The following is a 113,889-nucleotide window of genomic DNA, read 5'->3' on the forward strand; positions in this document are numbered from 1 at the left end:
AGGACGGCAACTGGGGCGACCTGGTGGCCCCCTCGTACGAGATCGCCGAGCAGGCCGTGGAGAAGTCGGGCATCACGACCCACGAGTCCTTCGACGGCGAGTTCGCCGCGAAGGTCAAGACGGGCCGCTACGAGTGGTCGCGCATGGCGGGGATCCAGGTCGGCGGGCCCAAGAACAACTGACCCTTTTCAGGGGCGCGGGGAACTGCGCGACCAGCCACAGCCGTCCCGCACCCGCCGAACACACCGGTCCTCCCACGACGGCCCCGCGACCTCAACCCCGGTTCACCCGTTAAGACCCTCAGGAACAACAGGGTCCACACGGGGGAGCCCGGATGATCGAAACGCCGTCCCTAGTGGACCAGTACTGCCACGGAGTACTCCGCACGGAGCTGGGCCTCGGCACCTTCGAGGCCCACCTCTCCCGCACGGAGGGCCCACCCGCCCCCGGCACCACCCTCTTCGACACCCAGACCGGCTTCGCCGTAAGACGCTGGTGCCCACCCCTGCTCGGCCTGGAACCCCACTGCACACCCGCCCGCTACCTGGCACGCCGTCGCGAACTGGGTGTCCTGGAGTCCGCCCGCCGGCTCCTGCGCGGCAGCGGCATCACGACGTACCTGGTCGACACGGGCCTGCCCGGCGATCTGACCGACCCCGGGGAACTGGCCTCCGCCGGAGCCGCCGAGGCCCGTGAGATCGTCCGCCTGGAACTGCTCGCCGAGCAGGTCGCCGACACCTCCGGGACCGTCGAGTCCTTCCTCGCCAACCTCGCCGAGTCGGTGCACGCCGCCGCCGCGAACGCCGTCGCCTTCACCTCGGTCGCGGGCCTGCGGCACGGCCTCGCGCTCGCACCGGAGCCGCCCGGGCCGGGGGAGGTGCGGGGGGCCGTCGGCCGCTGGCTCGCGGGGCGGGAGGTCGGCGGGGAGCTGAGCGACCCGGTGCTGCTGCGGCACCTGCTGTGGAGCGCCGTCGCCTCGGGGCTGCCGCTCCAGCTCCACGCGGGGCTCGGCGCGCCGGGCCTGCGGATCGACCGTACGGATCCGGTGCTGCTGACGGATTTCGTACGGGCCACGGCCGGTCTCGGCACGGATCTCGTCCTGCTGCACGGCTACCCGTACCACCGGCACGCCGCACACCTGGCCGGTGTCTTCCCGCACATCTATGTCGACTCCGGCGCCGCCCTGGTCCGCACCGGCGCCCGCGCCGCGACCGTCCTCGCGGAGATCCTGGAGCTGGCCCCGTTCGGCAAGATCCTCTTCTCCACCGGTGCCCAGGGGCTGCCCGAGCTTCACGTCGTCGGCGCCCGGCTGTTCCGCGAGGCGCTCGGCCGGGTGCTCGGCACCTGGGTCGCCGAGGGCGCGTGGTGCCTGGCCGACGCGCAGCGCGTGGCGGGGATGCTGGCGTCGGGGAACGCGCGCCGGGTGTACGGGCTCGACTGAACCCCGGTCAGGCGGCTTCTAAGCCTTGGTCAGGGTCGCCTCGGCCGCCGGGCCGGGCACATCGGCCACGACCTCCGGCCGTTCGCGCAGCGACAGCACCACCCGCAGCACCCAGATCCACATCACGGCCGAGCCGAGCATGTGCAGGCCGACCAGGACCTCGGGCAGGTCGGTGAAGTACTGGACGTAGCCGATGACGCCCTGTGCGAGCAGGATCAGGAACAGCTCGCGGGTGCGGTTCAGCGGGCTCTTGGGGGCGTCGACCGCCTTGAGGACGAACCACAGGGCGAACGTCAGCGTCACCACGATCCACGCCAGGACGGCGTGCAGCTTGCTCACCGTCTCCCAGTCGACCGGCATCCGTTCGACCTCGCTGGAGTCGCCGGCGTGCGGGCCCGCGCCGGTGACCACCGTGCCGACCAGGATGAGCAGCACGGCGGCGGCGACCAGGAACCAGACCAGCTGCTGCACGGCTTTGCCGACCAGTGGGCGCGGCGCGGCGTCGCCCTCACGGGTGCGCTGCCACATCACCGTCGCCACCGCGATCAGCGCGGACGTCGCGACGAAGTGGGCGGCGACCGTGTACGGGTTGAGGCCGACCAGCACCACGATGCCGCCGAGCACCGCGTTGCTCATCACGATCCAGAACTGCGCCCAGCCGAGCCGGGTCAGGCCGCGGCGGTACGGCTTCTGCGAGCGCGCGGCGATGATCGCCCAGCCGACGGCGGCGCACAGCACGTACGTCAGCATGCGGTTGCCGAACTCGATGGCGCCGTGGAAGCCCATCGCGCTGGTGGCGGTGAGCGAGTCGTCGGTGCACTTGGGCCAGGTCGGGCAGCCGAGGCCCGAGCCGGTCAGCCGTACGGCTCCGCCGGTGACCACGATGAGCACCGACATGACGATTGCGGAGAGGGCCGCACGCTGGACCGTCCGGGGTTGCGGGGTCCAGCGCTCGGCGATGAAGGCGAGCGGATTGCGCAGGGCCGCCCTGGCGTCGGCGCGGGTCACTTTTGGCACGCGACCCATCGTAGGACGCCGCTTGTGCACGCTTTCACGAGGGTCCGTCATGGCCTTGCTCCCAGCGCTTATTCCCAGCGGAAGAACCGTCCGGCCGCCGCCAGCCCGACGACCGCCCAGACGGCGAGGATCCCCAGGTCGGCCCAGGGCATCCCGGCTCCCTGCTGGAGCACGTCCCGCAGGCCGTCGGACAGGGCCGAGATGGGCAGCAGGCCGAGCAGGTCCTGCGCGCCGGAGGGGAACTTGTCGAGCGGCACGATGACCCCGCCGCCGACGAGCAGCAGCAGGAACACCAGGTTGGCGGCGGCGAGCGTCGCTTCGGCCTTCAGCGTCCCGGCCATCAGCAGGCCGAGGCCCGAGAGGGCCGCCGTACCGAGGACCAGGAGCAGCAGCACGGCGAACGGGTTGCCGTGCGGCGACCAGCCGAGCGCGAAGGCGATCACCGTCAGCAGGACCACCTGGAGCACCTCGGTGACCAGGACGGACAGCGTCTTCGCGGTCATCAGGCCCCAGCGCGGCAGGGGCGAGGAGGCGAGCCGCTTCAGCACGCCGTAGCGGCGCTCGAAGCCGGTCGCGATCGCCTGCCCGGTGAACGCGGTCGACATCACCGCGAGCGCGAGGATGCCGGGGGCGAGGAAGTCCACGGCCTCGCCGGCGCCCGTGTCGACGATGTCCACGGTGCTGAAGAGCACCAGGAGCAGGGTCGGGATGACGACGGTCAGCAGCAGCTGCTCGCCGTTGCGCAGCAGCATCTTCGTCTCGAGCGCGGCCTGGGCCGCGATCATGCGGGTCAGGGGCGCGGCCCCCGGCTTCGGCGCATAGGTGCCGGTGGCGGTCACGAACGCAGCTCCTTACCCGTGAGTTCCAGGAAGACGTCCTCCAGGGTGTGCCGCTCCACCGAGATCTTCTCCGGCATCACGCCGTGCTGGGCGCACCAGGAGGTGACCGTCGCGAGCAGTTGCGGGTCGATCTTGCCGACGACGCGGTACGAACCCGGCGTCAGCTCGGCGGCCGAGCAGTCGGCGGGCAGGGCCTTCAGCAGCGAGCCGACGTCCAGCCCGGGGCGGCCGGAGAAGCGGAGCGTGTTCTCGGCGCCGCCCCGGCACAGCTCCTCCGGGGAGCCCTGGGCGATGACCCGGCCCGCGTCGATGATCGCCACGTCGTCGGCGAGCTGCTCGGCCTCGTCCATGTAGTGCGTGGTGAGGATCACGGAGACGCCGTCGTCGCGCAGGTCCCGGACCAGGTCCCAGGTGGCGCGGCGGGCCTGCGGGTCGAGCCCGGCGGTCGGCTCGTCGAGGAAGACCAGTTCCGGGCGCCCGACCACGGCCATGGCCAGCGCGAGCCGCTGCTGCTGTCCGCCCGACAGCCGCCGGTACGTCGTACGGCCGCAGGAGCCGAGCCCGAGGCGTTCGATGAGCGCGTCCACATCCAGGGGGTGGGCGTGCAGCTTGGCCACGTGGCGGAGCATCTCGTCGGCGCGGGAGCCCGAGTAGACGCCGCCGGACTGGAGCATCACGCCGATCCGGGGCCGCAGGTCCCGGGACTGCCCGACCGGGTCGAGGCCCAGGACGCGCACCGTGCCGGAGTCCGGCTTCCGGTACCCCTCGCAGGTCTCGACCGTGGTCGTCTTGCCCGCCCCGTTGGGGCCGAGCACGGCGGTCACACCCTCCCGGGCCACCAGGTCCAGCCCGTCCACCGCGGTCTTCGTGCCGTACCGCTTCACCAGGGCCTGGACCTGGACCACGGGCTCACTTCGCATGGGTCCAGAGTCTAGGTTCGTGCGGCCCGGCTCAGACCGGCGGGTGCAGGTACTCCTCCTCACGAGGGCGGTGGACCGCCAGCCACTGTTCGGCGTAGGCCACCGCGTCCGCCACCGGGAACAGCCGTGCCTCGGCCGCCCCCACCTTTCCTCGTACGACAGGACGGTCCCGCTCGAAGTCGTAGCCCAGCTCGTCGAACCGGTCCGAGCTGATCGACACCTCCGTCACGGTCTCCCAGCCGTCGGGACCCGGCCGGCCCACTGCGACGCGCGGGGACGGTATCCGGTACTCGGCGAGGTGGAAGCTCGTGCAGGAGGCGTAGCCGGCACCGAGCAGCAGGACCCGGGCGCCCATGGCCTCCAGCTTCGCGAGCGGGCTGCGCTCGCCGAGCCGGCAGTCGGGCGCGTGCCCCTCGATCACCTCCGCCGCGCGCGGGCCGACCGCCGCGAACGAGGTCTGCGGGTGCGCGCTGCGCAGTGCGCCGGGCCAGGTGCGCACGGTCTCCGGGACGACGCCGACCCCGCGCGTGGGCGTGATCCGGGGGTCGTATGCGGGCATCGTGGCGCGGATGGTCTCCCACCAGTCCGGGGGCACGGGCGGGTTCCCCCACAGGGCCGGGTCGGAGAGGTCCCCGGTCTGTGTCGGAACCACCAGGGTGCCCTGCGGGCCGAGCGCGTCGAGCAGTCCCTGCACCACCGCGACGGCACCGCCGTTGACCCAGCCGAGGGAGCTGAGCGAGGAGTGCACGAGGAGGGTCTCGCCGGGTCGCACGCCCAGCTCGCACAGCTGCGCGCGCAGTGTGTCCCGGGTGACAAGAGGGCCGGTCGGAGGGGGTGTGGACATGGTTCGGGAGTGTCCCCGAAGCGCCATCGGCATGCCACCGGTTTGATCGATCAGAGATCGTTTTCGCAGGTCAGGTTAGCTTTACCTAAGTGACGCAGGGCACCCACTGGGTGGCCGAACGCCGCTTGCCCGCCCCCGATGAATTACGCAACAATGGCGTTGTGAAAAACGTCGGCGAGGCTCGGGAGACCCCCACGGGGGCCCCTCAGGAGGAGCTCGCGACCGGGGAGCGGTCCACCCGCAACCGAGTCGCGCGGTCCATCCTGGACCACGGGCCGTCGACCGTCGCCGAACTCGCCGAGCGGCTGGGCCTCACCCAGGCGGCCGTGCGCCGGCACCTCGACGCCCTTGCGGGCGACGGTGTCGTCGAGGCGCGCGAGCAGCGGGTCTACGGCGCGCGCACCCGCGGCCGGCCGGCCAAGGTGTTCGCCCTGACCGACTGCGGCCGGGACGCCTTCGACCAGTCGTACGACAAGCTCGCGGCGGACGCGCTGCGCTGGATCGCCGACCGCGAGGGCGGGAACGAGGCGATCGCCGCCTTCGCCCGCGCCAGGATCGCCGCGCAGGCGAGCGCGTACCGCGAGGCGGTCGAGACCGCCGCGCCCGAGCAGCGGACGGAAGCCCTGGCCAAGGCCCTGAGCGCCGACGGGTACGCTGCTACGGCGCGCAGTGCGCCCCACCCGCAGAAGGGTGAACAGCTCTGCCAGCACCACTGCCCGGTCGCCCACGTCGCCGAGCAGTTCCCGCAGTTGTGCGAGGCGGAGACGGAATTTTTCGCCGAGCTGCTCGGTACGCACGTACAGCGGCTCGCCACCATCGCGCACGGCGACGGCGTCTGCACGACGTTCATCCCCAAGATTTCCCACAACGCATCTGCAAGCACGGCCGGGAGGAACCCCGCATGACTCTCCCCACGGAGACTGCCCACCCTGAGCTCGAGGGCCTGGGCAAGTACGAATACGGCTGGGCCGACTCCGACACGGCCGGCGCCTCTGCCAAGCGCGGCATCAACGAGGACGTCGTCCGCGACATCTCCGCCAAGAAGAACGAGCCGGAGTGGATGACCAAGCTCCGCCTCAAGGGCCTGCGCCTGTTCGAGAAGAAGCCCATGCCGAACTGGGGCTCGGACCTGTCGGGGATCGACTTCGACAACATCAAGTACTTCGTGCGCTCCACGGAGAAGCAGGCGGCCTCCTGGGAGGACCTGCCCGAGGACATCAAGAACACGTACGACAAGCTGGGCATCCCCGAGGCCGAGAAGAACCGCCTCGTCGCCGGTGTCGCCGCGCAGTACGAGTCGGAGGTCGTCTACCACCAGATCCGTGAGGACCTGGAGGAGCAGGGCGTCATCTTCCTCGACACCGACACGGCCCTGAAGGAGCACCCGGAGCTCTTCAAGGAGTACTTCGGGACCGTCATCCCCGTCGGCGACAACAAGTTCGCGTCGCTGAACTCCGCCGTGTGGTCGGGCGGCTCCTTCATCTACGTGCCGCCGGGCGTCCACGTGGAGATCCCGCTCCAGGCCTACTTCCGCATCAACACGGAGAACATGGGCCAGTTCGAGCGGACCCTGATCATCGTCGACGAGGGTGCCTACGTGCACTACGTCGAGGGCTGCACCGCCCCGATCTACAAGTCGGACTCGCTGCACTCCGCGGTCGTCGAGATCATCGTCAAGAAGAACGCCCGCTGCCGCTACACGACCATCCAGAACTGGTCGAACAACGTCTACAACCTGGTCACCAAGCGCGCCGTGGCCTACGAGGGCGCGACCATGGAGTGGGTCGACGGCAACATCGGCTCCAAGGTGACGATGAAGTACCCGGCCGTCTACCTGATGGGCGAGCACGCCAAGGGCGAGACGCTGTCCATCGCCTTCGCCGGCGAGGGCCAGCACCAGGACGCGGGCGCCAAGATGGTCCACATGGCGCCGAACACGTCGTCCAACATCGTGTCGAAGTCCGTCGCGCGCGGTGGCGGCCGTACGTCCTACCGCGGTCTGATCGAGATCGGCGAGGGCGCCGCGGGCTCCAAGTCGAACGTGCTCTGTGACGCGCTGCTGGTCGACACGATCTCCCGCTCGGACACCTACCCCTACGTGGACGTCCGTGAGGACGACGTGTCCATGGGTCACGAGGCCACCGTCTCCAAGGTCTCCGAGGACCAGCTCTTCTACCTGATGAGCCGCGGTCTGAGTGAGTTCGAGGCGATGGCGATGATCGTGCGCGGCTTCGTCGAGCCCATCGCCAAGGAGCTCCCCATGGAGTACGCGCTGGAGCTCAACCGGCTGATCGAGCTGCAGATGGAAGGCGCGGTCGGCTAACACCCGCCGCAGTCCCATCAGGCCCCTTACGCAACGGAAAGCGAGCACTACGACAGCCATGGCTGAGGCCCAGAACATCCCGGTGGGCTCCACCACCACCGGCTCGATCGCGGTGGCGGCCGAGTCGACCGTCGCCACCCGCATGAGCGCGCCCCCCTCCTTCGACGTGGCGGACTTCCCCGTCCCGCACGGCCGTGAGGAGGAGTGGCGGTTCACCCCGCTGGAGCGCCTGCGCGGGCTGCACGACGGCACCGCCGTGGCGAACGGCGACGGCGTGAAGGTCGACGTCCAGGCCCCCGAGGGCGTCACCGTCGAGGCCGTCGGCCGCGACGACGCCCGGCTCGGCAAGGCGGGCACCCCGGTGGACCGCGTCGCCGCCCAGGCCTACTCGGCCTTCGAGAAGGCCTCGGTCGTGACCGTCCCGAAGGAGACCGTCCTCACCGAGCCGATCCGCATCGCGGTGCACGGCCAGGGCGGCACCGCCTTCGGCCACCAGGTGATCGAGCTGGGCGCCTTCGCCGAGGCCGTCGTGGTCATCGACCACACCGGTGACGCGGTGCTCGCCGCCAACGTCGACTACCTCCTGGGCGACGGCGCCAAGCTGACCGTCGTCTCCGTCCAGGACTGGGACGACAAGGCCGTGCACGTCGCCCAGCACAACGCGCTCGTCGGCCGCGACGCCTCCTTCAAGTCCGTCGTCGTCACCTTCGGCGGCGACGTCGTCCGGCTCCACCCGCGCGTGCAGTACGCCGGCCCCGGCGGCGAGGCCGAGCTGTTCGGCCTGTACTTCACCGACCAGGGCCAGCACCAGGAGCACCGCCTCCTGGTCGACCACAACGTCCCGCACTGCAAGTCGAACGTCGTCTACAAGGGCGCGCTCCAGGGCGACGGCGCCCACGCGGTGTGGATCGGCGACGTGCTCATCGAGGCCAAGGCCGAGGGCACCGACACGTACGAGATGAACCGCAACCTGGTCCTCACGGACGGGGCCCGCGTGGACTCCGTACCGAACCTCGAGATCGAAACCGGCGAGATCGTCGGCGCCGGCCACGCCTCGGCCACCGGCCGCTTCGACGACGAGCAGCTCTTCTACCTCATGGCCCGCGGCATCCCGGAGCACGAGGCCCGCCGCCTGGTGGTCCGCGGCTTCTTCGCCGAGCTGGTCCAGCAGATCGGCCTCCCCGACATCGAGGAGCGCCTGATCGCCAAGATCGAGGAGGAGCTGGAGGCGGCAGTCGGATGACCTTCGTACGCGCCTGTGGACTGGGCGAGCTGGAGGAGGACACCCCGAAGCGGGTGGAACTCGACGGCACGCCCGTGTCCATCGTGCAGACCGAGGGCGAGGTGTTCGCGATCCACGACATCTGCTCGCACGCGAACGTCTCCCTGTCGGAGGGCGAGGTCGACGACTGCCACATCGAGTGCTGGCTGCACGGCTCGCGCTTCGACCTCCGCTCCGGCAAGCCCGACGCCCTTCCCGCGACGCGCCCCGTCCCCGTATATCCCGTAAAGATCGAAGGGGACGACGTGCTCGTCTCCCTCACCCAGGAGTCCTGAGGCACCCATGGCTACGCTTGAAATCCGAGACCTGCACGTCACCGTCGAGGTCGAGAACGGCACGAAGGAAATCCTCAAGGGTGTCGACCTCACCGTGAAGCAGGGCGAGACGCACGCCATCATGGGCCCCAACGGCTCGGGCAAGTCGACCCTCGCCTACTCCCTCGCGGGACACCCGAAGTACACGATCACCGGCGGCACCGTCACCCTCGACGGCGAGGACGTCCTGGAGATGTCCGTCGACGAGCGGGCCCGCGCCGGTCTGTTCCTCGCGATGCAGTACCCGGTCGAGGTCCCGGGTGTCTCCGTGTCGAACTTCCTGCGCACCTCGGCGACCGCCATCCGCGGCGAGGCCCCCAAGCTGCGCACCTGGGTGAAGGAGGTCAAGGAGGCCATGGAGCGCCTCAACATCGACCCGTCCTTCGCCGAGCGCAACGTCAACGAGGGCTTCTCCGGCGGTGAGAAGAAGCGCCACGAGATCCTCCAGCTGGAGCTGCTCAAGCCGAAGATCGCGGTCCTCGACGAGACCGACTCCGGCCTCGACGTCGACGCCCTGCGCGTCGTGTCGGAGGGTGTGAACCGCGTCCGTGACACGGGCGAGGTCGGCACCCTGCTGATCACGCACTACACGCGCATCCTCCGCTACATCAAGCCCGACCACGTGCACGTCTTCTCCGGCGGCCGGATCGTCGAGTCCGGCGGTGCCGAGCTCGCCGACAAGCTGGAGGAAGAGGGCTACGAGGCATACACGAAGGGTGGCGCATCCGCGTGACACAGCTGCCGGGCCTCCTCGACACAGAGGCGCTCCGCAAGGACTTCCCCATCCTGGACCGCCAGGTCCACGACGGTAAGAAGCTCGTGTACCTGGACAACGCGGCGACCAGCCAGAAGCCGCGTCAGGTGCTGGACGCCCTCAACGAGTACTACGAGCGCTACAACGCCAACGTCCATCGTGGCGTGCACGTCCTCGCCGAGGAGGCCACGGCGCTGTACGAGGGCGCGCGCGACAAGGTCGCGGAGTTCATCAACGCGCCCTCGCGCGACGAGGTGATCTTCACCAAGAACGCCTCGGAGTCGCTCAACCTCGTGGCGAACATGCTGGGCTGGGCCGACGAGCCCTACCGCGTGGACTCCGACACCGAGATCGTCATCACGGAGATGGAGCACCACTCCAACATCGTCCCGTGGCAGCTGCTCGCGCAGCGCACGGGCGCGAAGCTGAAGTGGTTCGGCCTGACCGACGACGGCCGTCTGGACCTGTCCAACATCGACGAGGTCATCACCGAGAAGACGAAGATCGTCTCCTTCGTGCTGGTCTCCAACATCCTGGGCACCCAGAACCCGGTCGAGGCGATCGTGCGCCGCGCCCAGCAGGTCGGTGCGCTGGTCTGCATCGACGCCTCGCAGGCCGCGCCGCACATGCCGCTGGACGTGCAGGCCCTGCAGGCCGACTTCGTGGCCTTCACCGGCCACAAGATGTGCGGTCCGACGGGCATCGGCGTCCTCTGGGGCCGCCAGGAGCTGCTGGAGGACCTGCCTCCGTTCCTCGGCGGCGGCGAGATGATCGAGACGGTGTCGATGCACTCCTCGACCTACGCCCCGGCGCCGCACAAGTTCGAGGCGGGCACGCCCCCGGTCGCCCAGGCGGTCGGTCTCGGCGCGGCGATCGACTACCTCAACTCGATCGGCATGGACAAGATCCTCGCCCACGAGCACGCCCTCACCGAGTACGCGGTGAAGCGGCTGCTGGAGGTCCCCGACCTGCGCATCATCGGCCCGACCACGGCCGAGGAGCGGGGCGCGGCGATCTCCTTCACCCTCGGGGACATCCACCCGCACGACGTGGGCCAGGTCCTCGACGAACAGGGCATCGCGGTCCGGGTCGGCCACCACTGCGCGCGGCCGGTCTGCCTGCGGTACGGAATTCCTGCGACCACGCGAGCGTCGTTCTATCTGTACTCCACGCCGGCCGAGATCGACGCGCTGGTCGACGGCCTGGAGCACGTACGGAACTTCTTCGGCTGAAGGGCGTGCTGAACGGTGAAACTGGACTCCATGTACCAGGAAGTCATCCTGGACCACTACAAGAACCCGCACGGGCGGGGCTTGCGGGATGGCGACGCCGAGGTGCACCACGTCAACCCGACGTGCGGTGACGAGATCACACTGCGCGTGAAGTACGACGGAACGAAGATCGAGGACGTCTCGTACGAGGGCCAGGGCTGCTCGATCAGCCAGGCCTCGGCCTCCGTACTGAACGAACTCCTCGTCGGCAAGGAGTTCTCCGACGCGCGGAAGATCCAGGAGACCTTCCTGGAGCTGATGCAGTCCAAGGGAAAGCTCGTGCCCGACGACGCGATGGAGGAGATCCTGGAGGACGCGGTCGCGTTCGCCGGGGTGTCCAAGTACCCGGCCCGGGTCAAGTGCGCCCTGCTGAGCTGGATGGCCTGGAAGGACGCGACGGCCCAGGTGCTGGGCGGCGCCGACGCCGAGAAGGAGACGACGGCATGAGCGAGACCGTGGAGATGAAGCCGGCCTCGGAGGAAGAACTCCGTGAGGCCCTGATGGACGTCGTCGACCCCGAACTGGGCATCGACGTCGTCAACCTCGGCCTGATCTACGGCATTCACGTCGACGAGTCGAACATCGCGACCGTCGACATGACCCTGACCTCCGCGGCCTGTCCGCTGACGGACGTCATCGAGGACCAGGCCAAGTCCGCCACGGACGGCCTCGTCAACGAGCTGCGCATCAACTGGGTCTGGATGCCGCCGTGGGGCCCCGACAAGATCACGGACGACGGGCGGGAGCAGCTTCGGGCGCTCGGGTTCAACGTCTGAGAACCCCGTCTGGGATCCACGTCTGAGGTTCACTGACTGACGAAGGGGCGGCACCCTCCCGGGGTGCCGCCCCTTCGCGTGTGTCAGTCCGGTTCGCCTGTCAGTCCAGCCCGGCCACCAGCCGGAACGCCGAGTCCGCGCGGTACAGGCCGTCGTACTGGTACGGCTCGAGGCGGAGTTGGAAGTTGCGGTGGCGGAGGAAGCGGCCCGGGTAGTTCGCCGACTCCAGCATGATCGCGCCCGAGTAACTGGCGGGGCGGGGGCAGAAGGTGGCGTCCTTGCGGAAGAGGGACGAGCCGTCGTTGCGTTCCGCGCGCAGGACGAAGTTGCGGTGGCGGAGGTAGGTGCCGTCGGCCGTGGTGAAGGAGTAGCAGGAGGGGTCGGCCAGGCCCGCCACCCGTTCGAAGGTGGCGTTGCGGCGGGCCGAGGCCGAGCCGGCCTGGGCGAGGGTGACGTAGCCGCCGCTGGTCTGCCAGTAGCGGTCGGGGTAGTTGACGGAGCGTATGGAGGTCCCGCTCTTGGCGGCCGGGGGCTTCGCGCTCGGTGAAGTCCTCTGGGACGCCGGGGGCTTCGGCGCCTTCGTGTGCGGCTCCGGACTGGCGTCGGGGCGGGGCGATGTGCTTCGGGTGGGCGTCGGGGACGGGCGCTTGTGGTGCTTTGCGGGCGCTTTCCCCGCCTTGGAGGGCGTCGCGAAGGAGATCAGGCCGCCCGGCGCCGAGCTGCTGAGGGTTGTCGGCTGCGCCGCCGACGGGGTCGGCTCGCCGGTCCGGCTGTCCATCACGGCGATCGCCGTCACGCACGCGGTGACGGTGGCCAGGGCGAGAGCGCCTGCCATCCAGAGCCGTCGCGTCCCCGGTGCCCGGGTGGTGTCCGGGGCCCAGCCGCTCTCCCACGGGCGGTCCAGCGGGGGCCGGGACTTCTCTTCTGACATGCGCTTTTTCCTCCGGCGGGCACCCTTGACGGCGGCGCAGTTGTGGTGGCCCGGTGTGTGATCGGGTGACACCGTAGTGGACCAGTGGGATCCCTGGGGGGCGTTTGTTGAAAGCGGTATCTCTTCTCTCGTCGCGTCCTCGTTGCGTACGGATGTACAGATGTTGTGTACGCTCGTACATATGGGTTATCTGCTGCTGGCCGGGGCCATCGCCGCCGAGGTGGGTGCGACGACCGCCATGAAGTACAGCGAGGGCTTCAGCAGGCTCGGACCCTCGCTGCTGACGCTCCTCGGCTACCTCGTCTCCTTCGCGCTGCTCGCGCAGACGCTGAAGACCGTCTCCGTCGGAACGGCCTACGCGATCTGGGCCGGTGCCGGCACCGCCGCCATCGCCACGATCGGGTTCGTCTTCCTGGGAGAGGGGATGACCGGCGCCAAGGCCGCCGGGATCGCGCTGATCATCGTCGGGGTCGTGGTGCTGAACCTGGGAGGTGCCCACTGATGCCCCGGCGCTACGACCCCGAGCGGCGGCAGCGGATCATCGACGCGGCGATCCGGGTCGTCGGGGCGAAGGGCATCGCCGGGCTGAGCCACCGCACGGCCGCCGCCGAGGCCGATGTGCCTCTCGGCTCGACGACGTACCACTTCAAGACCCTCGACGAACTGCTGGTCGCCGCCCTGCGGCAGGCCAACGAGGGCTTCGCCAAAGTCGTCGCCGGGCGGGGCGCGCTGGAGGATCCCCGGACCGACCTGGCCGCCGAGCTGGCCGCGTGGATGGGGGAGTGGCTCGCGGGCGACCGCACGGGCGTCGAGCTGGAGTACGAGCTCTATCTCGCCGCCCTGCGCCGGCCCGCCCTGCGGCCCGTCGCCGCCGAGTGGGCCGAGGGCGTCGCCGAGCTGCTGTCCCGGCGTACGGATCCGGTGACCGCGCGGGCGCTGGTGGCGGTCGTCGACGGGATCTGTCTCCAGGTGCTGCTGACCGGGGTGCCGTACGACGAGGCGTACGCCCGGGAGGTGCTGGGGCGGGTGGTGGCGGGGGCGGGGGAGTGAGGCCGGTGGTGGGGACGCCGCTGTGTGCCGTCGACCTGCACCGGGACGTACCGCCCGGCACGTGAGACGTCCCTGCACCGGTTCGCATCGACCGCTGTCCGCCGGTTAGGTTGCCCTCATGACCGACACGACTGCTCCTCGTACCACCGGCGCCGTGGCCGCCGGCCTCGCCACGGTCGCCGCCGACGGCACCGTCCTCGACACCTGGTTCCCCGCGCCCGAGCTGGCCGACGCGCCCGGCCCGTCCGGCACCGAGCGGCTCTCCGCCGAGCAGGCCGCCGAGCTGCTCGGCGGCGGTGCGACCGCGGCGATCGGTCCGGACGCCCGCCGGGGCGTCGAGGTGGTCGCGGTCCGCACGGTCATCGCCTCGCTCGACGAGAAGCCGATCGACGCGCACGACGTCTACCTGCGTCTGCACCTGCTCTCCCACCGCCTGGTCAAGCCGCACGGCCAGAGCCTGGACGGCATCTTCGGCTTCCTCGCCAACGTCGCCTGGACCTCGCTCGGCCCGGTCGCCGTCGACGACCTCGAGAAGGTGCGGCTGAACGCCCGCGCCGAGGGCCTGCACCTCCAGGTCACCTCGGTCGACAAGTTCCCGCGCATGACCGACTACGTGGCCCCCAAGGGCGTCCGCATCGCCGACGCCGACCGGGTCCGCCTCGGCGCGCACCTCGCCGAGGGCACCACCGTCATGCACGAGGGCTTCGTCAACTTCAACGCCGGCACGCTCGGCACGTCGATGGTCGAGGGCCGTATCTCCGCGGGCGTCGTGATCGGCGACGGCTCGGACATCGGCGGCGGCGCCTCGACCATGGGCACGCTGTCCGGCGGCGGCAACGTCATCATCTCCATCGGCGAGCGCTGCCTGGTCGGCGCCGAGGCGGGCGTCGGAATCGCCCTCGGCGACGAGTGCGTCGTAGAGGCCGGCCTCTACGTCACCGCCGGCACCCGCGTCACCATGCCCGACGGCCAGATCGTCAAGGCCCGGGAGCTGTCCGGCGCCTCCAACATCCTCTTCCGCCGCAACTCGGTCACCGGCACCGTCGAGGCCCGGCCGAACAACGCGGTGTGGGGCGGACTGAACGAGATCCTGCACAGCCACAACTGATCACGGGCGGCCGTGACCTGCGGCCGCCTCATTGATCAACGTCCTGAACCTGCTTCTGAGCTGTCGTAGCTGTCGACGTTGGTCATCGTTGAGCGCCCTTCCACGGCCCATGGCCGGCCCGGGAGGGCGCTCATGCATTGCCTCGTGTGCCTCGCCAGGCGTCTGAGGGCTCGGAAGCCGGCGGGAAGAGCGGCTCCACTTCACCGGTCCAGACGCGATAGAGGTGGCGGATGGCCGTGATGTCGGCGTGATCCTTGGGTCTGGCAGCGGCGATCTTCCACCGCAGGATGTCACCCAGGCGCATGAACGGGACGCCATCGATGACGTCCGCATCCTCGATGAGCCGGTCCGTTGACCAACCCGGGGTCCAACGGTCCACGATCTCTATCGAGGCAGTCGGGTGGACGACTCTGAGTCCGTACCCGGAGATGGTGGGCTCCGGTGCGCCGAGACGAAGGGCGCGCTGCCAGGCCTCGCCGCGTGCGAGCACATCAAGGTCGCCCATGCGCGCGCGTAACCCGCGTACGTAGAGGGCCGCAGAGCCGCACACCACGTAGTCGCTGCGTGGGAGTTTCAGGGCAGCCAAGGCAGCGAAGAGCCCATCGGCATCGCTGAGAAGCAACTGTTCTCCTCGGAGGGACGGAAGGAGCTGTGGCTCGGAAGCGGACCACAGACAGTGACGCTTACATGGTGTACGTCGGCGGCGAACGAGGTCGGTGCCTGGTTGTCACCGGCCACGTACGAGTTACCCGGCGTGACCTCGTGGTGGCTTTTGCAGATGAACGGGTGGGCGCAGGGTCCTATGAACGGGTGGACGCCGTGTCCGATCAGAAGCCGAAGCTACGAAACGAGGACCGGGGCATGAGGAACGAGCGGGGGCGGGCCGTGGCGCGCTGTCTGGCCGGGGCGGTCACGGCGCTGGCGGTGTGCTGGCTTCCGGCGGGGGCCGCGCACGCCGACGAGACCAACACGGGCTCGCACAACGGCCACCGGGTCGGGCTGGTCAACGTCAACGTCGGCCAGGTCGACGACCCGGCGGAGGACGTGCTGGAGCACACGCTGCTGTTCGGTGACGGGTACGCCTGGAACTGAGCGGCAGTTCGACGGGCCGGGGTCCGTACCGCGCACACTTGCGGTACGGGCCCCGGCCCGTTTTTCGTGTCCGGCAGGTGGCATAGCGGGAGAGTCCCGCGCGCGTCACAAGGGGTACGGGGGCGGACAGCGGGTCCGTCCCGGGGGAAAGCGAAGGTGACGATGGATGCCGAAGCGCAGGAGAGCTTCCGGGAATTCGTGGCGAACAGATCGTCCGCGCTGCTGAAGACCGCGGTCCTGCTGAGCGGCGGCGACCGGCACGCGGGCGAGGACCTGCTCCAGAACGCGCTGATCAAGGCGGCGGGCCGCTGGCACCGGATCGACGAACCCGAGGCCTATGTCCGGCAGGTCCTCTACCGCCAGCAGGTCAGCCGCTGGCGGCTGAAGTGGCCGAGGCGCGAACTGAGCGTCGCCGAACCGCCGGAGACCTCCGCCGCCCCGGACGCCTCCGGCGCGGCCGAGCTGCGCCTGGTGATGCGGGGTGCGCTGGCCCGGCTGACCGCGCGGCAGCGCACCGTGCTCGTGCTGCGCTATTTCGAGGACCTGCCCGAGGCCGAGGTGGCCCGCATCCTGGGCTGCTCCGTCGGCACCGTACGGTCCGCCACCCACCGCTCCCTGGCCCGGCTGCGCGCCCTCGCCCCCGAGCTCGCCGCCCTGGGGCCGGCCGCCGCGGAACAGCGGCCGTCCCATGACTACTCGCCCGTGGAGGTGCGTCAGTGAACGTCGACGAACTCGTGCGCGACGCGCTGCGCGACCAGGCCGACGGGCAGCCGCCCGCGGCACCCGGCTTCGCCGACCGGGTGCTCGCGGTCCGCCGGCGCCGCCGCAGCCGCCGGCTCGCCTCCGCCGCCGCGGCGGCCGCCGCCGTGGTCGCCGTCGCCGTGGCCGTGCCGATGCTGGACTCGGGGAAGCAGGACGTTCGTCCCTCGGGCGGCGTGGAGCAGACCGGCGTCACCGCCCGTCCGGACCAGTCGCCGCCGCGCGATCTGATCGCGGCCGGCCGGGTCGCCCTGGCCGCGTACTTCACCAGATCGATCGTCGAGCAGTCCGCCGACCGTGCCGTTTCCAGGCGCACGTACTGGCTGCTGAACCCGAAGACGAACAAGTACGTGAAGGACGACCGGTGGTCGTACGTCGCCGTCGCCCCCGGGATGACGACCGCCGCCGTTCTCGAACGGGACCTGCCCGTGCCGCGTATCGGGCTGCTCGACCTGGCGAGCGGTCAGGTCAAGCGGTGGATCCCGGTCGACCGGCCGGTGGCTGGGGTGGAGTTCTCCACCGACGGCAGGAAGCTCGTCGCGACGACGTACAGCAAGAACCCCGACCGCCGGGTGAAGATCGACGGGTCGGAGGGCTGGGACGCCCCCTTCATGCAGTCGGACCGGACCGGGTTCCACGTCATCGACGTGGCCTCCGGAAGCAGTTCCTGGGCGGGGGTGGAGATCGGCGGGGGTGCGCACAATCCCGAAGTGTTCATCAACTCGCGCCAGGACTTCGCGTTCACCCGCGACGGCCGTCTCGTCTGGTCGGGGATGCCCACCGAACCCGGCGAGAAGTTCTACGACTTCACCGGCAAGGAAGTCCCCGCGCCCGAGCTGGAACGGTACCGGGACTGGTCCGTCGACGCGGGCGTGTCGCCGGACGGGCAGCTCGTCGCCGGCCCGTTCGCGGGGCAGAAGTGGAAGACGTCGTCCTTCGTGCTCGACGCGCGCACCGGGAAGCAGCGCGAGGTACGCGGGCAGCAGTTGCTCGCCTGGGCGGACGGAAACTCGCTCGTCGCCTGGGACATCGGGCCGGACGGGAACGAGTACCACCAGCGGCTGGTGCTGGTGTCCATCGGCGGCGAGAAGACGACCCCGCTCAGTGATTTCCGGTCGCCCAAGGACAACACCGAGGGGCGGTGGGAGCCGGTGTTCGCGGAGCGGTGATCAGGTCCGGGTGAGGTCCGCGTGGAGCGCCAGCAGGGCGTCGGCCGTGGCGGGGCCGGCCGGCCGGAGCGGGGCGCGGACCGGGCCCGCGGGCAGGTCCAGGGCGGTGAGGAGCGCCTTCGTCGTCACCGTGCCCGGCAGGCCCGCCGACATGATCGCCTCGATGAGCGGGGTGGCCTGCTGCTGGAGGCGGGCCGCCCGGGTCGTGTCGCCCGCGTCGAACGCGTCCAGGACGGCTCGCAGCCGGGCCGGGATCACGTTCGACACCGTGCTGACGTAGCCGGCCCCGCCCACCGCGTACAGGGCGAGGTTGTGCTCGTCGCAGCCCGCGTAGTACGCCAGGTCCGTGCGGGCCAGCACCTTCTGGGCGGCCAGGAAGTCGTAGGAGCAGTCCTTGACCGCCACGATCATGGGGTGCGCGGAGAGGCGGAGGATCGTCTCCGCTTCGACTCGGACGCCGGTGCGGTTCGGGATGTCGTAGAGCATGAGCGGGAGCTCACTGGCGTCGGCGATCTCGCGGAAGTGCGCCTCGATCGCGTCCTGCGGGGGTCTGCTGTAGTACGGCGCCACCACCAACAGGCCGTCCGCGCCCGCCTTTTCCGCCTCCCGGGCCAGGTCGACGGTGTGGCGGGTGTCGGGCGTGCCGACGCCCGCGACGATCGACGCCCGGTCGGCCACGGCCTCGCGGACGGCTGCGATCAGGGCCGACTTCTCGGCGTCCGTGGTGGTGGGTGACTCGCCCGTCGTGCCGGACAGGACGAGGCCGTCGCAGCCCTGTGCGACCAGGTGGGCGGCGAGGCGCTGGGCGCCGTCGAGGTCCAGTGCGCCGGACGTCGTGAACGGGGTGATCATGGCGCACAGGGCGCGGCCGAAGGGGGTCGTCATGTGAGTAGTGTCGGCAGCATGACTGTGTAGCTCTAGTTAATTCTGCTACCTGGTATTCCTAAGAGATGCTTTCCGGCCGTGCCGACTCCGGGGAGTCCAGGCAGGCCGTCCGCAGGGGTAGCCGGGGATGGGCCGGGTACTCGGGGGTTCCTACTTCGAGAGGAGGCGGAACACCGTGACCGGGACCATCGATCATCGGGCCGTGCACGACGAGCACCACTCCGTGGGCGAGCTCGTCTCACAGGCCACGGAGCAGCTCTCCCGGCTCCTGCGGCAGGAAGTTGCTCTGGCCAAGGAAGAACTGGCCGAGAAGGGGCGGCGTGCGGGGCGTGGCGGTGGGCTGCTCGGTGCGGCGGGTGCCGTCGCCTACGCCGGGCTGCTCGCGCTGGCCGGGACGGGGGTCGCCGCCCTCTCGCTGGTGCTGTCCGTCTGGGCCGCGGCGCTCATCGTGACGGGGGTGCTGTTCGTGATCGCGGCCGTGCTGGGCGCTGCCGGCCGGGCGCAGTTGCGCCGGGCCACGCCTCCCACGCCTGAGGCGGCTCTCGGCAGTGTCAGGGCGGACGTGGAGGAGATCAAGGAAAGGGCACATCGATGACGGACGCGACGGGTGGGGCCAAGGGGCCCGACGAGCTGCGGCAGCAGATCGAGCGGACCCGTGGTGAACTCGGGAACACGGTGGAAGAGCTGGCGGGGAAGGCGGATGTGAAGGGGCGTGCGCGGGCGCGGGCGGCCGATCTGCGGGACAAGGCCGGGGCGATGACGGTGCAGTTGCGCAGCAGCGCCGCGCAGGCCGGGCATACGGTGCAGGACAAGGCGACGCATGTGACGCATGCGGGGCCTCGGCATCCCAAGCCGGTGCTGGTTGCCGGGGCGGCTGCGGGGGCTGTGGTGGTGACTGTCGGGGTGTTGCGGCGTCGGCAGCAGGCCGCTCACGGACGTCTCTGGCATCTCGTGCATCGCTGAGCGGGTGGGGGTGCGCGTAGCGCCTGCTCGCCGGGTGGTGGGTCGGGGCCGCGCCGGGGGGTGTCCGTCCTCGGAACGGCGCGATGGGGTCACCTACCGACTGACTGGCGTTGACGCGCCAACCGCTGCGGGCGGACACCCCCCGACACGTCCCCTTCCGTGCGTACGCGGGTGCGGGGTGCGTCGTGGTTGCCCTGGCTGCGGGCAATCGTGCCGCTGAGGGCGGCACGGGTGGGCGCAGCGGCACCCGGCTCCGCCGGGTTGCGGACCCACCCGACTCCAGCGGTAGGTGTCGGGCTGCGCAGCAACCCCGCTTGACCTCAAGCTTGGTCGAGGTTGAAAGGTGGGGTGTGCAGCAACCGGCGCATACGACTGGAGTGTTCCATGAGCCGTCGAACCGAGCAGCACCCCGACCTCACCGACCCCCGGATCGGTGCTCCCTTCTTCAGCACCTGGCGAGTCGGCACACCCGAGCGGCAGCAGCAGACCGTGGAGGTGATCGGGCGGACGTGGGAGCGGCGGCCGTGGCCCACCGGTGATCTGCTGGGCTACCACGTCTACACGGGGCACGACGGCTCCACGCTGATGCATCACTCGCAGTGGAGCAGCGAGCAGGGATACGAGGCCTTCGTCAAGACTCATCGGCAGGAGCGGGTCGACGAGATCGACACCGCCGTGCCGGGGATCGAGCGCGTGGGGCTCGGCCGGTACCGGCGGTATCGCAGCCGGGAGCGGAACATGGGGGACGTGCGGGTGCCGGGACTGATCGTCACCGTGCGGATCGACTTCGAGGAAGGGGCCGGGGAGCGGCGCGAGGAGTGGGTCGATCTCGTGCTCAAGGCCCTGGGGGACGATCCGGAGGGCCACGCCGGGCTGATCTCCGCCCATTTCCATCTGAGTACCGATGGCGGGCACGTGCTGAACTACGCCGAGTGGGAGAGCGATCAGGCCTATGACGAGGCCTTGGCGGCGCCCGGGACCGACATGTGGGAGCGGGTGCGGACGTACCCGGGGGTGGGCGCGGTGAGCGGGAGCCGGTACCGGCATGCCCTGGGGCTCGTGTCCGGATGAGTGGGGTGTGCCCTGGGGCCGGCTGGACCCATGGTGCAGCCGGCCCCTGGCCCGTGATTACGGGCGGAAGCGCAGGACCTGCGGGTCGTGGTCGCTGATCTGGTCGTTGAACTCCGCGTTGACGTGCACGCTGTCGTACGCGAAGTCGCAGTCGCGGCGGATCGACGGGCTGATCAGGATCTGGTCGAGGACCTGGCTGTTGCCCTGGTAGACGTACGAGTAACGCTCGCTCCTGGGCAGCGACTTGATCGCCGACCAGAGTTCGCCGCGGCCTTCGAGGAGCTTGGTGGTGCCGGAGAACTCGAAGTCGTTGATGTCGCCCAGGGCGATGACGTCCGCGTTCTTCTGGGTGTCGAGGATGTCCTTGACGAAGGCGTTCACCAGCGTGGCCTGCCGGTGGCGCTGGGTCTCGGAGCTGCGGGCCGGCGGCTGGTACTGGGAGGTCAGGCCCTGGTCGCCGCCCTTGGAGTTGAAGTGGTTGGCGATCACGAAGACCGTGCGGCCGCGGAAGGCGAACTCGCCGGCCAGCGGCTTGCGGCTGTTCTTCCAGGCCTCGTCGGCGGGCGCGATGCGGCCGGGGCTGAGCGTCAGGTGCGCCTTGCCGTGGATCTTCGTCACGCCGGTCGCCGTCGTGGCGTCGCCGCCCGCGCGGTCAGTGAAGGAGACCCGCTCCGGGTTGAAGAGGAAGGCCTGGCGGATGTTGCCGCCGGGCTCGCCGCCGTCCGTGTTGTCGGCCGGGTCGATCGAGCGCCAGTCGTACCTCGGGCCGCCGGCCGCGACGATCGCGTCGATCAGCTTGGTCATGGTCTGGTCGGCGGCGACCGTACCGTCGTTCTTCGCGCCGTTGTTGTCCTGGATCTCCTCCAGGGACACGATGTCCGGCGACTTGAGGTTGTTCACGATCGCGGAGGCGTGCTCGGCGAAGGTGTCGTCCGTCGGGTCGAGGTTCTCGACGTTGTAGGTGGCGACCGCGAGTTCCGAGGAGCGCTGCTTGCGCGTCGTCTCGCGCTTCAGGCCCGCGGACTCGAGGGTGCCGAGTTCGCTCGCGACCAGGGTGTAGCCGCCGAACTGGTTGTAGTCCAGCGGGCCCGCCGTCGTGCCGGTGAGCGTGTCGCCGACGTTCGCCTTCGGGAAGTCCGCCGTCGAGCCGATGGACTGGATCTGGAGCCGGCCGGTGTTCTGGGCGTCGTAGGAGCCGTAGACCGTGCCGCCGTGGCGGTTGCGGTTCTCGTGCGGCTTCACCGTCACCCAGAGTTCGCTGTACGGGTCGGTGGCGCCGACGACACGGGTGTCGGTGACGCGGACGGTCATGCCCTCCAGGGCCTCGTAGTGGTCCAGGGCGTACTTCGAGGGCTTGAGTGGCAGGGCGTTGATCGAGCCGTTCGCCGTGGTGTCGCCGGCCGGCGCGTAGGCGGCGGGGACCGACCTGGCGTCGATCGTCGTGGCGGCCGGGAGCTGGTTGCCGCTGGAGACGACCGTGGTCGTCGGCTTGGTGATCTCCGTCAGGGACTGGTTGCCGGAGGCGGTGCCGCCGGGGACGTACTCCGAGACCGTGCCGCTGACCGTGACGGAGTCGCCGACGGCGACCCCCTTCGGCGTCGAGCTGGTGAAGACGAAGACGCCCTCACTGGTCGCCGGGTCGGCGTCCGGGTCCGGGTCCTGGATCCAGAAGCCGCGGGACGAGCCGTAGGTCCGGATGCCGGTGACGATTCCGGTCACATCGGTGACCTGCTTGCCGGCGTACGGGGATATCCGGGTGCTGCCCTGGATGTCGTGGATGCGGACCGAGTCCGCGTGGGCAGGGGTGGTGAGGACGATCGTGGATGCCGCGGAGCACACGGCGGCGACGGTGAGCGCGGCGAGGCGCGCGGACGACTTGCTCGGCAACGGGAATCCCTCCGGGGACGTGACAGGGCGCCGGGACGAGGGTGGTGCGTGGACTGTCTGCCGCTACCTGTGGGGCGGGCGGTGTGACGCGCGTAGAGGACGGTGGACGGCGGGACTGGTGGGGCCGACCCGGTGAACAAGTGTCCGCCGACTTCTACGCGCGTCAATCTCCAGCCTGCTCAGGTCACTTGTCAAGGTTTCGGCCATGTACAGCACCTGACGGGGACATGAAGTAGGCGGCATGGGTGTAAATCCGTCTAGGCTGAGCGGCTGAGTCGTATGAGGCGCCGCTAGGAGAAACCCCCGATGTCAGACAGCTCCCCCCTGCCGCCGGTGCGGCTGACTTCCGAAGCGGAGCTGGCGCGCGACGCGCTGTCCACGCCGTTGCTGTCCCGGGCCGCCCGGCTGGCCCGCTGGGCCGGGCCGGAGACCCGGGTCGACGCCGGGGGAGGGCTCGTCGACGAGCAGTTGCCCGCGGCCGCCGAGGCGCTCGGACTGAGCGGGGACGACGCCGCCGCCGACGCCAGCGAGGCGTGGCGGGTGGCCGTGGACACCGGGCTCGTCGAGATCGTCGACGAGGAGGAGGGCACGGTCACGGCGGGCGAGGACCTCGCGCTCCTCACCGGCGGCTCGCCGCAGGACGTGCTCGCGGTGTGGCTCGCGGCCCTGGAGACGGTGCTCGCCGACGCGAGCGTGCCCGACCTGGACGGACTCGTGGCCGAGGACGGCGAGGTCGACCTCTCCGCCCTCGACTGGGACCCGGAGGCCGAGGCCGAGTTCCTCGACGGTGTGCTCGGCAACCTCTACCTGCTGACCGCCGGCGAGGACACGCCCGCCGGGGCTCCGGTGCCGCTGCCCGCGCTGGCCGCGTCGGTGATCGTGCCCAGCGACATGAGCGAGCCGACCAACGACGTCCTGGAGCAGGTGTCCGACGCGATGATGCGGCTGGACGACCAGTTCCGGATGCTGGAGCCGGTGGGGCTCGTGGCGTACCAGCCCGTGGACGAGGCGCTCATGGCCGATGCCGACGAGGAGCCCGCGGCGCCCGTCGACGACACCGACGTCTCCCGGTACGGCATGGTCCGGCTCACCCCGCTCGGGCTCTACGGCCTGCGGGCCCGGCTGCTGGAGGCCGGATTCGAGGCGCCGGCCGTCGGGGACCTCGCGGACAAGGGAGCCGACGCGCTGCTCGACGGTACGGCGGCGTTCCCGCCGGGTGCTGCGCAGGCCGAGACGGAGCAGTGGCTTCAGCGGCGGGAATCGCTCGCGGCGGCGCGGGAGTTGCTGGCGGCGGCCCGGGGGTCGGACGCCGGGGCGCCGCTGCGGCGGTTGCGGTGTCAGCAGGCGTTGTCGCTGGTGGGTGCTTCGGCCGAGCCGGCGCTGCGGGAGGTGCTCGATGACGCCGAGCTGGGCGGGCTCGCCCGGGTGTGGCTGACCGAGCACGGTGCGGTGGATGTGCCCCCGCCGTCGGAGGCGATGGTCTATTGGCTGACCATCGACACGGTGGCCGCGCAGCTGGCTGCCGAGGGGAACTCCGAGGAGTTGCGGGCGTTGGTCGAGGGGCTTGCGCGGCAGCACGGTGGGTTTTTCGAGGCTGTCTGGCGGGTTGAGCACCCCGCGACGGCTGATGTGCTGGAGGCGATGGGGCGGTTGCATCCGGACAAGAAGGTTGCGAAGGAGGCGCGGAAGGCTGCGTTCAAGGCGCGGTCGCAGCAGGGGGGCTGAGTTCGTATTGCGGGTGCGGGTGCGTTGTGGCTTGTCGCGCAGTTCCCCGCGCCCCTGGGGTGTTGTTCAACCGGCGTTCATGGATGAGCGGGACGGTGGCGGTGATCGAGGTCCGCCACCCTCCACGGCATATCCACCGTCACAGGAGACACCATGTCGCTCACCCGCAGGGACTTCGCCAGAACCTCCGCGATCACCGGTGCCGGTGTCGCGCTGGCGGGCAGTGTCGGCGCCCTCGCCACCGCGCCGAACGCCCTCGCGTCCTACGACACCGACAGTGCGCAGGGCGCGGCGGACGCCCGGCACGGTGTCGGCTACGGCCCGCTCGTGCCGGACCCCGAGGGGATCCTCGCCCTGCCCGCGGGCTTCACGTACCGCATCATCACCCACAGCGGAAAGACCAAGCTGGAGTCCGGTGAGTTCACGCCGTCCAACCACGACGGCACCGCCACCTTCGACGGCCCCCGCGGTACCACCCTGCTCGTCAACAACCACGAGCTGAAGGGCCCGCGCGCCAACTGGAAGTACCCCGTTCCGCTCACCGAGGGCCTCGTCTACGACCCGGCCGCCGCCGGCGGCTGCACGGTCGTCGAGATACGCCCCGACGGACGGGTCGCCGAGTGGGTGGGCATTGCGGGCACCTCCACCAACTGCGCCGGTGGAAGTACGCCGTGGGGCACCTGGCTCACCTGCGAGGAAAACTCCGACAAGGCCGGCGTCAACGGCATGACCAAGGACCACGGTTACGTCTTCGAGGTCGACCCGTGCGACCGGCGCGCCAACCGCGGCCCCAAGCCGCTGAAGTTCTTCGGCCGCTACGACCACGAGGCCGTCGTCATCGACCCCAGGCGCGGCCACGCCTACCTCACCGAGGACGCCGCCGGCCCCAACGGCCTCTTCTACCGCTGGACCCCGCCCAAGGGATTCGCGTACGGCCCCGGGAAGTTCCGCGAGCTCGCCGACGACGCCGGTGTCCTCCAGGCGCCCAAGTGCTTCGACTCGGGCGGGAAGTTCGTCGACGACCTGTCCCGCGCCACGAAGATCGGCACCGTCTACGGCGTCGACTGGGTGGACGTACCCGACCGCGACGCCCGTACGACCCCCGTGCGCAAGCAGTTCGCCGCCGACGAGGTCACCCGCGCCCGCAAGCTGGAGGGCATGTGGTGGGGCGACGGGGGCGCCTACATCGTCTCCTCGTACGCCCGCGAGGAGAGCCCCGGCCGGCACGACGGCCAGGTCTGGTTCTACGACCCCAAGCGCCGGACGCTGACGTTGAAGGTCCTGCTCGGTGTGAACCCCGACCCCTCGAAGGACGGCGCGTTCGACGGCCCCGACAACATCACCGTCTCCCCGTACGGCGGCATCGTCCTGGCCGAGGACGGCGAGGGCGTCTCGCACCTCTTCGGCGCCACCGAGAGCGGCCGCACGTACCCGATCGCCCGCAACGACCTGAACGTCGGCACCGAAGAGGAGCCGGAGTACAGCGAATTCGCCGGTGTCACCTTCTCGCCCGACGGCAAGACCCTTTACGCCAACATCCAGGACCCGGGCATCCTGCTCGCCATCACCGGCCCCTGGAAGCGGCAGAAGCGGTAATTAATTCACTCGCAGGTCCCGCACTGCGCCTCCTACAGTGAGATCACAACGTCACGCACCTCCCGGTGCGATGGCAGCGGCTACTTCTCTTCCAAAGAATCCGACGCCGCCGCCGACTTGATCTCGGGAGGCGCAGCATGGGGTGGGTGCCCGGTGCGCAGGCAACGGTTACTTCATTTGATCGGAATGTTGCGGGTTCGAATCCCGTCAGCGACTTCGGGTCGCTGTAGCTCAATCGGCAGAGCATCCGGATAAGTCCGTCGCCGAATTCTGTCCTCGGGCGCCCACCTTTCTCATGCGCGCTTCCCCCGGAAACCTCTCAAGCATTCGGGAACCTGTAAAGAATTCGGGGGAATTCATCATGGCGCGATTCAACGGCAAGGCGGCGCGGGCACGTCCCGTCTCCCGTGTGACCTCCACCGGGCGTGTGCTGCGCACCTACGAGGGCGGCCGGGGCCGCGAGCGTGACGCACGCTCCGAGCTCTTCCTGCTGGCCGTGTCCAACTTTGTTTCCCAGCAGACCTTCTACGAGACCGGCGCCGACCGCGACGACCGCTTCGCGAAGCTCTTGCGCGAACTCGCCGTCACCGACCCTGCGTGGACGGCCGGCCTGCTCGGCTGGCTGCGCGGCGAGGGCAACCTGCGGACGGCCTCCGTCGTCGGCGCCGCCGAGTACGTCAAGGCCCGCCTGGACGCGGGCGCGACCGGCGGGCCGACGGGCCGGCAGGTCGTCGCCTCCGTGCTCCAGCGGCCCGACGAGCCCGGCGAACTGCTCGCCTACTGGACGGCGACGTACGGCCGCAATGTGCCCAAGCCGGTCAAGCGCGGCATCGCCGACGCCGTGCGCCGGCTCTACCACGGCAAGGCGCTGCTGAAGTACGACACCGCCTCCAAGGGCTACCGCTTCGGCGACATCCTCAACCTCGTGCACGCCGCGCCGGACCCGGACAAGCCCTGGCAGGGCGAGCTGTTCCGGTACGCCCTCGACCGGCGGCACCACCCCGACACCGCGGTGCCGCCCGCGTCGGACCGCGTCCTCACCGCCCACCGCGAGCTGATGGCGCTGCCGGTGGCCGAGCGGCGCGCGGTCGTGACCGCCGAGGGCGGTGCCGAGCGGCTGGCCGCGGCCGGGATGACGTGGGAGACGCTGGCGGGCTGGCTCCAGGGGCCGATGGACAAGGCGGCCTGGGAGGCCGTGATTCCGTCCATGGGCGTCATGGCGCTCGTGCGCAACCTGCGGAACTTCGACGAGGCCGGGGTGTCCGACGAGGTGGCCGAGCGGGTCGCCGCGCGGATCAGCGACCCCGCGGAGGTCGCGCGCTCGCGGCAGTTCCCCTTCCGGTACCTCGCCGCGTACCAGCACGCGCCGTCGCTGCGCTGGTCGTACGCGCTGGAGCGGGCGCTCGGCCACTCGCTGGCCAACGTGCCCGCGCTGCCCGGCCGGACCCTGGTGCTCGTGGACCGCTCGGGCTCGATGTTCTGGTCGCGGCTGTCCGACCGCTCGGAGCTCAACCGCGCCGACGCCGCCGCGATCTTCGGCACGGCGCTCGCGCTGCGGGCGGAGTGCGCTGACCTGGTCGAGTTCGGCTCGACGAGCGACCGCGTGAAGTTCCGCAAGGGCGAGTCGGTGCTGAAGATCCTCGGCCGCTTCGGCGATCTGGGTGGCACCGACACCACCGAGGCGGTGCGCCGGCACTACCGGAAGCACGACCGGGTGCTGATCGTCACCGACGAGCAGTACACGCACCACCACCGCGGCGACCCGACCGAGCAGGTCCCGGCCGACGTGCCGGTCTACACCTGGAACCTCGCCGGATACCGGGCGGGCCACGGCCCGTCGGGAACGGGGAACCGGCACACCTTCGGAGGCCTGACGGACGCGGCCTTCCGGATGGTTCCGCTGATCGAGGCCTCCCGGAACGCCGACTGGCCCTGGGCGGCCTGAGAGACCGTGGCCCGCACCGCGAGGGGAGTGCGGGCCACGATCTTGTCAGGGCCCTTGTTCTCACATGGACTGACATCTAACATTTCAGTCCATGGAGGCCATCCGGCCCGTGCCCCGGACCCTGCTCAGGGACCGGGCGTACGAGGCGATCCGGGACGCCATCGTGGCCGGGGAGATCGAACCCGGCGCGGCGGTGCGGGACGCCGAGCTCGCGGAGCGGCTGGGGCTGTCCCGGGCGCCGGTGCGGGAGGCGTTCTCCCGGCTCGTGGACGAGGGGCTGCTGGAGAGCAAGCCGCAGAGCTACACCCGGGTGACCCCGCTCGTGGCCTCCGACGTCAGGGACGCCGCCGCCGTGGCCGGCGCCATGCACGAGCTCGTGACGCGGGTCGCCGTGCCCCGGCTGGGTGCCGCGGACATCGAGGCGATGCGCGCCGCCAACCAGCGGTTCGCCGCCGCCGTCGGCACCGGAGACGTGGACGGGGCCCTGCGTGCGGACGACGCGCTGCACGACGTCCTCGTCCGGGTGAGCGGCAACCGAGCGGCGGCCGCGACCGTCGCCCGCTACACCCCGCTCATCCGCCGCCTGGAGCGACAGCGCTTCGGCGAGGGCGGCAGCTGCCGTTCGGCCGGACTGCACGAGCGGCTGATCGAGGCCTGCGCGGCCGGTGACGTGGCCGAGGCGGTCCGCGTCACGGCGGAGATCTGGCGAGGGCTCGAAGAGCTCGCCGACTGAGACCGATCCCCATCCCGTCCCGACCCCGGGAGGACCACCCATGTCCCTTTCCTCGTCCCCCTCCCTTGCCTCCTACGAGCGTTACCCCCTGCTCTTCGGGCCCTCGCCCGTCCACCCCCTGGAGCGGCTGACCGCGCACCTCGGCGGTGCCGCCCTCTGGGCCAAGCGTGAGGACTGCAACTCCGGTGTCGCCTACGGCGGCAACAAGACCCGCAAGCTGGAGTACCTGGTCGCCGACGCGCTCGCCCAGGGCTGCGACACCCTCGTGTCGATCGGCGGGGTGCAGTCCAACCACACCCGCCAGGTCGCGGCGGTCGCCGCCCGTGCCGGGCTCAAGTGCGTCCTCGTGCAGGAGAGTTGGGTGGAGTGGCCGGACGCCGTGTACGACAAGGTCGGCAACATCCTGCTCAGCCGCCTCGCCGGGGCCGACGTACGGCTGGTGAAGGCCGGGTTCGGGATCGGGTTCAAGGAGAGCTGGGAGCAGGCGCTCAGGGAGGTCGAGGAGGCGGGCGGCAAGCCGTACGCCATCCCGGCCGGGGCCTCCGACCATCCGCTCGGCGGCCTCGGTTTCGCCGGGTGGGCGTACGAGGTCGCCGAGCAGGAGCGTGAGCTGGGCGTCTTCTTCGACACCGTGGTCGTGTGCTCGGTGACCGGCTCCACCCAGGCCGGCATGGTCGCCGGGTTCGCCGCGCTGGAGGAGGCGGGCGGGCGGCCCCGGCGCGTGCTCGGTATCGACGCCTCGGCGAAGCCGGCCGCGACCCGCACCCAGGTCGCCCGGATCGCGCACCGCACCGGGCAGCTCATCGGCGTCAAGCGTGAGTTGACCGAGGCCGACGTCGAACTCGACGAGCGGTACCACGCGGGCACGTACGGCATCCCCGACGAGTCCACCCTGGCGGCGATGCGGCTCGCGGCCCGGACGGAGGGGATGGTCACCGACCCCGTGTACGAGGGGAAGTCCATGGCCGGGATGATCGACCTGGTCTCGCGGGGCGAGATCGGCCGCGACTCCACGGTCCTCTACGCCCACCTGGGCGGACAGCCCGCGCTGAACGCGTACAGCGCGCTGTTCTGAGCAGTGACTGTGAGAACCCCGCCGTAGCGCTGCGCCGGCTGGGCCGGGCTGCTCGTCTGCCGGGGTGCGGTGGTGGCAGGCTGCGGGTGCGTCGTGGTTGTTCGCGCAGTTCCCCGCGCCCCTGACGGGGCGCGGGAATCACCCGGCCGGCAGGTGGGTTGTCAGCGGTTGACCGAGCCCTTGGAGGAGCCCCCATGCCCGACGAACCAGCCGTGCGAGAACTCCGCCTGGTCGTGACCGCGGACGACTACGACGCCGCGCTGCACTTCTACCGGGACGTGCTCGGCCTGACCGAGCAGGGCGCGTTCGCGTCGGAGGACGGACGGGTCACGATCCTCGACGCCGGGCGGGCCACCCTGGAGCTGACCGACCCGAACCACGCCGCCTTCATCGACGAGGTCGAGGTGGGGCGGCGGGTCGCCGGACATGTCCGGGTCGCCTTCCAGGTGGACGACTCCGTCGCCGTCACGGCGAAGCTGGCCGCCGCCGGAGCCGAGGTGGTCGCCGAGCCCACGCGCACCCCCTGGAACTCCCTGAACTCCCGGCTCGAAGCCCCGGGCGCCCTCCAGCTGACGCTCTTCACGGAGCTCGACGGCTGAGAGGCCCGCGCGGTCGCCCCTGCCGGACGGCGTCCCCCGCCGGATAAGGTGCTCAGCGTGTGGACCGACAATCAGGGGGCAGAGCCGGGTGCCGAGCGGCCCGGCAGTGCCCGGCGCCGGGCCACGATCCACGACGTCGCACGACTGGCGGGGGTGTCACGGCAGACGGTCTCCCGGGCGGTCAACGACAAGGGTGAGATCGACCCGGCCACCAAGGAACGGGTCCTGGAGGCGGCCCGGCTCCTGGACTACCGGCCCAGCCGTTTCGCGCGCGGACTCGTCCAGAAGGGGGCGGTGACGGCGGGCCTGGTCATCCCGGACCTGCGCAACCCCTTCTTCCCCGAGGTGGCCGCCGGAGTGCTGGAGGCGGCCGAGCAGCGCGGCTGGCAGGTGGTCGTGTGGGACTCCCGTATCGACGAGGCCCGGGAGCGGCAGGCGCTCGACGTGCTCTCCCACCAGGCGGACGCGGTCGTGGGCTACTTCAAGGACCCGGACGACGTCCTCACCCGGCACCTCGGAGGCGTGCCGCTGGTGCTGCTGGAGCGCGGGCCGCAGCAGACCCGGTTCGCCGCCGTGGGCATCGACGCCGCCACCGGAGTCGAGCAGGGCATGAACCACCTGTTCCGTGCGGGGCACCGCAGGATCGGCATGCTGGACGGCGTGCACGGCCCCGGCCCCCGCAGGCTGGCCTTCCTGGAGCAGGCGCGGCGGCTCGGACTGCCGGTGGACGAGGACTGGGTCGTGGTGTGTCCCGAGCACAGCGTGGCCGGCGGCGAGGCCGGCATGGAACGGCTCCTGGCGGCGCGGCCCGAGATCACCGCGGTCTTCGGCTTCAACGACCTGATCGCGGTCGGCGCCATGCGCACCGCCCGCCGCCGCGGCCGGAGTGTCCCGGACGATCTGGCGGTGCTGGGCTTCGACGGTCTCTCCCTGGGCGAGCTGGTGGACCCCGCCCTGACCACCCTGCACATCGACAAGCGGCGGCTGGGACGGCTGGCCGTGGAGCAGGTGGCCCGGCTGCGCGCGGGTGAGGAGCCGCTGCGGGGCGCGGACGCCTGGGTGGTGCCCGAGCTGGTGATCCGCGCCTCCGCCTGACCTCGCCACCGCCCGACCTCCCCGGGCGTGGGCCCGCGAGATCGTTCCGTGCAGTTCCCTTGACACCGGTTTTCGGGCGCCCCGATACTCGACGGCAACGCTCACGTGAACGTTCACGAGCCACCGGAAACCCCCACGCGAGATCGTCGGTCGACCCTCACCCGCCCGCCCGCCGACATCGTTGTCTTCACTTCACTTCCTCACCAGGGAAGCCTCCCCCCATCCCGTGAAAACGGGCTCGCGGCAGCGTTGTGCCCGGCCGCGGCACGCCCGGAAAGCGAGTGCGCTCCCATGCAACTCCGAACGATGTCCCGCAGACGCTTTCTGGGGGTCTCCCTGGGCGGTGCGGGGGCGGGCCTGGCCGGACTGACCGGATGCGGGTCCGCGGAGGGATCGGCCTCCGCCGGCAGCGACCACCTGAGCCTCTGGTACTGGAAGGGCTCGCTCAGCGACAAGCTGCTCGCCACCGCCAGGCGGGGCGTACCCGGGGTGCCGGGGCTGAAGGTGCGGGGCTCGCAGATCCCTGACGGCGACATCGACTCGAAGGTGCGCACCAGCCTCGCCGCGCGCGCCTACGTGCCGGACGTGACGGTCGTGAACAACGACAACCTCGCCACGTTCTTCCCCGACGAGAACGAGTTCCTCGACCTGCGGGAGCTGGGCGCCCAGTCCGTCCGCGACCAGTACCTCGACTGGAAGTGGAAGGCCTGCTTCACCCCGACGGGCAGGATGATCGGCTTCCCTCTGGACGCCGGCCCCACCGCGCTCTACTACCGAAGGGACCTCTTCCGGGAAGCCGGACTGGCCCACGAACCGGCGGACGTCGCCGAGGAGATGCCCACCTGGGAGAAGTTCATCGCCGCAGGGCGGACCCTGCGGGCGAAGGGGCCCGGCAAGCCCTACCTGGTGAGCAACATCGGCAACGTCTTCCAGCAGGTCCTGCTCCAGAGCTCCCGGCAGTTCGTGGACGCCGACAACCGCTTCATCGGCGATCAGGAGCACATCCGGCGTGCCTGGGACCTGTCCGTGGACATTCTCCGCCAGGGACTCAGCGCCAGGATCACGGACGGCACCCCCGACTTCAGCGCGGCCATGAGCGGAGGCCGGATCGCCACGATGACCACGGCGGTGTGGGCCATCAACGGCCTGAAGGACACCGCCCCGAAGACCTCCGGATCCTGGCGGCTCACCACCATGCCGGACGGCCCCGCCAACTACGGCGGCTCGTACATGACGCTGACCCGCTACTGCCGGGACCCCGAGGCCGGCTTCGCCTTCCTGAAGTGGCTGCTCAGCCCGGCGAACCAGCTCGAGAGCTACCAGGAGATGGCCCTGTTCCCCACCACTCCGGCCGCGTACGCCGACCCGGCGATGCACAGGCCCGACCCGTTCTTCGGCGGTCAGCAGCCCATCGACGTCTTCGGTCCGGCCGCCCGGAAGGCCCCGGTCGTCTACTTCAGCCCCTACGAGGAGTCCGCCAACACCCCGTTCTTCCAGGAGCTGACCAATGTGGAAATGCTCGGCAAGAACCCCGACCGGGCCTGGCGGGACGCCGTGCACACCGCCGAGACCACGCTGTCCCGGGTGGGGGTGAGCTGACATGGCGACCGTGCTCGAACCGGCCGGAGCGCCGGCGGCGGACGAGAAGCCGCCCGCCGGCCGTACGGAACCCACCACCCCGGGCGGACGCCGGCGGCACCTCCCGCCGCTGCTCGCCATCTCCCCGTTCTACGTGCTGTTCGCCGTCTTCGGCGCCTTCCCGATCCTCTTCTCCGTCTACCTGTCCTTCCAGGACTGGGACGGCATCGGCGACATGCGCTACGTCGGGCTCAAGCAGTACGGCTGGCTGCTCCAGGACTCGGTGTTCTGGCACTCGGTGCTCAACACCTTCGAGATCTGGTTCCTGTCCACGGTGCCGATGCTGTTCCTGGCCCTGGTGCTGGCGTTCCTGCTGCATTCGCAGGTCCGCTTCGCCGGTGCCTACCGGGTGGCGTACTTCGTCCCCAACGTCACCTCGATGGTCGCCATGACCGTCGTCTTCGGCTCGGTCTTCGCCCAGGCGGGCCTCGCCAACTCGGCACTGCGGGCGATCGGGCTGGACGGGGTCGGCTGGCTGTCCTCGGAGTGGGGCATCAAGTCGTCCGTCTCCATCATGATCATCTGGCGGCGGGTCGGCTACAACGCGCTGATCTTCCTGGCGGGCCTCCAGGCCATCCCCACCGAGCACTTCGAGGCCGCCCGCGTCGACGGCGCGAACAGCAGGCAGACCCTCTTCCGGGTCGTCCTGCCGCAGCTGCGGCCGGTGGTGCTCTTCGCCGCCGTCACCTCCACCATCAACGGCCTGCAGATCTTCACCGAGTCCCAGGTGCTCTTCCAGTCGACCGACGTCGGAACCACGGGCGGGCCGGGCCAGGAAGGGATGACCATCGTGCTCTATCTGTGGCAGAAGGCCTTCAAGGAGCACCAGTTCGGCTACGGCGCCGCCATGGGCTGGGTGCTCTTCGCGATCATCGCCGTCTTCACCGTCATCAACTGGCGTCTGGTCGCCGGCTCGGACGACGACCGCCGGCCGGGCATCGCCGGTCTGCTGCGCCGCAAGGGGGCTCGCCGTGGCCGCTGACGAGAGGTCGACCGGGAACGCGGGCCTGGCCATCGGCTCCGGCAGCAGGCTCAGCCGCATCTGCGTCCGGGCGGTGCTGCTGCTCGGTGTGCTGGTCTCGCTGTTCCCCTTCTACTGGCTGGTGGTGCTGGCCTCCGGCACCACGCAGGACATCTACCGCTATCCGCCCAAGCTGGTGCCGGGGCCGCATCTGCTGGACAACATGGGGCGGGTGCTCGACACCGTCGACTTCTTCGGCTCGCTGTTCAACACCGTCGTCGTCGCCGTGCTCGGGACCGTGCTGGTGCTGTTCTTCGACTCACTGGCCGCGTTCGCCTTCGCCAAGTACGAGTTCCCGGCGAAGAAGTTCCTCTTCGGCATGCTGCTGGTGACGTACATGATCCCCGCGCAGCTCTCCCTGGTGCCGCAGTTCGTGACCATGGCCGAGTTCGGCTGGGCCGGATCCCTGAAGGCGCTGATCATTCCCGGCGCGGCGAACGCCTTCGGCATCTTCTGGATGCGCCAGTACGCGCAGAACTCGCTGCCGGACGAATTGCTGGACGCCGGGCGGATCGACGGCGCCGGCTTCTTCCGCCTCTACTGGACGGTCGTCCTGCCACTGTTCCGGCCGGCCCTCGCCTTCCTCGGCATCTTCACGTTCATCGGCCTGTGGAACGACTACATCTGGCCCCTGGTCGTCATGATCGACCCCGACAAGGTCACCCTCCAGGTCGCCCTGGCGAATCTCAACATCCTCTACAACACCGACTATTCGCTGGTGATGGCCGGGGCGCTGATGAGTGTCATCCCGCTGATCGTCGTGTTCCTGATCGGGGCGCGGCACTTCCTGCGGGATCTGGCGGCGGGGGCGATGAAGATGTGAGGTGTGCAGTGCGACATCAGGTAGTGCCTTGGAAAGAGCTCGCCGGCGACGAGCCTCCCGTGGAACTCGGCGACCACAGCGCCGATGAGCTGGTCGGATTCCTCGCCCGGCGCGACCGGGACCGCGGCCGGGACGACAGTGTCGCGGTGCGCTACGGCACGAGCGCGGACCTGTCCTGTGCCGTGGCGTACGGGGAGTGGCCCGGGCGCATGGGGCCCATGCACACCTGGTCGCACGAGATCACCGGTCCTCGTCCTGAGCTGCTCGGCGAAGCGGTGCGGGCCGTGGGCATCCTGGACGAGGACGACAGGGACGCGGCCCATGCCAAGTCCCTCGCCGTCGTGGAGGAGACGTTCCGCCTGACGCTCCCTCGCGAGCAGGTGCTGCACCAGGCCGTTCCGGCCGCTCTGATCAAGGGGCAGTTGCCGGCGTGACGGGCCGGCGTTCGCGGCTCCGACTCCGAATTAAGGTACGGAGAGGTTTCCCCGGTTCGTGAGGAGTGGCTGCATGGCGCAGGTCAGGCCCATGCGGGCGGATGCTCGGCGCAACTACGAGCGGTTGCTGAACGTGGCCGTTGAGGCCTTCGCCGAGCACGGGGAAGGGGCGTCGCTCGACGACATCGCCAAGCGTGCCGGGGTCGGTTCCGGCACGCTGTACCGGCATTTCCCGACCCGGCACGCGCTGCTGGAAGCCGCGTACCTCGACCGTGTCGAGGCGATCGCGGCCCGGGCCGACGAACTCGCGGCGGAACTGCCGCCGGGTGAGGCGCTGGCGGAGTGGCTGTACGAACTCGGCGCCGGGATGATCCGGATGCGCGGCCTGCGGGCCCTGCTGGGCCCGGCCGTCACGCAGAGCGGCTCGACCGTGGCCACGGCCTGCGGCGACTCGGTGAGAAGCGCGGCGGGGCGCCTGGTCCGGGCGGCACAGGAGGAGGGCACGCTCCGGCGGGACGTCGACCCGATCGACGTACTGCGACTGGCGCACGGCGTGTCGACGGCGGCGGAGCTCGCGGACGGGGAGGGCGGGCACATCCGGCGGTACCTGGCGCTGCTGACGGAGGGGCTGCGGCCTTCGGCGCGGAGCTGAGTCCGCTGACCGGCGCGGTGTCGTCGGTTTCTTCAGGAGTTACGCGGGTACTCCGGCTCTCTCCGTGCCCGACCGACACAGGTGGCGAGAACGATCGACAGCCCGGCCCGCAGGACGGCACACCGGTACGCGGACGTCGACGGGACCCGTGTCTTCTACCGTGAGGCCGGTCCACCCGACGCCCCCGTCGTACTGCTGCCGCACGGCTATCCGTCCTCCTCGTACCAGTTCCGCGCCTTCATGCCGGCCCTGGCCGACCGGTGGCGGCTCGTCGCGCCCGACTTCCCCGGCTTCGGCTACAGCGACACCCCGGACCCGGCCGGCTTCTCGTACACCTTCGACGGGTACGCCGGCTTTCTGGAGCGGTTCACCAGCGCGCTGGAGCTACGGCGGTACGCCCTCTACCTGCACGACTACGGCTCGCAGATCGGGCTGCGGCTGGCGATGCGCGCACCTGAGCGGGTCGCCGCGCTCATCGTCCAGAACGGGGACATCTACGAGGACGAGCTCGGCCCGAAGTACAGCTCGCTCCGGGAGTACTGGGATCACCCGACGCCCGAAGGGCGGGCGCGGCTGCTGGAGGCGGTGACCGAGGAGGGGCTGCGCGACGAGTTCGTCGGCGAGATCGACGAGCGGCTCGTCGAACGGATCAGTCCGGACCTGTGGAAGCTGTCCTGGCCGCTGCTGGCCTCCCCGCAGCGCCGCGAGATCATGGTCGGGCTGATGGAGGGCCTGCGGGAGAACCTCGACTGGTTCCCGAAGTACCAGGCGTATCTGCGGGAGCACCGCCCCCCGACGCTGATCGCCTGGGGCCCTCAGGACGGCTACATGCCCGAGGGCGCCGCACGTGCCTATCTGCGTGACCTGCCGGACGCCGAGCTGCACCTGCTCGACGGCGGGCACTGGCTGCTGGAGACCCACCTGGAGGAAGTCGTCGCCCTGGTGCGGGACTTCCTCGACAGGGTGCATGTCCAGCAGCCGGCCCCCTAGCTTCGGCAGGTGCCGGCTCCGGCCCCTCGCTACAGGGACTGGGCCGCCGGCTTCACCATTCCCCTGACCGTGCGGGACTTCACGAAGTCGCCGATCGCGGTCATCTCCCACTCGCCGGAGAACTGGCGGATCAGCTTGGCCATCATCACGCCGGTCTGCGGCTCGGCGCTGGTGAGGTCGAAGCGGACCAGTTCCTCGCCGGTCGAGGCGTCCAGGAGGCGGCAGTAGGCCTTGGCGACCTCCGTGAACTTCTGGCCGGAGAAGGAGTTGACCGTGAAGACCAGGCCGGTGACCTCCTGCGGGAGGCGGCCGAGGTCGACCACGATCACCTCGTCGTCACCGCCGCCCTCCCCCGTGAGGTTGTCGCCGGAGTGCTTGATCGCGCCGCCGACGATGGACAGCTTGCCGAAGTAGCAGCTGTCGATGTGGTTGCGCTGCGGGCCGTAGGCGATGACCGAGGCGTCCAGGTCGATGTCCTTGCCCCGGTACGCCGGCTCCCAGCCGAGGCCCATCTTGACCTGGGAGAGCAGGGGGCGGCCACCCTTGATCAGGGAGACGGTCTGGTTCTTCTGGAGGCTGACGCGGCCCTTGTCGAGGTTGATCTTCCCGGCGCCGGGCGCGGGCGGCGGAGGCGTGGCCGGAGCCGGGGGCGCCACGGGCGTGGTGACGGGCGGGGCCGGGGGAGCCACCGGCGGCTGCGGCGGGGTCACCGGCTGGGCCGGGGCTGCCGCGGCCGGCTCCTCCACCGTGACTCCGAAGTCAGTGGCGATGCCCGCGAGGCCGTTGGCGTATCCCTGGCCGACGGCCCGGGCCTTCCACTGGCCGTTGCGCAGGTAGATCTCCACGATCACCAGGGCCGTCTCGTCACCGAGCTGCGGGGGCGTGAAGGACGCCAGGACGGAGCTGTCGTCCGCGTTGCGGATCGTGGCTGTCGGTTCGATGCCCCGGAAGGTCTGGCCCGCGGCGTCCGGGCTGGCCGTGACGACGATCTTCTCGATGCCGGGCGGCACGGCCGCCGTGTCGACCACGATCGCGTCGGGTGCGGTGCCGCCGCCCGAGCGGTACGTCACGCCCGCGCCCGAAGGCTGGTTGTAGAAGATGAAGTCGTCGTCGGAGCGCACCTTGCCGTCGGCGGTGAGCAGCAGGCCCGATACGTCGAGCCGCACCGGGGCGGCGACGTCCACCGTCACGCGGGCGGCGGACAGGGGGATGTTCGAGCCGGGGGTCATAGCTGTCATGACCCGTGAACGAGCGAGGTGGTTTTGCCGTTCCCTTACCCTGGGGCCAATCGGGTCAGCGGCGGTTGCGGGGGTGGTCGCGGGCGGTGCGTTCGTTGCCCCGCTTGTAATTGCCGGTCCACCGGGCCATGACGAGCTGGGGGTCGGAGGTCTCCACCTCGGCCAGGAACTGTGCGGCCCGGGGGCCGTTCAGTGTGGTGGCGGGGCGGCCGTGGTGGGTGATGCGGACGGTTCCGCCCGCGTGCTGCTCGTAACCGAATCCGTGGGGTCGTGGCATGCCGTGAGCGTACGGGGGGCGGGGCAGGCGCCCCAGCGGATTTCGCCTGCCCCGCCCGCAGCGGTCCGTTTTCCTGCCCCGCCCGCAGCAGGCCGTTCCCTACGGCACGACCACGATCTTGCGGCCGACCCCGGACGCGAACTGCTCCAGCGCCTGCGGGTAGCGCTCCAGCGGGATCCGGTCGCTGATGAAGATCTCGGGGTCGAGGACACCGTTCGCGAAGAGTTCCGCCGCCCGCTCGAAGCTGTGCAGCACCGCCATCGAACCCGTGATGGTGATCTCCTGGTTGTAGATGCGGTACGGGTCGATCGTCACGCGGGTCGCGTAGTCGGCCACGCCGAACTGGAGGAACGTGCCGGCCTTCGCCACCCGGTCCAGGCCGTCCTGGATCGCCGCCGCGTTGCCCGTGGCGTCGACGACCAGGTCCCAGCCCTGCGGGCGGTCCAGTTCGTCCGGGCTCGCCGCCGACGCCGAGACGCCGAGGCGGCGGGCCGTCTCCAGGCGGGCCGGGTTCACGTCGACGACGTCCACGCTGGCCGCGCCCGTGCGCTTGGCCAGCTCCAGCATCATCAGGCCCATCGTGCCGGAGCCGTAGATCAGGACGTGCGCGCCGAGGCGGGAGCGGAGCACGTCGTAGCCGCGTACCGCGCAGGACAGCGGCTCCACGAGGGCCGCGTCCTGCGTGCGGACGTGCTCGGGGAGCTTCACGCAGTTCGCCACGGGGGCGACCGCGTACTTCGCCGCGCCTCCGGCCGTCGTGACGCCGATCGCCGCCCAGCGTTCGCAGAGGTTGTTGTGGCCGGTACGGCAGTAGCGGCACTCGTAGCAGTACAGGGACGGGTCGACCGCGACCCGGTCGCCCACCGACACCTCGGTGACCTGGGTGCCGACCCCGACCACCTCGCCCGCGAACTCGTGCCCGGGCACGATCGGCAGCTCGGGGGCGAACTCGCCCTGGAGGATGTGCAGGTCCGTGCCGCACAGCCCGCAGGCCGCGACCTCGACGACGACCTCGCGCGGCCCTGGCGTCGGGTCCGGGACCTCGGCGACGACGGCCTTGCCCACGGACTCGATGACGGCGGCCTTCATTTGACGGCTCCCAACGACAGGCCCTGGACCAGCTTGTCCTGGGCGGCGAACCCCGCGGCGAGCACCGGCAGGGAGATGACGAGCGACGCGGCGCACACCTTCGCCAGGAACAGGCCCTGGCTGGTGATGAAGCCGGTCAGGAAGACGGGGGCGGTCTCGGCGACCACGCCCGTGAGCACCCGGGCGAAGAGGAGTTCGTTCCAGCTGAAGATGAAGCAGATCAGGGCGGTGGCGGCGATACCGGGGAGGGAGATCGGAGCGACCACGCGCGCGAGGATCGTGGGCAGCCGGGCCCCGTCCACCTTCGCCGCCTCGATCACGGCGACCGGGATCTCGGCGAGGAACGACTGCATCATCCACACCGCGATCGGCAGGTTCATGGAGGTGTAGAGGATGACCAGCAGCCAGATGTTGTCGAGCATCCCGGCGTTCTTGGCGAAGAGGTAGATCGGGAGCAGGCCCGCGACCGCCGGCAGCATCTTCGTGGAGAGGAAGAAGAACAGCACGTCGGTCCACTTGCGGACGCGGTTGATCGACAGCGCGTACGCCGCCGGGAAGGCCAGCAGCAGGACCAGCAGGGTCGAGGCCACCGATGCGACCGTGGAGTTGATCAGCGCCGGCCAGGGGCTCGCGCCGCCGCCCGCGCCGAAGAACTCGCGGTAGCCGTCCAGGGTCAGGGCGGCGGCGAAGGACGGCGGGTTGGTCGCCGCGTCCTGCTCGGAGTGGAAGGACGTGAGTGCCATCCACGCGATGGGCAGGAAGAACGCGATGCCGAGCAGCCAGGCCAGCAGGCCCAGGCCCGCACCTTTGCCACGGACACGGCGGACACGCAGGGCGTTCGTGCTCATGCGCGGGACACCTCCTCGCGGAACAGGGACGACACCACGCGCAGGGCGAAGGTCGCGATGACGATCGAGCCGATGACCACCAGGACGCCCGCGGCCGAGGCGAGGCCGTTCTCGTGGGCCTGGTAGAAGCTCTGGTAGACGGTGTAGGGGAGGTTGGCGGTGCCCAGGCCGCCGGACGTGATAGTGAAGACCGCGTCGAAGTTCTGGACGATGTAGATCGAGCCCAGCAGGGCGCCCAGTTCGAGGTAGCGGCGCAGATGCGGGAGCGTCAGGTGGACGAAGATCTGCCAGTCGCTCGCGCCGTCGACCCGGGCCGCCTCGATCTGCTCGTGGTCGCGGCTCTGCAGACCGGCCAGCAGGATCAGCATCATGAACGGCGTCCACTGCCAGACGAGCGACGCCTCGACCGCGAGCAGCGGGGTGTTGGAGATCCAGTCGGGCTGTGGGCCGCCCACATAGTGCAACAACCCGTTGAACAGGCCGTATTCAGGGTTGTAGAGCACATGCTTCCAGAGCAGGGCGGCCGCCACCGGGACCACCAGGAACGGAGCGATCAGCAGCGTCCGTACGATGCCCCGGCCGCGGAACCTCCGGTCCAGCAGCAGGGCGAGCACGAGTCCCAGCACCAGGCTGGCCAGGACCACCGCCACCGTCAGCAGGACGGTCGTCCACACCGACTGGCGCAGGTCCGCGTCGGTCAGGACCTCCTGGTAGTTGCCGAGGCCCGTGAAGTGGCGGGCGTCGGGATAGAGGGAGTTCCAGTCGAAGAAGGAGATCACCAGCGTGGCCACGAAGGGCAGCTGGGTGACGACGATCATGAAGATCAGGGCGGGGAGCAGCGGGGCGCGGGTGGCCCAGGCGCGCAGGCGGGCGGAGGGCCGGCGGGCCGGGGTGCGGGTCTCGGGAGCGGCCAGGGGGGCCGTTGTCATGGCGGTCATCGTCCCTCGTACTCCTCGGAGATCTTCTCGGCGAGCGCCTGCGACTTCTTCAGGGCCGACTCGACGGACTGGCGTCCGGCGATGGCCGCGCTGATCTCCTGCGAGACCTTGGTGCCGAGGTCGGTGAACTCGGGGATGCCGACGAACTGGATGCCGGGCGCGGGCCGCGGCTGCACGCCGGGATCATTGGGCCGAGCCCCCTCGATGGCCTCCTTGGTCATCTCCTGGAAGGCGGCGGCCTCCTTGCGGTAGTCGGCGTCGGCGTAGGTCGACGCCCGCTTGCCGGCCGGGACGTTGGACCAGCCGATCTGGTCGCCGACCAGCTGCTCGTACTTCTTGCCGGACGCCCAGGAGACGAACTTCCAGGCGTCGTCGGAGTTGCGGGAGGCCTTCTGGATGCCCCAGGCCCAGGTGTAGAGCCAGCCGGAGGACTTCGTCTGCTCGACGGGGGCGGGGGCGTAGCCGACCTTGCCCTTGACCGGGGAGTTCGACGCCTCCAGGGATCCGGCCGCGGAGGTGGCGTCGTACCACATGGCGACCTTGCCCTGGGTCATGTTGTTCAGGCACTCGGCGAAGCCGGACTGGGCGGCGCCGGACTCGCCGTGCTCGCGGACCAGGTCGACATAGAACTTCGTCGCCTTCACGAAGGCGGGGGAGTCGAGCTGTGCCTTCCAGTTCTTGTCGAACCAGGTGCCGCCGAAGGTGTTCACGACGGTGGTCAGCGGGGCCATCACCTCGCCCCAGCCGGGCAGTCCGCGCAGGCAGATGCCCTTCATGCCGGGCTCGGCGCCGTCGGCCTTCGCCGCGAGGTCCGCCACCTGTTGCCAGGTGGGGTGCGCGGGCATCGTCAGGCCCTTCTTCTCGAAGACGTCCTTGCGGTACATCAGGAACGACGACTCGCCGTAGAAGGGCTGGCCGTAGAGCTTGCCGTCGTCGCCGGTGAGGGACTGGCGCATCGGCTTCAGGACGTCCTGCTCGTCGTAGGCCGGGTCCTTGGCCACATAGCCGTTCATCTCTTGCAGCCAGCCGTTGCGTGCGTAGATCGGGATCTCGTAGTTGGACAGCGTGGCGACGTCGTACTGGCCGGCCTGGTTGGCGAAGTCCTGGCTGATCTTGTCGCGGACATCGTTCTCGGGCAGCACGGTGAAGTTGACCTTGATGCCGGTCTCTTTGGTGAAGTGGGCGCGGGTGAGCTTCTGGAGCTCGACCATCTGGGGGTTGTTCACCATCAGGACGTTGATGGCGTCGCCGCCGGATCCGGCCCCGCCCGCGCCGACCCAGCAGCCGGAGAGCAGCGGGGCGAGCAGCGTCCCTGCGGCGGCCATGGCGAGCGTGGCTCGCGGTGGCCGTCGTCGGCTCTGGGTTCGCATGGATCGCTCCTGGATGTATGGGGAGATAAGGGGCATCGCAGGGCGTGGAGGTGCCCTGGGACAAGGGGTGGTGGGGTGGTGGGTGGGTCAGACCCGGATGACCTGCGGTCCGAGCAGTGAGTAGCGGTGGGCCTCGGCGACGGGCAGCAGGGTGCTCGTCACGATCGTCTCCAGCGCGCCGACCTCGGCGAACCGGCAGAAGCTGACCGCTCCGAACTTGGTGTGCACGCCCGCGAAGACCGTGCGGCGGGCGGCCCGGATCGCCTGGGTCTTGACCTCGCTGACGGCCGGGTCGGGGGTGGTGAGGCCGTGTTCGCGGGAGATGCCGTTGGCGCCGATGTACGCCAGGTCGACGACGAAACCGGCCAGCATCTTGGTCGTCCAGTGGTCGACGGTGGCGAGGGTGCCGGAGCGGACCCGGCCGCCGAGCAGCAGCACGGACACGCTGTCGGTCTCGGCGAGGGCACCGGCGACCGGCAGGGACGCGGTGACCACGGTCAGCGGCCGGTCCCGGGGGAGTGCCTCGGCGATGAGCTGCGGGGTGAAGCCCTCGTCGACGAAGACGGTCTCGGCGTCGCCGAGAAGCTCGGCGGCGGCGGTCGCGATGCGGCGCTTCTCGGGGACGTGGCTGGTGGCGCGGAAGGCGAGCGTCGTCTCGAAGCCGGCGCTCTCCACCGGGTAGGCACCGCCATGGGTGCGGCGGAGCAGGCCGTGGTCCTCCAGGACGCGCAGGTCCCGCCGTACGGTTTCCTTGGCCACGCCGAGTTCGGTGGCGAGGGCGGTGACATCGACCGAGCCGGCGCGCCGTGCGGCCAGCACGATCTCGCGCTGGCGTTCTTCCGCGGTTCTGGTCATGGCCGTCACCCGCCTTCCTGCTGTGCTGCCCGTTCGGACCCTCGGTGGGCCATGGGGGAAGTTCTACAGCGGGTGTTCCACGGCGACCAGGTCTGTTGCGGAAGTGTTCGTGCCCGTGTGTGCCCGTTCGGTCTCGGAGGCGCGCGGCGTGCGGCAGGGGGCTCGCGGGCGTCCGCGGGTGCGTTGTGGCTGGTCGCGCAGTTCCCCGCGCCCCTGAGGGCGCTGTCCGACCGTATCCGGGCCGTGCCCGAATGCCCGAGCGGGCGGGCCCGTTCTCTGCCCGCCCGCCCTCTCGCGGCGACTCTTTCCGGTCAGTACGGCCAGATCGGCGGGTCCGTCACGAAGTGGCCGCCCAGGTAGGCGTGCGCCTCGTTCTCGGGGTCGAGCTCGCCCTGCTCGGCGATGAGCTTCTCGGCCCACGGCTCGGAGTCGTCCTGCGGCTCGTAGCCGAGCGCCCGGGCGGTGGTGAGGTCCCACCACAGCCGGGTGTTGGCGGAGGAGCCGTGGACGACGGTGTGGCCGACGTGCTCGGCGGTCAGGGCCGCGTGGAAGAGGCGGGCGCCGTCGGCGGGGCTCATCCACACCGAGAGCATGCGCACGCTGGTCGGCTCGGGGAAGCAGGAGCCGATCCGCACCGAGACCGTCTCCAGGCCGTGCTTGTCCCAGTAGAGCTGCGCGAGGTCCTCGCCGAAGCACTTGGACAGGCCGTAGAAGGTGTCCGGGCGGCGGGGGGTGTCGACCGGGATCAGGGGGTCGTCGCCCTGGGGGCGCGGGGTGTAGCCGACGGCGTGGTTGGAGGAGGCGAAGACGATCCGGCCGACGCCCTCCTCGCGGGCGGCCTCGTAGAGGTGGTAGGTGCCCTCGATGTTCGCCTTGAGGATCTTCTCGAAGGGGGCTTCCAGGGAGATGCCCGCGAGGTGGATGATCGCGTCGACGCCGCGGACCGCCTCGCGCACGGCGTCCCGGTCGGCGAGGTCGGCGGTGATCGCGTCCGGCGCGCCCTCGATCGGGCGCATGTCGAGCAGGCGCAGCTCGTAGCCGTAGTCCGGGAGCAGCTCCCGCATCAGGGTGCCGAGGCCACCGGCGGCGCCGGTGAGCAGGACGGTGCGGGGAGCGGGCATCCTCGGTCTCCTTGAATCTCCCACCGTGCAGATGGGTGCACGGCATTCATATTCGTGGACACGCTAAGGATCTCGAGTGGAGCCCGTCAAGTATGCCGCGGAAAGAGCGAATCCGCTGGTGCGTGGCGGGTTCGCGCGCTTGACCGGCGCCGCGGAGGCGCCTTAGCGTGGGGGCGTTCAGAAATATAGACGGCAATCATGAATATGGAACCGGGAGAGCTCGTGACGTCAGCCCCTCTCGCCGCTCGACTCGACATCCCCAGCGGACCGCTGTTCTTCCCGGTCACCGCCTACGGCCCCGACGGCTCCGTGGACCTCGACACCTACCGCACGCACGTGCGCCGCGGGGTCGAGGCCGGAGCCGCCGCCGTGTTCGCCTGCTGCGGCACCGGCGAGTTCCACGCGCTCACGCCCGAGGAGTTCGAGGCCTGCGTACGGGTCGCCGTCGAGGCGGCCGAGGGGCGCGTGCCGGTCGTCGCGGGCGCCGGGTACGGCACCGCGCTCGCCGTGCGCTACGCCCGGCTCGCCGAGGCGGCCGGGGCGGACGGGCTGCTCGCCATGCCGCCGTACCTCGTCGTCGCCGGGCAGGAAGGCCTGCTGCGGCACTACCGGGAGATCGCCGCCGCGACCGCCCTGCCGGTCATCGTCTACCAGCGGGACAACGCCGTCTTCACCCCCGAGACCGTCGTCGAACTCGCCCGGACCGACGGGATCATCGGCCTCAAGGACGGGCTCGGCGACCTCGACCTCATGCAGCGCGTCATCAGCGCCGTGCGCTGCGAGGTCCCCGGCGACTTCCTCTACTTCAACGGCCTGCCGACCGCCGAACAGACCCAGCTCGCCTACCGCGCCCTCGGCGTCACGCTCTACTCGTCCGCCGTGTTCTGCTTCGCGCCCGAGATCGCCCTCGCCTTCCACCAGGCGCTCCGCAACGGCGACGACAGCACCGTGGAGAAGCTGCTGGACGGCTTCTACCGCCCCTTCGTCGAGCTGCGCGCGCAGGGCCGCGGCTACGCCGTCGCCCTCGTCAAGGCCGGCGTACGGCTGCGCGGACTGGACGTGGGGGAGGTGCGGCCCCCGCTGCACGAGCCGACCGAGGATCATGTCAAGCAGCTCGCCGAAGTGATCGAGCGCGGCTACGCGCTGCTTGAGGAGGCCAAGTGAAGGCGTCGGCATTCGTCTACCCCTGGGACGTCAACGGGGACCCGGAGGCGCCCGCGCGGATCGCGGCGCTCGGCGTGGAGCAGGTGACGCTCGCCGCCGCCTACCACTCCACGCGCGCGCTCACCCCCCGCCACCCGCGCCACCGCATCGTCACCGCCGAGCACGCCGCCGTGCACTACCCGGCGGACGACCGCTGGGACGGACGGGAGCTGCACCCCTACCCGGCCGGTGACTGGGCCCCAGGTGACGCCTTCGGCGAGGCCGCCGCCGCGCTCACGGACGCCGGCCTGGAGGTGCACACCTGGGTCGTCCTCGCGCACAACTCCCGTCTGGGCGCCGAGCACCCGGGCACCTCGGTCGTCAACGCCTACGGCGACCGCTACCCCTGGGCGCCGTGCATCGCGCAGCCCGCCACGCGCGCGTACCTGACCGACCTGGCGGCGGAGGCGGCCGTACGGCCCGGGGCGCGCGGCACCGAACTGGAGTCCCTCGGCTGGTACGGCCTCCAGCATCTGCACGCCCACGACAAGACCGGCGGCGTCGGCCTCGGCGACGCCGGGCAGTACCTGATGGCGCTGTGCTTCTGCCCGGCCTGCCGGGAGGGCTACGGCCGGCACGGCCTGGACGGCGACGAGCTGGCCGCCGCCGTACGCACCGCGCTGGAGCCGGTGTGGCAGGGGGTGACGCCCTCCGACGGCGGCTGGACGGGCGTCGAGAAGCTCCTCGGCGAGACGCTCGCGAACACCACGCGCGCGTACCGGGACGAAACCGCCCGCACGCTCCAGGAGACGGCGGTCCGGGCCGTGCGCGAGGCCGCGCCCGAGGGCTTCCAGGTGCTGTTGCACGCGGACCCGGTGTCCTACCACGTCGGCGCCAACCCCGGGGTCGACCCGGCGCACATCCTGTCCGTCGCGGACGGTGTGGTCGTGCCCTGCGCGGGCGGCACCGGCACCCTGACGCCGTTCGCCCGGCAGGGCAGGGAGGGCGCGGTCATCGCCGCCAACTTCACTGTCGTCTCCGGCATGGGCGGCAGCCCCGGCACCCTCGCCGCCGACGCGTCCGAGGCACGGGGGCTCGGCGCCACCGAACTGCGGCTGTATCACGCCGGGTTGGCGTCCGACGACGACCTGGAGACCGTCCGTTCCGCTCTCGCCGGGCGCTGAAACAGCGGGGCCGCCGTCACCAGCAGGGCCACGCCCAGGGCCACCAGCACCAGCCGGTGGCTCACCAGCTCGACCAGGGCCGCCCCGGCGGCCAGCCCGACCACGTTCGGCGTGTACACGAGCGTCGTGGCCGTGGCGGTGACCCGGCCCAGCAGCGGACCCGGCGTCTCGCGCTGCACCGAGGTCAGCGCGGCGATCAGCACCGCGGGCAGCCCTGCCCCGATCGCCGCGCTGCACACCAGCGCCAGCGGGTCGGACGGCACCGCCCGCAGGGCCACCGCGACGGCCAGCAGGGCGATGCCGTACGCCGCGAAGCGCCGCTCGCCCAGGCGGCGCAGGGCGCTGCCGGAGAGCAGGCCGACCGCCACCGACCCGGCGCCCTGCACGGCGTACAGCACACCGGCGTAGGCCGGGGAGCGCCCGAGGGCGTCGACGACGGCGTAGGCCATCGCCCCGTTCAGGCCGGCGCACAGCATGGTGGCGCCGCCCGCCAGCACCAGGGGGCGCAGCACGGGGTGCGCCCACAGGTGGCGGGCGCCCTCGGCGGTGCGCTCCCGGCGGGTGCCGGTGGGCGGCGCGGGCTTGTCCTCCCGCACCCGCAGCAGCGCGTACAGGCCTGTGGCCAGGACGAACGTCGCCGCGTCCAGGAGGGCGACGCTCGCGCCGCCGTATGCCGCGTACAGGCCCGCGCCCGCCAGCGGGGCCAGGAGTTTCATGCCCTCGGTGGCCGTCATGCGCAGGCCGTTGAAGTCGCCGAGCAGGGACGGGTCGACGGCGGTCGCCACGAGCGCCGACTCGGCCGCGTCGTGTACGACGCCCGCCGCTCCGTACACGAACAGCACCGCGTACAGCAGCCACAGGTCGCCCGGGGTGTCGACGCCCACGAGGGTGAGCAGGAGGGCGCTCAGGAGCAGGTTCACGCCGATCAGCAGGGGTTTGCGGCGGCCCCGGTCCGCGAGCGTGCCCAGCAGCGGTCCGGCCAGGGTCGGCAGCCACATGGCGAGCATGCACAGCGCGGCCAGGCCGTCCGAGCCGGTGAGGTCCTTGACCCACACGCCGGACGCCAGCCACAGCGCCGAGGTGCCGAAGCCGGAGACCACCACGCCGGAGAGGTAGAGCCCCGCGTCGCGATCGCGCAGTACACGCACCACGGGCCAGGTCGTTCTGTTCGTCATGCCTGGTCATCGTGGCGCTAAGGCCCGTGGGGAGAGATCGGGAAAGTGCCGTAGAAAACGGGCGGCCGGGCGATGAGTTCCGCCGTCGCGGTCGGTCTACCTCCCAGGAACGAAACCAGGAGGCACAGCGGATGACCGACACCACCCCGACCCTCGACCTCGGACCGCAGACGTGGGCCCTGGCGCACCTGGCCGAAGGCGTCACCGACGAGCAACTGGCGGACCCGACGCCCTGCCCGGAGTACACGGTGCGCAACCTGCTGGGCCATATGGTCGGGCTGACCGTCGCCTTCCGCGATGCCGGCCGCAAGGACCTGGGCGTCACGACCGACACCAGCCCGGACTCCGCCCTCCCGGACCTGGGGCCCGGCTGGCGGGAGGAGTGGCCCAAGGCCCTCGCCGAACTGGCCGAGGCCTGGCGCGACCCGGTCGCCTGGACCGGTATGACCCGGGCCGGAGGCGTGGACCTGCCCGGCGAGATCGCGGGGCTCGTCGCCACCGACGAGCTGGTGATCCACGGCTGGGACCTGGCCCGCGCGACCGGCCGGACGTACACCCCCGACCCGGCCGCGCTCCAGGTCTGCCACGACTTCCTCGCCGCGTCGGTCGACGACCCCAGCCGGGGGGAGATCTTCGGCCCCGTCGTCCCCGTCGAGCCGGACGCGCCCCTGCTGGACCGGGCGGTGGGGCTGAGCGGGCGGGATCCGAGGTGGACGCGGCGGTGATGAGGCCGCAGGGCCGGGCACCGGCGAGGCGGCGGGAGGCGGTGGGCTGAGGTTCGGCCGTGGGGTTTGGGCGCTCGGGGAGTGCCCCGTGGCGAGGAACGCGTGACGGGAAACGGCCGACCGCGACCGGCCCGGGGCGTGGGTGGCGTGCCCGCGGGGCGGGCCGTCGGCCACGGTGGGCGTGGATCCGGTGGGGCGGACGGATCGCCGAGGCCTCCTGCCCGGGGGGGGCGGTGGGCTGGGGGCCGGCCCTGGGACTCACTGTTCCGTACGCCCGGGAAGAATCAGGCGGCGCGTACGGCGAGGCAGCACGTAGCCTCCCCGCATGTCCCTCACCCTCACCGTCCTCGGGACGGCCTCCCCGCACCCGCGGCCCGACCGTCCCTGCTCCGGATACCTGCTGCGCGGCGGGGGCGCCGAGGTGTGGGTTGACGCGGGGCCCGGGACCTTCGCCGAGTTGCAGCGGCACACCGATCCGGCGCGGCTCACCGCCGTGTGGATCTCGCACCTGCACGCCGACCACTGTGCCGACCTGCTCTCCGCGGTGTACGGCCTGGCGTACGGCGGCCTCACCCCGCCCGCACCCGTACCGGTGTACGCCCCGGCGGGGTGCGCGCAGCGTCTCGCCGGGTTCTTCGGGCGGCCCGACGCGGACTTCCTGAAGGGCATCCTGGACTTCCGGACCCTGCACGACGGTCACCTGGCACACCACGGCGACCTGGTCCTCACGGCCCGGGCCGTCGATCATGACGTCGAGGCGTACGGCCTGCGTGCCGAGGCCGCCGGGCGGGTTCTCGCCTACTCCGGCGACAGCGGCCCCTGCCCGAGCCTGACCGAACTCGCCCGGGACGCCGACCTGTTCCTCTGCGAAGCCGACATCGACGAGCATCGCGAAGGCGAACAGGTTCATCTCACCCCCGAGGACACCGGCACGACCGCCCGCCGGGCGGGCGCAAGGGAGTTGCTCGTCACGCACGTCGGGCCCACGCTCACCCCCGAGGAGGCGACCGCACGAGCCGCCTCCGCCTTCGGCGGACCCACCGCCACCGCGCACCCGGGTCTCACCAGGAGCGTGTGAACGGCGGCACATCTTCTTCGTCAGAAGCATTGACGAAACAAACGCGCCCTCCTACCGTCATCGCGTCGTACTTCGTACGTCATATATGAGACGCGATACGCGAGATCCGATACGCGATCCCTCCGGGGACGCGAGATCCGAGAGGCGCGCATGACCTCTGTGCCCACGCCGATCCCCTCCCGCACGCAGTACGTGCTGGAGGGGATCAAACACCGCATCCTCACCGGGCAGTTGACGCCGGGCCAGGCGCTGGTCGAGACCGAGCTCGCCGCGCAGTTCGGGGTGTCGAAGACCCCGGTGCGCGAGGCGCTCAAGACCCTCGCCGGGACCGGGCTGGTCGTGATGAGCCAGTACAAGGGCGTCACGGTGCGCATGGTGGACGCGGACATGGCGCGCGAGGTCTACGACGTCCGGCTGCTGCTGGAGCCCGAGGCGCTGAAGCGGGCCGTGCACCGCGGGGCTTCCCTGGAGGCCGCCCGCTCTGCGCTCACCAGGGCCGACGCCGCCACCGACACCGCCGAACGCTCCCTGGCCAACCGGGAGTTCCACCGCGCCCTGTACCTGCCGTGCGGCAACCCGCTGCTCGGCCGGATGCTCGACGAGGTCCGTGACCAGGCCGCCCTGGTCTCCGCCGTCGCGTGGGCCGCCTCGCCCTCCTGGGAGCGGGAGGCCGGCGAGCACCGCGAGATCCTCCGGCTCGCCCTCGACGGCGACGCCGACGGCGCGGCCCGCGCCCTGCACTCCCACATCGCGTCCTTCGTGCAGCGTGCTTTCCCCCAGGCAGGACTGGAACAGGAAGGTCAGGAATGAGCAGCGTGGCGTTCGAGACCCAGCGGGCGGCCCTGGCCGACGTGGTGGCGATCCCGGTGACGCCGTTCGCCGAGGACGGCTCCGTCGAGCAGGACACCTACCGGGCCCTGCTGCGCCGTCTGCTCGACGGCGGCATCACCACCCTCACCCCGAACGGCAACACCGGCGAGTTCTACGCCCTGACGCCCGAGGAGCGCCGGCTCGTCACGGAGCTGACGATCGACGAGACCGGGGAGCGGGCCGTCGTCCTGGTCGGTGTCGGGCACGACATCCCGACCGCCGTCGCCTCCGCCCGGCACGCCCGTGACCTCGGCGCCCAGATGGTGATGGTCCACCAGCCCGTCCACCCGTACGTCTCCCAGGCCGGCTGGGTCGACTACCACCGGGCCATCGCGCAGGCCGTGCCGGAGCTGGGCGTCGTTCCGTACATCCGCAACGCGCAGCTCCCCGGTGCCCGGCTCGCCGAGCTCGCCGACGCCTGCCCGAACGTCATCGGCGTGAAGTACGCCGTCCCGGACGCCGCCAGGTTCGCCGCCTTCGCCCGCGACGCCGGGCTGGAACGGTTCGTGTGGGTGGCCGGGCTCGCCGAGCCCTACGCGCCCTCCTACTTCTCCGCGGGCGCCACCGGCTTCACCTCCGGGCTGGTGAACGTCGCCCCGGCCGTCTCCCTGAACATGATCGAGGCGCTGCGCTCCGGCGACTACCCGGCCGCCATGAAGGTCTGGGAGCAGATCCGCCGCTTCGAGGAGCTGCGCGCCGACAGCGGCTCCGCCAACAACGTCACCGTCGTCAAGGAGGCCCTCGCCTCCCTCGGCCTGTGCCGCCGCGAGGTCCGCCCGCCGAGCAGGCAACTGCCCGAGAGCGAGCGGGCCGAGGTCGCCGCGATCGCCGCCGGGTGGTCGATATGACCGACCGGAAGCCCCCCGAGGAGCTGCGCAGCCACCAGTGGTACGGCACCGAAGGGCTCCGTACCTTCAGCCACCGGGCCCGCACCCGCCAGCTCGGCTATCTGCCCGAGGAGCACCTCGGCAAGCCCGTCATCGCGATCCTCAACACCTGGTCGGACATCAACCCCTGCCACGTGCACCTCAGGGACCGTGCCCAGGCGGTCAAGCGCGGTGTCTGGCAGGCGGGCGGTTTCCCGCTGGAGTTCCCGGTCTCGACCCTGAGCGAGACCTTCCAGAAGCCGACCCCCATGCTCTACCGCAACATGCTCGCCATGGAGACGGAGGAGCTGCTGCGGTCGTACCCGGTCGACGGGGCCGTACTGATGGGCGGCTGCGACAAGTCCACGCCCGCCCTGCTCATGGGCGCGGCGAGCGCGGACCTGCCGGCGGTGTTCGTGCCGGCCGGGCCCATGCTGCCGGGCCACTGGCGCAACGAGGTCCTCGGTTCCGGCACCGACATGTGGAAGTACTGGGACGACAAGCGGGCCGGCGTCATCGGCGACTGCGAGATGCAGGAGCTGGAGAGCGGCCTCGCCCGCTCGCCCGGCCACTGCATGACGATGGGCACGGCCTCCACCCTCACCGCCGCCGCCGAGGCCCTCGGCGTCACGGTCCCGGGCGCCTCCAGCATCCCGGCCGTGGACTCCGGGCACGACCGGATGGCCGCCAGGGCGGGCATGACGATCGTCGACCTGGTCCACAAGGACCGGAAGCTGAGCGACATCCTCACCGCCGACGCCTTCCACGACGCCGTGACGACCGTCCTCGGTCTCGGCGGCTCCACCAACGCCGTGATCCACCTGATCGCCATGGCCGGCCGCGCGGGCGTCCGCCTCACCCTCGACGACTTCGACCGCATCGCCCGCACGGTCCCGGTGCTGGCCAACGTACGGCCCGGCGGACAGACGTACCTGATGGAGGACTTCCACTTCGCGGGCGGTCTGCCCGGGTTCCTCTCCCGGATCACGGACCTGCTCCACCTGGACCGGCCGACCGTCTCGCACGACACGCTGCGGGAGCAGATCGCCGGCGCGCAGGTGCACAACGACGACGTCATCCGGACCCGGGACAACCCGGTCGCCGCCGAGGGCGGGGTCGCCGTGCTGCGCGGCAACCTCTGCCCGGACGGCGCCGTCATCAAGCACATCTCTGCCGAGCGGCACCTGCTCAAGCACACCGGGCCCGCCGTCGTCTTCGACGACTACAAGACCATGCAGCGCACCATCAACGACCCGTCGCTCGGCATCACGCCGGACCACGTGCTCGTGCTGCGCAACGCCGGCCCCAAGGGCGGTCCGGGTATGCCCGAGTACGGGATGCTGCCCCTGCCCGACTACCTGCTCAAACAGGGAGTCCGGGACATGGTCCGCATCTCCGACGCCCGGATGAGCGGCACGAGTTACGGCGCCTGCGTGCTGCACATCGCTCCCGAGTCGTACGTGGGCGGACCGCTCGCCCTCGTCCGCACCGGCGACTCCATCACCCTCGACGTCGAGGCGCGCACGCTCCACCTCCACGTGGACGACGAGGAGCTTGAGCGGCGCAGGGCGGACTGGACACCGCCGCCCACCCGGTACGAGCGCGGCTACGGCGCGCTCTACAACGAGCAGATCACGCAGGCCGACACCGGCTGCGACTTCGAGTTCCTGGCCCGCACGGGCAAGGTGCAGGACCCGTACGCGGGCTGAACCACCGCACCACCCCGGCACCACCTTTGCTCCTCAGCACGACCCGGCACGACCCTGCCCGGGAAGAAAGCGCTTCCCGCGCACTGACGCACGACGTACCACGACGTACTGAGAACGGAGAACAGTCATGGCCCAAGCCGCAGCCGTGGCGAAACCGCCCGCGCCACCCCGGCGGCGCCGGGCCTCCGCCACCCCGCGCAGGCTCCCGTACCTCCTGATCGCACCGGCCGCCCTGCTCATGCTGGGTTTCATCGCCTACCCGGTCATCAGCGTCTTCTACTACAGCCTGCAGAACTACAACCCCACCAAGCCGTGGCGGAACGGATACGCGGGCTTCGACAACTTCGTCCACGCCTTCACCGAGGACCCGGTCTTCTGGGACACCCTCGTCTTCAGCGCCAAGTGGGTCTTCGTCGAGGTCGGCCTGCAGCTGCTGTTCGGTCTCGCGCTGGCCCTCATCGTCAACCAGACCTTCGTGGGCCGGGGCCTGGGACGCGCGATGGTCTTCTCCCCGTGGGCCGTCTCCGGCGTGCTCACCTCCGCGATCTGGGTGCTGCTCTACAACTCCCAGACGGGCATCACCCGTTACCTCGCGGACATGGGCATCGGCTCCTACGGGACCAGCTGGCTGTCGGACACCTCCACGGTGTTCCCGGCGGCGATCGTCGCCGACCTGTGGCGCGGGGTGCCGTTCTTCGCGATCCTCATCCTCGCCGACCTCCAGTCCGTCTCGAAGGACCTCTACGAGGCCGCCGAGGTCGACGGGGCCAGCCGCCTCAAGCAGTTCTGGCACATCACGCTGCCCCATCTGAAGGACGCCATCATCCTGTCCACGCTGCTGCGCGCGGTCTGGGAGTTCAACAACGTCGACCTGCTCTACACGCTGACCGGCGGCGGCCCGGCGGGGGAGACCACGACCCTCCCGCTCTACATCGCCAACACCTCGGTCGACGCCCACAACTTCGGCTACGCGTCCGCCCTGACCACGGTCGCGTTCGTGATCCTGCTCTTCTGCTCGATGGTCTATCTGCGGCTGAGCAAGTTCGGAGGCGAGAGCAAGTGAGCGTCAAGGAAGCCACCAAGGCGGCGCCCGCTCCGGCGCCCACGGCCCCCGAACCGCCGCGTCCTTCCAAGGGGAGGCGCGCCTGGGACGAGGCGCCCCGCTGGCAGATCTACCTGCCCCTGGGGATCTACCTGGTCTTCACCCTCATCCCCTTCTACTGGATCCTGCTGTTCGCCCTGCGCCCGGCCGGCTCGACCTCGCTCGTGCCCTGGCCGATGACCTTCGACCACTTCGAGAAGGTCTGGACGGAGCGCAGCTTCGGCACCTACTTCGCCAACAGCGTCCTCGTCGGTGTCGCCACCCTGGTCATGACGACCCTGGTCGCCCTGGCCGGCGGCTACGCCCTCGCCCGGTTCGACTTCAAGATCAAGCGGGCGTTCATGCTGGGCCTGCTGTGCTCCCAGTTCGTGCCGGGCGCGCTGCTGCTGGTCCCGCTGTTCGAGATCTTCGCCGAACTCCAGATGATCAACAGCCTCGGCAGTGTCATCCTCGCCGAGACGGTCTTCCAGCTGCCGCTGTCGATGATCCTGATCAGCAACTTCATCAAGAACGTGCCGTACTCCCTGGAGGAGGCGGCCTGGGTGGACGGCTGCAACCGCATGACGGCCTTCCGGATCGTCGTGCTGCCGCTGCTGCGGCCGGGCCTGATCGCCGTCGGCTCCTTCGCCTTCGTGCACTCCTGGAACCACTTCCTGTTCGCCCTGATGTTCCTCAACAACCAGGACAAGCAGACCATCCCGGTCGGCCTGAACACCCTGATGAGCGCGGACAGCGTCGACCTGGGCGCCCTCGCCGCGGGCGGCATCATCGCGGCCGTGCCGGTCGTGCTCGTGTTCGCCTTCATCCAGAAGTGGCTGATCACCGGGTTCAGCGCGGGGGCGGTGAAGGGATGAGACTGCGCCAACTCGCCGTCGCGGCAGGGCTGGTGGGCGTGCTCTGCGTCCCCGCACACGCCGAGGCACGGGACATCGGCCGTGACACCCTGCCCGCGAACGACGGCTGGGCCTCCGAGGGGACGGGCACCACCGGAGGGGCCGCGGCCGACGACGCCCACGTCTTCACCGTGACCGACCGGGCCGAACTGGTCCGCGCCCTCGACGGCGGCAGCGACACCCCGAAGATCATCAGGATCGCCGGGACCATCGACGCCAACACCGACGACGACGGCGACCGTCTCGACTGCTCCGACTACGCCACCGGCGGCTACAGCCTGAAGAAGTACCTCGCCGCCTACGACCCCCGCACCTGGGGCGCCGCCAAGCCCAGCGGCCCGCAGGAGGAGGCCCGCCAGGCCTCCGCCGCCCGGCAGGCCGAGCGGGTCGTGCTGCCCGTCGGCTCCAACACCACGATCGTCGGGCTCGGCGACTCGGCCGTCCTGAAGGGCGCGAGCCTCCAGGTGCGCAACGCGGACAACGTGATCATCCGCAACCTCGACATCCGCGACGCCTACGACTGCTTCCCCGTCTGGCAGCCCAACACCGGCGGCCTCGGCGACTGGAAGACGGCGTACGACACGATCTGGCTGGCCGGCGCCACCCATGTCTGGGTCGACCACGTGACGTTGAGCGACAAGGGCCACCCGGACGCCCAGGAGCCCACCCACTTCGCCCGCAACTACCTCCGCCACGACGGACTGCTGGACATCACGAACGGCTCCGACCTGGTGACCGTCTCCTGGAGCCGGTTCGCCGACCACGACAAGGCGATGCTCATCGGCAACGGCGACACCGCCACCGGCGACCGCGGAAAGCTCCGGGTCACCCTCCACCACAACCAGTTCGAGTCGGTCGTCCAGCGCGCCCCGCGCGTCCGCTTCGGCCAGGTGCACCTCTACAACAACCGCTACGAGATCACCGACGACGACTACCGCTACTCCCTCGGCGTCTCCACCGAGTCGAAGATCTACGCCGAGAACAACGCCTTCCACGCCCCCGGCCACGTCGAGGTCGCCGACCTGGTCAAGAGCTGGAACGGCAGCGCCCTGCACCAGAGCGGCACGCTCTTCAACGGCTTTCCGGTCGACCTGCTCATGATCTACAACGCCTACAACTCGGGCAGCGAGCGCGACCTGACCGGCGACGTCGGCTGGACGCCCGCCCTGCACGGGCGGATCGACAGCGCCGCCGCGGCCGACCGGGCGGTGGCCCGCGGCGCGGGTGCGGGGAGGATCCCATGACCGGTCGCATGATCGACTCCATGAACACACCTCTGCCCGTCGTCCTCGCCGGCGCCCGGGGCCACGGCCGCTGGCACGTCGAGAACATCCGCCGCCTCCAGAAGCAGGGCCTCGTCCGGCTGGCCGGCGTCTGCGAACTGACGCCGCTGACCGAGGCGGAGCTCGACGGTCTGGGCACGCCCGAGCAGTCCGCCGACTTCGGCGCCCTGCTGGACTCCACCGGGGCCCGGATCGCCGTGATCTGCACACCGATCCCGACCCACACCGACCTGGCGCTCACGGCCGCCGAGCGGGGCGTGCACCTCCTGCTGGAGAAGCCGCCCGCCCCCTCGTACGCCGAGTTCCGCCGGATGGCCGACGGGGTCGCGGCGGCCGGGGTCGTCTGCCAGATCGGCTTCCAGTCGCTGGGCTCGCACGCCCTGCCCGCCGTCCGCGAACTGATCGCCGAGGGCGCCATCGGGAAGCTGGCCGGGCTCGGCGGGGCCGGTGCCTGGGTGCGGAACGAGGACTACTTCCGGCGGGCGCCCTGGGCGGGCAAGCGGCGCCTGAACGGCGTCGACGTGATCGACGGGGCGCTGACCAACCCGCTCGCCCACGCCGTCGCCACCGCTCTCGCCCTCGGCGGCAGCACCCGCGCCGAGGACGTCACCGGCATCGAGACCGAACTGCTGCGCGCCAACGCCATCGAGTCCGACGACACCTCCTGCGTCCGGATCACCACCGCGCAGGGCCACCCGGTCACCGTCGCCGCGACCCTGTGTGCCGAGCAGGCGGACGAACCGTACGTCCTCGTGCACGGCAGCACCGGCCGGATCACCTTCTGGTACAAGCAGGACCGCGTGCTGCTCCAGCGCGCGGGGCACGGCCCGGAGGAGTTCGAGCACGGCCGCACCGACCTGCTGGAGAACCTCGTCGTGCACCTCACCACCGGGGCGGACCTGCTCGTCCCGCCGGACGAGACCGGCGCCTTCATGAAGGTCGTGGAGGCCATCCGCACGGCCCCCGACCCGGCACCCCTGCCGGACACCGCCTGGCACCGCGTCCCCGGTGAGAACCGCCGGGTGGTGCCGGGCATCGACGGGCTCGTCGCGGCCGCCGCAGACACCCTCTCCCTCTACTCCGAGCTGGGCGCCCCCTGGGCCCTGACCTCGGAGCACCTGTCGAAAGAGGTGAGCACCAGATGACCAGCAGCAACGACACTGCGGTACTGCGTGTCGCGGGGCGGCCGGTCGGCCGGTACGTCACCCGGCCCGAGCTGCCGGCCCGGCTCTCCCCGCGCCCGTATCTGCACCCCGTCACCACCCTGGCCGGCACGGCGGTCACCGAACTGACCCCGGCCGACCACGCACACCACCTCGGCGTCGGTGTCGCCGTTCCCGACGTCGAGGGGTTCAACTTCTGGGGCGGGCGCACCTACGTCCGCGACCAGGGCCCGACCGAGCTGGACAACCACGGCTCCCAGCGGCACGTCGCCTTCCAGCTGCGCGACCCGGACGGCTTCGTGGAGGAGCTGCGCTGGGTCGCCCCGGGCGGCGAGCTGCTGCGCGAGCGCCGCACGGTCGCGGCCACCGAACTCACCGACCAGGCCTGGGCCCTGGACCTCACCTTCTCCCTCACCAACGTCACCAAGGACCCGCTGTCGATCGGCAGCCCCGCGACCAACGGGCGGCCGGGCGCGGCCTACGGCGGTTTCTTCTGGCGGGCCCGCAAGGAGTCGTCCGCGCCGGAGGTCTTCTCGGCCGGGGCCGAGGGCGAGGAGCGGGTCCACGGCCGCCCCGCCGACTGGCTCGCCCTGCGGGGCGGCACCTGGACGCTGGTCTTCGCCGGCGCCACCGAACAGACCCGCCGCGACCCGTGGTTCGTGCGCACCGAGGAGTACCCGGGCGTCGGTTCCTCACTGGCGCACGGCGAGCGGCTGCCGATCCCGCCCGGCGAGACCGTCGTCCGCCGGGTCGTCACCGTCGTCGCCGACGGCCGCCTGGACCGGGACGCCGCGGCGGCCCTCGTCCGCAAGGCGGTGAGCCCGTGACCACCGAGACCTACCGCAACCCGGTCCTCGACGCCGACTGGTCCGACCCGGACGTCATCCGCGTCGGCGACGATTTCTACCTCACCGCCTCCAGCTTCGGCCGCGTCCCCGGACTGCCGTTACTGCACTCCCGTGACCTGGTGAACTGGACCCTGGTCGGCCACGCGCTGGAACGGCTGGAACCGGCGGAGGAGTTCGAGAGGCCCCGCCACGACTGCGGCGTCTGGGCCCCGTCCCTCAGGTACCACGACGAACGCTTCTGGATCTTCTGGGGCGACCCCGACCAGGGCATCTTCCAGGTCAACGCCCCCGAGATCAGGGGCCCCTGGACCCGCCCGCACCTGCTGAAGGCCGGCAAGGGCCTGATCGACCCCTGCCCCCTGTGGGACGAGGAGACCGGCGAGGCCTATCTGGTCCACGCCTGGGCCAAGTCCCGCTCGGGCGTCAAGAACCGCCTCACCGGGCACCGGATGCGCCCCGACGGCACCGAACTCCTCGACGAGGGCAAGGTGATCGTAGACGCCGACCGCATACCCGGCTGGTTCACCCTCGAAGGTCCCAAGCTCTACCGGCACGACGGCTGGTTCTGGATCCTCGCCCCCGCCGGGGGAGTGGAGACCGGCTGGCAGGGCGCCTTCCGCTCGCGCGGCTTCTTCGGGCCGTACGAGGAGCGGATCGTCCTGGAGCAGAAGGACACCGACGTCAACGGCCCCCACCAGGGCGGCTGGGTGCGCACCGCCTCGGGCGAGGACTGGTTCCTGCACTTCCAGCAGCGCGGCCCCTACGGCCGGGTCGTGCACCTCCAGCCGATGCGCTGGGGTGGGGACGGCTGGCCGGTGCTCGGGGACGACGGCGCCCCCGTCGCCGTACACGAGAAGCCGGACCTGCCATCGCAGCCGCCGGCCGCGCCCGCCACCGACGACGACTTCCCCGGCGGACGGTACGGCCGCCAGTGGCAGTGGACCGCCAACCCGGGCGACGGCTGGGCCACCCAGCACTCCGGGGACGGGCTCCGGCTGACCTGCGTCCGCTCGGCCGACGCGCACGACCTGCGCAAGCTGCCGAACGTGCTCACCCAGCGGCTGCCCGGCAAACCCTGCACGGTCGAGGTGGAGCTGCGGCTCGACAGCGACGAGCCCGGGGCCCGGGCCGGTCTCGCGGTCCTCGGGGACGCGTTCGGCTGGATCGGGCTCCAGCGGGGCGCGGACGGGACCGCGCACCTCGTGCACCGGTTCGCCGAGGCCGTCGCGGACGCCGAACGCGACGCCGCCCACCCGCGGCTCGCCCCCGAGGCCCGGGCCCGGCTGCGGATCGAGATCGGCGCGGGCGCCCGCTGCCGCTTCTCGGCCGACGTCGGCGACGGCTTCCGGCCGTCGGGCCCGGTCTTCGCCGCCACCCCGTGGCGCTGGGTCGGCGCCCTGCTCGGCCTCGTCGCCCTCGCGCCCGCCGGTCAGGGACACGCCGGCGCGGCCACCTTCACCCAGTTCCGGATCAGCGCCTCGTAAAGCACCTCAGCCGTAAGCCTGTTGGGAGCCGCAATGACGCACCTCCGTAGCAAGCGCTTGTCGAGACCGGGGCACGGCAAGGTCGTGGCCGCCGTGCTCGGACTCGTCGCCGCGCTGAGCCTCGGGACACTCGGGGACGCACAGGCGGCCCCGCAGTCCCCGAAGACCGGGCCCGCCGCCGACCGCTGGACCGACCGGCCGCACGGCTTCGCCTCCCTCGCCGGCGGCACCACCGGCGGGGCGGGCGGCAAGGTCGTCACCGTCACCGACCAGGCCGCCCTCGCCAAGTACGCGGCGGCCGAGGAGCCGTACGTCATCCGCGTCAAGGGCTCCCTGGACATGGACCCCTTCGGCACGGAGATACCCGTCGCCTCCGACAAGACCATCATCGGCGTGAGCGACACCGCCGAGATCGTGCACGGCGGCTTCACCCTCGACCCCGGCACGCACAACGTGATCATCCGCAACCTCGCGATCCGTGACACGGCCATCGAGGGCAACTGGGACTGCAAGGACACCGACTACGACGGCATCCGCCTCGACACCGCCCACCACGTGTGGATCGATCACATCCGCTTCTCGCGGATCTGCGACGGCCAGCTCGACATCCGCAAGGACAGCGAGTACGTGACCGTCTCCTACAACCAGTTCACGAACAACAACAAGACCTTCGGCATCGGCTGGACCCCGAACGTCAGGACGCAGATCACCGTCGACCACAACTGGTTCCGCGCCACCAAGCAGCGCAACCCGTCCGCCGACAACGTCGCCTACGCCCACCTCTACAACAACTACCTGTCCTCGCAGCTGTCCGACGGCGACCCCGTGTGGACGTACGGCAACTGGTCGCGCGGCCGGACGAAGATGGTCATCGAGAACAGCTTCTACGACGGCGTCCAGCACCCCTACCAGGCCGACGCCACGGCCGAGCTGGTGCAGCGCGGGTCGATCCTGCGGAACACCACGGGACGGCACGACGCATGGGGCACGGCGTTCGACCCGCGCGCGTTCTACGACTACCGGCTCGACCCGGCCGCCGCCGTGCCCGCGCTGGTGAAGCGGTTCTCCGGACCGCAGAAGCGGATCGGCGGCCCGGTCGTCCTGCACGTCCCGGGCGACTACCCGACCGTGCAGGCGGCGGTGGACGCGGTGCCCGACGGCAACGACACCGCCGTCGAGATCGCCGTCGCGCCGGGCACGTACCGCGAGAAGGTGTTCATCCCGGCGAGCAAGCCGAACCTCGTGCTGCGGGGGACTGGACAGGACCGCTCCGACACCGTCATCGTCTTCGACACGCCCGCCGAGTACGGGGGTTCGACGGGGAGCGCCACCGTCCGGATCGCCGCGAACGACGTGACGGCCCGCAACCTCACCTTCAGCAACGACTTCGACGAGGCCGCGCACGAGCTGAAGGGCGAGCAGGCGCTGGCGATGAAGACGACCGGCGACCGGATCGTCTTCGAGGACACCGCCTTCCTGGGCAACCAGGACACGCTGATGACCGACAGCCCCAAGCTGACCACCCTCAGCCGGGTCTACGTCCGCGACTCCTACATCGAGGGCGACGTCGACTTCATCTACGGCCGGGCCACCACGGTGATCGAACGGTCGGTGATCCGGGCACTGAGCCGGGGCTCGGACACGAACAACGGCTACATCACGGCGGCTTCGACCTGGAAGGGCAACCCGTACGGGTTCCTGATCACCCGGTCGAAGATCGTCAGCGACGCCCCTGCCGGGAGCTTCCACCTGGGCCGGCCCTGGCACCCGGGCGGCGAGCCGGACGCGATCGCGCAGGTGCTGATCCGGGACACCGCGCTGCCGGCCGCGATCAAGTCCTCGCCGTGGACCGACATGAGCGGGTTCTCGTGGAAGGACGCGCGGTTCGCCGAGTACCGCAACCACGGCCCGGGCGCGACGGTCACCGCCGACCGTCCGCAGCTGAGCGACCAGGAGGCGCGGCCGCACACCGTGGCGGCCTACCTCAAGGGCACGGACGACTGGGCACCCCACGCCCGCCACTGACCCCCCACACCTTCAAGTTCCGCTGGATCCAGAAGAAGAGAGCCGACCAATGAAGATCAGCAATCGCAGAAGCAGGCGCGCCGCCACGGCCGTCGCCCTGGGGGCCGTACTCGCGCTGACCGCCACCGCCTGCGGCGACGACGGCAGCGGGGCGGGCGGCGACAAGGGCGCCGACGGCAGCGGCAAGGGCAAGATCGTCTTCTGGGACAACAACGGCGGTGTCCGCACCGAGGCCTGGAAGGCGATCATCGCCGACTTCGAGAAGGCCAACCCGGACATCAAGGTCGAGTACGTCGGGATCGCCTCCACCGAGTACCAGTCCAAGGTCGACACGGCCCTCCAGGGCGGCGGTCTGCCGGACGTCGGCGGTGTCGGTGCGGCGATGCTCGCGGGGTTCGCCGCGCAGGGCGCGCTGGAGCCGCTGGACGAGCGGCTGGAGAAGTCCTCGCTCAACGGCAAGCTCAACAAGGACATGGTCGAGTCGCTGAAGGCGGCCGGCGGTGGCGACGACAAGCTGTACTCGATCCCGACCTCCGCCAACAACGGTGTTCTGTACTACCGCACCGACCTGTTCAAGAAGGCGGGGCTTGAGGAGCCGACGACGTGGGAGCGGTTCTTCACGGCCGCCGACAAGCTCACGAACAAGGGCAAGAACGAGTTCGGCTACACCATCCGTGGTGGCGCCGGTTCCATCGCCCAGGCGCTGGACGCGATGTACGGGCAGTCCGGGATCACCTCGTTCTGGGACTCCAGCGGTGAGAAGACCACCGTCAACGACCCCAAGAACGTGGCGGCGCTGGAGAAGTACGCGGCGCTGTACAAGAAGGTCACTCCCGCGGCCGACCTCAACAACGACTTCACCAAGATGGTCGCGCAGTGGGACTCCGGCACGATCGGGATGCTGAACCACAACCTCGGGTCGTACCAGGACCATGTGAAGGCGCTCGGGGTGGACAAGTTCCGCGGTATTCCGCAGCCGACCGGTCCGGGCGGGAAGCGGGTCCAGGTCTCCAACCCGGTCGACGGAATGGGGCTGTTCAAGAGCTCCAAGAACAAGGCCGCCGCCTGGAAGTTCATCGAGTTCGCCACGTCCAAGGCGGAGAACTCGAAGTTCAACGAGTCGGCGGGGCAGGTGCCGGCGAACACGGACGCGGCGAAGGACGCGTGGATTTCGAAGGCCGAGCCCACGAAGCTGGCCGCTGACGCGTTGTCGGACGGGTCGACGACGATTGTGCAGTTGCCGTACTACCTGCCGGACTGGAACACGATCTCCAAGGCCGACAATGAGCCGAACTTCCAGAAGGTGCTGCTCGGGAAGATGAGCGCGAAGGAATTTCTGGACACGTTGGCTGAGCAGCTGAACACCGCGCAGGAGGAGTGGAACCAGCAGAAGGGTTGATTCTTGCTGGTTTCGCCGTGGGGCGGTCTGTGGTGTGCAGGGTGCGGGCCGCCCCTTGGCTTGTCGCGCCCACGCGGCGGAGCTGCACATCGATACGGGCCGCGCCCCTGAGTGCATGTCCCCGCCCTTTGTTGAAAGGAACTCTGCGTGTCCCTCAGCCGAAGACAAGTGGCCGCGGCTGGTATCGCTGCCGTGCCTCTCGCTCTCTCCGTCGCCGGTACCGCGCAAGCCGGTGGGCGTCGTAGTCGGACCCTCTATATCGCCGGCGACTCCACTGCCGCCCAGAAGTATGCGAATGCCGCGCCCGAGACCGGGTGGGGGATGGCGCTTCCGTTCTTTCTGCGTAAGGAGCTGGTGGTCGCCAACCATGCGGTGAACGGGCGTAGTTCCAAAAGCTTCGTCGACGAAGGGCGGCTGGAGGTTATCCTCGCCGCGATCCAGCCCGGCGATTTCCTGCTCATCCAGTTCGGTCACAACGACGAGAAGGCCGAGGACCCGACTCGGTACACCGAGCCCTGGACGACGTACCAGGACCATCTGCGGATGTACGTCGAGGGGGCCCGGGCCCGTGGGGCGCGGCCCGTGCTGGCCACCTCCGTCGAGCGGCGGAAGTTCGACGCCGGCGGGAAGGCCGTGACGACGCACGGTGAGTACCCGGCGGCCATGCGGGCGCTGGCCGCCGAGGAGGGGGTCGCGCTGCTCGACGTGCAGGCGCTGTCGCACGCCCTGTGGCAGGAGCTCGGGGTCGAGGAGACGAAGAAGTACTTCAACTGGACCGCCACCGAGCAGGACAACACGCACTTCAATCCGCCGGGCGCGATCGCCGTGGCCCGCCTCGTGGCGAGGGAGCTGCTCCGGACCCGGGTGCTCGGGCCGCGCGATGTGCGCCGGCTGGACGAGCCGATTCCCGAGTCGTGGATCACCTGGCCGCAGGCCGCCGCATAACACCCCCGACGCAGAAGGAAAGAGAGCCGCACCATGAACGTTCTGAAGTGTCATGATCATGCCAGAGTGACCGGGGTGAAGGTCGCCGCGGTGGTCGGGTGTGCCGCGCTCGTGCTGTCCGTCAGCGGTACCGCCGCGCAGGCCGGGCCCCGGGACGTGGCCCGCCAGACGCTCGGGGCCAACGACGGGTGGGGCGCGTACGGCACCGGTACCACGGGTGGTGCCGCGGCCGATGCCGCGCACGTCTACACCGTCACCACCTGGGAGCAGTTCCGGGCCGCCCTGAAGGACGGCGGGACCGCGCCCAGGATCATCAAGGTCAAGGGCATGATCGACGCCGTCTCCCAGGGCTGCGAGGCGTTCGAGGCCGAGAGGTACGACTTCCAGAAGTACCTCGCCGCCTACGACCCCGCCGTGTGGGGGCACGACAAGCCGGTCAGCGGTGAGCAGGAGGACCTGCGGGCCGCGTCCGCCGCCCAGCAGGACAAGACCATCAAGGCGATCGTCCCCGCCAACACCACCATCATCGGCGTGGGCAAGAACTCCGGGATCCTCGGCGGCAGCCTCCAGATCAAGGGTGTCGACAACGTCATCGTCCGGAACCTCACCATCGAGGCCCCGGTCGACTGCTTCCCGCAGTGGGACCCGGCCGACGACAACAAGACCGGCGCCTGGAACAGCGAGTACGACGGGGTGGTCGTCTACGGCTCCACGCACGTGTGGGTCGACCACAACACCCTGACCGACGGCCGCTACCCGGACAGCTCCCTGCCGTCCTATTTCGGCAAGACCTACCAGCAGCACGACGGGCTGCTGGACGTCGTGCGCGGCTCGAACCACGTGACCGTGTCCTGGAACTCGTTCAAGGACCACGACAAGACCATGCTGATCGGCAACAGCGACAGCGCCACCGCCGACGACACGGGCAAGCTGAAGGTCACGCTGCACCACAACCGCTTCGAGGGCATCGTCGAGCGGGCGCCGCGCGTGCGGTTCGGGCAGGTCGACTCGTACAACAACCACTTCGTGGTCACCAAGGGCCAGAAGTGGGGCTACGTCTACGGCATCGGCAAGGAGTCCCGGCTCGTCGCCGAGCACAACGCGTTCACGCTGGCACAGGGCGTCAGCCCGGCGAAGATCCTGAAGAAGTGGAACGAGGCGCCGGTCACCGCGAACGCCAACGTCGTCAACGGCAAGGCCGTCGACCTGATCGCCGTGCACAACGCGGAGATCCCCGGGGAGACGCTCCAGTCGGGCGCCGGCTGGACGCCGACGCTGCGGGCCGGCGTCGACCCGGCGAAGGCGGTCCCGGGCATCGTCGACGCCCGCGCGGGCGCCGGCCGCGTGTGCTGACCCGATCTGACTGACCGGCACGTGAACCGGCCGGGGCGGCTCGCATCGCGCCCCCGCCCCGGCCGTTCCCCCTCCGCACCAGCTACCCCGCACCAGCCGCACCGCGAAGGAGCAGCCGTATGCTCTCGCAGCCCCATGTCTCCCTCTCCCGCCGGAAGTTCCTCGCCGCGAGCGCCGCAGCGGGTGCCGTCGTCGGGCTCGCCGCCGGCCCCGCGCGGGCCGCCGGCACCCGGCCGCGCCCCTTCGGCCGGTACGGCTCACCGGCCGCGCGCCCCGACCCGAAGACTCTGTACGTCCACCCGGGCGGCGCCGGTGACTTCACCACCGTCCGGGACGCCGTGGCCGCCGCGGCCGGCAGCGGACACACCCTCGTCATCGCCCCGGGCGTCTACCGGCAGACCGTCGCCGTCGACCCCGCCCGTACCGAGATGACCTGGATCGGGGCGAGCGAGGACCCCCGTGACGTCGTGATCGTGTACGACAACGCGGCCGGGACGCCCAAGCCCGGCGGCGGCACCTACGGCACCACCGGCTCCGCCACCGCCACCGTGCAGGCCGACGGCTTCACCGCCCGCTGGATCACCTTCGCCAACGACTGGCTGCGCGCCGACCACCCCGACATCACCGGCACCCAGGCCGTCGCCCTCAAGGTCCAGGGCGACCGGTCCGCCTTCCACCACTGCCGGTTCCTCGGCCACCAGGACACCCTGTACGCCGACTCGATGGCGTTGGGCACCTTCGCCCGGCAGTACTTCGCCCACTGCTACGCCGAGGGCGACGTCGACTTCGTCTTCGGGCGGGCGACCGCCGTCTTCGAGCAGTGCCGCTTCCGGACCCTGAACCGGACCGACCTGTCGGCGGCCCCGTACGGCTTCGTCTTCGCCCCGTCGACGGCCGGTGCCAACCCGCTCGGCTACCTGGTGACCCGGAGCCGCGTCGACAGCGAGGCTCCCGACGGCTACTACAAGCTGGCCCGCCCCTGGGTGCCCAGCTCCGACACCACCGCCCGCCCCATGCTCACCGTCCGGGACACCTGGCTCGGCCCGGGCGTCGACGCGGTCGCGCCCTACACCAACATGTCGAACGCCTATCCCTGGCAGTCGATGCGGTTCGCCGAGTACCGCAACACGGGACCGGGCGCCGCCGTCTCCGTTCCGGAGAACCGGCCCCAGCTCACCTCGGAGCAGGCCCGGTCGGCGACCCGCGCCGGCTACCTCGGCGACTGGGAGCCGTGGAAGGAGGCGTGCTGAGTGCACCGGCGCACCCTGCTCACCGGATTCGCCGGCGGCCTCGTCGCCACCGGCGCCGCACCCGCCTTCGCCGCACCCGCCCGTCGCCGCGTCCTGCACGTCCGCCCCGGCGAGTCCGTACAGGCCGCCGTGGACGCCGTGGACGGCCCCGGCTGGACCGTCGTCGTGCACCCGGGGACGTACCGCGAGGTCGTCAACGTCCCGGCAGAAAAGGCCGGGCTGACCCTCAGGGGCGCCACCCGGGACCCGCGTGACGTCGTCATCGTGTACGACAACGCGGGCGGCACACCCAAGCCGGACGGCTCGGGCACCTACGGCACGGCCGGCTCCGCGACCTTCACCTCGGCGGCCCCCGGGCTGACCGTCCGCGACCTCACCCTGGCCAACGACTGGCTGCGCGCCGACCACCCCGACATCACCGGCACGCAGGCCGTCGCGGCGTACACGTACGGCGACCGCACCCGGTTCGAGAACGTCCGGCTCCTGGCCCACCAGGACACCCTCTTCGTCGACACCACCGCGCTCGGCACCTTCGACCGGCAGTACTTCCGGCACTGCTACATCGAGGGCGACGTCGACTTCGTCTTCGGGCGGGCGACCGCCGTGTTCGAGCAGTGCCACTTCCGCACCCTGGCGCGGGACGTGGACTTCACCCCCAAGGGCATGGTCTTCGCGCCCTCCACGGCCCGGGCGAACCCGTACGGCATCCTCGCCGTCCGCTGCCGCATCACCTCCGGTGCCGAGGACGCGGCGTACAAGCTGGCCCGGCCCTGGGTGCCGTCGTACGAGACCACGGCCTGGCCGTCGCTGGTGGTTCGGGAGACCCGGATCGGGCCGGGCGTCGACGCGGTGGCCCCGTACACCAACATGCGCGAGGCCTATCCCTGGCAGTCGATGCGGTTCGCCGAGTACCGCAACACCGGGCCGGGCGCCGCCGTCTCCGTGCCGGTGAACCGGCCCCAGCTCGGCCGCGCGCAGGTCGCGCTGCACACCAGGGAGACGTACCTCGGCGACTGGCGGCCCTATGCGTAGGGCCGCTGTTCTCCTCCTCGGTCTGTGCCTGCTCTGGCCGGCCTCGCCTGCCTCCGCCGCCGAACGCGCCCCCGTCGGCTGGGCCTCGGCCGGCTCCGGCACGAGCGGCGGGGCGGGCGGCAGGACCTGGACGGTGGACACCCGCGCAGAACTCAAGACCGCCCTCGCGAACGACGGCGATCCCACCGCGCCCAAGGTGATCCGGGTCGTCGGCGACATCAACGGCCACGAGAGCGACGACGGTTCCCTGCTCGGCGAGCAGGACTACGCGCCCGGACACGACCTCCGCAGGTACATGTCCTGCTTCGGCGAGGACGGCGCCGTCTGGTCGGACACCCGCTTCGAGTACTGCAAGCAGCAGCGGCAGCTGCGCCAGACCGGGTCGAACAAGGAGAAGGCGCAGATCCAGCTCACCGTGCCGAGCAACACGACCCTCGTCGGCGTGGGTCGGGACGCCCGGCTGCTCGGCGTGTTCCTGACGGTCAACACCGGCAACAACATCGTCGTGCGGAACCTGCACCTGGAGGCACCCGTCGACCACTTCACCAGCTGGTCCCCGGACGACGGCACGCGGGGCAGCTGGAACGCCCGCTTCGACGCGCTCACCGTGATCACCGGCCGGAACATCTGGATCGACCACTGCACCTTCACCGACGGCCGGTTCCCCGACCGCGAGGCACCCCTGGGGTTCCACGGCGAGCGCGTGCAGCGGCACGACGGGCTGCTGGACATCGAGGACGGCTCCGACTTCGTCACGGTCTCCGACAGCCGGTTCGAGGACCACGACAAGGCGATCCTCATCGGCTCGGGCGACGGACGCGGCGACCGGGACCGGGGGCACCTCAAGGTGACCTTCGTCCGCAACCTGTTCAGCGGCATCGTGCAGCGCGCCCCGCGGGTCCGCTTCGGGCAGGTGCACGTCGTCAACAACGTCCACCGGGGGCAGGCGCCTCTCTACGCCCTGGGCGTGGGCGTGGAGTCCGCGATCTTCTCCGAGCGCAATGTGTTCCGGTATCCCGGGGGACGGCCGTCGCTCGCCGTCGCGGACTACGGGGGCGAACGGTTCCGCGACACCGGCTCCTGGTTCAACGGCCGGCCCGCCCGGCTCAACGCCGTGGCCGGCGGTCTCGGCCTCGGGACCGACGTCGGCTGGGATCCCGCCGATGTGTACGACTACCGCGCACTGACGTCCCTGTCGGCGGTAGAGCGGTACGTGCTGCGGCACGCCGGAACAGGGAGGTCGTATGGGCACCCATGAGCCGTTCGGCCGGCGGACGTTCGTGGTCGGGGCGGGCACGGCGCTGCTGGCCGGGGGAGCGGTGAGCGGGGCGGAGGCCGCGGTCGTGGACGGCCCGCTGCCCGACTTCCATCCGGCGCTGAAGGACGCCCTGACCTTCCCGCTCGCCTGGGGAAGATCCCCGATCCGCGACTTCCGCGCCTGGCGGCGCGCCGCCCGGGCCACGGTCGAGCAGCACCTGCTCGTCGAACGGCACGACGGGACGCCGTACGCACCGGAGACCGTGGGGCGGTCACAAGGGGAGGGATACACAAGGGAGTTGATCACTGTCTCCCTCACCCGCTACGAACGCGTGCGCGGCGCCCTGCTCACCCCGCACGGCAAGGGCCCCTTCCCCGCCGTGCTGCTCCTGCACGACCACGGCGCCAGGTTCGACATCGGGAAGGAGAAACTCGTCCAGCCCTGGTACGACGACACCCGTCTCGCCTCCGCCCGGGCCTGGGCGGACAAGTACTTCAGCGGGCGGTTCGTCGGTGACGAACTGGCCCGGCGCGGCTATGTGGTGCTGTGCCTGGACGCGCTCGGCTGGGGCGATCGCGGCCCGCTCGCCTACGACCAGCAGCAGGCCCTCGCCTCCAACTTCTACAACCTCGGCTCCTCGCTCGCCGGGCTCATGGCCCGGGAGGACCAGCGGGCCGCCGCCTTCCTGGCGGGACTCGACCGGGTGGACGCCCGGCGGGTCGCGGCCGTCGGCTTCTCCATGGGCGCCTACCGCGCCTGGCAGACCGCCGCCCTCAGCGACCACATCGCCGCCGCGGCGAGTGTGTGCTGGATGACCGGCCTGAAGGAGATGATGGTGCCCGGCAACAACACGCTGCGCGGGCAGTCGGCTTACTACATGCTGCACCCGGGTCTCGCCCGGCACCTCGACATCCCCGACGTGGCGAGCATCGCCGCGCCCAGGCCGATGCTGTTCTTCAACGGCGGGCTCGACACGCTGTTCCCGGCCGAGGGCGTACGGGTCGCGTACGACAGGCTGCGTGCCGTCTGGCGGTCGCGCCACGCCGAGGAGCGGATACGGACGAAGACGTGGCCGGAGCTCGGCCACGTCTTCACCCACGAGATGCAGGACGAGGTCTTCAGCTGGCTCGACGACGTCCTGTGAGGCTCATCGCCGTACCGGCTTGACCCCCTCCAGCGTCGGCACCACTGGCTTGATCGTGCCGTCGGCCGCGAACTCCATGCGATCGATGGTGGTCTCGCGGTGCATGCCGTCGCCGCCCGGCCTGCCCGGGCCGTTGAGGGCGAAGCGGTGGTAGACCATGTACCAGTCGTCGGTGCCGGGAGTGTTCACCACCGAGTGGTGACCGGTGCCGAGGATGCCGTACTCGGGCCGCTTCTGGAGGATCGTCCCGCGCTTGGTCCACGGGCCGAGCGGGGACGGTCCCGTCGCGTACGCCACGTGGTAGTTCTCGCTGCGGGTGTCGTCCTCCGACCACATGAAGTAGTACGTGCCCTTCCGCTTGATGACGAAGGAGCCCTCGCGGAAGTTGTCCGGGGTGATGTCCTGCACCTTCGACGCGTCGAAGGACACCATGTCGTCGTTCAGCGGCACGACGTACCCGTGGCCGTTGCCCCAGTACAGGTACGCCTGGCCGTCGTCGTCCGTGAAGACCGACGGGTCGATCATCTGGCCCTTGAGCGCCCCGCCCTTGGCGACCAGCGGCTTGCCGAGCGCGTCCTTGAAGGGGCCGGCGGGGGAGTCGGCCACCGCCACGCCGATCTGCTGCTCGGCGCAGAAGTAGAAGTAGTACTTGCCGTTCCGCTCGGCGATCGCGGGCGCCCAGGCGTACTTGTCGGCCCAGGTCACGTCGGGCCCGAGGTCGAGGATGACGCCGTGGTCCTTCCAGTGGACCAGGTCCTTCGACGAGTAGGCCTTGAACTTGGTGCCGCTCCAGCCCTGGAAGCCGTCCGTCGTCGGGTAGATCCAGTATCTGCCGTTGAGGTAGTGGACGTCGGGGTCGGCGTTCAAGCCGGGCAGCAGGGGGCTGCGGGTGCGGACCGCCTCGACCGTCCAGGTGCGCTTGGTGCCGTCGGCCGCCGTCACGGTGTACTTCTGCGGCGTGCGGAAGTCGCGCCGGGTCCCGGACTTCGGGCTCAGCGTGGCGCCCTCACCGACCCACAGCTTCGGGGCGAGGCCTCGCAGGTCCGCATCCGGCTCCATCGGCAGGACGACCTTGGACGCGCTCTCCGTGACGATCGAGTAGCCCTTCTGGTGCTTGGCCGTCGCGTCCACCACGGAGGTGGGGGAGCTCGGGTAGGCCGCCAGCAGCCGGTCGTACTCCTGCTGCGTCACCGGGAGCACCGTGCCGTGCCGGGGGCTCGCCGGGAGCTGGTAGTCCGTGGACGGCGTCCACTTGCCGGAGGCGAGGTCGGTGGTCTCGAACGGGACGTAGCCGCGGCCGCCGTACTCGTCGATGAACAGGTACCACTTCTTCTCGGTGTTCGACTTGAACACCGTCGGGCCCTCGCCGCGGTCCATCGCGCCCTTGCCGATGCAGTCGGCCACGAAGTCGTACTTCGTCGAGGTCAGGGACGTCGACTTCTCACCGGTGATGAACTTCGAGCAGGGGCTGGAGGAGCTGGGGTCCCGCTCGTCCTTGGTGTAGCGGTAGTACTCGTCCTTGTACTTCACGACCGTGGAGTCGATCACCGAGTAGCCCGGGTCGTTCCAGATCTTCGGCTTGCTGAAGGTGCGGAAGTCCTTGGTGGTCGCGTACATCATCTTGTTGTACGTGTTGCCCTTGTGGTCCGGGTCGTCGTCGGCGTACAGCTTCGACGCCCAGAAGACGACGTACTCACCCAGCTCGTCGTCCCAGTAGGCCTCCGGGGCCCAGGTGTTGCCCGCGTTGTCCGGGGAGACCTTCACCAGGCGCTGGTCGGTCCAGTGGACCAGGTCGGTGGACTCCCAGACCATGATCGACTTGCTGCCGTGCCGCTGCACCTGGTCCCAGCTGCCGCTGGAGTTCTGGTACATCCGCAGGTCGGTGGCGATCAGGAAGAACTTGTCGCCCTTGGGGGAGCGGATCACGAACGGGTCGCGCAGGCCCTTCTCGCCGATCGTCGACGTCAGGACCGGTTTGCCGGCGTTCAGCTCACGCCAGTGCAGCGCGTCGTTGCCCCGGCTCAGGGCGTAACGGATCTGCTCGCCGTCGGCGGTGCCCTCGCCGGTGAAGTAGGCGAAGAGATAGCCGGCGTACTTGGAGTGCTTCACGGGTGGTGCTCCGGAGTCCGCGGCGCCGGGTGGCGCCGTGAGAAGGGTCAGGAGGAGGCCGGTCAGGGCCAGGAACGGCAGCAGGAGCGTGCGGGGGCGCATGACACTTCCTGTCGGAGTCTGGGGGATTCTGTTGGATAGCGGCCTTCGGAGTTTCACCGGAGGGGAACAGGGCGTCAACGGGTGTGCATGAGGCGGGTGGTTCCGAAACTTTCGGAGATGCGGGCACGCCCGTGCACGTGACAGCGGCAATGGTGGCAACGGCGGCAACCCTTTCGCGGCACGGCGGCGACTGCTGGTCGGAAACGGGCCGGAGCGGGCCCCTCCGAACCGTTTCCGTCCCCATCGCCTAGGAAAGGAACGCTCCGTGCTGCTCAGCACAGGACGCCACCGCAGGACCCGTACGCTCACCATCGCCGCCGCGGTGGTCTGTGCCTCGGGGGCGGGCGGCGTCTATCTCGGGCTCTCGGGCGGCGGCGCGCAGGCCGCCTCGTCGACGGTCACCGTCTCCACCACGGCCCAGCTCGAAGCGGCCGTGCAGAACGCCACCGCCGGCACGGTCATCCAGGTCCGCGGCGGCACCTACTACCCGGCCGCGACCCTCAAGTCCACGGCGAACGGCACGAGTTCGGCACGCATCACCCTGCGGGCACACGGCGGCGAGAAGGTCCGGATCGACGGTTCCAAGCTGCCCGACGGCTCTTGGCTGGCCGCCCTCCACGGCGACTACTGGACCGTCGAGAACCTCGCCTTTGTCAACTCCCCGGCCCAGGGCTTCGTCGCCACGTCCTCGGCCGGCGGCGTCTTCAGGAACCTCGTCACCGCGGACAACGGCGACTCCGGCTTCACCTTGCGCGGTGACGGCACCACCGGCAACCTCGTGCAGAACCTGGACAGCCACGGCAACTATGACCCGGCCGGCCACGGCCAGAACGCCGACGGCATCGCCGTCAAGTTCGGCTCGGGGACTGGCAACAGGATCACCGGCGCCCGGCTGTTCGACAACTCCGACGACGGGCTCGACCTGTGGCAGTTCTCCTCGCCGGTCACCATCGAGCACTCCTGGGCCTTCGGCAACGGCGAGAACCGCTGGAGCGACCCGGCCTTCGAGGGCAACGGCAACGGCTTCAAACTGGGCGGCGGGGGAGCGTCGGTCGCCCATGTCGTCAACAACAACGCCGCCTGGGACAACGGGCTGCACGGCTTCACCGAGAACTCCAACACCGGTGCCATCGCCCTGAACCGCAACACCGCGTACGCCAACGCCCACAACGGCTTCTACTTCGCCACCGGCAAGGCCCGCCTCGGCAAGAACCTCGCCGTGAGCGACAAGGGCGGCCCCGCGAAGCTGGGCTCCGCGGCCGTCTCCGCCGGCAACAACTGGGACAGCGGCGTCGCCACCCCGCCCTTCAGGTCGACGGACGCGAAGAGCGCGTACGCCGCGCGCGGGGCGGACGGCGCCCTCCCCGCGACGACGTTCCTGACTACCGGCTCCAGGACCATCGGGTCGACCATGGACTAGCGCCGTGTCTCCTCGGCGGGTCGGTCACGGGCAGGTGTCCATCCAGCGGGTGACCAGCGAGGTGTCGTTCTTGTCGGCGTCACGAGCCGGACCGCACAGGAACGGACTGAAGCGGGTGTCGGCACGCAGCCAGAGGCTGAAGAACGACACGATCCACTTGCCCTGCTTGGCCTTGGCGCCGTAACCCGTCATCGGGCACAGATGGTCGCCCGGTACCTCGATGTAGAGCTTCTCGGCCCCGGACATGGAGTTGTACCAGGGCACCGCGAAGGTGTCGCCGTGCGCGACGGGGTCGCTCTGACAGGTCAGGAAGAAGGTGGGCTCGGTGACCGAGGAGAAGTTCCCCTTCGGGTGGTACGGGGCGGTCGGCACGCCCGCCCGGAAGCGCGGGTCGTCCCTCAGGGCCGCCATGACGCCACCGCCGCCCATCGAGTGACCGGCCGCGCCCAGGGTGCCGTTGAGCTTCCCCGACAGCGGGTTGCGGGGGGCCTTGCCGAGCGCGAGCAACTGGGTGCCCGCGGCCCTGATCTGCCGGCCGCGCGATTCGGGATCGTCGGTGAGTGTGTTCGTCCCGACGTTGATGACGACGAAGCCCCAGGAAGCGAGGCGGGGTGCCAGCCACCGCAGGTTCTCCTGGGTGCCCTGATAGCCCGGCATCAGCACGACGCCCGGGTACGAGCCCCTGGCCTTGGGATACGTGACCGTGCCCGAGCCGTACCCGCTCGGGCGGGGAACGGTGTAGGCGGCGGTGGCCAGCGGCCCGTCGGCGGCCTCCAGGGAGGCGGTCGTCGGGGACGGGATGCCGGCGGCGGTCGCCGGCGCGGCGGTGGCCGTCAGCAGGGTCAGCGCCATGCCGATGGTGGTCGCCAGTGCGATCAGCGCCGTCATGGGACAGGATCGGGTCCGTAACGGCGCGCTGGTGCGGGTGGAACGACTGCGGGGACGCATTGCTCTACCTCCGGGATGTGATGAGAGCGGCCGGCTGGCGGGACTGTGCGAAGAGCCAGTCGATGACCACGTCGTTCTCGTACGTCTGGGCCCATGACAGGTGCGGGCTCACCGGTGTCGTTCCGGCCGTGTAGCTCGTGAACAGCACGTGGCTGCCCGTGGCCCGGGCCTGCCGCAGGAGGGCCCGCGACCGGGCCTCGAACTCTGCCTTCGGCAGGTCGTTGGCCCACTCCCCGCGGGTGACCCGCGCACCTGCGGTCTCCAGTGCGTTCATCAGGGTCCAGGTGCCGGGGTTGCCGAACCGGCCCTCCCGGTAGGGGACGACCGGGTCGTCGACCGAGTGGTCGGCCCAGATCGGGATGTGCGTGATCCTGTCCATGGCGGCCGCGTCGCCCCAGCCGGCCGTGGGCAGGGCAGCCGCGAACACGCCGGGTCGCTCGGCCAGCAGGCTGTAGATGCCGCGCCCGCCCGAGGACAGGCCGGCCAGATAGAGCCGGCCCGTGTCCACGTGGCCCGGGTGCTCGCGCACGAAGGTGTCGATGAGTTCGATCAGCGCGGCCTGGACCTTCGCGTCGGTCCAGTCCGTGCCGTCGGGTCCGTCCATGGGACGCGGCAGGGGGATCTGCGGAGAGAGGACGAATGCGGGGTTGCGCCGCTGTCGTTCCGGTTTGGCGAACGTGACCGCGATCCGGTTGGACGTCAGCTGGGTCATGTTGTTGTCCGCGACTTCGCCACCGCCGTGCAGGGTGACGACGAGCGGGTACCGGGTGCGGGTCTGCGGGTTCCGCAGGAATCCCGCGGGCCGGTACAGCCGGAAGTCCAGTTCGAAGCCCGCGGAGTCGGTGAAGGAACCGGCGGCGAAGTCGTCGACCACGGGAGTGATGACGTCGTCGTTCCGGTGCGCGAACGGACCTGCCTCGAGGACCGGTTCACCTGCCGGAGTGCGCACGTCCGCCACCTGTCTGACGGAGTAGGCACGGTCGAGCGGAAGGGGATCGGTGGTGCCGACCGCCCTTGCGTCGGCGTCGTCCGGATCGAGCTCGATGATCAGTCGGTCCCCCGGTCGTCCGGGGTCGGAGCGGTCGTCCACTGCGGCGGAGGTGTGGGAGTAGACCCGGGTCACCGTACGAGCCGCTGTCTTTCCGCCCACGGTGGCCTGCACCTGGAAGGCGGTGGGCGGGACCGTCCCGCCGCGTAAGTCGATGCGGTGCGCGTACTGGATGGCGACCGCTGTCACCAGCCAGTTGTTCCTCGGTGTCACCTGCGTGAGGAGGTCCGTCCGCAGGACCGGGTTGGGTCCTGAGGCCGCTTGCCGTCCTTCGAACGGGGCTGCCGTGGCCGACGTGCTCACGGTCGGCGCCGCGACCGCACCCGCGGTGACGGCGAGCACCGTACGTCTGGGGATCGATCTCATGGGTCCTCGTCTCGGTCATCGAGCTGGGGGGCGGGCCGAGGTATTACGCGAGAGTTTCGGAGCACCACCGGATCCCTGTCCAGCATCAAACCGAGATCTGTCCATGCGATGGACGCATCAATGCAGAGGCACGACGACGCCCCCGCCGGTTCGCACCGGCGGGGGCGTCCTGCCGACCGGCCGAGGGGGGCTCGGCCAGGGCTGTCCGGCCGTCCGGAGGGGGGCTCCGGAGGGCCGGGGGTGCCGGGACGTCCGGCTGGGGGCCCGGACGTCCGGCAGCCGGCCGGCCCAAGGGGGGATTCGGGCCGGCCGGAGTTCACACGTGCAGCGGCGTCACTGGTAGCTGATGTCCGAGGCCTTGAACTTGCAGGTCTTGCCGTCCGGGCCGGGCGGGGTCAGCTCCTTGGGCTCCTTGCCCGTGTTGTTGCCCTCGAAGCGCACACACGTCTTGATCTTCTTCTTGCTGTCGCCGTGGATGCGGATCTTCGACAGCGTCGCCGTGTCGCCGTAGTTGGCGTTCACGCCGACGATCGAGCTCATGGGCGCCGTCACGTCGATGTCGTTCAGCACCACCGTGCGCTTGTACTGCGTCTTGCAGTTGCCGCACGAGCGCACCAGCTTCCCGGCGTTCTGCACCTGGAAGCCCGACACGTTCAGCGTCCCGGCGCCGTTGAACTGCAGCACCTTGTCGTCGGCGTTCTTCGCGCCGCCGCCGATCACCTTGTACACGGCCGACGACGACTTGCCCTTGAAGCTGGCCGCGTCCTCGCCGACGTCCGTCCACCACACGTTCTGGAGCGTGCAGCTGCCCTTGCAGTGCACACCGTCCGCGGCCGGGGTGCCGATGATGACGTTCTTGAGGACCGCGCCGTCGGCCAGCTCGAAGATGGGGGCCTGGCCCTCGTCCTGGCTGTCGCCGCCGAGCGCGCCGGTGCCGTAGAACATCTTCATGCCGCCGTCGCGGACACCGGAGACCGGGATGGTCTCCGACACGGGCGTCTTGCCCTTGTCCGTGGGCCAGGGGGTCGCGGCGCCCGCGGTGGACAGCATCGACGTGGTGACGACCGCCGCTCCCGTGATGCCGAAGGCGGCTAACCCGGCGATCGCGGCCCGCCGCTTGGTGACCCGGCGGCGGTGGCGGACGCGCTGTTGTGCTGGTGCAGTCATGTACCGATTCCTCATGGGGGGGTGACTCTTGCGCCTGGTGGTCGCCACCCGCGAGGAAAGGGTTGCCGCGTCTTCAGGATTTTTCACGAGTCGTCTTCGGCGTCGTCCACGGCCGCGAAGCCGCCGCCCACGGACAGCCGCTCCGAACCGGCGGCGGCTGTCACCGCATAGCGGTCGGCACCGGCGTCCCGGCCGCCGCGCTCGTGGTCGAACTGGCCCGCGAACACCCACTCGCCCGCCGGGACCTTACGGCCCTCCTTCAGGGTCCAGGTGTAGACGAGGAAGCCGTCCCGCTCGCCGACCGTGAGCGTGAAGTCCTGCTCGGGCAGCGACCGCCAGGCGCCCGCGTCGGAGACCCCGCCGGTCTGGGCGACGCTCAACCGCACGGTCAGCGCGGTCAGTTCCGTGCGTGTCTTGATCGTGACGTTGCTCTGCGCCCAGAAGTCGTTGCTGTGCGGGTCGACCGAGCCGTCCGACCACAGCGGCCCGTCCTCCGTGGCGGCGGGCGGCCGCCCGGTGACGGAGGTGCTCGGCGTCCGCGAGGGCGGCGGAGCGGACTCGCGGCGCTCCGGCGGGGCGGACGGGGTGGGATCCACCGGCGGCGCGGGGGCCCGGCTCGTCGCCTCCGGCGACGGCGTGGGCGTCGGCGACGTCGCCACGCCCTGCTGCTGCGGGGCGGTCTCCTCCTTCACCGCGGACGCGACCGCGTAACCGCCCACCGCCAGCACACCCGCCACCGCGGCCGTCGCGCCGGCCACCCGCATCCATCCGAACACCGGCGGACGCGTCGCCCGGTGGCCTGAACCGGCCGGACCGGCCATGCCGCGCTCGACCCGGGCCAGGATCTGCTCCCGGTCGGGCTGGTGCGTCCCGGCCGCCTCGTGCAGCCGGGCGCGCAGCTCCTCGTGCACGTCCCGCCGCATGGTCATCGGTCCCTTCCTCCGCCCTCACCGGTGCGCGCCCGCAAGCCTTCCACGGCCGGCGAGCAACGGGGAGCGCCCACCGCCGCGTGCATCCGCTGCGGCACTCCCTGTGTGCCCAGCAACCGCTGGAGTTCGGCCATTCCCTTGGAGGTCTGGCTCTTCACCGTACCCACCGAGACACCGAGGGCGAGCGCGGTGTCCTTCTCCGAGAGGTCGAAGGCGTGCCGCAGCACGACACAGGCCCGCTTGCGGAACGGCAGTCTGCGCAGCGCCTCCTGGACGTCGACGACACCCGCGACGTCCGGGTTCTCGATGTTCTCCTCGCGCTGCGACCAGAACAGGGCGATGCGCCGCCGCTCGCGCACGGCGCTGCGGATCCGGGTGCGGGCCAGGTTGGTGACCACGCCGCGCGCGTACGCCGCCGGATGGTCGGCCGCGCGCACCCGGTCCCAGCGGTGCCACAGCGCCAGCAACGCGTCCGCCGCCAGATCGTCGGCGGTGTCCGACTCGCCCGTCAGCAGGTAGGCCAGGCGGGACAGTTCGGCGTAGTGACGCTCGAAGAAGGCGTGGAACTCCACGGAGGCGGCGTCGTCGACGACTGTGCCCACGGGCGACCTCTCCTCGCAGCGGCTTCGGGCACTCCGGGCCGGGGTGCCTATGCGTGTCATGTAGATGACATGTGATCATCCGGGGGAGGTCCGGACGAGATCGGGAAGCGTAGCAGCGTTCTCAGGACGGTTCGTACGGAGCTTCGAACGGCGTATGGCAGGCCGGACTCTGATTCCGTAACACGAAGAAAACCTGAATGTGGTTCAACGCGGGAACAATCCAGCCAGCATCCGCACACCGATCACCCAGGCATCAAGGAGCACTCGCCATGTCCGAAACGCAGAAGGTGGCCGACCGGTCCGACGCCGCACCACCGGCGGTGAACAGCGTCGACCGGTTCTTCAAGATCTCCGAGCGGGGATCCACCTTCGGCCGTGAGATACGCGGCGGCTTCGCCACGTTCTTCACGATGGCCTACATCCTTGTCCTGAATCCCATCATCCTGGGCAGCGCGAAGGACAAGTTCGGGCACCAGCTGGACGCCGTCCAGCTCACCACCGCCACCGCCCTGGTGGCCGCGGTCATGACGATCATCATGGGCGTGGGCGGCAATCTGCCCCTCGCGCTGGCCGCCGGACTGGGCCTGAACGCCGTGGTCGCCTTCCAGATCGCCCCGCTGATGAGCTGGGACGACGCGATGGGCCTGATCGTCCTCGAAGGCCTGCTGATCTGCGTGCTGGTGGTGACCGGGCTGCGCGAGGCCGTCATGCACGCCATACCCCAGCCGCTCAAGCAGGCGATCAGCGTCGGCATCGGCCTGTTCATCGCCTTCATCGGCTTCGTCGACGCCGGCTTCGTCAGCCGCATCCCGGACGCCGCGAACACCACCGTGCCGGTTCAGCTGGGCGGCACGGGCACGCTCACCGGGTGGCCGATTCTCGTCTTCTGCCTCGGCGTCCTGCTGACGATCGGCCTGCTCGCCCGCAAGGTCAAGGGCGCCATCCTGATCAGCATCGTCACCATGACGGCGCTGGCGATAGTGATCAACTCCATAGCCGACATCAAGAGCTGGGGCCTGACCACACCGTCCTGGCCCGACAAGCTCGTCGACGCCCCCGACTTCGGCCTCATCGGCGACTTCGACGTGTTCGGTGCCTTCAGCGCCCCCGGGGTCGGGGTCATCACCGTCGTCCTGCTGATCTTCACGCTGATCCTGTCCGACTTCTTCGACACCATGGGCACGGTCGTCGGCATCAGCGCCGAGGCGGGCCTGCTCGACGAGGAGGGCAAGGTCCCGAACCTCGGCAGGGTGCTGTTGATCGACGGTGCCGCGGCGGTCGCGGGCGGCGCGGCCTCGGCCTCCTCGGCGACCTCCTACATCGAGTCGGCGGCCGGCGTCGGCGAGGGCTCGCGTACCGGCTTCTCCAACCTCGTCACCGGCTCGCTGTTCGGCCTCGCGCTGTTCCTGACCCCGCTGCTCACCATCGTCCCGCTCCAGGCGGCCGCACCCGCCCTGGTCGCCGTCGGCTTCCTGATGATGACCCAGGTCAAGCACATCGACTGGGACCGCTACGACATCGCCATCCCCGCGTTCCTCACCATCGCCGTGATGCCGTTCACCTACTCCATCACCAACGGCATCGGCGCCGGCTTCCTCGCCTACGTCGTCATCAAGACCGTGCTCGGCAAGGCCAAGGAGGTCCACTGGCTGCTGTGGGGGACCTCGGTGCTGTTCCTCGTGTACTTCGCGATCGACCCGATCGAGCAGCTCCTGGGAGCGAAGTAACGATGACGGGCCGCCCCCGGGGGGAGGGGGGCGGCCCGTCTCGTCTCTACAGACGGCTTATCGGCAGCCGGGGTTCAGTCCTTGAGCGCCGCTTCCATCATCGCCTTGGCGACCGGCGCCGCCAGGCCGTTGCCGCTGACCTCCGAGCGGGCCGCGTTCGACTGCTCGACGACGACCGCCACGGCGACCTCCTTGCCTGACGAGTCGGACTTCCCGTACGAGGTGAACCAGGCGTACGGCACCTGGCTGTTGTTCTCGCCGTGCTGGGCCGTACCCGTCTTGCCGCCCACGGTCGCGCCCGGGACCTGGGCGTTCGTACCCGTGCCCTGGTCCACGACCGTCTGCATGGCCGACTGCAACTGCTCGGCGGTCGAGGAGCTGACGATCTCCTTCGAGCCCGCATCGTCGTCGTAGTCCTGCAACACATCACCACCGCTGTTGGTGATCTGCGAAACCATATGCGGCGAAACCAACTTGCCGCCGTTGGCTATGGCCGCCGACACCATGGCCATCTGCAGGGGCGTCGCGGTGACGTCGAACTGGCCGATGCCCGTCAGGGCCGTCTGCGACGGGTACATGTCCGAGGGGTACACGCTCGTGTAGGCCCGGACCGGCACATCCAGCTTGTCGTCGTTGAAGCCGAACTTCTCGGCCATCGCCTTCACCTTGTCCTGGCCGAGCTGGACGGCCATCTTCGCGAAGACGTTGTTGCACGAGTACTCCAGCGCCCTACGGATCGTGGCGTTCGTGCAAGGGGCGTTCGGGTTCTCGTTCGTCAGCTCCCGGGAGGTGCCCGGCAGTGTGTACGGGTCGGGGCTGTCGGTCTTCTCGTCCACCGACGAGTACAGCCCGTCCTCCAGCGCCGCCGCCGCCACGACCAGCTTGAACGTCGAGCCGGGCGGCAGCGGCTGCCGCAGCGCACGGTTGACCAGCGGCTTCTCCGGGTCGGCCGTGAGCTTCTTCCAGGCCGCCCCCGCCGTGTTGGCGCCGGTCAGCGACGAGGGGTCGTACGACGGCGTCGACACGACCGCGAGGATCTTCCCGGTCTTCGGGTCGATGGCGACGGCCCCGCCCTTCTTGTCGCCGAGCGCGTCGTACGCCGCCTTCTGCACGTCCGGGTCGATCGTCGTGACCACGTTGCCCGGGTCGGCCCGCTGGTTGGTGACGGTGTCCATCACCGACTTCAGACGGTTGTCCGTGCCGTTGAGCAGGTCGGTGTAGATGCCCTCCAGCTGGGTCGGCGCGTACGCCTGCGACGCGTATCCCGTCACCGCCGCGTACAGCTCGCCGTCCGTGTACGTGCGCTTGTACTTGAGGTCGCCCGTCTTCGTCGGGGCCGAGCCGGTGACCGACCGGCCGCCCACGATGATGTTCCCGAGCGGCGCCGAGTACGTCTCGATCGCGTTCCGCCGGTTGTCCTTGTCGTCTGCGAGCGCCTGGCCCTCGTAGAACTGCACCCAGGTCGCCCTGCCCAGCAGAGCGAGAACCAGCAGCAGCGTGAAGACCGATGCGCGCCTGATCGTCTTGTTCATCCCGAACATGAGGACGAGCCAGGCGGGGCGGATCGTTCCCACCCGTCCGGTTTTCTCATCCGGCGTTCAGAAAGCCCGCCTCGTACGCCGCGATGACCGCCTGCGTGCGGTCCCGGGTGCCCGTCTTGGCCAGCACCGCCGCCACGTGCGACTTCACCGTGGCGGGACCGACTTCCATCCGGCGGGCGATCTCCGCGTTGGTCAGGCCCTGCGCCATGTGCCGCAGCACCTCCCGCTCGCGTCCCGTGAGCTTCGCCACCCACTCCGGCGGCGCCGGGTGCGCGCGTGCGTGCTCGGTCGCGAGGGTGCGGACGGCCGCCGGGAACAGCAGGCTGTCGCTGCGCGCCACCAGCCGGACCGCCTGCACCAGCGCGTCGGCGTCCGCCCGCTTCAGCAGGAACCCGGAGGCTCCGGCGCGCAGCGCGTCGTACACGTAGGAGTCGTTCTCGAAGGTCGTCACGACGACGATCCGGGGCGGCTCGTCCAAGGTGGCGAGGATCTGCTCGGTCGCGCGGATGCCGTCGATCTCCGGCATGCGGACGTCCATGAGGACGACGTCCGGCCGCAGGTCCCGGACGACCGACACGGCCTCGGCGCCGGTGGCCGCCTCGCCCACCACCTCCAGGTCGGGCTCGGCGGAGAGGATGGCGCGCAGCGCGGTGCGGACCATGCGCTCGTCGTCGGCGAGGACGACACGGACGGGGGCGGGGCGGGTCATGCGGGTCCTTTCATCGGCAGACGTACGTGCAACCGCCAGCTCTCCCCGGCCGGTCCGGACGAACCGGCGGCCCGTCCGGACGAACCGGCGGCCGGTCCGGCCGTCATGGTCCCGCCCAGCAGCCTGACCCGGTCCGCGATGCCGCGCAGCCCGTGGCCGCCGCCGGGACGGGAGGAGACGGGAGCGGTGACCGCGGCGGGGCCGGTCACCGGATTCTCCACGGTGATCTCCAGCGCTCCGCTCGCCACCGCGATCCGTACGTCGACGGCGACCCGGTCTCCCGCGTGCCTGAGGGCGTTGCTCAGCCCCTCCTGCACGATCCGGTACCCCTCCCGGGACAGCAGCGCGGGCAGTACCTCCAAGTCGGTGTCGACCGTGGCCGTCACCCGCTGTCCACCGGCCCGGGTGCGACGCAGCAGCCCGTCGAGGTCGGCCGCGAGCGTCGGCGCCGGGGCAGTGCCGGGGGCGTCGCCCTCGCGCAGCACACCCAGCACGGCGTCGAGTTCGCCGACGGTGCGCCGGGTCGTGTCCTCGATCGCGGCGAGGGCCTCGCGGACGAACTCCGGGTCGGAGTCGAGGACGCGGCGGGCCGCGCTCGCCTGGAGACCGATCGCGCTCAGCGCGTGGCCGATGGAGTCGTGCAGCTCCCGCGCCAGCCGGTTGCGGACGGCCAGGTCGGCGGCGCGTGCCTCGGCGGCCGCGAGCCGGCCCTCGGGGGACGGGCCGAGCAGGGCGGGCGCCCAGCGGGCCAGCAGCCAACCGCCGCCGGCCGCGCAGCCGGCGAGGGCGACGAGCATCGCCGCGCCCGCGACCGGCGCGAGCGCCAATGCCCAGGCATGGTCGAGGACTTCGGGCAGCCCGAGCCGACCGCCGCGCAGTCCCGCGACGACCGGCAGCACGATCAGCACGACGGCGAACGGCGGCACGGCCAGCGACATCCCGGCGATGATCCCGCCGAGCCCGAGATGCAGGGTGAACCAGCCCGCCGTACGGCCCTTCTCACCCCGCGTCCGGGCCGGCCCGAAGGCGAGCCGGTCCGTGTCGACACCGCACAGCCAGCGCACGGCGGCGGCCTCCAGCGGCCGGGTCAGCGGGAACAGGGACGTGACGGCGGCGAGCGGCAGCCCCACGCCGAAGGAGGCGAGCTGGAGGGGAAAGGACCCGAAGACGTCCGTGCCGCCGGTCGCCGGACCGATGATCACCGAGCCGACCAGGACGTACGGCATCGCGAGCGCGCCGCCGAGGATCAGATGCACCCAGCGCAGCCGGGCCCGCCGGCCGAACAGCGACCGGGCGGCCCGTCTCACGCCGCCCGCCGCGCGGCCCTGGCCGAGCGCTCCGCGAAGAAGTAGACGCCGATGGCGGCGACGAGGAAGCCGACGAGCATCTGACCAGCGTAGGCGAGGCCCATCAGCGGCGTCGGACGGTCGGCGATGTCCCCGCCGCCGAGGGAGGCGAGCGACAGCCAGCCGCCCCAGCAGGCCACGGCGCCCGAGCCGACCCAGGCCAGGCCGAGCGGCACCGCCACGGGCAGCGCCCGCCCGCGGCGGAAGGCCAGCAGGAAGCCGCCGGTGACGGCGGCGAGGAGGAACACCACGTACACCGCTTCCAGGACGTGGACGTCCGCGCTCCGGTCCGCCGCCCGGCCCTCGCTGAGCCCGGCGGTGCCGCCGCAGGCCCAGATGACGTGGAGGGTGAGCGGCAGCAGGGCGAGCACGGCGGCCGCGACGGCGAGGGCGCGGTGGGCCGGCCCCGCGACCCCCATGGGCAGTTCCCACACCCGCCCGCGCCACAGCTGCCCCCAGCGGTCGCGGGCGTAGAGCACGAACAGGGCGCCCAGCGCGAGCCCTTGGAGGATGAACCCCGTGTAGACCACGGTGAACACCCACTCGTCCAGGAAGGCCTCCTGGCCCGGAGACTCCGCGCTCCCTCCGCCGAACGCCCTCACGACCAGCTGTGCCGGGAAACCGGCCATGATCGGCGCGAGCAGCCCGGTGGCGACCCAGACGGGGAAGGCCAGGAGCCACGCGGGCACCCGCAGCCCCCACGGCCGCGTCAGCACCAGCGCCAGCACGATCACCGCGCTGTCCAGCAGCACGGAGATGCCGTTGATCACCGCCATGCCCACCCGGTCGTCGAGCAACCTGCTCCCTTCCGGAATGCCGATGTGGCTCCCGGCGATCCAGGCGGCCTTGAGCCCGAGGTACGGCACGCAGGAGAGGACGGCGACGGCACGCAGGACGTGCCGGGGACGGCTGAGACGGACGACGGGGCCGTCGACGGCGGCGGGAGCGGGTGACAGCGTGGTGCGGTGTGACTGCGTCATGCGATCAGGCTCCCGCGCGGCGGGCCGGCGCCACCTCGTGCACGACGACGATCCGCCTCCGCCGGACGGGGGAGGGCGGCTCAGCCCTCCAGGAGGAGCACCGTCTCCTCGATCTCCGCACCCCGAGCGCTCGCGTACCCGCTGGCCGTCGCCACGGCACGGAAGCCGCACTTCTCCAGTACGCGCAGCGAGCCGGCGTTGTCCGACGCCGCCCGGGCGTACAGGGGACGCTCGGGCACCACCGTCAGCAGCGCCCGCAGGGCCGCCGTGGCGATGCCCTTGCCCCAGTACGCGCGGTCGACCCAGTACGTCACCTCGCGCTCGCCCGGCTCGCCGTACACCGCCGCGCTGCCGACCACGTCACCGTCGGCCAGGACTGTGCGGACCACGTCGGCGGAGGACCGGATCTTGGTCCAGTGGGCGTCGAAGGCGTCCCGGTCGGCCGGGTCCTTGGGGACGAAGGCCGCCATATGGAGCGCCTCGGGGTCGTTCATCTGCCGGAAGAAGACCGGCAGATCGCTGTCGTGGACCTCGCGCAGCTCGACGTTCATGCCTCAGAGCCTACGGGTGGCCAGTGTCAGCCGGTCCCTCGCGTCGAACAGCGCGTCCTTCACCAGCTGTTCGTGCGCCGGCGTGAGCCGCGCAACCGGCACCGAGCAGCTGATCGCGTCCCGTGCCGGCGTGCGGTACGGGATCGCCACGCCGAAGCAGCGCAGCCCCAGCGTGTTCTCCTCGCGGTCCACGGCGAAGCCCTGCTCCCGGACCTGGGTCAGCTCTTCGATGAGCTTCTCGCGGTCGGTGATCGTGTTCTCGGTCAGCGCGGGCAGCGTCTCCGGGAGCATCTTGCGGACCTGCTCGTCCGAGTAGGTGCTCAGCAGCGCCTTGCCGAGGGACGTGGAGTGCGCGGGCAGGCGGCGGCCGACCCGGGTGAAGGGACGCAGGTAGTGCTGCGACTGGCGGGTGGCGAGGTAGACGACGTTCGTGCCGTCGAGGCGGGCGAGGTGGATCGTCTCGGTCGTGTCGTCCGAGAGCCGGTCCAGCGTCGGGCGGGCCGCCGCCACGACCTCGTCGCCGTCGATGTACGACGTGCCGACCAGCAGGGCCCGCACCCCGATGCCGTACCGCGTGCCCGTCGCGTCCGTCTCCACCCAGCCCAGCTCGACGAGCGTGCGCAGCAGCATGTAGAGACTGGACTTGGGATAGCCGACGGCCTCCTGGACCGCCGCGAGCGAATGCATACCGGGACGCCCGGCGAAGTATTCGAGCAGTTCAACCGTTCGTACCGCGGACTTGACCTGCGCCCCGCCGCCCGTCTCGCCAGCCGACATCGCCCTTGACCCCTTCGTTCGACGGGAAATAGTCTCCACAGCATATTCATCATCAGAGACGGCGTTCAGTATATCGAACGTCCCTGGTGGATGACCCAGTACTGCGGCATTACATGTGTGGAGGGACCCGCGGTGGCAGCAGCACCAGTCTGGAGTGTCGACCCCCGAACCGGGAAGCAGCGTGAACAGGTTGCGGTGGAGGCCACAGCCCAGGAGGTGGACGCCGCCGTCCGTGCCGCGCACGAGGCGCGTGGCTCACTCGCGGACCGTACCGTCCGCGCGGCCTTCCTGCGCAGCGCCGCCGAGGAGCTTCAGGCGGCCAAGGACGGTCTCGTCGAGACCGCCGACGCCGAGACCGCGCTCGGCCCGGTCCGGCTGACCGGCGAGCTCGCCCGCACCTGCTACCAGCTGCGGGCCTTCGCTGACATCGTCGACGAGGGCGCCTTCCTCGACGTCGTCATCAACCACCCCGACGACACGGCGACCCCGCCGATCCCGGATCTGCGCCGCTACAAGGTGTCCCTCGGCGTCGTCGCCGTCTACTCGGCGTCGAACTTCCCCTTCGCCTTCTCCGTCGCCGGCGGCGACACCGCGAGCGCCCTCGCGGCCGGCTGCCCCGTCGTGGTCAAGGCGCACCCGGACCACCCGGCCCTGTCCGAGTACGTCGCGAAGGTGCTGCGCCGTGCCGCCGCCCGGCACGACATCCCCGACGGCGTCCTCGGGCTGGTGCACGGCTTCGAGGCGGGCGTCGAGCTGATCAAGCACCCGCTGGTCGCGGCGGCCGGATTCACCGGTTCCGTGCGGGGCGGGCGTGCGCTGTTCGACGCGGCCGCCGCGCGTCCCGTGCCGATCCCGTTCCACGGCGAGCTCGGCTCGCTGAACCCCGTCGTCGTCACCGACGCCGCGGCCGCCGAGCGGGCCGAGGCGATCGGTGCGGGTCTCGCCGGTTCGATGACGCTGGGCGTCGGCCAGTTCTGTGTGAAGCCGGGCCTCGTCCTCGCGCCGGCCGGCGCCGCCGGTGACGCCCTGCTGAAGTCGCTGACCGACGCCGTCAGCGACACCGACGCCGGGGTGCTGCTCGACCACCGGATGCGTGACAACTTCGTGGCCGGTGTCGCCGAGCGGGCCGAACTGCCCGACGTCGACTCCCCGGTCACCCCCGGCGCGGGCGGTGAGCACACCGTCAGCGCGGGCTTCCTGACCGTTCCGGCGAGCAGGCTGGCGGCGGAGGGAGAGCACGACCTGCTCCTGGAGGAGTGCTTCGGGCCGGTCACGGTGGTGGCCCGCTACGAGGACGAGGCCGAGGTGAAGGCCGTGCTGTCGCGGCTGCCGGGCAACCTCACGGCGACGGTGCAGCTGTCCGAGGAGGAGGCCGCGGGTGAGGGGCGGGGCGCGGAGCTGCTCCAGGAGCTGACGCCGCTGGCCGGGCGTGTGCTGGTGAACGGCTGGCCGACGGGTGTTGCCGTCGCGCCGGCTCAGCATCACGGTGGGCCTTACCCGGCGACGACGTCCACGTCCACGTCGGTGGGCGGAACGGCGATCGAGCGGTGGTTGCGGCCGGTTGTCTACCAGAACGCTCCGGAGGCGCTGCTTCCGGCCGAGCTGCGGGACGAAAACCCGTTGGGGCTGCCTCGGCGGTTCAACGGGCGACTTGAGCGTTGATCGCGTAGCGCCGTAGGGCTGCGGGTGATCTGCGGGCTGCCGGTTGGTTGTGGTTGATCGCGCCCACGCGGCGGAGCCGCAAATTGACAGAGCCCCGCGCCCCTGGAGGTCGGACCTGCAAGACTTGGTCGAATGGATCTCGAACTTCCCGAACTTCCGTTCCCCCTGCGCTCTTACGGGCCCGAGGCCCACTGGTCCTATGAGGGCCGGGTGCTGACCGGGTGGGCCGGGGCGCGGCAGGATCGGTTTGTGCCGCCCACCGGGGAGGGGCTGGACCCCGCCTCCGACGCGCCGCGGCTGCTGGGGGCGCCCGAAGGGGACTTCCAGCTGATCGCCCGGGTCACGGTCGGGTTCGGTGCGGCCTTCGACGCCGGGGTGCTCTACGTCCATGTCGGCGAGCGCGCCTGGGCCAAGCTCTGTCTGGAGTACTCCCCGGACGTGCCCACCGTCTGCACGGTGGTCACCCGGGGGCACTCCGACGACGCCAACTCCTTCACCGTCGACGGCAGTTCCGTCTGGCTCCGGGTGAGCCGCACCGGCCGTGCCTTCGCCTTCCACGCCTCCCGCGACGGTGAGCGCTGGACCTTCGTCCGCCTCTTCACCCTCGGCGACGAGAAGGAGACGGACGCGGCCCTGGTCGGCTTCATGACCCAGTCGCCGATGGGGGAGGGCTGCGTGGTGACGTACGACCACATCGAGTTCAGGCCGCACTGGCCGAACGACCTGCGCGACGGAAGCTGAGGCCTGGTGGTGATCCGTACCGTCCTGCCCGCCGATGTGGAGGACGTCGTGGCGCTGCATGCGCGGGCCCGGGCGACCTACTACCCCGACGGGCTGCCGCAGGACGGCACCGACTGGCTCGCCGCCTGGCGGAGCGCCCTCGCGCGGCCGGACGGGCGGGTGCTGTGCGTCGAGGAGGCGGGGCGCATCGTCGGCCTGGCCTCCTTCCGCACTCCCGAGGGCGTCCCGGCGGACACGGTGAAGCTGTTCCAGTTCCACGTCGACCCGGACCACTGGGGCCGCGGCGTCGGCACCGGCCTGCACACGGCCTGCGTCGAGGCGTGGACATCCGGCGGCAAGCGGACGGCCGTCCTCGAGGTGCACGTCGACAACCGGCGGGCGCAGCGGTTCTACCGGCGGCACGGGTGGGTGGCGGAACCGGCCGAGCCGGGGGATCACCACCTGACGATGCGGCTCTCCCTGACCACGGAATGAACCCGGGACCACAGAATGAACCCGGGACCACGGAATGAACCCGGCTGCTTGAACGTTCACCAACTCGGCGGAGGGAGCCTCCGCACCCCGTACGAGCCGGAGAGAGCCGAAGACATGCGCGTCGAGATCTGGAGCGACATCGCCTGCCCCTGGTGCTACGTGGGCAAAGCCCGCTTCGAGAAGGCGCTGCGGGACTTCCCGCACCGCGACGAGGTCGAGGTGGTGCACCGCTCCTTCGAGCTGGACCCGGGCCGCGCCAAGGACGACATCCAGCCCGTGATCACGATGCTCACCAGGAAGTACGGCATGAGCGAGGCCCAGGCCGAGGCCGGTGAGGACAACCTGGGCGCGCAGGCCGCCGCCGAGGGGCTGGACTACCGCACCCGGGGCCGCGACCACGGCAGCACCTTCGACATGCACCGCCTGCTGCACTTCGCCAAGGAGCAGGGGCACCAGGAGCGGCTGCTCGACCTGCTGTACCGGGCGAACTTCGCCGAGGAGCGCTCTGTCTTCAACGACGACGAGCGGCTGGTGGAGCTCGCCGTCGCCGCCGGACTGGAGGCGGAGGCCGTCCGCGCGGTGCTCGCCGACCCGGGCTCCTACGCCGACGAGGTACGCGCCGACGAGCGGGAAGCCGCACAGCTCGGCGCGAGCGGTGTGCCGTTCTTCGTGCTCGACCGCAAGTACGGCGTCTCCGGTGCCCAGCCCGCGGAGGTCTTCGCCCAGGCCCTGACCCAGGCGTACGGCGAGCGCTCGCCCCTGACGATCGTCGACAGCGGCGACGCGGACGCCTGCGGGCCGGACGGCTGTGCGGTGCCCCAGGGCCCCTTCTGATGGATCTCCGCGGCGTCGCGGCGCTCGGCACGCACGCTCGAGCGCCGCTCCTTCTCCCACGGAGATCCATCAGAAGGGGCCCGCGCTGAAGCCGCAGGTCGGGGCGTATGTATAAGCGGCTCTTAGCGACATCACGCAGAAATCGGTAATGGACGGGGAGATCCAGGGGACGCAGAGTGGTTCCATGGAGACCTTCGAGAACCTCGTCCGTGCCGAGTTCGCCCCGAAGCACACCTACCTCAACACCGCGAGCAACGGGCTCCTGCCCGCCCGGACCGTCACCGCCCTGCACCAGGCCGTGCGGATGCGCGCGGAGGGCGTGCCCCTGGGGCCCCTGTACGAGGACGTCGAGGCGGCCCGCGCGTCCTTCGCCCGGCTGGCCGGCGTGCCGGCCGAGCGGGTCGCCACCGGCGCCTCGGTCGCCGAGTACGGCGGGCTGATCGCCGCCTCGCTGCCCGAGGGCGCCGAAGTCCTCACCGCGGAGGCCGACTTCGCCTCCCTGGTGAACCCGTTCCACGCGCGCGGCGACCTCAAGGTGCGCGCCGTGCCCCTGGAGCGGCTCGCCGAGTCCGTCCGCCCCGGCACCGCGCTCGTCGCGGTCAGCACCGTCCAGTCCGCCGACGGCCGGCTCGCCGACCTGCCGGCCGTGCGCGAGGCGGCCCGGGCGCACGGCGCCCGCACCTACGTCGACGCCTCCCAGTCGGCCGGCTGGCTGCCGATGCAGGCCGACGCGGACGACTTCCTCGCCGCCGTCGGCTTCAAGTGGCTCCTGGGACCGCACGGGGCCGCGTTCTTCGTCGCCCCGCGGGACTTCGGCGGGCTCACGCCGCTGCTCGCCGGCTGGGTCGCCGGTGAGAAGCCCTGGGAGAGCTGCTACGGCCCCGTCGAGGAACTCGCCCACTCCGCCCGGCGCTTCGACATCAGCCCCTCACTCTTCAGCTACGCCGGGCTGCGCGCCTCCCTGGAGCTGCTGGAGGACATCGGCATCGACGTCGTGCACGCCCACGACGTCGCCCTCGCGGACCGCTTCCGCGTCGGGCTCGCCGAGCTGGGCCACGCGCCGGTGGCCGCGCCGGGCTCGGCGATCGTGTCCGTGCCGGGGCTCGGCCACCGGCAGGGCGAGCTGAGCCGGGCGGGCATCGAGGTGTCCGACCGGGCCGGGAATCTGCGAGCCGCGTTCCACCTCTACAACACGGCGGCGGACGTCGACCGGCTCCTGGACGTCCTGAAGGCATGAAGGCATGAAGGCATGAAAAAACCGGGTGGGGCCTCCCGTCCCACACGAGGAGGCCCCACCCGGCAGCTTGGTCACACGGTCACTTCACCGGCGTGAAGTCCCGCGCCCCGATGAACTCCGGACGCCGCACCGGCGCCGCGAACGGCTCCACCGCCGTGTTCTCCACGCTGTTGAACACGATGAACACGTTGCTGCGCGGGAACGGCGTGATGTTGTCGCCGGAGCCGTGCATGCAGTTGCAGTCGAACCACGTCGCCGAACCGGCCTTGCCCGTGAACAACTTGATGCCGTGCTGCGAGGCCAGCAGGGTCAGCGCCTCGTCCGACGGCGTGCCCGCGTCCTGCATCTGCAGCGACTTCTTGTAGTTGTCCTTCGGCGTGGCCCCCGCGCACCCGAGGAAGGTCTTGTGCGACCCCGGCATGATCATGAGCCCGCCGTTGGTGTCGTAGTTCTCGGTCAGCGCGATCGAGACCGACACCGTGCGCATCCGCGGCAGACCGTCCTCGGCGTGCCACGTCTCGAAGTCCGAGTGCCAGTAGAAGCCACTGGCCCCGAAGCCCGGCTTGACGTTGATCCGCGACTGGTGGACGTAGACGTCCGAGCCGAGGATCTGCCGCGCCCGGCCGACGACCCGCTCGTCCCGCACCAGCTTGGCGAACACCTCGCTGATCTTGTGCACCTCGAAGACCGAGCGGATCTCCTTGGACATCGGCTCGACGATCGACCGCTCGTCGGCACGGATGTCCGGGTCGTTCACCAGCCGGTTCAGCTCGTTCCGGTAGACGGCGACCTCGTCGTCGGTGATCAGCTCGTCGATGGCGAGGAAGCCGTCACGCTCGAAGGAGAGCAGGTCGGCGGGCGCGACCGGACCGGGCGCGTCGGGGGCGCCCCAGACGACCGGGTCCTGGCGCGGGGTGAGCACCTCGGTGGCGCCACGACTGGGATACAGGTCGGGGATACCGGTGGTGGTGTCGGTGATGGCGGTCATGGAAACGTCACACCTCCTCGGTGAGCAGCGGGTAAACGCCGTTCTCGTCGTGGTCCTCCCGTCCGGTCACGGGCGGATTGAAGACGCAGAGGCAGCGGAAGTCCTTCTTGATCCGCAGCGTGTGCTTCTCGTGCCCGTCCAGGAGGTACATGGTGCCGGGCGTGATGGTGTACGACTTCCCGGTCTCGCGGTCGGTCAGCTCCGCCTCGCCCTCCACGCAGACGACGGCCTCGATGTGGTTCGCATACCACATCGACGTCTCCGTACCCGCGTACAGGACCGTCTCATGCAGGGAGAAGCCGACCTTCTCCTTGGCGAGGACGATGCGTTTGCTCTCCCACGTGCCGGACGCCGACTTCACGTGCCGGTCGGTACCTTCGATCTCCTTGAACGAACGGACAATCACGGTGCTGCGATGCCTCCTAAATGGGGTGGTGCCGGTTACTTGGTCAGGCGGTCTCGCGGACGGCGCGGGCCAGCATCGACAGGCCCTCGTCCAGTTCCTCGGGCGTGATGGTGAGGGCGGGAAGCAGTTTCACGACCTCGCTCTCGGGCCCGGACGTCTCGATGAGCAGCCCGAGTTCGAAGGCGCGCTTGGCGACCTTGCCCGCGCGGTCCTTGTCGTGGAACTCCATGCCCCACACCAGGCCGCGGCCCCGGTACTCCTTCACGTCGGCCAGGTTCTCCTCCGTGATGGAGATCAGCGCCTGCTCGACCTGCTCGCCGCGCTTGCGGGTCTGCTTCTCCATCGCGGAGCCGTCGGCCCAGTACGCCTCCAGGGCCGCCGTGGCCGTGACGAAGGCGGGGTTGTTGCCGCGGAAGGTGCCGTTGTGCTCGCCGGGCTCCCACACGTCGAGCTCGGGCTTGAACAGGCACAGCGACATGGGCAGGCCGTAGCCGCTGATCGACTTCGAGACGGTGACGATGTCCGGCGTGATGCCCGCCTCCTCGAAGGAGAAGAAGGCGCCGGTACGGCCGCAGCCCATCTGGATGTCGTCGACGATCAGCAGCATGTCCTGCCGCTCGCACAGCTCCGACAGGGCGCGAAGCCACTCGGGCCGGGCCACGTTGATGCCGCCCTCGCCCTGCACGGTCTCGACGATCACGGCGGCCGGCTTGTTCAGGCCGGAGCCCTGGTCCTCCAGCAGCCGCTCGAACCACAGGAAGTCCTCGACGGTGCCGTCGAAGTAGTTGTCGAACGGCATGGGCGTGCCGTGCACCAGCGGGATACCGGCGCCGGCCCGCTTGAAGGCGTTGCCGGTCACGGCCAGCGAGCCCAGCGACATGCCGTGGAAGGCGTTGGTGAAGGACACGATCGACTCGCGCCCCTTCACCTTCCGCGCCAGCTTCAGCGCGGCCTCCACGGCGTTGGTGCCGGTCGGGCCCGGGAACATGACCTTGTACGGCAGGTCGCGCGGCCGCAGCAACAGGTTCTGGAAGGCCTCCAGGAACGTGCGCTTGGCGGTGGTCGACATGTCGAGCCCGTGCGTGACGCCGTCGCGCTCCAGGTAGTCGATCACGGCGCGTTTCAGGACGGGGTTGTTGTGCCCGTAGTTCAGCGACCCGGCTCCGGCGAAGAAGTCGAGGTACTCATGGCCGTCCTCGTCGTACATGCGGCTGCCCACCGCACGGTCGAAGACGGTGGGCCAGCCGCGGCAGTAGCTGCGTACCTCGGACTCGACGGTCTCGAAGACACTCAGGTCGGGCTGGGTGATGGTCACGACGAATCGCTCCTCGGTGCGTGGGGGAAGTCTGCGGGAGTCGGGCGGAAAGTCAGGGGGCCAGCGGGCCGATGCGGTACAGGACCTCGGGGTCGTGCGGCCCGTCGGGGAACACGGCCGTGTCGAACAGCACCTCGCGCTCCAGCCGGGCGCCGTGCCGCTCGGCGAACGACGTGAACAGGCGCTCCGAGGCGGTGTTGCCCGGGGTGATGGTGGTCTCCACCGTCGTCACCCCGCGCTCGGTGACGGTCCGGGCGACCAGACCGTCGAGCAGCGTGGCGGCCAGCCCGCGCCCGCGGTGCGCCTCGTCCACCGCCACCTGCCAGACCAGCAGGGTGTGCGGGCTGTCCGGCCGCACGTACCCGGTGATGAAACCCATCGGCTCGCCGTGCTCGTCACGCGCTACGGCCGACGTGGCCGCGAAGTCGCGGCACCACAGCAGATAGCTGTAGGACGAGTTCAGGTCGAGAACCTTCGAGTCCTTCGCCATCCGCCACAGTGCGGCTCCGTCAGCCACCGTGGGGCGGTCGATTTGCGGATCTGCTTGTACGGCAGTCATGCGAATTGAACTTACCCAGCGAAATTCGAAATTGCATCGCCGAGAGGGGTTACGTATGAGCCGGGCCTGTGTTATCGCGCGAGCGCGAGGCTTCACGCGAATGGGCAGCGCTATGCCCGATATTGTCCGGGTAATACCGGGCATAGCGGTCACGGTGTGTAACGCGTCACAGCCGTGTAATCACCACGAGATCTGCCCGAATTCCTTCTCCAGGTGTCCTCAAAATCTTTGGGTTTAGGATCGGAGAAAGCGGGCAGAAGAATACGGGAAGCTGTTCTTGAAAGAATTCTTAATTGTGTGCCAGCTTACATATGGGTCGCTTCGGAAAGCACGTCTAATTCAGGCCCCGGTCACTCCGTCGATGCGTTCCCGCAGGAGATCGGCGTGACCGTTGTGCCGTGCGTACTCCTCGATCATGTGGATCAGCACCCAGCGCATGCTGACCTCCATCCCGGGCACGGGCCCCTCGGCGACCCGCCCGATGTGGTCCAGCGGCAGCCCCGCACACAGCTCACGCCCCCGCTCGATCTCCCGCCGCCAGATCCCGAGCGCCTCGTCGAGCCCTCGCCCCGGGTCCAGCGTGTAGCCGGTGCCGTCCTCGTACACCGGCGGCACGTCGAGGCCGGCGGCCACCCGCTGGAACCAGTTCCGCTCGACCTCGGCGAGATGCTGCACCAGCCCGAGCAGCGTCAGCTCGGACGGCTCGGCCGACGCCGTCCGCACCTGTGCGTCGTCCAGCCCGGCGCACTTCAGCGCCAGCGTGGCCCGGTGGAAGTCCAGCCAGCTCTCGAGCATGACCCGCTCGTCACCGGTGAGGTGCGGGACGGGACGGCCGTCGGGAAGGGTGATGGGGGTGTCGGCGGGGGTGTTGGTGGTCATGCGGGGAGCATGGCACGGACCACTGGCAACGGCGGCGGGCCCGGGCTGCCGCCCCGCCTTGGGCCCGGCTCCCGCCCGACGGTGGGCTCTGGCTGCCGCCCGGCGGTGGGCCCTGGCTCCCGCCTGGCCGTGGGCCCCGGCTGCCGCCCGGCCGTGCACCCCGGGCCACCGCCTGGCCTTGGGCCCTGGCTCCTGCCCGGCGGTGCACCCCGGGCCACCGCCTGGCCTTGGGCCCTGGCTCCTGCCCGGCCGTGGACCCGGCTGCCGCCTGGCTTTGGCCTCCGGCTCCTGCCCGGAGGCGGGCCCGGGCCACCGTCCGGCCGTGGCTCCGGCTGCCGCCCGGCCGTGGACTCGGCTCCTGCCCGGGGGCAGGCCCGGCCCATCGCCTGGCCTTGGGCCCCGGCTGCCGCCCGGCCGTGGACCCGGCTGCCGCCCGGCGGTGAATCCCGGCTACCGCCACGCCTCCTCTGCCGCCCGCAGCGCCCCCGCCACGTCCACCGACATCCCCGCCTCCGAGAGCGCGGTCCCCAACGCCGCCAAGCTCGCCCGCACAGCCCCCGGCGTCGCATCGGCCCCGTAGTGATTGACCCGGATCATCTCCTTGGCCAGCGCACCTCCGCCGGCGGCGAGCGGCACCGCCGGGTCCGCCTGAAGCGCCCTGGCCACCAGCTCCGCCGCCACCGCCCCGGACGGCGCCCGGAGCGTCGTGGCGACCGGCGCCGCGTCCCGGGCCTCGTACACATACGGCTCCAGCCCGCCACCGAGCGCGACCGCCCCTGCCCGCGTGGCCGCCGCCGCGGAAGCGTGCCGGGCCATCACCGCGTCCGGCCCCTCCGCCTCGATCCGCTCCACGCACGCCTCCAGCGCCAGCATCTCCAGCTGCGCCGGGGCGTGCAGCAGTGCCTTGCGGCCGCCGTCGATCCACCGCTCCTTCCAGTCGAGCAGCGACAGATACGACCGGCGCGGCGCCCGCGGGTTCGCCGCCATCCGGGCCCACGCCCGCTCGCTCACCGACACGGCCGACACGCCGGCCGGCCCGCCCATCGCCTTCTGCGCCCCGATCACGCACAGGTCCACGCCCCACGCGTCCGGCAGCACCGGCTCGGCACCGACCGACGCCACCGCGTCCAGGTAGAACAGCGCCCCGTGCGCCCGCACCACCTCGCCGATCTCCGCGACCGGATTGGTGTTCCCTGTCGCCGCCTCCGCGTGCACCAGCGACACGAAGTCGATCTCCGGGTGTTCGGCGAAGGCCTGCCGGATCTGCTCGGCCGTGACCGCCGTGTGGAAGGGCACCGCCAGGTCGACCACCGTCGCCCCGCAGTCCCGCAGCCAGTCGCCGAAGGTCTGCCCGTACGGGCCCGTGATGACGTTCAGGGCCGTCGTGCCCGGACCGGCCGCGGCGCGGATCGCGCCCTCCAGCGGCAGCAGGGCCTCACCCTGCATGATCACGACGTCCTGCTCGGTGCTCAGCAGCCGGGCCACACGGTCCTCGATCGCGGCGAAACGGTCCGCGCCGAGCGGGGCCAGGTCCAGAAACGGATGCGTCACGGTGGCGCTCTCTTCACTCACGGGGACTACTCCCGGGGACAACGGGAACGAGCGTAACCGCCGTGCCCCGGCCCGCTGCGACCGGCGACTTCCCAGGTCCGGCGGCTCCGCAGCCATCGGATTGTTTTCAGGGACTCAAACTTCTCCTTATGATCAGAACCCACAGTTCACTCACAGGAGGCTCGTCGTGAACACGCACCCCGGGCACCGGGCCCGCATCCTGGCCGCCACCACCGCGACGGCCGGGCTGCTGCTCGTGGCCGGCTGCACCTCCACCGACGACGGCGGCAGCGGCAAGAAGACGGCCGCGGGCGGCGTCGAACTCGTCAGGGCGGGCCAGCTCACCACCTGCACCCACCTGCCGTATCCGCCGTTCCAGTCGGAGATCGACGGCAAGGTGCAGGGCTTCGACGTGTCGCTGATCGACCTGGTCGCCAAGGACCTGGGCGTGAAGCAGGACATCGTCGACCAGCCGTTCGAGAACTTCAAGACCGGCGGGTCCCTCAACGCCGGCCAGTGCGACCTCGCCGCCGCCGGCATGACCATCACCGAGGAGCGCAAGAAGAACGTCGACTTCTCCGACCCGTACTTCAACGCCACCCAGGCGGTGCTGGTCGACAAGAAGAGCGGCATCGGCTCCTTCGCCGCACTCAAGGGCAAGAAGCTCGGCGCCCAGGCGCAGACGACCGGTGAGGACTACGCCAAGAGCAAGGGCCTCGATCCGGTCTCCTTCGAGTCCTCCGACGCCGTCCTCAACGGCCTGCGCACCGGCCAGGTCCAGGCCGTCGTCATCGACTACCCGGTCGTCCAGGGCTGGCTGAAGGACAAGGCCAACGCCGACGCCTTCAAGGTCGTCGACAACATCGAGACCGGCGAGCAGTACGGCTTCACGGTGAAGAAGGGCAACACCAAGCTCCGCGCCGCGATCAACAAGGCGATCGCGGACGCCAAGGCCGACGGCACGTACAAGAAGCTGTACGAGCAGTGGATCGGCCCCTACGACGAGTCCGCCGCGTCGCCGGCCGCCTCATGACCGACACCGCCCCGCCCGAAGTCCAGCCCAAGAAGAAGGGCCTCACCCGGCGGCAGAAGCGCAGCCTGTCACGCGGTGTCCAGTACGCCGTCTTCGTCGCGGCCGTGATCGCCTTCGCGGTCTCGGCCGACTGGGACCGGCTCCAGAACCAGTTCGCGCAGGCGGACATCGCCGAGCGCATGTTCCCCGACGTCATCACGCTGGCGCTGAAGAACACCGTGCTCTACACGGTGACCGGCTTCGCGGTGGGGCTCGCCCTCGGCATGGTGATCGCGCTGATGCGGCTGTCCTCCGTGGGGCCGTACCGCTGGCTCGCCGGGATCTACATCGAGATCTTCCGCGGTCTGCCCGCCCTGCTGATCTTCATCTTCATCGGCGTCGCCGTACCGCTGGCCTTCCCCGGCACCGAGATCATCGGCGGCACGTACGGCAAGGTCGCCCTCGCGCTCGGCCTGGTGGCCGCCGCCTACATGGCCGAGACGATCCGCGCCGGCATCCAGGCCGTGCCCAAGGGACAGATGGAGGCGGCCCGTTCGCTCGGCTTCTCGCCCGCGCGGGCCATGATCTCCATCATCATCCCGCAGGCGTTCCGCATCATCCTGCCGCCGCTCACCAACGAACTGGTGCTGCTGTTCAAGGACTCCTCGCTGGTGCTGTTCCTCGGCGTCACCCTGGAGGAGCGCGAACTGTCCAAGTACGGCCGCGATCTGGCCAGCCAGACCGCCAACTCCACGCCGATCCTGGTCGCCGGACTGTGCTACCTGCTGGTCACGATCCCGCTCGGCTTCGTCGTACGCCGCATGGAGGCGAAGGCCCAGGAGGCCGTGAAATGAGCCGACCCGAGATCGAGGTGCGCGCGCTGCACAAGTCGTTCGGCGCCAACGAGGTGCTGCGCGGCATCGACCTGGAGATCGGCCGGGGCGAGGTGGTCTGTGTCATCGGCCCGTCCGGCTCCGGCAAGTCGACGCTGCTGCGCTGCGTGAACCTGCTGGAGGAGCCGACCAAGGGGCAGGTGTTCGTCGGCGGTGCGGAACTGACCGACCCGGACGTCGACATCGACGCCGCACGCCGCCGCATCGGCATGGTCTTCCAGCAGTTCAACCTCTTCCCGCACCTCACGGTGACCGAGAACCTCACGCTGCCGCAGCGCCGGGTGCTGCGCCGCGACAAGGCGGCGGCCGCGAAGGTGGCCGCCGAGAACCTGGCACGTGTGGGCCTGTCCGAGAAGGCGGCCGCCTACCCCTCCTCCCTCTCCGGCGGCCAGCAGCAGCGCGTCGCCATCGCCCGGGCCCTGGCCATGGGCCCCGAGGTGATGCTGTTCGACGAGCCGACCTCGGCGCTGGACCCCGAACTGGTCGGGGACGTCCTCGCGGTGATGCGCATGCTCGCCGACGAGGGCATGACGATGATGGTCGTCACCCACGAGATGACCTTCGCCCGCGAGGTCGCCGACCGGGTCGTCTTCATGGACGGCGGCGCGATCGTCGAGGACGGCACCCCCGAGCAGGTCATCGGCAACCCGCGCCACGACCGCACCCGCCACTTCCTCTCCCGCCTCCTCGACCCCGCCATGGCCGAGGTGGAGGAGGAGACCTCGGACCAGGTGGGCAAGGCCGAGTAACGGCTGGCTAGGGTGCCGTACATGAGCGATCGCACGGTGCTGCACGTGAAGGGACGGGTGCTCGTCGGACCCGAGGAGGTCCGCGACGAGCTGTGGGTCGTCGACGGCCGGATCTCCTACGACCGTCCCGCCGGCGCCCGCGACATCCGTACCGTCCGCGGCTGGGCCCTGCCCGGCCTCGTCGACGCGCACTGCCACGTGGGACTCGACCGGCACGGCGCGGTCCCGCAGGACGTCGCAGAGAAGCAGGCGCTGACCGACCGGGACGCGGGCACGCTGCTGATCCGCGACGCGGGCTCGCCCTCCGACACCCGCTGGATCGACGACCGCGACGACCTGCCGAAGATCATCCGCGCCGGGCGGCACATCGCCCGCACCCGCCGCTACATCCGCAACTACGCCTGGGAGATCGAGCCGGACGACCTGGTCGCCTACGTCGCCCAGGAGGCCCGGCGCGGCGACGGCTGGGTGAAGCTGGTCGGCGACTGGATCGACCGCGACCTCGGCGACCTGTCGGCCTGCTGGCCGCGCGGGGCGGTGGAGGCGGCGATCGCCGAGGCGCACCGCCTGGGCGCCCGGGTCACCGCGCACTGCTTCTCGGAGGACTCCCTCCAGGACCTCGTCGAGGCGGGCATCGACTGCATCGAACACGCGACGGGCCTGACCGAGGACCTCATCCCGCTGTTCGCCGAACGGGGCGTCGCCATCGTCCCGACGCTGGTGAACATCGCGACGTTCCCGCAGCTCGCCGACGGCGGCGAGGCCAGGTTCCCGCGCTGGTCGGCCCATATGCGCCGGCTCCACGAGCGCCGCTACGACACCGTGCGGAGCGCCTACGACGCCGGGATCCCGGTCTTCGTCGGCACCGACGCCGGCGGCGGACTCGCCCACGGCCTCGCGGCGGCCGAGGTCGCCGAACTGGTCACCGCGGGCATCCCGCCCGTCGAGGCCCTGGCCGCGGGGACCTGGACGGCCCGGGCCTGGCTCGGCCGCCCCGGCCTGGACGAGGGCGCCCCGGCCGACCTCGTCGTCTACGACGAGGACCCGCGCAAGGACGTGGGCGTACTGGCCGCGCCGCGCCGGGTGGTGCTGAACGGGCGCGTGGTCGGATAGCCGCGCGGGTGACGCGGGGAACGTCTGTGAGGGCTTGAAAGTGTCCCCCTCACCTCGTTGGAGTGCCCGCCACCGCACGCTCCAGCGCCCGCAGGAACCCGTCCACCGTCGCTCGGTCCCGCACCGCCAGCCGCAGCCACTCCCCGTCCAGGCCGGGGAAGGTGTCCCCGCGCCGCACGGCATAGCCGAGGTCGCGCAGCCGGCCGCGTACGGTCGCCGCGTGCGGAAGGCGGATCAGGACGAACGGGCCCTGTGCGGGCTCGACCACCCGCAGTCCGGCCGGGGCGAGGCGGGCGAGGCCCGTCAGCAGGTGGGCCCGGTCCGCCGCGATGCGGTGCGCCGCGTGGGCCGCCTCCGCCACCGCCCGTGGCCCCACGCACGCCTGCGCCGCGGCCAGCGCCGGTGTCGACACCGGCCACAGCGGCTGCGCCCGCTCCAGGTCCTCGATGGTCTCCGGCGCTGCCAGTACGTACCCGATCCGCAGCCCCGCCAGCCCCCACGTCTTGGTCAGGCTGCGCAGCACCACGAGGCCGGGCACGTCGACGCGGTCCGCCAGGGCCTCCCGCTCGCCCGGCACCGCGTCCATGAACGCCTCGTCCACGACCAGCAGCCGCCCGGGCCGGGCGAGAGAGGCGATCACGTCCGCCGGGTGCAGCACCGACGTCGGGTTCGTCGGATTGCCGATCACCACCAGGTCCGCGGTCTCGGGAACGGCCGCCGGGTCCAGGCGGAAGCCGTCCTCCTCCCGCAGCAGCACCCGGTCGACCGTGTGCCCCGCGTCGCGCAGAGCGGCCTCCGGTTCCGTGAACTGCGGATGGACGACGACCGGCCGCCGCACCTTCAGCGCCCGCGCCAACAGCACGAACGCCTCCGCAGCCCCGGCCGTCAGCAGCACCCGCTCCACCGGCAGGCCGTGCCGTGCCGCCACCGCCGCGCGTGCCGCCCGCCCGTCCGGATAGGCCGCCAGCCCGCCCAGCGACGCGGCGATGTGCTCCCGCAGCCACGCCGGCGGGGTGTCCGCGCGGACGTTCACGGCGAGGTCGACGAGCGAGCCGCCGTCGTCCCGGACCTCCGCGTCCCCGTGGTGCCTCAGATCGTGGCCGCTCTCCGTGCCCATGGGCTTCTCAGTGGGCATGGGAGTGCGCCCCGTGGTGGTGCCCGTGCCCGTGCCCGTGGTGGTGGCCGTCGTCGTCCGGGTGGAAGTGCGGCTGCTGCGGCAGCCCCACCTTGTCCTCGAAGCCCGGCAGCGCGACGCGGTACACGCACGAGTCGCAGTTCATCCGCAGATCACCCTCGACCGCCTCCGTGTACCGCTCCCAGACCAGGTCCAGCAGCTCCGGCTCCGGCCCGATGACATCGGCCGAGCGCACCTCGACCTCCGGGTGCGCCGCCGCCCAGCCCTCCGTCTGCAGCCGCACCCGGTCCGGCAGGATGCCGGTGAACAGGAAGTAGGGGAGCACCACGATCCGGCGGGCGCCCAGCCGCACGCACCGGTCGAGTCCGCTCGGCACGTCCGGCGCCGCCAGCGACACGAACGCCGTCTCGACCCCCGCGTACCCGCGCCCCTCCCACAGCAGCCGGGCCGCCTTGTGCACCTCGGCGTTGGCGTCCGGGTCCGTCGACCCGCGCCCCACCAGCAGCACCGTCACATCGGCCCGGTCACCCGGCCTGCGCCCCGCCGTGCCGCCCAGCGCCTCGTCCAGCCGCCGCTCCAGCACGTTCAGCAGTGCCGGGTGCGGGCCGAGCGGGCGCCCGTACGTGTACGAGATCCCGGGGTGCCGCTCCTGCTCGCGGGCCAGCGCCGCCGGGATGTCGCCCTTGGCGTGCCCGGCGGACACCAGCATCAGCGGCACTGCCGCGAACCGCCGTACGCCCCGCTCCACCAGCTCGGCGACGGCCTCGCCCAGCGGCGGCGGGGACAGTTCGATGAAGCCGCCCGCGACGGGCAGTTCCGGGTGGCGGGCCCCCAGTTCCCGCACGAAGTCGCGGAACGCCTCGGCTCCGGCGTCGTCACGGGTGCCGTGGCCGGCGATGAGCAGGGCGGGCGGGGTGGTCACAGGTTCTCCTCGGCGGAAGTGGGGTGGTGGACGGCGCGGTTCACTCGGGCTCCTCCTGCCAGCGGTAGCCGCGCGGCGTCACCATGCGCCCGGCGATCTCGCGGGTCGCGGTGTTGCCCACGGTGACGACCGTCATCATGTCGACCGTCGCCGGGTCGAGCGCGGCCAGCGTCGTGAGCCGGGCGGACTCGTCCGGCCGCGAGGCGTTGCGCACGACACCGACCGGCGTCGTCGGCGCCCGGTGCTCGGCGAGGATGTCCAGCGCCTTGGGCAGCTGCCAGTCGCGGCCGCGCGAGCGCGGGTTGTAGAACGTCACCACGATGTCGGCCTCGGCCGCCGCCCGTACCCGCCGCTCGATGACCTCCCACGGCGTGTGCAGGTCGGACAGGCTGATCGACACGTGGTCGTGGCCCAGCGGGGCGCCCAGGATCGCGCCGGCCGCGAGCGCCGCCGTCACGCCGGGCACACCGACCACGTCGATGTCGTCGGAGGCCTCGGCGAGCGCGGGCGAGGCCATGGCGTACACGCCCGCGTCCCCGCTGCCGATCAGCGCGACGGCCCGCCCCTTGCGGGCCTCCTCGACGGCCGTGCGCGCCCGCTCCTCCTCGGCCCCGAGGCCCGACTCCAGGATCCGGGTGCCGGGCCGCAGCAGATCGCGGATCTGCTCGACGTACTGGTCGAGTCCGACGAGCACGGAAGCGCGCCGGAGTTCCGCCTTCGCGCGCGGCGTGAGCAGGTCCCGGGCACCCGGCCCGAGCCCGACCACCGCGAGCCGCCCGCGCCCCGGGCGCCGTACGACGGCACAGGTCGCCATGGCGGGGCTCGCGGCCGACTTCCGCTTGGGGACGAGGAGTTCGCCCCCGCTCACCAGGGCGGCGGCCTCCGCGACCGAGGGGGTGCCGACGGCGGCCAGGGGCGCGTCGGACGGATTGGGCACGTCGACTGCGGCCAACTCCCCGGCGGAGTACGTCACCAGGGGCACACCGACCCGCCGGGCGGCCTCGACGATGCCGGGCTCCTCCGCTTTGGCGTCGACGGTGGCGAGCTCGGCGACCGACGCCGCGGACAGCCCGGCCTCCCGCAGAACGCCCTCGATCAGCCCGAGCACTTCCTCGACGGGTGCGCCCTTCGACGCCCCGACCCCGACGACCAGCGACGGCGGGCGCAGCACCACCTGCCGCTCGGCCGTCTCGACGAGCCGGTCGGTCAGCCGGATCGTGTACGACCCCTCGGCGGCCACCGGGAGCGGCGGCAGCGGCCAGGCCACCTCGGCCCGCAGCGCCACCGCCTCACCGTCCAGCAACGCCCGGGAGACCCCGGCGACATCGCCCTCCACGGGCAGGCCGAGGGTGTCCAGGCCGGGCAGGTCCGCCGCGTCCGTCGCCGTGGTCACGACCGGCTCGGCACCCAGCACCTCCGCGACTTCTCGGGCGAGTTCGTTGGCTCCGCCGGCATGCCCGCCCACCAGGGACACCGCGAACCGGCCGCCCTCGTCGACGCACACCACGCCCGGGTCCGCCGTCTTGCCGGACAGCAGCGGCGCCACCAGCCGCACCACCGCGCCGGTCGCCAGGAAGCACACGAGCTGCTCGCACTGTGCGAACGCGGCCCCTACGGCGTCCCCGACGGGACCCTCGTACACGCGCGTGCGGTCCGGCCACGCGGCGGCCAGCCGGTCCCGCGCAGCCGCTCCTGCCGCCGTGGCGGAGATGAGGCCGATCACTGAGCGACTCCTTCTGCGATGTCTTCCATGCGCTCGACAGGTACGGGAGGCTGGACGATCATGAGCGGGCACCCCGTTCGCGCAGGGCCTTGCGGGCCTCCGGGTCGGCCTTGCGGTAACCGTGGAAGTGGCCCGGGTGGTAGAGGTGCGAGCGTGTGCCGTGCGCGTCGAGCGCCGGGCCGACCAGGAACAGCGTGTGCTTCCAGAGCTTGTGTTCCTTGACCGTCTCCTCCAGCGTGCCGATCGTGCACTTCACGACCAGCTCCTCCGGCCAGGTCGCCTGGTACGCGACCACGACCGGGGTCGTCGTCGGATAACCGCCCTCCAGCAGCTCCCGCACCAGCTGCCCGCTGCGGGCGGCGGAGAGGAAGATCGCCATGGTGGTGCCGTGCTTGGCGAACTCACGGACCTCCTCCCCGGGCGGCATGGGCGTCTTGCCCCCGCCGAGCCGGGTCAGGACGACGGACTGCGCGACCTCGGGGATGGTCAGCTCGCGCTGCGCGAGCGCGGCCACGGCGGAGAAGGCGGACACCCCGGGCACGACCTCGGTCGCGAGGCCGATCTCCGTACACCGGTCGAGCTGCTCCTGGGTGCCGCCCCACAGGGCGGGGTCACCGGAGTGGATCCGGGCCACCTTCAGCCCCTCTTCGCGCGCCCGTTCGTACACGGCCACCACGTCCTCCAGGGACAGGGCCGCCGAGTCGAGGATCTCCGCACCCTCGCGCGCGTGCTGGAGGACCTCCGCCTGGACCAGGCTCGCCGCCCAGATCACCACGTCGGCCTCGGCGATGGCGCGCGCGGCACGGAACGTCAGCAGGTCGGCGGCGCCGGGGCCGGCACCGACGAAGGTCACCTTGCCGGTGGGGGCGTCGGCCATGGGGTTGGTCCTCTCGTACAGGGGGTTACCGGTGGGCGGGGTGAGGGACGGGCGCGTCAGAGCTTTCCGCCCCGCCCGCCGTCACGCCGCGCGGGGGAGATGAGCGTCGACAGATAGGGCAGGGGAGTGCCGTCGAGTTCGGCGGCCGGCCGGATCGACTCCTCCGTCAGCCCCAGCGCCGACCCCCACACCGCGTCGCCCATCCGCCCGGTCTCCCGCAGCGCCTCGGCGACCTCGTGCGCCTGCCGGCCGAACTTGTAGGCGACGACGGTCCCGGGCCCGGCGAGGGCCTCCTTGAGCACCGTCGCCCCCGCCGTGACGGGCACGAGCGTGAGCGGCTCGGTCCCCTCGGTCAGCACGGCGCCCGACCGCGCGGCGAGGTCCTGCATGGCGGTGATCCCGGGCACCGTCTCGACGACGGTCCCCGGCACCAGCTCGGTGACGGTCTGGGCGAGATACGTGAACGTGGAGTACACGTTGGGATCCCCGATGGTCGCGAAGGCGACGGCACCGTGCCCGCGCAGCAGCTCGGCCACCCGCTCGCCCGCCGCGTCCCAGGCCGCCTCGCGCCGCGCCCGGTCGCTCCGCTCGTTCAGCGCGAACACGACCCGGACGACCTTCTCCTCGGGCACGTAGTGCAACACGGTCGCCTCGGCGCGCCCGCGCTCGCCCGTGTCCATGACGGGCACTACGACGACCTCGGCTTCCCGCAGGGCGTTCACGCCCTTGACGGTCACCAGCTCCGGATCCCCCGGCCCGACCCCGACCCCGACCAGCCTGCTGCTCATGACGTCCGGCACCTCTCCACGAACCGACGGGCGACACCGGGCTGTGCCGCCCAGTGCGTGTGCAGATAGCTCGCGTGCACACCGCGCTGCACGAACCCCTCGACGCGCCGCTGGGGGGTCCTGAGGCCCCAGGCGGGTTCGGCCCCCGCCCCGGGCTCCACGGCGGTCCGGTGGAACTCGTGCCCGCGCAGCCGTGTCCCCGCCGCCGCGAGCACACTGTCGCCGACGGCCACCGCGTCCCGATACCCCAGGGTCAGCCGTCCGGTCATCCGCGCCCCGGCGTCCAGCACCCCGCACATCGGCTGTCCGTCCAGCTCCCGGCACAGATACAGCAGCCCGGCACACTCGGCGGCCACGGGCGCACCGCTCTCCGCCAGGTGGGCAACGGCCTTGCGCAGGGGTTCGTTGGCGGACAGCTCGGCGGCGTACACCTCGGGGAACCCGCCCCCGATCACCAACCCGCGCGTCCCTTCGGGCAGTTCCTCGTCCCGCAGCGGATCGAAGGGCACGACATCGGCACCGGCGGCGGCGAGCAGCTCGGTGTTCTCGGCGTAGGAGAAGGTGAACGCGGACCCACCGGCGACAGCGACGACCAGCCCGTCCGGCGTTCGAGGACGAGGCCGTTCAGGCCGATCGGGGGTCCAGGGGGCGGAGCCCCCTGGCGGGGTCGAAGGGGCGGAGCCCCTGGAGGAAGGGAAGGGTAGGGGCGGTGGGGGCGAGGGAGCCACAGCCTCAGCCGCATCCCAGGCCTCGCACGACAACACCCCCGCACTCCGGGCCAGCTCCGCCAACGCTTCAAGATCACAACCGCCGGAGACCTGCGCGGCCATCGCCGCAACCGCCTCCACGGCCTCGGCCCGCCGCTCGGCGACCGGCACCAGCCCCAGATGCCGCGACGGCGTGTCCACCTGCGGAGCCCGCCGCAACACCCCGAGCACCGGCACCCCCGTCTGCTCCAACGCCTCCCGCAACATCTCCTCGTGCCGGTCCGACGCGACCTTGTTCAGAATCACGCCCCCGACCCGCACTTCCGGATCCCAGGAGACGAACCCGTGCACCAGCGCCGCCACCGACCGCGACTGCGACGACGCGTCGACGACCAGCACCACCGGCGCCCGCAACAGCTTCGCGACATGCGCCGTGGAGGCCAGCTCCCCCTCCCCGGCGGCCCCGTCGTACAGCCCCATCACGCCCTCGACGACGGCGAGGTCGCACCCGCGCGCCCCGTGCAGGAACAGCGGCCCGACCAGCTCAGGACCGCACAGATACGCGTCGAGGTTGCGCCCCACCCGCCCGGTCGCGAGCGCGTGGTACCCGGGGTCGATGTAGTCCGGCCCGACCTTGTGCGGGGACACGGCGAGCCCCCGCGCGGCGAACGCGGCCATCAGCCCCGTGGCGACGGTGGTCTTGCCACTGCCCGACGAGGGCGCGGCCACGACCAGCCGGGGCACGGACGAGGACATCACCACTCGATGCCCCTCTGCCCCTTCTGCCCCGCGTCCATCGGGTGCTTCACCTTGGACATGTCGGTCACGAGGTCGGCGAAGTCCACGAGCTTCTCCGGGGCGTTGCGCCCCGTGATCACCACATGCTGCGTACCGGGCCGGTTCCGCAGGACGTCCACGACCTCGTCGGTGTCCACCCACCCCCAGTGCATCGGGTAGGCGAACTCGTCCAGCACGTACAGCCGGTAGGTCTCCGCCGCCAGGTCCCGCTTGACCTGCTCCCAGCCCTCCCGGGCCTTCTCCTCGTTGTCCAGCTGTGCGTCGCGCTGCACCCAGGACCAGCCCTCGCCCATCTTGTGCCAGGCGACGGACCCGCCCTCGCCGGAGGCACCGAGCACACGCAGCGCGTTCTCCTCGCCGACCTTCCACTTCGCCGACTTGACGAACTGGAACACCCCGATCGGCCAGCCCTGGTTCCAGGCCCTGAGCGCGAGCCCGAAGGCGGCCGTCGACTTGCCCTTGCCGACGCCCGTGTGCACGACCACGAGCGGCCGGTTCCGGCGCTGTCGGGTCGTCAGACCGTCGTCCGGAATGACACTCGGCTGTCCCTGCGGCATTACGCGGCCCTCCTCGAAGTCCCCTGCACATCCCTGACCAGCCCGGCGATCGAGTCGGCCCGCAGCTCGTCCAGCGTCACGGCGGTGCCGCCGAGCTCACCGGCGAGCTGCCCGGCGAGCCCGAGGCGCACCGGCCCGGCCTCGCAGTCCACGACGACGGACGCGACGCCCTCGGCCGCGAACAGCCGTGCCGCCCGCCCGGCCAGGGCGACCGGCTCCGGGCCTCCGGTGGCCCGCCCGTCCGTCACCAGCACGACCAGCGGCCGCCGCGCCGGGTCCCGCAGCCGCTCCACCCGCAGTACGTCGTGCGCGCGCAGCAGCCCGGCGGCGAGCGGCGTACGCCCGCCGGTCGGCAGCGACTCCAGCCGGGCCGCCGCCGCTTCCACCGACGAGGTCGGCGGCAGCGCGACGTCCGCCCCCGAACCCCGGAACGTCACCAGGCCCACCTTGTCGCGCCGCTGGTACGCGTCCAGCAGCAGCGACAGCACGGCCCCCTTCACGGCACTCATCCGCTGCCGCGCCGCCATCGACCCGGAGGCGTCCACGACGAACAGCACGAGATTGCCCTCGCGCCCCTCGCGGGTCGCCTGCCGCAGGTCGTCCCGGCGCACGACAAGACCCGGCCCGGACCGCCCGCGCGCCCGCTGGTGCGGCGCCGCCGCCTGCACGGTCGCCGCCAGGTGCAGCTTGGTGAGCGCGCCCCGCGGCCGCCGGGACCCGGTCGTCCGCCCGTGCTCGGTGCGCGCCCGCGAACGCCGCCCGGCGGCACCCTCGCCGATCCCGGGCACGCTCAGCACCTTGGTCCGGAACGGCTCGGCAGCCCGTACGGCCGACTGCTCACCGGCGCCCGACGGCTGCGGCTGCCCGTTCTCCCCGGCCTCGGGCGGAGCCCCGGTGTCATCGCCCTGGGGGCCCTCGTCGGGCTCCGGCTGCCCGCCGCCCCCGCCGCCTCCGTCGGGCCCGTCCGGCCCCTGGTCCGGATCCGGGTCCGGGTCGTCGTCCCCGGAGAACTCCTCCAGGGTCTCGTCCAGCTTGTCCTCGTCCAGCCCCGGCGCGTCGAAGGGGTTGCGCCGCCGCCGGTGCGGCAGCGCGAGCAACGCGGCCTGCCGGACGTCCTCCGCGAGCACGTCCGTACGCCCGGCCCAGGCAGCCAGCGCGGTCGCCGTACGCGCCATCACGATGTCGGCGCGCATGCCGTCCACCTCGAAGGCCGCGCAGGTCGCCGCGATCTGCCGCAGCGCCCCGTCGCCCAGCCGCACGGACGGCAGCAGCTCCCGCGCCGCGATGATCCGCGCCCGTACATCGGCCTCCTCGTCCGCCCACCGGGCGGCGAAGCCGTCGGGATCGGCGTCGTAGGCGAGCCGCCGCCTGACGACCTCGACCCGCTGGTCGGGCTCCCGCGAGGCCGCGACCTCCACGGTCAGCCCGAACCGGTCGAGCAACTGCGGCCGCAGCTCGCCCTCTTCCGGGTTCATGGTGCCGACGAGCAGGAACCGGGCCGCGTGCCGTACGGAGACGCCCTCGCGTTCCACGTACGAGGCGCCCATCGCCGCCGCGTCCAGCAGCAGGTCGACCAGGTGGTCGTGGAGGAGGTTGACCTCGTCCACGTAGAGGATCCCGCGGTGCGCGGCGGCGAGCAGGCCGGGCTCGAAGGCCTTCACGCCCTCCGACAGCGCCCGCTCGATGTCCAGCGCGCCCACCAGCCGGTCCTCCGAGGCGCCGACGGGCAGTTCGACCATCCGGGCCGGACGGGACTGCCCGGCGGTTCCCGGCGCGTGCGGCCCGTCCGGGCAGACGGGGTCGGGGGAGGCGGGGTCGCAGGAGAAGCGGCACTCGGGGACGACGTCCACCTCCGGCATGAGCGCGGACAGCGCCCGCACGGCCGTCGACTTGGCGGTGCCCTTCTCACCGCGCACCAGCACACCGCCGACCGCCGGCGACACGGCGTTCAGCAGCAGTGCGAGCCGCAGGTCGTCCTGGCCCACCACGGCCGTGAACGGGAACGGGGTGCTCACTTCTCGTCACCTTCCAAGTCGCCTTCGAGCTCCAGGTACGTGGCACGCAGCCGGTCCAGCGTCTCCGCGTCCGGCTCCGCCCACAGTCCGCGGTCGGCGGCCTCCAGCAGCCGCTCGGTGATGCCGCGCAGCGCCCAGGGGTTGGACGTCTTCATGAACTCCCGGTTCTCCGGGGCGAAGACGTACTCGGCGCTGAGTTTCTCGTACATCCAGTCGTCCACGACCCCGGCTGTGGCGTCGTACCCGAACAGGTAGTCCACCGTCGCGGCCATCTCGAAGGCGCCCTTGTAGCCGTGCCGCCGCATGGCCGCCATCCAGCGCGGGTTGACCACCCGGGCGCGGAACACCCGGTGCGTCTCCTCGCCCAGCGTGCGGGTCTTCACCTGGTCCGGGGTGGCCGAGTCCCCGACGTACGCCTCGGGGCTCGCGCCCGTCAGATGGCGGACCATGGCGACCATGCCGCCGTGGTACTGGAAGTAGTCGTCGGCGTCGACGAGGTCGTGCTCGCGCGTGTCGACGTTCTTCGCGGCGACCGCGATCCGCCGGAACGCCGTCTCCATGTCCCCGCGCGCGGCCCGCCCGTCGAGCCCCCGCCCGTAGGCGTAGCCGCCCCACACCGCGTACACCTCGGCGAGGTCCGCGTCGGAGCGCCAGTTGCGGGCATCGATCAGCGGCAGCAGACCCGCCCCGTACGCCCCCGGCTTGGAGCCGAAGATCCGGGCGGTCGCCCGGCGCCGGTCGCCGTGCTCGGCGGTGTCCTCGTCGGCGTGCGCCCGGACGTAGTTCTGCTCGGCGGGCTCGTCCAGCTCGGCGACCCGGCGGACGGCGTCGTCGATCAGCCCCACCACATGCGGGAACGCGTCCCGGAAGAAGCCGGAGATCCGGACCGTCACGTCGATGCGCGGCCGGCCGAGCTCCTCCGGGGGGATCACCTCGAACCCGGTCACCCGGCGCGAGGCGTCGTCCCACACCGGCCGGCAGCCCAGCAGCGCCAGGATCTCGGCGATGTCGTCACCTTGGGTGCGCATGGCCGAGGTGCCCCACACCGTCAGGCCGACGGACTTCGGGTACTCACCGGTGTCGGTCAGGTACCGCTGCACCAGCGAGTCCGCGAGCGACTGCCCGACCTCCCAGCTCAGCCGGGACGGGATCGCCTTGGGGTCGACGGAGTAGAAGTTGCGTCCCGTCGGCAGGACGTTGACCAGGCCGCGGGTCGGCGAGCCGGAGGGGCCGGCCGGGACGTAACCGCCGTCCAGGGCCCGCAGGATGTGCCCGATCTCGTCGGTGGTCCTGGCCAGCCGCGGCACGACCTCCGTGCAGGCGAACTCCAGCACCGCCACGGCGTCGGCGACGTCCCCGCCGAGCACCTCCCGGACCAGCGCCGGGACCTCGGCGACCGCCCAGCCGCGCTCCTCCATGCCCTCCGCGATCCGCCGGCACAACTGCTCCAGCAGGTCGATGGCGTCGGCGGCGGTGCGCGCAGGGCCCGCCACCAGCTCCGTCAGCTCCGCAGGCACCTTCACCGGAGCGCCCGGCTCGGCCAGCAGTTCCTTCTCCACCAGCCCGAAGTGCTCCGCCAGCGCCGCCCTCAGCCCGGGCAGCGCGTCGGCCTGCCCGCCCCACACCTGCGAGGCGCGCAGCACCGCCAGCACGAGGTTGACGCGCGGCTCACCGACCGGGCCGCCGCCCAGGATGTGCAGGCCGTCGCGGATCTGCACATCCTTGATCTCGCACAGATAGCCGTCGATGTGCATGACGAACTCGTCGAACGCCTCGTCGTCCGGCTGCTCGTCGACATGCAGGTCGTGGTGCAGTTCGGCGGCCTTCACCAGGGTCCAGATCTGCGCGCGCACGGCCGGGGCCTTCGCCGGGTCCAGGTCGGAGACGAGCGCGTACTCGTCCAGGAGCTGCTCCAGCTTGGCCAGGTCGCCATAGGTGTCGGCGCGGGCCATCGGCGGCACCAGGTGGTCGACGACCGTGGCGTGCCCGCGCCGCTTGGCCTGGGTGCCCTCGCCCGGGTCGTTGACGATGAACGGGTAGATCAGCGGCAGCTCCCCGAGCACGGCGTCCGGGGCGCACCCACCGCTGAGCCCGAGGCCCTTGCCGGGCAGCCACTCCAGCGTGCCGTGCTTGCCCATGTGGACGATCGCGTCCGCGCCGAAACTGTTCTCCAGCCAGCGGTAGGCCGCCAGGTAGTGGTGGGACGGCGGCATGTCCGGGTCGTGGTAGATCGCGATGGGGTTCTCGCCGAAGCCGCGCGGCGGCTGGATCATCACCACGACGTTCCCGAACTGCAGGGACGCCAGCACGATGTCGTCCCCGTCGACGTAGAGGCCGCCCGGCGGCTCGCCCCACGCCTCGGTCATGGCGTCCCGCAGCTCCGGGTCGAGCTTGTCGAACCAGGCCCGGTAGTCCGCCAGCGGCACCCGCGCGGGCGCGGCGGCCAGCTGCTCGTCCGTCAGCCACTCCACGTCGTGCCCACCGGCCTCGATGAGCCGGTGGATCAGTTCGTCGCCGTGGTCCGGGTACTCGGTGAGGCCGTATCCGGCGTCCTTCAGGGCGTCCAGCACCCGCACCGCCGAGGCCGGGGTGTCCAGCCCGACGGCGTTGCCGACGCGCGAGTGCTTGGTCGGGTACGCGGTGAAGACCAGCGCGAGGCGCTTGTCGGCGTTCGCCTTGTGCTTCAGCCGGGCGTGCCGTACGGCGATCCCGGCCACCCGCGCGGCCCGCTCCGGGTCGGCCACGTACACGGGCACGTCGTCCGCGCCCTGTTCCTTGAAGGAGAACGGCACGGTGATCAGCCGCCCGTCGAACTCCGGGATCGCCACCTGCATCGCGGCGTCCATGGGGGACAGGGCGGCGTCGGACGCCTCCCAGGCGCGCCGCGAGGACGTCAGGCACAGCCCTTGCAGCACCGGGATGTTCAGCTCGGCGAGGGCGCCGAT

The 113,889-nt window shown here is 71.1% G+C and carries 108 protein-coding genes (2 of these 108 cut by a window edge); 64 read left to right on the forward strand and 44 right to left on the reverse strand.

The window, feature by feature from the left end; translation table 11 throughout:
* On the forward strand, positions 1-182 hold the 3' portion of the coding sequence (locus MQE23_RS33635; protein WP_243381085.1) for a hypothetical protein. 151 nt of this gene lie to the left of the window's left edge; 182 of the gene's 333 nt are visible here — the last part of the coding sequence; its start codon lies off the left edge, out of view; it ends in the stop codon at positions 180-182.
* 152 nt (positions 183-334) lie between these two features.
* Positions 335-1,441 carry an amidohydrolase family protein gene (locus tag MQE23_RS33640; RefSeq protein WP_037670449.1) on the forward strand — a complete coding sequence of 369 codons (1,107 nt, stop codon included), beginning with the start codon at positions 335-337 and terminating at the stop codon, positions 1,439-1,441.
* Positions 1,442-1,459: 18 nt separating this feature from the next.
* Here the strand turns inward: MQE23_RS33640 and MQE23_RS33645 are convergent, their stop codons facing one another.
* The 4 genes from MQE23_RS33645 to MQE23_RS33660 are packed head-to-tail and all read right to left on the reverse strand — an operon-like array spanning position 1,460 to position 5,061.
* Positions 1,460-2,467, reverse strand: coding sequence for a COX15/CtaA family protein (locus MQE23_RS33645; protein ID WP_037670450.1), 1,008 nt, complete (start codon positions 2,465-2,467; stop codon positions 1,460-1,462).
* 59 nt (positions 2,468-2,526) lie between these two features.
* Positions 2,527-3,243 carry an ABC transporter permease gene (locus tag MQE23_RS33650; RefSeq protein ID WP_243382850.1) on the reverse strand — a complete coding sequence of 239 codons (717 nt, stop codon included), beginning with the start codon at positions 3,241-3,243 and terminating at the stop codon, positions 2,527-2,529.
* 50 nt (positions 3,244-3,293) lie between these two features.
* Complete coding sequence (locus tag MQE23_RS33655; RefSeq protein ID WP_082319938.1) at positions 3,294-4,217, reverse strand: ABC transporter ATP-binding protein; 924 nt, start codon at positions 4,215-4,217, stop codon at positions 3,294-3,296.
* A 31-nt stretch (positions 4,218-4,248) separates the two neighbouring features.
* Positions 4,249-5,061, reverse strand: a complete 813-nt coding sequence (locus MQE23_RS33660) for an AAC(3) family N-acetyltransferase (protein ID WP_243381087.1) — start codon at positions 5,059-5,061, stop codon at positions 4,249-4,251.
* Between the two features lie 161 nt (positions 5,062-5,222).
* Between MQE23_RS33660 and MQE23_RS33665 the strand changes: the two genes are divergently transcribed.
* Genes MQE23_RS33665 through MQE23_RS33700 form a run of 8 tightly spaced genes read left to right on the forward strand, consistent with a single transcriptional unit; the run spans position 5,223 to position 11,781 of the window.
* Positions 5,223-5,966 (forward strand): ArsR family transcriptional regulator, encoded by a 744-nt coding sequence (locus tag MQE23_RS33665; protein ID WP_020273983.1) that lies wholly within the window; start codon positions 5,223-5,225, stop codon positions 5,964-5,966.
* Positions 5,963-7,384, forward strand: coding sequence for a Fe-S cluster assembly protein SufB (sufB, locus tag MQE23_RS33670; protein ID WP_020273984.1), 1,422 nt, complete (start codon positions 5,963-5,965; stop codon positions 7,382-7,384). The genes MQE23_RS33665 and sufB overlap by 4 nt, the downstream gene beginning before the upstream one ends.
* A 58-nt stretch (positions 7,385-7,442) precedes the next feature.
* Entirely contained in the window at positions 7,443-8,627 is a 1,185-nt protein-coding gene (gene sufD, locus MQE23_RS33675; RefSeq protein ID WP_243381089.1) for a Fe-S cluster assembly protein SufD, read from the forward strand.
* Positions 8,624-8,941: a non-heme iron oxygenase ferredoxin subunit gene (locus MQE23_RS33680; RefSeq protein ID WP_020273986.1), complete on the forward strand. Its 318-nt coding sequence runs from the start codon at positions 8,624-8,626 to the stop codon at positions 8,939-8,941. The genes sufD and MQE23_RS33680 overlap by 4 nt, the downstream gene beginning before the upstream one ends.
* A 7-nt stretch (positions 8,942-8,948) precedes the next feature.
* The gene (sufC, locus tag MQE23_RS33685; RefSeq protein WP_020273987.1) at positions 8,949-9,713 is read left to right on the forward strand and encodes a Fe-S cluster assembly ATPase SufC; all 765 of its coding nucleotides are present in this window, start codon (positions 8,949-8,951) and stop codon (positions 9,711-9,713) included.
* Positions 9,710-10,966, forward strand: coding sequence for a cysteine desulfurase (locus MQE23_RS33690; RefSeq protein WP_020273988.1), 1,257 nt, complete (start codon positions 9,710-9,712; stop codon positions 10,964-10,966). Before sufC ends, MQE23_RS33690 begins: the two co-directional genes overlap by 4 nt.
* Before the next feature lie 15 nt (positions 10,967-10,981).
* Positions 10,982-11,452, forward strand: coding sequence for a Fe-S cluster assembly sulfur transfer protein SufU (sufU, locus tag MQE23_RS33695; protein WP_020273989.1), 471 nt, complete (start codon positions 10,982-10,984; stop codon positions 11,450-11,452).
* Positions 11,449-11,781: a metal-sulfur cluster assembly factor gene (locus MQE23_RS33700; protein ID WP_010039749.1), complete on the forward strand. Its 333-nt coding sequence runs from the start codon at positions 11,449-11,451 to the stop codon at positions 11,779-11,781. Before sufU ends, MQE23_RS33700 begins: the two co-directional genes overlap by 4 nt.
* A 100-nt stretch (positions 11,782-11,881) precedes the next feature.
* Here the strand turns inward: MQE23_RS33700 and MQE23_RS33705 are convergent, their stop codons facing one another.
* Positions 11,882-12,712 (reverse strand): AbfB domain-containing protein, encoded by an 831-nt coding sequence (locus tag MQE23_RS33705; RefSeq protein ID WP_037670453.1) that lies wholly within the window; start codon positions 12,710-12,712, stop codon positions 11,882-11,884.
* 181 nt (positions 12,713-12,893) lie between these two features.
* On the opposite strand from MQE23_RS33705, the gene MQE23_RS33710 reads away from it, so the two are divergent.
* From MQE23_RS33710 to dapD, 3 genes are all read left to right on the forward strand, one after another.
* Entirely contained in the window at positions 12,894-13,214 is a 321-nt protein-coding gene (locus MQE23_RS33710; RefSeq protein WP_020273991.1) for a multidrug efflux SMR transporter, read from the forward strand.
* The gene (locus MQE23_RS33715; RefSeq protein WP_243381091.1) at positions 13,214-13,762 is read left to right on the forward strand and encodes a TetR family transcriptional regulator; all 549 of its coding nucleotides are present in this window, start codon (positions 13,214-13,216) and stop codon (positions 13,760-13,762) included. Before MQE23_RS33710 ends, MQE23_RS33715 begins: the two co-directional genes overlap by 1 nt.
* Positions 13,763-13,880: 118 nt before the next feature.
* A complete protein-coding gene (gene dapD, locus MQE23_RS33720) occupies positions 13,881-14,870 on the forward strand; it encodes a 2,3,4,5-tetrahydropyridine-2,6-dicarboxylate N-succinyltransferase (protein ID WP_020273993.1) in 990 nt (329 codons plus the stop codon).
* 130 nt (positions 14,871-15,000) lie between these two features.
* Here the strand turns inward: dapD and MQE23_RS33725 are convergent, their stop codons facing one another.
* On the reverse strand, positions 15,001-15,492 hold the full coding sequence (locus MQE23_RS33725; RefSeq protein WP_243381092.1) for a hypothetical protein: 492 nt from the start codon (positions 15,490-15,492) through the stop codon (positions 15,001-15,003).
* Between the two features lie 239 nt (positions 15,493-15,731).
* On the opposite strand from MQE23_RS33725, the gene MQE23_RS33730 reads away from it, so the two are divergent.
* The 3 genes from MQE23_RS33730 to MQE23_RS33740 all read left to right on the forward strand — a co-directional run bounded on the left by MQE23_RS33730 (position 15,732) and on the right by MQE23_RS33740 (position 17,890).
* Entirely contained in the window at positions 15,732-15,962 is a 231-nt protein-coding gene (locus MQE23_RS33730) for a hypothetical protein (protein ID WP_037670464.1), read from the forward strand.
* A 162-nt stretch (positions 15,963-16,124) separates the two neighbouring features.
* The gene (locus MQE23_RS33735) at positions 16,125-16,682 is read left to right on the forward strand and encodes a SigE family RNA polymerase sigma factor (protein ID WP_020273996.1); all 558 of its coding nucleotides are present in this window, start codon (positions 16,125-16,127) and stop codon (positions 16,680-16,682) included.
* The gene (locus MQE23_RS33740) at positions 16,679-17,890 is read left to right on the forward strand and encodes a hypothetical protein (RefSeq protein ID WP_020273997.1); all 1,212 of its coding nucleotides are present in this window, start codon (positions 16,679-16,681) and stop codon (positions 17,888-17,890) included. Before MQE23_RS33735 ends, MQE23_RS33740 begins: the two co-directional genes overlap by 4 nt.
* Here the strand turns inward: MQE23_RS33740 and dapA are convergent, their stop codons facing one another.
* Positions 17,891-18,775, reverse strand: a complete 885-nt coding sequence (gene dapA / locus MQE23_RS33745; RefSeq protein ID WP_020273998.1) for a 4-hydroxy-tetrahydrodipicolinate synthase — start codon at positions 18,773-18,775, stop codon at positions 17,891-17,893.
* Between the two features lie 175 nt (positions 18,776-18,950).
* On the opposite strand from dapA, the gene MQE23_RS33750 reads away from it, so the two are divergent.
* The 3 genes from MQE23_RS33750 to MQE23_RS33760 all read left to right on the forward strand — a co-directional run bounded on the left by MQE23_RS33750 (position 18,951) and on the right by MQE23_RS33760 (position 20,809).
* Positions 18,951-19,370, forward strand: coding sequence for a phage holin family protein (locus MQE23_RS33750; RefSeq protein ID WP_020273999.1), 420 nt, complete (start codon positions 18,951-18,953; stop codon positions 19,368-19,370).
* Positions 19,367-19,738: a DUF3618 domain-containing protein gene (locus MQE23_RS33755; protein ID WP_020274000.1), complete on the forward strand. Its 372-nt coding sequence runs from the start codon at positions 19,367-19,369 to the stop codon at positions 19,736-19,738. Before MQE23_RS33750 ends, MQE23_RS33755 begins: the two co-directional genes overlap by 4 nt.
* A 384-nt stretch (positions 19,739-20,122) precedes the next feature.
* Positions 20,123-20,809: an antibiotic biosynthesis monooxygenase gene (locus MQE23_RS33760; RefSeq protein WP_243381094.1), complete on the forward strand. Its 687-nt coding sequence runs from the start codon at positions 20,123-20,125 to the stop codon at positions 20,807-20,809.
* 57 nt (positions 20,810-20,866) lie between these two features.
* On the opposite strand, the gene MQE23_RS33765 is transcribed toward MQE23_RS33760, so the two are convergent.
* Positions 20,867-22,696: an endonuclease/exonuclease/phosphatase family protein gene (locus MQE23_RS33765; RefSeq protein WP_243381096.1), complete on the reverse strand. Its 1,830-nt coding sequence runs from the start codon at positions 22,694-22,696 to the stop codon at positions 20,867-20,869.
* Between the two features lie 306 nt (positions 22,697-23,002).
* Here MQE23_RS33765 and MQE23_RS33770 point away from each other — a divergent pair, with 306 nt between their 5' ends.
* The 13 genes from MQE23_RS33770 to MQE23_RS33830 all read left to right on the forward strand — a co-directional run bounded on the left by MQE23_RS33770 (position 23,003) and on the right by MQE23_RS33830 (position 37,022).
* Positions 23,003-24,421, forward strand: a complete 1,419-nt coding sequence (locus MQE23_RS33770; RefSeq protein WP_037670456.1) for a hypothetical protein — start codon at positions 23,003-23,005, stop codon at positions 24,419-24,421.
* Between the two features lie 153 nt (positions 24,422-24,574).
* On the forward strand, positions 24,575-26,017 hold the full coding sequence (locus tag MQE23_RS33775; protein ID WP_243381097.1) for an alkaline phosphatase PhoX: 1,443 nt from the start codon (positions 24,575-24,577) through the stop codon (positions 26,015-26,017).
* A gap of 361 nt (positions 26,018-26,378) precedes the next feature.
* Positions 26,379-27,962 carry a TROVE domain-containing protein gene (locus tag MQE23_RS33780; RefSeq protein ID WP_243381099.1) on the forward strand — a complete coding sequence of 528 codons (1,584 nt, stop codon included), beginning with the start codon at positions 26,379-26,381 and terminating at the stop codon, positions 27,960-27,962.
* Between the two features lie 91 nt (positions 27,963-28,053).
* Positions 28,054-28,695: a GntR family transcriptional regulator gene (locus MQE23_RS33785; RefSeq protein WP_243381101.1), complete on the forward strand. Its 642-nt coding sequence runs from the start codon at positions 28,054-28,056 to the stop codon at positions 28,693-28,695.
* A gap of 40 nt (positions 28,696-28,735) precedes the next feature.
* Positions 28,736-29,770: a 1-aminocyclopropane-1-carboxylate deaminase gene (locus MQE23_RS33790; protein ID WP_020274037.1), complete on the forward strand. Its 1,035-nt coding sequence runs from the start codon at positions 28,736-28,738 to the stop codon at positions 29,768-29,770.
* 194 nt (positions 29,771-29,964) lie between these two features.
* A complete protein-coding gene (locus MQE23_RS33795) occupies positions 29,965-30,369 on the forward strand; it encodes a VOC family protein (protein ID WP_020274036.1) in 405 nt (134 codons plus the stop codon).
* 57 nt (positions 30,370-30,426) lie between these two features.
* Positions 30,427-31,464: a LacI family DNA-binding transcriptional regulator gene (locus MQE23_RS33800; RefSeq protein WP_243381103.1), complete on the forward strand. Its 1,038-nt coding sequence runs from the start codon at positions 30,427-30,429 to the stop codon at positions 31,462-31,464.
* Between the two features lie 306 nt (positions 31,465-31,770).
* Positions 31,771-33,063 (forward strand): extracellular solute-binding protein, encoded by a 1,293-nt coding sequence (locus tag MQE23_RS33805; protein WP_243381104.1) that lies wholly within the window; start codon positions 31,771-31,773, stop codon positions 33,061-33,063.
* A 1-nt stretch (position 33,064) separates the two neighbouring features.
* Complete coding sequence (locus MQE23_RS33810) at positions 33,065-34,084, forward strand: sugar ABC transporter permease (protein ID WP_243381106.1); 1,020 nt, start codon at positions 33,065-33,067, stop codon at positions 34,082-34,084.
* On the forward strand, positions 34,074-34,946 hold the full coding sequence (locus MQE23_RS33815; protein WP_020274032.1) for a carbohydrate ABC transporter permease: 873 nt from the start codon (positions 34,074-34,076) through the stop codon (positions 34,944-34,946). The genes MQE23_RS33810 and MQE23_RS33815 overlap by 11 nt, the downstream gene beginning before the upstream one ends.
* 23 nt (positions 34,947-34,969) lie before the next feature.
* Complete coding sequence (locus MQE23_RS33820) at positions 34,970-35,380, forward strand: hypothetical protein (protein WP_243381108.1); 411 nt, start codon at positions 34,970-34,972, stop codon at positions 35,378-35,380.
* Positions 35,381-35,453: 73 nt separating this feature from the next.
* Complete coding sequence (locus MQE23_RS33825; RefSeq protein ID WP_037670488.1) at positions 35,454-36,032, forward strand: TetR/AcrR family transcriptional regulator; 579 nt, start codon at positions 35,454-35,456, stop codon at positions 36,030-36,032.
* A gap of 81 nt (positions 36,033-36,113) precedes the next feature.
* Positions 36,114-37,022, forward strand: a complete 909-nt coding sequence (locus tag MQE23_RS33830) for an alpha/beta hydrolase (RefSeq protein WP_243381110.1) — start codon at positions 36,114-36,116, stop codon at positions 37,020-37,022.
* 29 nt (positions 37,023-37,051) lie between these two features.
* Here the strand turns inward: MQE23_RS33830 and MQE23_RS33835 are convergent, their stop codons facing one another.
* From MQE23_RS33835 to MQE23_RS33870, 8 genes are all read right to left on the reverse strand, one after another.
* A complete protein-coding gene (locus tag MQE23_RS33835; protein WP_243382852.1) occupies positions 37,052-38,251 on the reverse strand; it encodes a TerD family protein in 1,200 nt (399 codons plus the stop codon).
* A gap of 64 nt (positions 38,252-38,315) precedes the next feature.
* Complete coding sequence (locus MQE23_RS33840) at positions 38,316-38,537, reverse strand: hypothetical protein (RefSeq protein WP_020274025.1); 222 nt, start codon at positions 38,535-38,537, stop codon at positions 38,316-38,318.
* Between the two features lie 99 nt (positions 38,538-38,636).
* Positions 38,637-39,626, reverse strand: a complete 990-nt coding sequence (locus MQE23_RS33845) for a zinc-dependent alcohol dehydrogenase family protein (protein WP_020274024.1) — start codon at positions 39,624-39,626, stop codon at positions 38,637-38,639.
* Positions 39,623-40,474 carry a carbohydrate ABC transporter permease gene (locus tag MQE23_RS33850; protein WP_020274023.1) on the reverse strand — a complete coding sequence of 284 codons (852 nt, stop codon included), beginning with the start codon at positions 40,472-40,474 and terminating at the stop codon, positions 39,623-39,625. The genes MQE23_RS33845 and MQE23_RS33850 overlap by 4 nt, the downstream gene beginning before the upstream one ends.
* Positions 40,471-41,412, reverse strand: coding sequence for a sugar ABC transporter permease (locus MQE23_RS33855; protein WP_020274022.1), 942 nt, complete (start codon positions 41,410-41,412; stop codon positions 40,471-40,473). The genes MQE23_RS33850 and MQE23_RS33855 overlap by 4 nt, the downstream gene beginning before the upstream one ends.
* Entirely contained in the window at positions 41,409-42,782 is a 1,374-nt protein-coding gene (locus MQE23_RS33860) for a sugar ABC transporter substrate-binding protein (RefSeq protein ID WP_037670486.1), read from the reverse strand. The genes MQE23_RS33855 and MQE23_RS33860 overlap by 4 nt, the downstream gene beginning before the upstream one ends.
* 87 nt (positions 42,783-42,869) lie before the next feature.
* Positions 42,870-43,637 carry a DeoR/GlpR family DNA-binding transcription regulator gene (locus MQE23_RS33865; protein WP_243381111.1) on the reverse strand — a complete coding sequence of 256 codons (768 nt, stop codon included), beginning with the start codon at positions 43,635-43,637 and terminating at the stop codon, positions 42,870-42,872.
* Positions 43,638-43,948: 311 nt separating this feature from the next.
* Entirely contained in the window at positions 43,949-44,758 is an 810-nt protein-coding gene (locus MQE23_RS33870; RefSeq protein ID WP_020274019.1) for an NAD(P)-dependent oxidoreductase, read from the reverse strand.
* A 222-nt stretch (positions 44,759-44,980) separates the two neighbouring features.
* Here MQE23_RS33870 and MQE23_RS33875 point away from each other — a divergent pair, with 222 nt between their 5' ends.
* Together MQE23_RS33875 and MQE23_RS33880 are read left to right on the forward strand one after the other, a co-directional pair.
* Positions 44,981-45,922: a 5-dehydro-4-deoxyglucarate dehydratase gene (locus MQE23_RS33875; RefSeq protein ID WP_037670495.1), complete on the forward strand. Its 942-nt coding sequence runs from the start codon at positions 44,981-44,983 to the stop codon at positions 45,920-45,922.
* Positions 45,919-47,085, forward strand: coding sequence for a hypothetical protein (locus tag MQE23_RS33880; protein WP_037670483.1), 1,167 nt, complete (start codon positions 45,919-45,921; stop codon positions 47,083-47,085). The genes MQE23_RS33875 and MQE23_RS33880 overlap by 4 nt, the downstream gene beginning before the upstream one ends.
* Here the strand turns inward: MQE23_RS33880 and MQE23_RS33885 are convergent.
* Positions 47,022-48,260, reverse strand: coding sequence for an MFS transporter (locus MQE23_RS33885; protein WP_037670481.1), 1,239 nt, complete (start codon positions 48,258-48,260; stop codon positions 47,022-47,024). The genes MQE23_RS33880 and MQE23_RS33885 overlap by 64 nt on opposite strands.
* 131 nt (positions 48,261-48,391) lie before the next feature.
* Between MQE23_RS33885 and MQE23_RS33890 the strand changes: the two genes are divergently transcribed.
* The 19 genes from MQE23_RS33890 (at position 48,392) to MQE23_RS33980 (ending at position 70,687) form a co-directional block, all read left to right on the forward strand.
* Complete coding sequence (locus MQE23_RS33890) at positions 48,392-48,985, forward strand: TIGR03086 family metal-binding protein (protein ID WP_243381113.1); 594 nt, start codon at positions 48,392-48,394, stop codon at positions 48,983-48,985.
* Positions 48,986-49,310: 325 nt separating this feature from the next.
* Positions 49,311-50,063, forward strand: coding sequence for an MBL fold metallo-hydrolase (locus MQE23_RS33895; protein ID WP_020274014.1), 753 nt, complete (start codon positions 49,311-49,313; stop codon positions 50,061-50,063).
* Between the two features lie 150 nt (positions 50,064-50,213).
* Complete coding sequence (locus MQE23_RS33900) at positions 50,214-50,873, forward strand: GntR family transcriptional regulator (RefSeq protein ID WP_037670479.1); 660 nt, start codon at positions 50,214-50,216, stop codon at positions 50,871-50,873.
* Entirely contained in the window at positions 50,870-51,781 is a 912-nt protein-coding gene (locus MQE23_RS33905; RefSeq protein ID WP_037670478.1) for a dihydrodipicolinate synthase family protein, read from the forward strand. The genes MQE23_RS33900 and MQE23_RS33905 overlap by 4 nt, the downstream gene beginning before the upstream one ends.
* Positions 51,778-53,508 carry an L-arabinonate dehydratase gene (gene araD / locus MQE23_RS33910; protein ID WP_037670476.1) on the forward strand — a complete coding sequence of 577 codons (1,731 nt, stop codon included), beginning with the start codon at positions 51,778-51,780 and terminating at the stop codon, positions 53,506-53,508. Before MQE23_RS33905 ends, araD begins: the two co-directional genes overlap by 4 nt.
* Positions 53,509-53,635: 127 nt before the next feature.
* Positions 53,636-54,571, forward strand: coding sequence for a sugar ABC transporter permease (locus MQE23_RS33915; protein ID WP_020274010.1), 936 nt, complete (start codon positions 53,636-53,638; stop codon positions 54,569-54,571).
* Positions 54,568-55,464, forward strand: a complete 897-nt coding sequence (locus MQE23_RS33920; RefSeq protein ID WP_020274009.1) for a carbohydrate ABC transporter permease — start codon at positions 54,568-54,570, stop codon at positions 55,462-55,464. Before MQE23_RS33915 ends, MQE23_RS33920 begins: the two co-directional genes overlap by 4 nt.
* Positions 55,461-56,747, forward strand: a complete 1,287-nt coding sequence (locus MQE23_RS33925) for a pectate lyase (RefSeq protein WP_020274008.1) — start codon at positions 55,461-55,463, stop codon at positions 56,745-56,747. The genes MQE23_RS33920 and MQE23_RS33925 overlap by 4 nt, the downstream gene beginning before the upstream one ends.
* Positions 56,744-57,931: a Gfo/Idh/MocA family oxidoreductase gene (locus MQE23_RS33930; protein ID WP_020274007.1), complete on the forward strand. Its 1,188-nt coding sequence runs from the start codon at positions 56,744-56,746 to the stop codon at positions 57,929-57,931. The genes MQE23_RS33925 and MQE23_RS33930 overlap by 4 nt, the downstream gene beginning before the upstream one ends.
* A complete protein-coding gene (locus MQE23_RS33935; RefSeq protein WP_020274006.1) occupies positions 57,928-58,776 on the forward strand; it encodes a PmoA family protein in 849 nt (282 codons plus the stop codon). The genes MQE23_RS33930 and MQE23_RS33935 overlap by 4 nt, the downstream gene beginning before the upstream one ends.
* Entirely contained in the window at positions 58,773-60,281 is a 1,509-nt protein-coding gene (locus MQE23_RS33940) for a glycoside hydrolase 43 family protein (RefSeq protein ID WP_243381115.1), read from the forward strand. The genes MQE23_RS33935 and MQE23_RS33940 overlap by 4 nt, the downstream gene beginning before the upstream one ends.
* Positions 60,282-60,314: 33 nt before the next feature.
* The gene (locus MQE23_RS33945) at positions 60,315-62,306 is read left to right on the forward strand and encodes a pectinesterase family protein (RefSeq protein ID WP_243381117.1); all 1,992 of its coding nucleotides are present in this window, start codon (positions 60,315-60,317) and stop codon (positions 62,304-62,306) included.
* A gap of 49 nt (positions 62,307-62,355) precedes the next feature.
* The gene (locus MQE23_RS33950; RefSeq protein WP_020270171.1) at positions 62,356-63,705 is read left to right on the forward strand and encodes a sugar ABC transporter substrate-binding protein; all 1,350 of its coding nucleotides are present in this window, start codon (positions 62,356-62,358) and stop codon (positions 63,703-63,705) included.
* Positions 63,706-63,852: 147 nt separating this feature from the next.
* On the forward strand, positions 63,853-64,650 hold the full coding sequence (locus MQE23_RS33955; protein ID WP_037667135.1) for a rhamnogalacturonan acetylesterase: 798 nt from the start codon (positions 63,853-63,855) through the stop codon (positions 64,648-64,650).
* A 33-nt stretch (positions 64,651-64,683) separates the two neighbouring features.
* Positions 64,684-66,003, forward strand: coding sequence for a polysaccharide lyase family 1 protein (locus MQE23_RS33960; RefSeq protein ID WP_243381119.1), 1,320 nt, complete (start codon positions 64,684-64,686; stop codon positions 66,001-66,003).
* A 119-nt stretch (positions 66,004-66,122) separates the two neighbouring features.
* Positions 66,123-67,253: a pectinesterase family protein gene (locus tag MQE23_RS33965; RefSeq protein ID WP_243381121.1), complete on the forward strand. Its 1,131-nt coding sequence runs from the start codon at positions 66,123-66,125 to the stop codon at positions 67,251-67,253.
* Positions 67,254-68,285: a pectinesterase family protein gene (locus tag MQE23_RS33970; RefSeq protein ID WP_243381123.1), complete on the forward strand. Its 1,032-nt coding sequence runs from the start codon at positions 67,254-67,256 to the stop codon at positions 68,283-68,285.
* Positions 68,278-69,543 (forward strand): pectate lyase, encoded by a 1,266-nt coding sequence (locus MQE23_RS33975; protein WP_243381125.1) that lies wholly within the window; start codon positions 68,278-68,280, stop codon positions 69,541-69,543. Before MQE23_RS33970 ends, MQE23_RS33975 begins: the two co-directional genes overlap by 8 nt.
* Positions 69,530-70,687: an alpha/beta hydrolase family protein gene (locus MQE23_RS33980; protein ID WP_243381127.1), complete on the forward strand. Its 1,158-nt coding sequence runs from the start codon at positions 69,530-69,532 to the stop codon at positions 70,685-70,687. Before MQE23_RS33975 ends, MQE23_RS33980 begins: the two co-directional genes overlap by 14 nt.
* Before the next feature lie 3 nt (positions 70,688-70,690).
* Here MQE23_RS33980 and MQE23_RS33985 read toward each other — a convergent pair whose 3' ends face one another.
* The gene (locus MQE23_RS33985) at positions 70,691-72,898 is read right to left on the reverse strand and encodes a family 43 glycosylhydrolase (protein ID WP_020270178.1); all 2,208 of its coding nucleotides are present in this window, start codon (positions 72,896-72,898) and stop codon (positions 70,691-70,693) included.
* 265 nt (positions 72,899-73,163) lie between these two features.
* Here MQE23_RS33985 and MQE23_RS33990 point away from each other — a divergent pair, with 265 nt between their 5' ends.
* The gene (locus tag MQE23_RS33990; RefSeq protein WP_243381129.1) at positions 73,164-74,318 is read left to right on the forward strand and encodes a right-handed parallel beta-helix repeat-containing protein; all 1,155 of its coding nucleotides are present in this window, start codon (positions 73,164-73,166) and stop codon (positions 74,316-74,318) included.
* A gap of 24 nt (positions 74,319-74,342) precedes the next feature.
* Here MQE23_RS33990 and MQE23_RS33995 read toward each other — a convergent pair whose 3' ends face one another.
* The 5 genes from MQE23_RS33995 to MQE23_RS34015 form a co-directional block, all read right to left on the reverse strand.
* Entirely contained in the window at positions 74,343-75,206 is an 864-nt protein-coding gene (locus MQE23_RS33995; RefSeq protein WP_020270180.1) for a putative Lipase 1, read from the reverse strand.
* Positions 75,207-75,270: 64 nt separating this feature from the next.
* Positions 75,271-76,680, reverse strand: a complete 1,410-nt coding sequence (locus MQE23_RS34000; protein WP_243381131.1) for a PHB depolymerase family esterase — start codon at positions 76,678-76,680, stop codon at positions 75,271-75,273.
* Between the two features lie 333 nt (positions 76,681-77,013).
* Positions 77,014-77,847 carry a pectate lyase gene (locus MQE23_RS34005; protein ID WP_020270182.1) on the reverse strand — a complete coding sequence of 278 codons (834 nt, stop codon included), beginning with the start codon at positions 77,845-77,847 and terminating at the stop codon, positions 77,014-77,016.
* 83 nt (positions 77,848-77,930) lie between these two features.
* Positions 77,931-78,776, reverse strand: a complete 846-nt coding sequence (locus MQE23_RS34010) for a hypothetical protein (RefSeq protein ID WP_020270183.1) — start codon at positions 78,774-78,776, stop codon at positions 77,931-77,933.
* Positions 78,773-79,378, reverse strand: a complete 606-nt coding sequence (locus tag MQE23_RS34015) for a SigE family RNA polymerase sigma factor (protein WP_020270184.1) — start codon at positions 79,376-79,378, stop codon at positions 78,773-78,775. The genes MQE23_RS34010 and MQE23_RS34015 overlap by 4 nt, the downstream gene beginning before the upstream one ends.
* Before the next feature lie 269 nt (positions 79,379-79,647).
* On the opposite strand from MQE23_RS34015, the gene MQE23_RS34020 reads away from it, so the two are divergent.
* Positions 79,648-81,105 carry an NCS2 family permease gene (locus MQE23_RS34020; protein ID WP_020270185.1) on the forward strand — a complete coding sequence of 486 codons (1,458 nt, stop codon included), beginning with the start codon at positions 79,648-79,650 and terminating at the stop codon, positions 81,103-81,105.
* Between the two features lie 74 nt (positions 81,106-81,179).
* Here the strand turns inward: MQE23_RS34020 and MQE23_RS34025 are convergent, their stop codons facing one another.
* From MQE23_RS34025 to MQE23_RS34050, 6 genes are all read right to left on the reverse strand, one after another.
* Positions 81,180-82,637, reverse strand: a complete 1,458-nt coding sequence (locus MQE23_RS34025) for a penicillin-binding transpeptidase domain-containing protein (protein WP_037673961.1) — start codon at positions 82,635-82,637, stop codon at positions 81,180-81,182.
* A 55-nt stretch (positions 82,638-82,692) separates the two neighbouring features.
* Positions 82,693-83,355, reverse strand: a complete 663-nt coding sequence (locus MQE23_RS34030; RefSeq protein ID WP_020277257.1) for a response regulator transcription factor — start codon at positions 83,353-83,355, stop codon at positions 82,693-82,695.
* Positions 83,352-84,662, reverse strand: a complete 1,311-nt coding sequence (locus tag MQE23_RS34035; protein WP_020277258.1) for a histidine kinase — start codon at positions 84,660-84,662, stop codon at positions 83,352-83,354. Before MQE23_RS34035 ends, MQE23_RS34030 begins: the two co-directional genes overlap by 4 nt.
* Positions 84,659-85,681, reverse strand: coding sequence for a hypothetical protein (locus MQE23_RS34040; protein ID WP_243381133.1), 1,023 nt, complete (start codon positions 85,679-85,681; stop codon positions 84,659-84,661). The genes MQE23_RS34035 and MQE23_RS34040 overlap by 4 nt, the downstream gene beginning before the upstream one ends.
* An 80-nt stretch (positions 85,682-85,761) precedes the next feature.
* Positions 85,762-86,232, reverse strand: coding sequence for a GNAT family N-acetyltransferase (locus tag MQE23_RS34045; protein WP_020277260.1), 471 nt, complete (start codon positions 86,230-86,232; stop codon positions 85,762-85,764).
* 3 nt (positions 86,233-86,235) lie between these two features.
* On the reverse strand, positions 86,236-87,009 hold the full coding sequence (locus MQE23_RS34050) for an IclR family transcriptional regulator (RefSeq protein WP_243381134.1): 774 nt from the start codon (positions 87,007-87,009) through the stop codon (positions 86,236-86,238).
* Between the two features lie 132 nt (positions 87,010-87,141).
* Here MQE23_RS34050 and MQE23_RS34055 point away from each other — a divergent pair, with 132 nt between their 5' ends.
* From MQE23_RS34055 to MQE23_RS34075, 5 genes are all read left to right on the forward strand, one after another.
* Positions 87,142-88,671, forward strand: coding sequence for an aldehyde dehydrogenase (NADP(+)) (locus tag MQE23_RS34055; protein ID WP_243381135.1), 1,530 nt, complete (start codon positions 87,142-87,144; stop codon positions 88,669-88,671).
* A 132-nt stretch (positions 88,672-88,803) separates the two neighbouring features.
* Complete coding sequence (locus MQE23_RS34060; RefSeq protein WP_020277263.1) at positions 88,804-89,412, forward strand: DUF1349 domain-containing protein; 609 nt, start codon at positions 88,804-88,806, stop codon at positions 89,410-89,412.
* 3 nt (positions 89,413-89,415) lie between these two features.
* A complete protein-coding gene (locus tag MQE23_RS34065) occupies positions 89,416-89,886 on the forward strand; it encodes a GNAT family N-acetyltransferase (RefSeq protein ID WP_243382855.1) in 471 nt (156 codons plus the stop codon).
* 114 nt (positions 89,887-90,000) lie between these two features.
* A complete protein-coding gene (locus MQE23_RS34070; RefSeq protein ID WP_020277265.1) occupies positions 90,001-90,720 on the forward strand; it encodes a DsbA family oxidoreductase in 720 nt (239 codons plus the stop codon).
* A gap of 184 nt (positions 90,721-90,904) precedes the next feature.
* Positions 90,905-91,957, forward strand: coding sequence for an aminotransferase class V-fold PLP-dependent enzyme (locus tag MQE23_RS34075; protein WP_037673965.1), 1,053 nt, complete (start codon positions 90,905-90,907; stop codon positions 91,955-91,957).
* A gap of 79 nt (positions 91,958-92,036) precedes the next feature.
* Here MQE23_RS34075 and thpD read toward each other — a convergent pair whose 3' ends face one another.
* The 6 genes from thpD to MQE23_RS34105 form a co-directional block, all read right to left on the reverse strand.
* On the reverse strand, positions 92,037-92,936 hold the full coding sequence (gene thpD / locus MQE23_RS34080) for an ectoine hydroxylase (protein ID WP_243382857.1): 900 nt from the start codon (positions 92,934-92,936) through the stop codon (positions 92,037-92,039).
* A 16-nt stretch (positions 92,937-92,952) separates the two neighbouring features.
* Complete coding sequence (locus tag MQE23_RS34085; protein ID WP_020277268.1) at positions 92,953-93,351, reverse strand: ectoine synthase; 399 nt, start codon at positions 93,349-93,351, stop codon at positions 92,953-92,955.
* Between the two features lie 43 nt (positions 93,352-93,394).
* On the reverse strand, positions 93,395-94,666 hold the full coding sequence (gene ectB / locus MQE23_RS34090; protein WP_020277269.1) for a diaminobutyrate--2-oxoglutarate transaminase: 1,272 nt from the start codon (positions 94,664-94,666) through the stop codon (positions 93,395-93,397).
* A 52-nt stretch (positions 94,667-94,718) separates the two neighbouring features.
* Entirely contained in the window at positions 94,719-95,225 is a 507-nt protein-coding gene (ectA, locus tag MQE23_RS34095; RefSeq protein ID WP_037673960.1) for a diaminobutyrate acetyltransferase, read from the reverse strand.
* 339 nt (positions 95,226-95,564) lie between these two features.
* A complete protein-coding gene (locus tag MQE23_RS34100) occupies positions 95,565-96,104 on the reverse strand; it encodes a DinB family protein (protein WP_020277271.1) in 540 nt (179 codons plus the stop codon).
* Positions 96,105-96,554: 450 nt separating this feature from the next.
* Positions 96,555-97,655 carry an aminotransferase class V-fold PLP-dependent enzyme gene (locus tag MQE23_RS34105; RefSeq protein WP_243382858.1) on the reverse strand — a complete coding sequence of 367 codons (1,101 nt, stop codon included), beginning with the start codon at positions 97,653-97,655 and terminating at the stop codon, positions 96,555-96,557.
* 187 nt (positions 97,656-97,842) lie between these two features.
* On the opposite strand from MQE23_RS34105, the gene MQE23_RS34110 reads away from it, so the two are divergent.
* The 4 genes from MQE23_RS34110 to MQE23_RS34125 are packed head-to-tail and all read left to right on the forward strand — an operon-like array spanning position 97,843 to position 101,422.
* The gene (locus MQE23_RS34110) at positions 97,843-98,688 is read left to right on the forward strand and encodes a transporter substrate-binding domain-containing protein (RefSeq protein ID WP_020272818.1); all 846 of its coding nucleotides are present in this window, start codon (positions 97,843-97,845) and stop codon (positions 98,686-98,688) included.
* Complete coding sequence (locus tag MQE23_RS34115) at positions 98,685-99,521, forward strand: amino acid ABC transporter permease (RefSeq protein WP_020272819.1); 837 nt, start codon at positions 98,685-98,687, stop codon at positions 99,519-99,521. Before MQE23_RS34110 ends, MQE23_RS34115 begins: the two co-directional genes overlap by 4 nt.
* Positions 99,518-100,309, forward strand: coding sequence for an amino acid ABC transporter ATP-binding protein (locus MQE23_RS34120; RefSeq protein WP_020272820.1), 792 nt, complete (start codon positions 99,518-99,520; stop codon positions 100,307-100,309). The genes MQE23_RS34115 and MQE23_RS34120 overlap by 4 nt, the downstream gene beginning before the upstream one ends.
* Positions 100,310-100,330: 21 nt before the next feature.
* Positions 100,331-101,422 carry an amidohydrolase family protein gene (locus MQE23_RS34125; RefSeq protein ID WP_037669395.1) on the forward strand — a complete coding sequence of 364 codons (1,092 nt, stop codon included), beginning with the start codon at positions 100,331-100,333 and terminating at the stop codon, positions 101,420-101,422.
* 49 nt (positions 101,423-101,471) lie between these two features.
* On the opposite strand, the gene cobC is transcribed toward MQE23_RS34125, so the two are convergent.
* The 9 genes in view from cobC to cobN are tightly spaced (at most 58 nt apart) and all read right to left on the reverse strand, a layout consistent with a single transcriptional unit that may run on beyond the window.
* On the reverse strand, positions 101,472-102,539 hold the full coding sequence (gene cobC / locus MQE23_RS34130) for an Rv2231c family pyridoxal phosphate-dependent protein CobC (protein ID WP_020272822.1): 1,068 nt from the start codon (positions 102,537-102,539) through the stop codon (positions 101,472-101,474).
* A 7-nt stretch (positions 102,540-102,546) separates the two neighbouring features.
* The gene (locus MQE23_RS34135) at positions 102,547-103,479 is read right to left on the reverse strand and encodes a sirohydrochlorin chelatase (RefSeq protein WP_243381136.1); all 933 of its coding nucleotides are present in this window, start codon (positions 103,477-103,479) and stop codon (positions 102,547-102,549) included.
* A 40-nt stretch (positions 103,480-103,519) separates the two neighbouring features.
* Complete coding sequence (cobJ, locus tag MQE23_RS34140; RefSeq protein ID WP_243381137.1) at positions 103,520-105,202, reverse strand: precorrin-3B C(17)-methyltransferase; 1,683 nt, start codon at positions 105,200-105,202, stop codon at positions 103,520-103,522.
* Between the two features lie 58 nt (positions 105,203-105,260).
* A complete protein-coding gene (gene cobM / locus MQE23_RS34145; protein WP_020272826.1) occupies positions 105,261-106,079 on the reverse strand; it encodes a precorrin-4 C(11)-methyltransferase in 819 nt (272 codons plus the stop codon).
* Positions 106,080-106,135: 56 nt separating this feature from the next.
* Positions 106,136-106,867, reverse strand: coding sequence for a precorrin-2 C(20)-methyltransferase (cobI, locus tag MQE23_RS34150; RefSeq protein WP_243381138.1), 732 nt, complete (start codon positions 106,865-106,867; stop codon positions 106,136-106,138).
* Positions 106,864-108,330, reverse strand: coding sequence for a cobyrinate a,c-diamide synthase (locus MQE23_RS34155; protein WP_037669390.1), 1,467 nt, complete (start codon positions 108,328-108,330; stop codon positions 106,864-106,866). The genes cobI and MQE23_RS34155 overlap by 4 nt, the downstream gene beginning before the upstream one ends.
* A complete protein-coding gene (cobO, locus tag MQE23_RS34160; protein ID WP_020272829.1) occupies positions 108,330-108,929 on the reverse strand; it encodes a cob(I)yrinic acid a,c-diamide adenosyltransferase in 600 nt (199 codons plus the stop codon). Before cobO ends, MQE23_RS34155 begins: the two co-directional genes overlap by 1 nt.
* A complete protein-coding gene (locus MQE23_RS34165; protein WP_243381139.1) occupies positions 108,929-110,944 on the reverse strand; it encodes a putative cobaltochelatase in 2,016 nt (671 codons plus the stop codon). Before MQE23_RS34165 ends, cobO begins: the two co-directional genes overlap by 1 nt.
* Positions 110,941-113,889, reverse strand: partial view of a cobaltochelatase subunit CobN gene (cobN, locus tag MQE23_RS34170; protein ID WP_243381140.1) — the 3' portion only. It continues 708 nt past the right edge of the window; 2,949 of the gene's 3,657 nt are visible here — the last part of the coding sequence; its start codon lies beyond the right edge, outside the window; its stop codon occupies positions 110,941-110,943. Before cobN ends, MQE23_RS34165 begins: the two co-directional genes overlap by 4 nt.

Origin of the sequence: Streptomyces sp. HP-A2021 (assembly GCF_022807935.1) — a bacterium.
Taxonomy (GTDB): Bacteria; Actinomycetota; Actinomycetes; order Streptomycetales; family Streptomycetaceae; genus Streptomyces; species Streptomyces afghaniensis.

Bases quoted from the DNA above. Each gene is read 5' to 3' on its own strand.
- MQE23_RS33775 (WP_243381097.1), top strand. From the start codon at position 24,575: ATGTCGCTCACCCGCAGGGACTTCGCCAGAACCTCCGCGATCACCGGT.
- MQE23_RS33950 (WP_020270171.1), top strand. From the start codon at position 62,356: ATGAAGATCAGCAATCGCAGAAGCAGGCGCGCCGCCACGGCCGTCGCC.
- MQE23_RS33645 (WP_037670450.1), bottom strand. From the start codon at position 2,467: ATGGGTCGCGTGCCAAAAGTGACCCGCGCCGACGCCAGGGCGGCCCTG.
- MQE23_RS33850 (WP_020274023.1), bottom strand. From the start codon at position 40,474: ATGAGCACGAACGCCCTGCGTGTCCGCCGTGTCCGTGGCAAAGGTGCG.
- MQE23_RS33845 (WP_020274024.1), bottom strand. From the start codon at position 39,626: ATGAAGGCCGCCGTCATCGAGTCCGTGGGCAAGGCCGTCGTCGCCGAG.
- MQE23_RS33945 (WP_243381117.1), top strand. From the start codon at position 60,315: ATGACGCACCTCCGTAGCAAGCGCTTGTCGAGACCGGGGCACGGCAAG.
- cobI (WP_243381138.1), bottom strand. From the start codon at position 106,867: ATGAGCAGCAGGCTGGTCGGGGTCGGGGTCGGGCCGGGGGATCCGGAG.
- MQE23_RS33915 (WP_020274010.1), top strand. From the start codon at position 53,636: ATGGCCCAAGCCGCAGCCGTGGCGAAACCGCCCGCGCCACCCCGGCGG.
- MQE23_RS33905 (WP_037670478.1), top strand. From the start codon at position 50,870: ATGAGCAGCGTGGCGTTCGAGACCCAGCGGGCGGCCCTGGCCGACGTG.
- MQE23_RS33960 (WP_243381119.1), top strand. From the start codon at position 64,684: ATGAACGTTCTGAAGTGTCATGATCATGCCAGAGTGACCGGGGTGAAG.
- MQE23_RS34030 (WP_020277257.1), bottom strand. From the start codon at position 83,355: ATGACCCGCCCCGCCCCCGTCCGTGTCGTCCTCGCCGACGACGAGCGC.
- MQE23_RS33855 (WP_020274022.1), bottom strand. From the start codon at position 41,412: ATGACCGCCATGACAACGGCCCCCCTGGCCGCTCCCGAGACCCGCACC.
- MQE23_RS33975 (WP_243381125.1), top strand. From the start codon at position 68,278: ATGCGTAGGGCCGCTGTTCTCCTCCTCGGTCTGTGCCTGCTCTGGCCG.
- MQE23_RS33760 (WP_243381094.1), top strand. From the start codon at position 20,123: ATGAGCCGTCGAACCGAGCAGCACCCCGACCTCACCGACCCCCGGATC.
- MQE23_RS33870 (WP_020274019.1), bottom strand. From the start codon at position 44,758: ATGCCCGCTCCCCGCACCGTCCTGCTCACCGGCGCCGCCGGTGGCCTC.
- MQE23_RS34125 (WP_037669395.1), top strand. From the start codon at position 100,331: ATGAGCGATCGCACGGTGCTGCACGTGAAGGGACGGGTGCTCGTCGGA.
- MQE23_RS33860 (WP_037670486.1), bottom strand. From the start codon at position 42,782: ATGCGAACCCAGAGCCGACGACGGCCACCGCGAGCCACGCTCGCCATG.
- MQE23_RS34000 (WP_243381131.1), bottom strand. From the start codon at position 76,680: ATGAGATCGATCCCCAGACGTACGGTGCTCGCCGTCACCGCGGGTGCG.
- cobM (WP_020272826.1), bottom strand. From the start codon at position 106,079: ATGGCCGACGCCCCCACCGGCAAGGTGACCTTCGTCGGTGCCGGCCCC.
- MQE23_RS33985 (WP_020270178.1), bottom strand. From the start codon at position 72,898: ATGCGCCCCCGCACGCTCCTGCTGCCGTTCCTGGCCCTGACCGGCCTC.
- sufD (WP_243381089.1), top strand. From the start codon at position 7,443: ATGGCTGAGGCCCAGAACATCCCGGTGGGCTCCACCACCACCGGCTCG.
- cobC (WP_020272822.1), bottom strand. From the start codon at position 102,539: ATGGGCACGGAGAGCGGCCACGATCTGAGGCACCACGGGGACGCGGAG.
- MQE23_RS34075 (WP_037673965.1), top strand. From the start codon at position 90,905: ATGGAGACCTTCGAGAACCTCGTCCGTGCCGAGTTCGCCCCGAAGCAC.
- cobO (WP_020272829.1), bottom strand. From the start codon at position 108,929: ATGCCGCAGGGACAGCCGAGTGTCATTCCGGACGACGGTCTGACGACC.
- MQE23_RS33780 (WP_243381099.1), top strand. From the start codon at position 26,379: ATGGCGCGATTCAACGGCAAGGCGGCGCGGGCACGTCCCGTCTCCCGT.
- MQE23_RS34020 (WP_020270185.1), top strand. From the start codon at position 79,648: ATGTCCGAAACGCAGAAGGTGGCCGACCGGTCCGACGCCGCACCACCG.
- MQE23_RS33995 (WP_020270180.1), bottom strand. From the start codon at position 75,206: ATGACGGCGCTGATCGCACTGGCGACCACCATCGGCATGGCGCTGACC.
- MQE23_RS33865 (WP_243381111.1), bottom strand. From the start codon at position 43,637: ATGACCAGAACCGCGGAAGAACGCCAGCGCGAGATCGTGCTGGCCGCA.
- MQE23_RS33650 (WP_243382850.1), bottom strand. From the start codon at position 3,243: ATGATCGCGGCCCAGGCCGCGCTCGAGACGAAGATGCTGCTGCGCAAC.
- MQE23_RS33705 (WP_037670453.1), bottom strand. From the start codon at position 12,712: ATGTCAGAAGAGAAGTCCCGGCCCCCGCTGGACCGCCCGTGGGAGAGC.
- MQE23_RS34025 (WP_037673961.1), bottom strand. From the start codon at position 82,637: ATGAACAAGACGATCAGGCGCGCATCGGTCTTCACGCTGCTGCTGGTT.
- MQE23_RS33710 (WP_020273991.1), top strand. From the start codon at position 12,894: ATGGGTTATCTGCTGCTGGCCGGGGCCATCGCCGCCGAGGTGGGTGCG.
- MQE23_RS33805 (WP_243381104.1), top strand. From the start codon at position 31,771: ATGTCCCGCAGACGCTTTCTGGGGGTCTCCCTGGGCGGTGCGGGGGCG.
- MQE23_RS34010 (WP_020270183.1), bottom strand. From the start codon at position 78,776: ATGACCATGCGGCGGGACGTGCACGAGGAGCTGCGCGCCCGGCTGCAC.
- araD (WP_037670476.1), top strand. From the start codon at position 51,778: ATGACCGACCGGAAGCCCCCCGAGGAGCTGCGCAGCCACCAGTGGTAC.
- MQE23_RS34155 (WP_037669390.1), bottom strand. From the start codon at position 108,330: ATGTCCTCGTCCGTGCCCCGGCTGGTCGTGGCCGCGCCCTCGTCGGGC.
- MQE23_RS33700 (WP_010039749.1), top strand. From the start codon at position 11,449: ATGAGCGAGACCGTGGAGATGAAGCCGGCCTCGGAGGAAGAACTCCGT.
- MQE23_RS33895 (WP_020274014.1), top strand. From the start codon at position 49,311: ATGTCCCTCACCCTCACCGTCCTCGGGACGGCCTCCCCGCACCCGCGG.
- MQE23_RS33790 (WP_020274037.1), top strand. From the start codon at position 28,736: ATGTCCCTTTCCTCGTCCCCCTCCCTTGCCTCCTACGAGCGTTACCCC.
- MQE23_RS34040 (WP_243381133.1), bottom strand. From the start codon at position 85,681: ATGACGCAGTCACACCGCACCACGCTGTCACCCGCTCCCGCCGCCGTC.
- MQE23_RS33640 (WP_037670449.1), top strand. From the start codon at position 335: ATGATCGAAACGCCGTCCCTAGTGGACCAGTACTGCCACGGAGTACTC.
- MQE23_RS33755 (WP_020274000.1), top strand. From the start codon at position 19,367: ATGACGGACGCGACGGGTGGGGCCAAGGGGCCCGACGAGCTGCGGCAG.
- MQE23_RS34060 (WP_020277263.1), top strand. From the start codon at position 88,804: ATGGATCTCGAACTTCCCGAACTTCCGTTCCCCCTGCGCTCTTACGGG.
- MQE23_RS33935 (WP_020274006.1), top strand. From the start codon at position 57,928: ATGACCAGCAGCAACGACACTGCGGTACTGCGTGTCGCGGGGCGGCCG.
- MQE23_RS33965 (WP_243381121.1), top strand. From the start codon at position 66,123: ATGCTCTCGCAGCCCCATGTCTCCCTCTCCCGCCGGAAGTTCCTCGCC.
- sufC (WP_020273987.1), top strand. From the start codon at position 8,949: ATGGCTACGCTTGAAATCCGAGACCTGCACGTCACCGTCGAGGTCGAG.
- MQE23_RS34100 (WP_020277271.1), bottom strand. From the start codon at position 96,104: ATGACCACCAACACCCCCGCCGACACCCCCATCACCCTTCCCGACGGC.
- MQE23_RS34005 (WP_020270182.1), bottom strand. From the start codon at position 77,847: ATGACTGCACCAGCACAACAGCGCGTCCGCCACCGCCGCCGGGTCACC.
- MQE23_RS33770 (WP_037670456.1), top strand. From the start codon at position 23,003: ATGTCAGACAGCTCCCCCCTGCCGCCGGTGCGGCTGACTTCCGAAGCG.
- MQE23_RS33930 (WP_020274007.1), top strand. From the start codon at position 56,744: ATGACCGGTCGCATGATCGACTCCATGAACACACCTCTGCCCGTCGTC.
- MQE23_RS34050 (WP_243381134.1), bottom strand. From the start codon at position 87,009: ATGTCGGCTGGCGAGACGGGCGGCGGGGCGCAGGTCAAGTCCGCGGTA.
- MQE23_RS33900 (WP_037670479.1), top strand. From the start codon at position 50,214: ATGACCTCTGTGCCCACGCCGATCCCCTCCCGCACGCAGTACGTGCTG.
- MQE23_RS33835 (WP_243382852.1), bottom strand. From the start codon at position 38,251: ATGACCCCCGGCTCGAACATCCCCCTGTCCGCCGCCCGCGTGACGGTG.
- MQE23_RS33825 (WP_037670488.1), top strand. From the start codon at position 35,454: ATGGCGCAGGTCAGGCCCATGCGGGCGGATGCTCGGCGCAACTACGAG.
- MQE23_RS33785 (WP_243381101.1), top strand. From the start codon at position 28,054: ATGGAGGCCATCCGGCCCGTGCCCCGGACCCTGCTCAGGGACCGGGCG.
- MQE23_RS33730 (WP_037670464.1), top strand. From the start codon at position 15,732: ATGAGGAACGAGCGGGGGCGGGCCGTGGCGCGCTGTCTGGCCGGGGCG.
- MQE23_RS33735 (WP_020273996.1), top strand. From the start codon at position 16,125: ATGGATGCCGAAGCGCAGGAGAGCTTCCGGGAATTCGTGGCGAACAGA.
- MQE23_RS33890 (WP_243381113.1), top strand. From the start codon at position 48,392: ATGACCGACACCACCCCGACCCTCGACCTCGGACCGCAGACGTGGGCC.
- MQE23_RS33885 (WP_037670481.1), bottom strand. From the start codon at position 48,260: ATGACGAACAGAACGACCTGGCCCGTGGTGCGTGTACTGCGCGATCGC.
- MQE23_RS33715 (WP_243381091.1), top strand. From the start codon at position 13,214: ATGCCCCGGCGCTACGACCCCGAGCGGCGGCAGCGGATCATCGACGCG.
- MQE23_RS33840 (WP_020274025.1), bottom strand. From the start codon at position 38,537: ATGCCACGACCCCACGGATTCGGTTACGAGCAGCACGCGGGCGGAACC.
- ectA (WP_037673960.1), bottom strand. From the start codon at position 95,225: ATGACTGCCGTACAAGCAGATCCGCAAATCGACCGCCCCACGGTGGCT.
- MQE23_RS33810 (WP_243381106.1), top strand. From the start codon at position 33,065: ATGGCGACCGTGCTCGAACCGGCCGGAGCGCCGGCGGCGGACGAGAAG.
- MQE23_RS33660 (WP_243381087.1), bottom strand. From the start codon at position 5,061: ATGTCCACACCCCCTCCGACCGGCCCTCTTGTCACCCGGGACACACTG.
- dapD (WP_020273993.1), top strand. From the start codon at position 13,881: ATGACCGACACGACTGCTCCTCGTACCACCGGCGCCGTGGCCGCCGGC.
- MQE23_RS33980 (WP_243381127.1), top strand. From the start codon at position 69,530: ATGGGCACCCATGAGCCGTTCGGCCGGCGGACGTTCGTGGTCGGGGCG.
- MQE23_RS34115 (WP_020272819.1), top strand. From the start codon at position 98,685: ATGACCGACACCGCCCCGCCCGAAGTCCAGCCCAAGAAGAAGGGCCTC.
- MQE23_RS34120 (WP_020272820.1), top strand. From the start codon at position 99,518: ATGAGCCGACCCGAGATCGAGGTGCGCGCGCTGCACAAGTCGTTCGGC.
- sufB (WP_020273984.1), top strand. From the start codon at position 5,963: ATGACTCTCCCCACGGAGACTGCCCACCCTGAGCTCGAGGGCCTGGGC.
- MQE23_RS33655 (WP_082319938.1), bottom strand. From the start codon at position 4,217: ATGCGAAGTGAGCCCGTGGTCCAGGTCCAGGCCCTGGTGAAGCGGTAC.
- MQE23_RS34070 (WP_020277265.1), top strand. From the start codon at position 90,001: ATGCGCGTCGAGATCTGGAGCGACATCGCCTGCCCCTGGTGCTACGTG.
- MQE23_RS33925 (WP_020274008.1), top strand. From the start codon at position 55,461: ATGAGACTGCGCCAACTCGCCGTCGCGGCAGGGCTGGTGGGCGTGCTC.
- MQE23_RS34045 (WP_020277260.1), bottom strand. From the start codon at position 86,232: ATGAACGTCGAGCTGCGCGAGGTCCACGACAGCGATCTGCCGGTCTTC.
- MQE23_RS33795 (WP_020274036.1), top strand. From the start codon at position 29,965: ATGCCCGACGAACCAGCCGTGCGAGAACTCCGCCTGGTCGTGACCGCG.
- dapA (WP_020273998.1), bottom strand. From the start codon at position 18,775: ATGACGACCCCCTTCGGCCGCGCCCTGTGCGCCATGATCACCCCGTTC.
- MQE23_RS33680 (WP_020273986.1), top strand. From the start codon at position 8,624: ATGACCTTCGTACGCGCCTGTGGACTGGGCGAGCTGGAGGAGGACACC.